103 protein-coding genes and 4 tRNA genes (2 of these 107 only partly in view) are annotated in these 115,343 nt (G+C 52.9%); 54 read left to right on the top strand and 53 right to left on the bottom strand.

Annotated features, from left to right (window positions below):
* Both HUF19_RS15210 and HUF19_RS15205 read left to right on the top strand, forming a co-directional pair.
* Nucleotides 1-1,270 carry the 3' portion of a DUF3137 domain-containing protein gene (locus HUF19_RS15210; protein ID WP_260997409.1) on the top strand. 2 nt of this gene lie to the left of the window's left edge, so only the last 1,270 of its 1,272 coding nucleotides appear in the window; the start codon is cut by the window's left edge — 1 of its three bases falls inside, at nt 1; its stop codon occupies nt 1,268-1,270.
* 32 nt (nt 1,271-1,302) lie between these two features.
* Complete coding sequence (locus tag HUF19_RS15205; protein ID WP_260997408.1) at nt 1,303-1,878, top strand: LemA family protein; 576 nt, start codon at nt 1,303-1,305, stop codon at nt 1,876-1,878.
* Nucleotides 1,879-2,613: 735 nt separating this feature from the next.
* Here HUF19_RS15205 and HUF19_RS15200 read toward each other — a convergent pair.
* Nucleotides 2,614-4,626 (bottom strand): peptidase U32 family protein, encoded by a 2,013-nt coding sequence (locus tag HUF19_RS15200; protein WP_260997407.1) that lies wholly within the window; start codon nt 4,624-4,626, stop codon nt 2,614-2,616.
* Between the two features lie 114 nt (nt 4,627-4,740).
* Entirely contained in the window at nt 4,741-6,729 is a 1,989-nt protein-coding gene (gene tkt / locus HUF19_RS15195) for a transketolase (protein ID WP_260997406.1), read from the bottom strand.
* Between the two features lie 485 nt (nt 6,730-7,214).
* Here tkt and HUF19_RS15190 point away from each other — a divergent pair, with 485 nt between their 5' ends.
* Nucleotides 7,215-8,078, top strand: coding sequence for an SDR family NAD(P)-dependent oxidoreductase (locus HUF19_RS15190; protein ID WP_260997405.1), 864 nt, complete (start codon nt 7,215-7,217; stop codon nt 8,076-8,078).
* Between the two features lie 335 nt (nt 8,079-8,413).
* Nucleotides 8,414-10,747, top strand: a complete 2,334-nt coding sequence (locus HUF19_RS15185) for a M48 family metallopeptidase (protein WP_260997404.1) — start codon at nt 8,414-8,416, stop codon at nt 10,745-10,747.
* A 57-nt stretch (nt 10,748-10,804) separates the two neighbouring features.
* Here HUF19_RS15185 and HUF19_RS15180 read toward each other — a convergent pair whose 3' ends face one another.
* On the bottom strand, nt 10,805-11,551 hold the full coding sequence (locus HUF19_RS15180) for a TrmH family RNA methyltransferase (RefSeq protein WP_260997403.1): 747 nt from the start codon (nt 11,549-11,551) through the stop codon (nt 10,805-10,807).
* A gap of 4 nt (nt 11,552-11,555) precedes the next feature.
* Nucleotides 11,556-13,184, bottom strand: coding sequence for an NAD(P)/FAD-dependent oxidoreductase (locus HUF19_RS15175; RefSeq protein WP_260997402.1), 1,629 nt, complete (start codon nt 13,182-13,184; stop codon nt 11,556-11,558).
* 533 nt (nt 13,185-13,717) lie between these two features.
* Here HUF19_RS15175 and HUF19_RS15170 point away from each other — a divergent pair.
* Nucleotides 13,718-14,200, top strand: coding sequence for a hypothetical protein (locus tag HUF19_RS15170; protein ID WP_260997401.1), 483 nt, complete (start codon nt 13,718-13,720; stop codon nt 14,198-14,200).
* Nucleotides 14,201-14,473: 273 nt separating this feature from the next.
* Here HUF19_RS15170 and HUF19_RS15165 read toward each other — a convergent pair whose 3' ends face one another.
* Together HUF19_RS15165 and HUF19_RS15160 are read right to left on the bottom strand one after the other, a co-directional pair.
* The gene (locus tag HUF19_RS15165) at nt 14,474-14,701 is read right to left on the bottom strand and encodes a hypothetical protein (RefSeq protein ID WP_260997400.1); all 228 of its coding nucleotides are present in this window, start codon (nt 14,699-14,701) and stop codon (nt 14,474-14,476) included.
* A 22-nt stretch (nt 14,702-14,723) separates the two neighbouring features.
* Nucleotides 14,724-15,356, bottom strand: coding sequence for a LysE/ArgO family amino acid transporter (locus HUF19_RS15160; RefSeq protein ID WP_260997399.1), 633 nt, complete (start codon nt 15,354-15,356; stop codon nt 14,724-14,726).
* Nucleotides 15,357-15,456: 100 nt separating this feature from the next.
* Here HUF19_RS15160 and HUF19_RS15155 point away from each other — a divergent pair, with 100 nt between their 5' ends.
* Nucleotides 15,457-16,344 carry a LysR family transcriptional regulator ArgP gene (locus HUF19_RS15155; RefSeq protein ID WP_270049427.1) on the top strand — a complete coding sequence of 296 codons (888 nt, stop codon included), beginning with the start codon at nt 15,457-15,459 and terminating at the stop codon, nt 16,342-16,344.
* Between the two features lie 114 nt (nt 16,345-16,458).
* Here HUF19_RS15155 and HUF19_RS15150 read toward each other — a convergent pair whose 3' ends face one another.
* From HUF19_RS15150 to HUF19_RS15130, 5 genes are all read right to left on the bottom strand, one after another.
* A complete protein-coding gene (locus tag HUF19_RS15150; protein WP_260997398.1) occupies nt 16,459-16,899 on the bottom strand; it encodes a CZB domain-containing protein in 441 nt (146 codons plus the stop codon).
* A 292-nt stretch (nt 16,900-17,191) separates the two neighbouring features.
* A complete protein-coding gene (locus HUF19_RS15145; RefSeq protein WP_260997397.1) occupies nt 17,192-17,701 on the bottom strand; it encodes a serine protease external chaperone in 510 nt (169 codons plus the stop codon).
* 12 nt (nt 17,702-17,713) lie between these two features.
* Entirely contained in the window at nt 17,714-19,675 is a 1,962-nt protein-coding gene (locus HUF19_RS15140) for a S8 family serine peptidase (protein WP_260997396.1), read from the bottom strand.
* 271 nt (nt 19,676-19,946) lie between these two features.
* Entirely contained in the window at nt 19,947-20,882 is a 936-nt protein-coding gene (locus tag HUF19_RS15135; RefSeq protein ID WP_260997395.1) for a DMT family transporter, read from the bottom strand.
* Between the two features lie 110 nt (nt 20,883-20,992).
* The gene (locus HUF19_RS15130; protein ID WP_260997394.1) at nt 20,993-21,121 is read right to left on the bottom strand and encodes a hypothetical protein; all 129 of its coding nucleotides are present in this window, start codon (nt 21,119-21,121) and stop codon (nt 20,993-20,995) included.
* A 180-nt stretch (nt 21,122-21,301) separates the two neighbouring features.
* Here HUF19_RS15130 and pyrG point away from each other — a divergent pair, with 180 nt between their 5' ends.
* The 11 genes from pyrG to rpoS all read left to right on the top strand — a co-directional run bounded on the left by pyrG (nt 21,302) and on the right by rpoS (nt 31,377).
* Complete coding sequence (gene pyrG, locus HUF19_RS15125; RefSeq protein WP_260997393.1) at nt 21,302-22,930, top strand: CTP synthase; 1,629 nt, start codon at nt 21,302-21,304, stop codon at nt 22,928-22,930.
* Nucleotides 22,931-22,971: 41 nt separating this feature from the next.
* Nucleotides 22,972-24,264, top strand: a complete 1,293-nt coding sequence (eno, locus tag HUF19_RS15120; protein ID WP_225692990.1) for a phosphopyruvate hydratase — start codon at nt 22,972-22,974, stop codon at nt 24,262-24,264.
* Between the two features lie 102 nt (nt 24,265-24,366).
* The gene (locus tag HUF19_RS15115) at nt 24,367-24,684 is read left to right on the top strand and encodes an FtsB family cell division protein (protein WP_145466496.1); all 318 of its coding nucleotides are present in this window, start codon (nt 24,367-24,369) and stop codon (nt 24,682-24,684) included.
* The gene (gene ispD, locus HUF19_RS15110; protein WP_260997392.1) at nt 24,684-25,397 is read left to right on the top strand and encodes a 2-C-methyl-D-erythritol 4-phosphate cytidylyltransferase; all 714 of its coding nucleotides are present in this window, start codon (nt 24,684-24,686) and stop codon (nt 25,395-25,397) included. The genes HUF19_RS15115 and ispD overlap by 1 nt, the downstream gene beginning before the upstream one ends.
* A gap of 12 nt (nt 25,398-25,409) precedes the next feature.
* Entirely contained in the window at nt 25,410-25,889 is a 480-nt protein-coding gene (gene ispF / locus HUF19_RS15105; RefSeq protein ID WP_145466494.1) for a 2-C-methyl-D-erythritol 2,4-cyclodiphosphate synthase, read from the top strand.
* Nucleotides 25,890-25,922: 33 nt separating this feature from the next.
* The gene (truD, locus tag HUF19_RS15100) at nt 25,923-26,936 is read left to right on the top strand and encodes a tRNA pseudouridine(13) synthase TruD (protein ID WP_260997391.1); all 1,014 of its coding nucleotides are present in this window, start codon (nt 25,923-25,925) and stop codon (nt 26,934-26,936) included.
* The gene (surE, locus tag HUF19_RS15095) at nt 26,914-27,651 is read left to right on the top strand and encodes a 5'/3'-nucleotidase SurE (RefSeq protein ID WP_260997390.1); all 738 of its coding nucleotides are present in this window, start codon (nt 26,914-26,916) and stop codon (nt 27,649-27,651) included. The genes truD and surE overlap by 23 nt, the downstream gene beginning before the upstream one ends.
* Nucleotides 27,652-27,694: 43 nt before the next feature.
* Nucleotides 27,695-28,327, top strand: coding sequence for a protein-L-isoaspartate(D-aspartate) O-methyltransferase (locus HUF19_RS15090; RefSeq protein ID WP_145466773.1), 633 nt, complete (start codon nt 27,695-27,697; stop codon nt 28,325-28,327).
* A 66-nt stretch (nt 28,328-28,393) separates the two neighbouring features.
* Nucleotides 28,394-29,293 (top strand): DUF368 domain-containing protein, encoded by a 900-nt coding sequence (locus HUF19_RS15085; RefSeq protein ID WP_260997389.1) that lies wholly within the window; start codon nt 28,394-28,396, stop codon nt 29,291-29,293.
* Nucleotides 29,294-29,545: 252 nt separating this feature from the next.
* Complete coding sequence (locus HUF19_RS15080; RefSeq protein ID WP_260997388.1) at nt 29,546-30,316, top strand: peptidoglycan DD-metalloendopeptidase family protein; 771 nt, start codon at nt 29,546-29,548, stop codon at nt 30,314-30,316.
* Nucleotides 30,317-30,399: 83 nt separating this feature from the next.
* The gene (rpoS, locus tag HUF19_RS15075) at nt 30,400-31,377 is read left to right on the top strand and encodes an RNA polymerase sigma factor RpoS (protein WP_260997387.1); all 978 of its coding nucleotides are present in this window, start codon (nt 30,400-30,402) and stop codon (nt 31,375-31,377) included.
* An 85-nt stretch (nt 31,378-31,462) separates the two neighbouring features.
* Here the strand turns inward: rpoS and fdxA are convergent, their stop codons facing one another.
* Nucleotides 31,463-31,786, bottom strand: a complete 324-nt coding sequence (gene fdxA / locus HUF19_RS15070; protein ID WP_145466489.1) for a ferredoxin FdxA — start codon at nt 31,784-31,786, stop codon at nt 31,463-31,465.
* 220 nt (nt 31,787-32,006) lie between these two features.
* On the bottom strand, nt 32,007-34,628 hold the full coding sequence (gene mutS / locus HUF19_RS15065) for a DNA mismatch repair protein MutS (protein WP_260997386.1): 2,622 nt from the start codon (nt 34,626-34,628) through the stop codon (nt 32,007-32,009).
* A 74-nt stretch (nt 34,629-34,702) separates the two neighbouring features.
* On the opposite strand from mutS, the gene HUF19_RS15060 reads away from it, so the two are divergent.
* The 4 genes from HUF19_RS15060 (at nt 34,703) to HUF19_RS15045 (ending at nt 38,034) form a co-directional block, all read left to right on the top strand.
* The gene (locus tag HUF19_RS15060; RefSeq protein WP_260997385.1) at nt 34,703-35,188 is read left to right on the top strand and encodes a CinA family protein; all 486 of its coding nucleotides are present in this window, start codon (nt 34,703-34,705) and stop codon (nt 35,186-35,188) included.
* Between the two features lie 129 nt (nt 35,189-35,317).
* Nucleotides 35,318-36,355: a recombinase RecA gene (gene recA / locus HUF19_RS15055; protein ID WP_260997384.1), complete on the top strand. Its 1,038-nt coding sequence runs from the start codon at nt 35,318-35,320 to the stop codon at nt 36,353-36,355.
* On the top strand, nt 36,336-36,824 hold the full coding sequence (recX, locus tag HUF19_RS15050) for a recombination regulator RecX (RefSeq protein ID WP_260997383.1): 489 nt from the start codon (nt 36,336-36,338) through the stop codon (nt 36,822-36,824). The genes recA and recX overlap by 20 nt, the downstream gene beginning before the upstream one ends.
* Before the next feature lie 193 nt (nt 36,825-37,017).
* Nucleotides 37,018-38,034, top strand: a complete 1,017-nt coding sequence (locus tag HUF19_RS15045; RefSeq protein ID WP_260997382.1) for a helix-turn-helix domain-containing protein — start codon at nt 37,018-37,020, stop codon at nt 38,032-38,034.
* A gap of 1 nt (nt 38,035) precedes the next feature.
* On the opposite strand, the gene HUF19_RS15040 is transcribed toward HUF19_RS15045, so the two are convergent.
* The 4 genes from HUF19_RS15040 to HUF19_RS15025 all read right to left on the bottom strand — a co-directional run bounded on the left by HUF19_RS15040 (nt 38,036) and on the right by HUF19_RS15025 (nt 40,957).
* Entirely contained in the window at nt 38,036-39,319 is a 1,284-nt protein-coding gene (locus tag HUF19_RS15040) for an NAD(P)/FAD-dependent oxidoreductase (protein ID WP_260997381.1), read from the bottom strand.
* A 117-nt stretch (nt 39,320-39,436) separates the two neighbouring features.
* Entirely contained in the window at nt 39,437-39,667 is a 231-nt protein-coding gene (locus tag HUF19_RS15035; RefSeq protein WP_260997380.1) for a hypothetical protein, read from the bottom strand.
* Between the two features lie 24 nt (nt 39,668-39,691).
* Complete coding sequence (locus HUF19_RS15030) at nt 39,692-40,657, bottom strand: tetratricopeptide repeat protein (protein ID WP_260997379.1); 966 nt, start codon at nt 40,655-40,657, stop codon at nt 39,692-39,694.
* A gap of 96 nt (nt 40,658-40,753) precedes the next feature.
* Nucleotides 40,754-40,957, bottom strand: a complete 204-nt coding sequence (locus HUF19_RS15025) for a YgaP family membrane protein (RefSeq protein ID WP_260997378.1) — start codon at nt 40,955-40,957, stop codon at nt 40,754-40,756.
* A 228-nt stretch (nt 40,958-41,185) separates the two neighbouring features.
* On the opposite strand from HUF19_RS15025, the gene alaS reads away from it, so the two are divergent.
* From alaS to HUF19_RS14995, 6 genes are all read left to right on the top strand, one after another.
* Complete coding sequence (gene alaS, locus HUF19_RS15020) at nt 41,186-43,816, top strand: alanine--tRNA ligase (protein WP_260997377.1); 2,631 nt, start codon at nt 41,186-41,188, stop codon at nt 43,814-43,816.
* Nucleotides 43,817-44,014: 198 nt separating this feature from the next.
* Nucleotides 44,015-45,247 carry an aspartate kinase gene (locus tag HUF19_RS15015; protein WP_260997376.1) on the top strand — a complete coding sequence of 411 codons (1,233 nt, stop codon included), beginning with the start codon at nt 44,015-44,017 and terminating at the stop codon, nt 45,245-45,247.
* 194 nt (nt 45,248-45,441) lie between these two features.
* Entirely contained in the window at nt 45,442-45,648 is a 207-nt protein-coding gene (csrA, locus tag HUF19_RS15010) for a carbon storage regulator CsrA (protein ID WP_225693004.1), read from the top strand.
* A 68-nt stretch (nt 45,649-45,716) separates the two neighbouring features.
* A tRNA-Ser gene (locus HUF19_RS15005) sits at nt 45,717-45,806 on the top strand.
* A gap of 78 nt (nt 45,807-45,884) precedes the next feature.
* A tRNA-Arg gene (locus HUF19_RS15000) sits at nt 45,885-45,961 on the top strand.
* Between the two features lie 49 nt (nt 45,962-46,010).
* Nucleotides 46,011-46,087, top strand: a tRNA-Arg gene (locus HUF19_RS14995).
* A 543-nt stretch (nt 46,088-46,630) separates the two neighbouring features.
* On the opposite strand, the gene HUF19_RS14990 is transcribed toward HUF19_RS14995, so the two are convergent.
* A complete protein-coding gene (locus HUF19_RS14990; RefSeq protein WP_260997375.1) occupies nt 46,631-46,969 on the bottom strand; it encodes a hypothetical protein in 339 nt (112 codons plus the stop codon).
* A gap of 108 nt (nt 46,970-47,077) precedes the next feature.
* Entirely contained in the window at nt 47,078-47,602 is a 525-nt protein-coding gene (locus HUF19_RS14985) for a 2-thiouracil desulfurase family protein (protein WP_260997374.1), read from the bottom strand.
* A gap of 162 nt (nt 47,603-47,764) precedes the next feature.
* Between HUF19_RS14985 and HUF19_RS14980 the strand changes: the two genes are divergently transcribed.
* Nucleotides 47,765-48,505: a substrate-binding periplasmic protein gene (locus HUF19_RS14980; RefSeq protein ID WP_260997373.1), complete on the top strand. Its 741-nt coding sequence runs from the start codon at nt 47,765-47,767 to the stop codon at nt 48,503-48,505.
* A 3-nt stretch (nt 48,506-48,508) separates the two neighbouring features.
* Here HUF19_RS14980 and HUF19_RS14975 read toward each other — a convergent pair whose 3' ends face one another.
* The 3 genes from HUF19_RS14975 to HUF19_RS14965 form a co-directional block, all read right to left on the bottom strand.
* Nucleotides 48,509-49,291: a methyltransferase domain-containing protein gene (locus HUF19_RS14975; RefSeq protein ID WP_260997372.1), complete on the bottom strand. Its 783-nt coding sequence runs from the start codon at nt 49,289-49,291 to the stop codon at nt 48,509-48,511.
* 227 nt (nt 49,292-49,518) lie between these two features.
* Nucleotides 49,519-50,184 carry a vWA domain-containing protein gene (locus HUF19_RS14970; protein WP_145466473.1) on the bottom strand — a complete coding sequence of 222 codons (666 nt, stop codon included), beginning with the start codon at nt 50,182-50,184 and terminating at the stop codon, nt 49,519-49,521.
* An 18-nt stretch (nt 50,185-50,202) separates the two neighbouring features.
* Complete coding sequence (locus tag HUF19_RS14965; protein WP_260997371.1) at nt 50,203-51,759, bottom strand: G protein-coupled receptor family protein; 1,557 nt, start codon at nt 51,757-51,759, stop codon at nt 50,203-50,205.
* A gap of 457 nt (nt 51,760-52,216) precedes the next feature.
* Here HUF19_RS14965 and HUF19_RS14960 point away from each other — a divergent pair, with 457 nt between their 5' ends.
* From HUF19_RS14960 to HUF19_RS14950, 3 genes are all read left to right on the top strand, one after another.
* Nucleotides 52,217-53,032: a response regulator transcription factor gene (locus tag HUF19_RS14960; protein WP_260997370.1), complete on the top strand. Its 816-nt coding sequence runs from the start codon at nt 52,217-52,219 to the stop codon at nt 53,030-53,032.
* Between the two features lie 65 nt (nt 53,033-53,097).
* Nucleotides 53,098-54,771 carry a sensor histidine kinase gene (locus HUF19_RS14955; RefSeq protein WP_260997369.1) on the top strand — a complete coding sequence of 558 codons (1,674 nt, stop codon included), beginning with the start codon at nt 53,098-53,100 and terminating at the stop codon, nt 54,769-54,771.
* Between the two features lie 115 nt (nt 54,772-54,886).
* Entirely contained in the window at nt 54,887-55,648 is a 762-nt protein-coding gene (locus tag HUF19_RS14950) for a GGDEF domain-containing protein (protein ID WP_260997368.1), read from the top strand.
* A gap of 9 nt (nt 55,649-55,657) precedes the next feature.
* On the opposite strand, the gene HUF19_RS14945 is transcribed toward HUF19_RS14950, so the two are convergent.
* The gene (locus HUF19_RS14945; RefSeq protein ID WP_260997367.1) at nt 55,658-56,695 is read right to left on the bottom strand and encodes an AraC family transcriptional regulator; all 1,038 of its coding nucleotides are present in this window, start codon (nt 56,693-56,695) and stop codon (nt 55,658-55,660) included.
* 143 nt (nt 56,696-56,838) lie between these two features.
* Between HUF19_RS14945 and HUF19_RS14940 the strand changes: the two genes are divergently transcribed.
* On the top strand, nt 56,839-58,419 hold the full coding sequence (locus tag HUF19_RS14940) for a flavin-containing monooxygenase (RefSeq protein ID WP_260997366.1): 1,581 nt from the start codon (nt 56,839-56,841) through the stop codon (nt 58,417-58,419).
* 89 nt (nt 58,420-58,508) lie between these two features.
* On the opposite strand, the gene HUF19_RS14935 is transcribed toward HUF19_RS14940, so the two are convergent.
* Together HUF19_RS14935 and HUF19_RS14930 are read right to left on the bottom strand one after the other, a co-directional pair.
* Entirely contained in the window at nt 58,509-59,516 is a 1,008-nt protein-coding gene (locus tag HUF19_RS14935) for a 2-dehydropantoate 2-reductase (RefSeq protein ID WP_260997365.1), read from the bottom strand.
* Between the two features lie 64 nt (nt 59,517-59,580).
* Nucleotides 59,581-60,042: a YaiI/YqxD family protein gene (locus HUF19_RS14930; RefSeq protein WP_260997364.1), complete on the bottom strand. Its 462-nt coding sequence runs from the start codon at nt 60,040-60,042 to the stop codon at nt 59,581-59,583.
* Nucleotides 60,043-60,275: 233 nt separating this feature from the next.
* On the opposite strand from HUF19_RS14930, the gene HUF19_RS14925 reads away from it, so the two are divergent.
* From HUF19_RS14925 to HUF19_RS14915, 3 genes are all read left to right on the top strand, one after another.
* Nucleotides 60,276-61,130 carry a metal-dependent hydrolase gene (locus HUF19_RS14925; protein ID WP_260997363.1) on the top strand — a complete coding sequence of 285 codons (855 nt, stop codon included), beginning with the start codon at nt 60,276-60,278 and terminating at the stop codon, nt 61,128-61,130.
* 156 nt (nt 61,131-61,286) lie between these two features.
* Nucleotides 61,287-62,012, top strand: coding sequence for a substrate-binding periplasmic protein (locus tag HUF19_RS14920; RefSeq protein ID WP_260997362.1), 726 nt, complete (start codon nt 61,287-61,289; stop codon nt 62,010-62,012).
* Between the two features lie 115 nt (nt 62,013-62,127).
* Nucleotides 62,128-62,781, top strand: a complete 654-nt coding sequence (locus tag HUF19_RS14915; protein WP_260997361.1) for a DsbA family oxidoreductase — start codon at nt 62,128-62,130, stop codon at nt 62,779-62,781.
* Between the two features lie 12 nt (nt 62,782-62,793).
* Here the strand turns inward: HUF19_RS14915 and HUF19_RS14910 are convergent, their stop codons facing one another.
* A complete protein-coding gene (locus tag HUF19_RS14910; protein ID WP_260997360.1) occupies nt 62,794-63,654 on the bottom strand; it encodes a carboxylate/amino acid/amine transporter in 861 nt (286 codons plus the stop codon).
* Nucleotides 63,655-63,691: 37 nt separating this feature from the next.
* Between HUF19_RS14910 and HUF19_RS14905 the strand changes: the two genes are divergently transcribed.
* Both HUF19_RS14905 and HUF19_RS14900 read left to right on the top strand, forming a co-directional pair.
* Nucleotides 63,692-64,162: a DUF6314 family protein gene (locus HUF19_RS14905; protein WP_260997359.1), complete on the top strand. Its 471-nt coding sequence runs from the start codon at nt 63,692-63,694 to the stop codon at nt 64,160-64,162.
* A gap of 85 nt (nt 64,163-64,247) precedes the next feature.
* Nucleotides 64,248-65,879, top strand: coding sequence for a long-chain-fatty-acid--CoA ligase (locus tag HUF19_RS14900; RefSeq protein ID WP_260997358.1), 1,632 nt, complete (start codon nt 64,248-64,250; stop codon nt 65,877-65,879).
* A gap of 86 nt (nt 65,880-65,965) precedes the next feature.
* Here HUF19_RS14900 and HUF19_RS14895 read toward each other — a convergent pair whose 3' ends face one another.
* A complete protein-coding gene (locus HUF19_RS14895; RefSeq protein WP_260997357.1) occupies nt 65,966-66,526 on the bottom strand; it encodes a CBS domain-containing protein in 561 nt (186 codons plus the stop codon).
* 61 nt (nt 66,527-66,587) lie between these two features.
* Nucleotides 66,588-66,875: a hypothetical protein gene (locus HUF19_RS14890; RefSeq protein WP_260997356.1), complete on the bottom strand. Its 288-nt coding sequence runs from the start codon at nt 66,873-66,875 to the stop codon at nt 66,588-66,590.
* Nucleotides 66,876-67,056: 181 nt separating this feature from the next.
* Between HUF19_RS14890 and HUF19_RS14885 the strand changes: the two genes are divergently transcribed.
* Complete coding sequence (locus HUF19_RS14885) at nt 67,057-67,584, top strand: MOSC domain-containing protein (RefSeq protein WP_260997355.1); 528 nt, start codon at nt 67,057-67,059, stop codon at nt 67,582-67,584.
* 125 nt (nt 67,585-67,709) lie between these two features.
* Nucleotides 67,710-69,548, top strand: coding sequence for a GGDEF domain-containing protein (locus HUF19_RS14880; protein ID WP_260997354.1), 1,839 nt, complete (start codon nt 67,710-67,712; stop codon nt 69,546-69,548).
* A 46-nt stretch (nt 69,549-69,594) separates the two neighbouring features.
* Here HUF19_RS14880 and HUF19_RS14875 read toward each other — a convergent pair whose 3' ends face one another.
* From HUF19_RS14875 to HUF19_RS14865, 3 genes are read right to left on the bottom strand one after another with little or no spacing between them, the layout of a single operon-like run.
* Nucleotides 69,595-70,656, bottom strand: coding sequence for a zinc-binding dehydrogenase (locus tag HUF19_RS14875; RefSeq protein WP_260997353.1), 1,062 nt, complete (start codon nt 70,654-70,656; stop codon nt 69,595-69,597).
* Between the two features lie 14 nt (nt 70,657-70,670).
* The gene (locus HUF19_RS14870) at nt 70,671-71,174 is read right to left on the bottom strand and encodes a 2,4'-dihydroxyacetophenone dioxygenase family protein (protein ID WP_260997352.1); all 504 of its coding nucleotides are present in this window, start codon (nt 71,172-71,174) and stop codon (nt 70,671-70,673) included.
* A gap of 58 nt (nt 71,175-71,232) precedes the next feature.
* A complete protein-coding gene (locus HUF19_RS14865) occupies nt 71,233-72,000 on the bottom strand; it encodes an SDR family NAD(P)-dependent oxidoreductase (protein WP_260997351.1) in 768 nt (255 codons plus the stop codon).
* Nucleotides 72,001-72,129: 129 nt separating this feature from the next.
* Here HUF19_RS14865 and HUF19_RS14860 point away from each other — a divergent pair, with 129 nt between their 5' ends.
* Entirely contained in the window at nt 72,130-73,131 is a 1,002-nt protein-coding gene (locus HUF19_RS14860; RefSeq protein ID WP_260997350.1) for a helix-turn-helix transcriptional regulator, read from the top strand.
* A 208-nt stretch (nt 73,132-73,339) separates the two neighbouring features.
* Here the strand turns inward: HUF19_RS14860 and HUF19_RS14855 are convergent, their stop codons facing one another.
* From HUF19_RS14855 to HUF19_RS14840, 4 genes are all read right to left on the bottom strand, one after another.
* Complete coding sequence (locus HUF19_RS14855; protein ID WP_260997349.1) at nt 73,340-73,813, bottom strand: DUF6998 domain-containing protein; 474 nt, start codon at nt 73,811-73,813, stop codon at nt 73,340-73,342.
* 110 nt (nt 73,814-73,923) lie between these two features.
* A complete protein-coding gene (locus tag HUF19_RS14850; RefSeq protein ID WP_260997348.1) occupies nt 73,924-75,108 on the bottom strand; it encodes a PcfJ domain-containing protein in 1,185 nt (394 codons plus the stop codon).
* A 6-nt stretch (nt 75,109-75,114) separates the two neighbouring features.
* Entirely contained in the window at nt 75,115-75,474 is a 360-nt protein-coding gene (locus tag HUF19_RS14845) for a hypothetical protein (protein ID WP_260997347.1), read from the bottom strand.
* A 26-nt stretch (nt 75,475-75,500) separates the two neighbouring features.
* Nucleotides 75,501-76,553 carry a DUF6414 family protein gene (locus tag HUF19_RS14840; RefSeq protein WP_260997346.1) on the bottom strand — a complete coding sequence of 351 codons (1,053 nt, stop codon included), beginning with the start codon at nt 76,551-76,553 and terminating at the stop codon, nt 75,501-75,503.
* Nucleotides 76,554-77,499: 946 nt separating this feature from the next.
* Here HUF19_RS14840 and HUF19_RS14835 point away from each other — a divergent pair.
* The 5 genes from HUF19_RS14835 to HUF19_RS14815 all read left to right on the top strand — a co-directional run bounded on the left by HUF19_RS14835 (nt 77,500) and on the right by HUF19_RS14815 (nt 86,455).
* A complete protein-coding gene (locus HUF19_RS14835) occupies nt 77,500-77,961 on the top strand; it encodes an RNA polymerase sigma factor (RefSeq protein ID WP_260997345.1) in 462 nt (153 codons plus the stop codon).
* A gap of 60 nt (nt 77,962-78,021) precedes the next feature.
* Nucleotides 78,022-78,915 (top strand): FecR family protein, encoded by an 894-nt coding sequence (locus tag HUF19_RS14830; RefSeq protein ID WP_260997344.1) that lies wholly within the window; start codon nt 78,022-78,024, stop codon nt 78,913-78,915.
* 57 nt (nt 78,916-78,972) lie between these two features.
* On the top strand, nt 78,973-81,789 hold the full coding sequence (locus HUF19_RS14825; RefSeq protein WP_260997343.1) for a TonB-dependent receptor: 2,817 nt from the start codon (nt 78,973-78,975) through the stop codon (nt 81,787-81,789).
* A 154-nt stretch (nt 81,790-81,943) separates the two neighbouring features.
* Nucleotides 81,944-84,484: a TonB-dependent receptor gene (locus tag HUF19_RS14820; protein WP_260997342.1), complete on the top strand. Its 2,541-nt coding sequence runs from the start codon at nt 81,944-81,946 to the stop codon at nt 84,482-84,484.
* An 81-nt stretch (nt 84,485-84,565) separates the two neighbouring features.
* Nucleotides 84,566-86,455: a PhoX family protein gene (locus HUF19_RS14815; RefSeq protein WP_260997341.1), complete on the top strand. Its 1,890-nt coding sequence runs from the start codon at nt 84,566-84,568 to the stop codon at nt 86,453-86,455.
* Nucleotides 86,456-86,643: 188 nt separating this feature from the next.
* Here HUF19_RS14815 and HUF19_RS14810 read toward each other — a convergent pair whose 3' ends face one another.
* The 4 genes from HUF19_RS14810 to HUF19_RS14795 all read right to left on the bottom strand — a co-directional run bounded on the left by HUF19_RS14810 (nt 86,644) and on the right by HUF19_RS14795 (nt 91,093).
* Entirely contained in the window at nt 86,644-87,246 is a 603-nt protein-coding gene (locus HUF19_RS14810; RefSeq protein WP_260997340.1) for a nucleotidyltransferase family protein, read from the bottom strand.
* Between the two features lie 72 nt (nt 87,247-87,318).
* A complete protein-coding gene (locus HUF19_RS14805; RefSeq protein ID WP_260997339.1) occupies nt 87,319-88,287 on the bottom strand; it encodes an XdhC family protein in 969 nt (322 codons plus the stop codon).
* A 15-nt stretch (nt 88,288-88,302) separates the two neighbouring features.
* On the bottom strand, nt 88,303-90,537 hold the full coding sequence (locus HUF19_RS14800; protein ID WP_260997338.1) for a xanthine dehydrogenase family protein molybdopterin-binding subunit: 2,235 nt from the start codon (nt 90,535-90,537) through the stop codon (nt 88,303-88,305).
* On the bottom strand, nt 90,530-91,093 hold the full coding sequence (locus tag HUF19_RS14795; protein WP_260997337.1) for a (2Fe-2S)-binding protein: 564 nt from the start codon (nt 91,091-91,093) through the stop codon (nt 90,530-90,532). The genes HUF19_RS14800 and HUF19_RS14795 overlap by 8 nt, the downstream gene beginning before the upstream one ends.
* Before the next feature lie 199 nt (nt 91,094-91,292).
* Between HUF19_RS14795 and HUF19_RS14790 the strand changes: the two genes are divergently transcribed.
* Nucleotides 91,293-91,994 (top strand): glutathione S-transferase family protein, encoded by a 702-nt coding sequence (locus HUF19_RS14790; protein ID WP_260997336.1) that lies wholly within the window; start codon nt 91,293-91,295, stop codon nt 91,992-91,994.
* Between the two features lie 208 nt (nt 91,995-92,202).
* Nucleotides 92,203-93,429, top strand: a complete 1,227-nt coding sequence (locus tag HUF19_RS14785; protein WP_260997335.1) for a phosphatidylinositol-specific phospholipase C domain-containing protein — start codon at nt 92,203-92,205, stop codon at nt 93,427-93,429.
* A gap of 179 nt (nt 93,430-93,608) precedes the next feature.
* On the opposite strand, the gene HUF19_RS14780 is transcribed toward HUF19_RS14785, so the two are convergent.
* Complete coding sequence (locus HUF19_RS14780) at nt 93,609-94,706, bottom strand: fatty acid desaturase (protein ID WP_260997334.1); 1,098 nt, start codon at nt 94,704-94,706, stop codon at nt 93,609-93,611.
* Nucleotides 94,707-94,900: 194 nt separating this feature from the next.
* On the opposite strand from HUF19_RS14780, the gene HUF19_RS14775 reads away from it, so the two are divergent.
* Nucleotides 94,901-95,920, top strand: coding sequence for an AraC family transcriptional regulator (locus tag HUF19_RS14775; protein WP_260997333.1), 1,020 nt, complete (start codon nt 94,901-94,903; stop codon nt 95,918-95,920).
* A gap of 25 nt (nt 95,921-95,945) precedes the next feature.
* On the opposite strand, the gene HUF19_RS14770 is transcribed toward HUF19_RS14775, so the two are convergent.
* The 5 genes from HUF19_RS14770 to HUF19_RS14750 form a co-directional block, all read right to left on the bottom strand.
* Nucleotides 95,946-96,638: a response regulator gene (locus tag HUF19_RS14770; RefSeq protein ID WP_225693039.1), complete on the bottom strand. Its 693-nt coding sequence runs from the start codon at nt 96,636-96,638 to the stop codon at nt 95,946-95,948.
* Nucleotides 96,635-98,128 (bottom strand): sensor histidine kinase, encoded by a 1,494-nt coding sequence (locus tag HUF19_RS14765; RefSeq protein WP_260997332.1) that lies wholly within the window; start codon nt 98,126-98,128, stop codon nt 96,635-96,637. The genes HUF19_RS14770 and HUF19_RS14765 overlap by 4 nt, the downstream gene beginning before the upstream one ends.
* 4 nt (nt 98,129-98,132) lie before the next feature.
* Nucleotides 98,133-99,590: a TrkH family potassium uptake protein gene (locus HUF19_RS14760; RefSeq protein WP_436317768.1), complete on the bottom strand. Its 1,458-nt coding sequence runs from the start codon at nt 99,588-99,590 to the stop codon at nt 98,133-98,135.
* Nucleotides 99,591-99,784: 194 nt separating this feature from the next.
* Nucleotides 99,785-99,861: transfer RNA gene (locus tag HUF19_RS14755), tRNA-Ile, on the bottom strand.
* Between the two features lie 209 nt (nt 99,862-100,070).
* On the bottom strand, nt 100,071-100,994 hold the full coding sequence (locus tag HUF19_RS14750; protein ID WP_260997330.1) for an AEC family transporter: 924 nt from the start codon (nt 100,992-100,994) through the stop codon (nt 100,071-100,073).
* 171 nt (nt 100,995-101,165) lie between these two features.
* Here HUF19_RS14750 and HUF19_RS14745 point away from each other — a divergent pair, with 171 nt between their 5' ends.
* On the top strand, nt 101,166-101,585 hold the full coding sequence (locus tag HUF19_RS14745) for a MerR family transcriptional regulator (RefSeq protein WP_260997329.1): 420 nt from the start codon (nt 101,166-101,168) through the stop codon (nt 101,583-101,585).
* Between the two features lie 63 nt (nt 101,586-101,648).
* Here HUF19_RS14745 and HUF19_RS14740 read toward each other — a convergent pair whose 3' ends face one another.
* Nucleotides 101,649-102,581, bottom strand: coding sequence for an NAD-dependent epimerase/dehydratase family protein (locus tag HUF19_RS14740; protein ID WP_260997328.1), 933 nt, complete (start codon nt 102,579-102,581; stop codon nt 101,649-101,651).
* A gap of 244 nt (nt 102,582-102,825) precedes the next feature.
* On the opposite strand from HUF19_RS14740, the gene HUF19_RS14735 reads away from it, so the two are divergent.
* Nucleotides 102,826-103,833 carry a hypothetical protein gene (locus HUF19_RS14735; protein WP_260997327.1) on the top strand — a complete coding sequence of 336 codons (1,008 nt, stop codon included), beginning with the start codon at nt 102,826-102,828 and terminating at the stop codon, nt 103,831-103,833.
* A 47-nt stretch (nt 103,834-103,880) separates the two neighbouring features.
* On the opposite strand, the gene HUF19_RS14730 is transcribed toward HUF19_RS14735, so the two are convergent.
* Nucleotides 103,881-104,789: a LysR family transcriptional regulator gene (locus HUF19_RS14730; RefSeq protein WP_260997326.1), complete on the bottom strand. Its 909-nt coding sequence runs from the start codon at nt 104,787-104,789 to the stop codon at nt 103,881-103,883.
* An 88-nt stretch (nt 104,790-104,877) separates the two neighbouring features.
* On the opposite strand from HUF19_RS14730, the gene HUF19_RS14725 reads away from it, so the two are divergent.
* Entirely contained in the window at nt 104,878-105,321 is a 444-nt protein-coding gene (locus HUF19_RS14725; RefSeq protein WP_260997325.1) for a multidrug/biocide efflux PACE transporter, read from the top strand.
* A gap of 93 nt (nt 105,322-105,414) precedes the next feature.
* On the opposite strand, the gene rpoD is transcribed toward HUF19_RS14725, so the two are convergent.
* The 4 genes from rpoD to rpsU form a co-directional block, all read right to left on the bottom strand.
* Nucleotides 105,415-107,250, bottom strand: a complete 1,836-nt coding sequence (gene rpoD / locus HUF19_RS14720) for an RNA polymerase sigma factor RpoD (RefSeq protein ID WP_260997324.1) — start codon at nt 107,248-107,250, stop codon at nt 105,415-105,417.
* 411 nt (nt 107,251-107,661) lie between these two features.
* Entirely contained in the window at nt 107,662-109,515 is a 1,854-nt protein-coding gene (gene dnaG / locus HUF19_RS14715) for a DNA primase (RefSeq protein WP_260997323.1), read from the bottom strand.
* A 103-nt stretch (nt 109,516-109,618) separates the two neighbouring features.
* The gene (locus HUF19_RS14710; protein ID WP_145466430.1) at nt 109,619-110,065 is read right to left on the bottom strand and encodes a GatB/YqeY domain-containing protein; all 447 of its coding nucleotides are present in this window, start codon (nt 110,063-110,065) and stop codon (nt 109,619-109,621) included.
* A gap of 30 nt (nt 110,066-110,095) precedes the next feature.
* Nucleotides 110,096-110,311 (bottom strand): 30S ribosomal protein S21, encoded by a 216-nt coding sequence (gene rpsU, locus HUF19_RS14705; protein ID WP_145466429.1) that lies wholly within the window; start codon nt 110,309-110,311, stop codon nt 110,096-110,098.
* Nucleotides 110,312-110,606: 295 nt separating this feature from the next.
* On the opposite strand from rpsU, the gene tsaD reads away from it, so the two are divergent.
* Genes tsaD through folK form a run of 3 tightly spaced genes read left to right on the top strand, consistent with a single transcriptional unit; the run spans nt 110,607 to nt 112,544 of the window.
* On the top strand, nt 110,607-111,680 hold the full coding sequence (gene tsaD, locus HUF19_RS14700) for a tRNA (adenosine(37)-N6)-threonylcarbamoyltransferase complex transferase subunit TsaD (RefSeq protein ID WP_260997322.1): 1,074 nt from the start codon (nt 110,607-110,609) through the stop codon (nt 111,678-111,680).
* Nucleotides 111,673-112,044, top strand: coding sequence for a dihydroneopterin aldolase (gene folB / locus HUF19_RS14695; protein ID WP_145466427.1), 372 nt, complete (start codon nt 111,673-111,675; stop codon nt 112,042-112,044). Before tsaD ends, folB begins: the two co-directional genes overlap by 8 nt.
* Nucleotides 112,044-112,544, top strand: coding sequence for a 2-amino-4-hydroxy-6-hydroxymethyldihydropteridine diphosphokinase (gene folK / locus HUF19_RS14690; protein WP_260997321.1), 501 nt, complete (start codon nt 112,044-112,046; stop codon nt 112,542-112,544). The genes folB and folK overlap by 1 nt, the downstream gene beginning before the upstream one ends.
* A 33-nt stretch (nt 112,545-112,577) precedes the next feature.
* On the opposite strand, the gene HUF19_RS14685 is transcribed toward folK, so the two are convergent.
* Together HUF19_RS14685 and traF are read right to left on the bottom strand one after the other, a co-directional pair.
* The gene (locus HUF19_RS14685; protein ID WP_260997320.1) at nt 112,578-113,816 is read right to left on the bottom strand and encodes a multifunctional CCA addition/repair protein; all 1,239 of its coding nucleotides are present in this window, start codon (nt 113,814-113,816) and stop codon (nt 112,578-112,580) included.
* Nucleotides 113,817-113,923: 107 nt separating this feature from the next.
* On the bottom strand, nt 113,924-115,343 hold the 3' portion of the coding sequence (traF, locus tag HUF19_RS14680) for a conjugal transfer protein TraF (RefSeq protein WP_260997319.1). Its footprint extends 179 nt past the window's final position; the window shows 1,420 of its 1,599 coding nt (coding positions 180-1,599); its start codon lies off the right edge, out of view; it ends in the stop codon at nt 113,924-113,926.

The raw sequence follows: 115,343 nt of genomic DNA, 5'->3' as shown, positions 1-115,343 counted from the left end.
GACGCACAACCAGCAGGTGAGTGCCAATATCACCCGCCTGAAGGAAAAAATTGAAGCCGCGACCAGTCAGCATGATCTGGTCGCAACGATCCGCTCGCTGGAACATCATCCGGGCCCTCTGGATTACAAAGATAAGCCCTGGCAGGTGATCGGCTTGCTGTTTATGGGATTAGGCGGGCTGGCGCTCTACAGTGTTTTCAGCCGGAGTCTGCCCTATGAGTTTGATTATTTTCTCAGTGTTGTTCTGTACTACAGCCAGTATTGGTTGCCGGTAGCGATCGTTGTTTTCTGGCAGCTGTGGCGTGAAGAAAAAGGCAAAGCCGGTTTTTTATCCAGACACTTTAAAACGCCGGCGCAACGCATGGCCGCCGCTGGCGGAATAACTCTGGTTGTGGTGCTGATGCCGTTCTGGGGGCTGGTTTACTGGGAGGGGTTGCAAATACTGACGCTGCTTGTTTCCGGTGGCGGCTTTGCCTCTTCTGAAGTGGGGTTGCCGTTACTGCTGCTGGTTACCGGTGGCATTGTCTGCTGGCGTCTGTATCAGCGTAAGCATTGGCGCAGGCCGCTGTCAGAACGGATCAGTCTGCTTGATATTCTGTTTAATAACGGCCTGAAAGCTTTGCCTTTTAAAGGTAAAGAGAAAGCCAAGGAGCTGGGTCAGCAATTTAAGGAATTTATTCGCGGCAATGATCTGCGCGAAATTCAGCATCTGTATCAGGGACGCTATGAGGGCAAGCTGCACCGTTTTGATTACTGCCTCTATCGTTTTCATTATGTTGTTCGCCGTACCGAAACCTACACTGACTCTAAGGGAAACAGCCGCACACGGGTAGTCAGAGACAGTTATTACCGCCATGGCCTGCTGTTGCACTTCCCGTTTTCCAGAGGGCTGAGTCTTAACGCTGGCAGTGGTGCTTCTTTCAGTGGAGAAAAGTACACGACGGCTTCAAACGAATTTAACCGGATCTTCAGTGTCTGTGCTGATGAAGAGATTGTAGCGGCGCGTTTTTTATCACCCGCTGTGATTGAAGCAATGCTGGCTATGGCGGCTGAGTACTCACGTCCTGTGCTGGAAATAAATGCCGGTGGCGATCTTTGTTTTGCTTTCAGCAATGACGATATTCTGGAACATAAGCGCACTTATAATCTGGAAAGTCCCGTTGAATTTGCCAGCGAAATTGCTAAACACGATGAGCTTGAAAAGCTCAATAGCCTGTTGCTTCAGATACACAACCTGATGCGCCTGACTGACAACAATTTTCAACTTTAACCGGGCGTCCGGTACGCCTTGATGGAGGCTTTATGAGCGATTTATATTTTTTACTGTTACCCGTGATTTTGCTGGTCGCTGTAGTTGTTATCTATAACGGCATTATTGGAAAGTTTAATGCCGTTGACCGTGCCTGGGCCTCGGTTCTGACTCAGGAGCGGCAGAAGAATAAGACTATTCCTCATGTAGAAAAGCTGGTTGAAGAGTACAAGCTGCATGAAAGCAGTGTTCTGGCGGATGTCACCCGTCTGCGTAACAGCATTGACGAGCTTGGCAAACAATCATCTGCCACACCTGATACCGTCAGGCTGGCTGAGGCTGAAAGGCATACGGCCAGCCTGTTGCAGGGGCTTAAAGTGGCTGTCGAAGCTTATCCGGAGCTGAAGGCTTCTGATCTGTATACGAAGCTGATGGCAGAAATATCGGAGCAGCAGGAGCAGATTGGTGCCGCGTTGCGCATCTTTAACCGTAATGTTGAAGAGTTTAATAACGCGATTCAGATGTTCCCCGGCTCACTGGTGAACTCTTTACTGAACCACAAGCAGCCGGTACAGAGTTTTACCGATGCTGAGGCGCAGGATGGTTTTGACTATAAGCCTAACCTCTGACCGATATTAAACATAAAAAAACCGGCTAATAGCCACTGCTGTCCCATGGTTTTAATCAGCACCATAGCTGACAAAAACAGCATGTTTTAACATCAAGGCCTGTTGCCTCTCAGGGGAACTTATCCCCTTGCCGGCGGGCCGACCCCAGCTTCGCGCTTTCTGGGCCGTTACCCTTGAACCCTTGATATTTACTGGCCGCGCGCCTCATCGGCCATCCATGGCCGGAGCCGCTTGTCCGCATCCCTGCGGACAGACCAGAAATATCATCGGTTTCTGCGGCGACCCCAGAGGCGCAGAAAACCATCACCGCGATTCCGCTTTTCAAATCAAACGTATTCTTTTAAGTCTCATGTCTCAAACACGGCTTCCTTTGAAATGCGGCTGAGCGGATTAGTTAAACCGGCGATAGTGCGGCGCCAGACAACCAGATGATTCTGCGGCCTTCAGAGCAAAACCCTGCCCCGGAACGATACAAATTGCTGGTGTTTTAAAGTGTCGTTCCGGGGCGAATTGTTTTGCGTGCCGCACAATCATTGCAGTTGGCTGGATGAAGCCGGACGCGCCGAAAAGAGAGGATCGTAAGGAGATACCTCTCCTTACAGGGGGCCAGGGGCTTGCCCCGGAAAGGCGTTTCAGATTGAAAAGCAGTCGTCGATGAATGCTGCGGTTTGGGGTGACACAATGTCACTCCAAACTGTGGGACAGCAGTGGGCTAATAGCCGGTTTTTTTATGAATCAGTCTCTGCTGCTGATAATCAGACTCGCCGGATCAAAAAAACCGACTCCACTTTCCACACTGCCGGGTTGCGGGCTGCTGAGAATATGATTCTTCATCTTACCAATGATATGCATCTCGCAGGGTTTGCAGTCGAACTTCAGGGTTAATACCTCGTCACCGTTAACCAGCTGCATATCTTTGACCTTGGTAATCACCCCGGTAACGCCTTTGGCCTGTTTCGGGCAAAGGTTAAAAGAAAAGCGCAGGCAATGTTTGGTGATCATGACCGGCACATCGCCGGTTTCCTGATGTGCTTCGTAGGCCGGTTCAATCAGTTCAACGCCAAAACGTTTATAAAAGGCACGGGCTTTTTCGTTATATACGTTGTCGAGGAAGGTCAGCTGGCTGTCCGGATACACCGGTGCAGGTTCACTGACAGCCCTGCGCTGTCCGCGCGGATGGGCGGCAATACGGGCGGCGGTCAGTGCATCAATGGCATCGCGGCGCAGGTTTTTTAACTGCGAGCCGGGAATAAACCAGGCATCGCCGTTAACCTGAATCCGGTCGGCGTGATAAATGGTGTTACCCAGTTTGCCAAAGGTATCCTGCAGTTGCTGCTGGGCTTTCTCAGCGTTGTTGGCAGGCTCGAACGGACCTTCTAATGTCAGCGTTACGCTGCTGCCTTCTTCGCGGCCATTTTCAATACTGGTAAGTGTCGCACTCAGAGCATCCTGTGTGGCCTGAATATCCCAGTTCACCAGTACGCGGCGCTCGGCGGATTTTTTCAGCAGTGCCTGCTGCCAGTTATGATCCAGATTACGGTTCAGCTTTGCCGGTAAACGCAGTTTTTTTAATTCTTCCGGCATTTCGTTTGGTGCTACGCGGTATTGCCAGACGTGCTGCATTTCACCCTGATCGTTCTCCAGGTCAAAATCCGCAATCGGGTAGACATTATTCGCGCGGAAGCCCACCACCTCACGTTTGACCAGCACGTTAAGGCCATCGCCGTTGGTGAGTTCGGTATCGGTCTGTACGGTTAGTTCGCTCTTGCCTACACCAATTAATTCACCGACCGGCAGGCCAACGAATTTAGGCGAATCAAAAGCGCCGATATCAATTTTGCGTTCGCTGACGAAGTAATCGGTGCTGCCACGGTGGAAAGTTTTATCCGGGTTCGGGGCAAAGAAATGTTCGGTATAACCGCTGGAAGCACGCGCCAGATCCGGACGATCATTAAGAATATTATCCAGCAGCTGACGGTAATGGGCAGTGATGTTTTTTACGTAGCTGACGTCTTTGTAGCGACCTTCAATTTTGAAGGAACGGACGCCGGCATCCACCAGATCGCGCAGATTGGCGCTCTGATTATTATCTTTCATCGACAACAGGTGCTTGTCGTAGGCAACCACGCCACCGTTTTCGTCTTTTAAGGTGTAGGGCAGGCGGCAGGCCTGTGAGCAGTCACCACGGTTGGCGCTGCGTCCGGTCTGGGCGTGGGAAATATTGCACTGACCGGAAAATGCCACGCACAGCGCACCATGAATAAAGAATTCTACGGCGGCATCAACGCTGTCAGAAATTTCTTTAATCTGAGCGAGGTTAAGTTCCCGTGCCAGAACAATCTGCGAGAAGCCGGCCTGTGATAAAAACTGTGCTTTTTCCAGCCGGCGGATATCGCACTGAGTGGAAGCGTGCAGTTCAATCGGCGGAATATCCATTTCCAGCACGCCCATGTCCTGCACGATCAACGCATCGACTCCGGCGTCGTACAGCTGGTGAATCAGCTGGCGCGCAGGTTCGACTTCGTCGTCGTGCAGAATGGTGTTCAGGGTGACGAATACTTTGGCGTGAAATAAACGCGCAAATTCCACCAGATTGGCAATATCAGCCACCGAGTTGCTGGCGTTATGGCGTGCGCCGAAGCCGGGGCCACCGATATACACCGCATCGGCACCGTGCAGAATCGCTTCTTTGGCAATGGCCGCATCGCGGGCGGGACTTAACAGTTCGAGCTGGTGTTTTTTCAGCATGGCAGTACCGGGAATTCACCAATTTTTCAGAGCCGGAAATAAAATTGCCGGAGCTTTGCCTGATAATGCAAAAGTCCGGCAATGGTGTGGCGGCAGCTTTAACGGCCGCGCCGATTACAGCAGGCTGTTTACGGCTTCAACCACCGCTTCGGTGGTAATACCGAATTCTTTAAACAGCAGTGGCGCCGGTGCAGATTCACCAAAGGTGTCCATACCGATGATCTTGCCGTTCAGGCCCACAAATTTGTACCAGTAATCTTTGTGCAGTGCTTCTACCGCAACGCGGGCAGACACAGACGCAGGCAGTACCGATTCGATGTACTCAGCGCCCTGCTTGCAGAACACTTCAGCACACGGCATGGAAACAACGCGTACGTTCTTACCGGCCAGCTGTTCAGCAGCGGCAGTCGCCAGTTCCACTTCAGAACCGGTGGCGATGATGATGGCGTCCGGAGTACCGGCACAATCTTTCAGGATGTAACCACCACGGGCAATGGCAGCAACCTGTTCGGCAGAACGTGGCTGATGCTGCAGGTTCTGACGGGAGAAGATCAGCGCGCTTGGGCCGTCTTTACGCTCAATTGCCGATTTCCAGGCGGTGGCGGCTTCGACGGTGTCACATGGACGCCAGGTTTCCAGATTCGGGGTGTTACGCAGGTTGGCAACCTGTTCTACCGGCTGGTGCGTCGGGCCGTCTTCGCCCAGACCGATGGAGTCGTGGGTGTAAACGAAGATGGAGCGCTGCTTCATCAGCGCGGCCATACGCACGGCGTTACGGGCGTATTCCATAAACATCAGGAAGGTGGCGCCGTAAGGTACAAAACCTTTGTGCAGGGCGATACCGTTCATCATCGCGCTCATGGCGAATTCGCGTACGCCGTAGAATACGTAGTTACCGGAAGCGTCGGTTTCGCTCACGCCCTGACAACCTTTCCACAGGGTCAGGTTGGAACCGGCTAGGTCAGCAGAACCGCCGAGGAATTCAGGCAGCAGCGGGCCAAAGGCGTTCAGGGTGTTTTGTGAGGCTTTACGCGAAGCAACCTCTTCACCTTTGGCCTGACATTCTTCGATATAAGCCTGTGCCTGAGCAGAGAAATCGGCAGGCAGATCACCGGCTACGCGGCGTTTGAATTCAGCAGCCAGTTCCGGGTAAGCGGCGGCGTAAGCGGCGAATTTTTCGTCCCAGCTTTGTTCCGCGGCCTGACCTTTCTCTTTCGCGCTCCAGCCGGCGTAAACGTTTTCCGGAATTTCGAAGGCGCCGTGTTTCCAGCCCAGACGCTCGCGGGTCAGGGCGATTTCGTCGTCACCCAGTGGGGCACCGTGGCATTCTTCTTTGCCTTCTTTATTCGGTGAACCGAAACCAATGATGGTTTTGCAGCAGATCAGGGTTGGCTGCTCAGTGTTGGCGCGGGCGGTTTCGATGGCTTGTTTGATCTCTTCCGGATCGTGGCCGTTAACGCGTGGGATCACCTGCCAGCCGTAAGACTCAAAACGCTTAACGGTATCGTCGGTGAACCAGCCTTCCACTTCACCATCGATGGAAATGCCGTTGTCATCGTAGAACGCGATCAGCTTGCCCAGACCCAGAGTACCGGCCAGAGAGCAGGCTTCGTGGGAGATACCTTCCATCATGCAGCCGTCACCCATGAAAACATAGGTGTGGTGATCGACCACATTGTGCTTGTCACGGTTGAACTGGGCGGCCAGTACTTTTTCGGCCAGCGCCATACCCACACCGTTGGCAATACCCTGACCCAGTGGGCCGGTGGTGGTTTCAATGCCCGGTGCATAACCGTATTCCGGGTGGCCCGGAGTTTTGGAGTGCAGCTGACGGAAGTTCTTCAGATCGTCGATAGACAGATCGTAGCCGCTCAGGTGCAGCAGGGAATAGATCAGCATGGAGCCGTGGCCGTTGGACAGGATAAAACGGTCGCGATCGGCCCACTCAGGGTTGTTCGGGTTGTGCTTGAGGTAGTCGTTCCACAGTACTTCGGCGATATCGGCCATGCCCATCGGGGCGCCCGGGTGACCGGATTTGGCTTTCTGTACGGCGTCCATGCTCAGTGCGCGGATGGCGTTCGCCAGTTCGGTACGAGATGTCATGTAACGACTCCTGAATCTGAATTCTGTATTGCTGCCGTTACTTAAGCGGATATGCGCCGCAACGGATTCAGCGGGTTAAAAAAGGGGCGCTATTGTCGCGCAGATCCCGGTGTTCAGCAATGGCGAAGGGGGCCGGAACGGCGGATTATGACAACTTCGTGGCGGGCTTTTCTGTCGTACCGGCCTCTGAGCCGCACTCTGGGGCTGGTAAGTGCCGGAAGCTGCGTGCAGCAGCGGGGGTTAGCGGTGTAAACAGGGGTAGATTGCGGCTATATCCTGCAGCTCTGCCGCCCGAATCTGGCTGAGTTGAACCCGGAAAATCCGGGGGAGTTCTGACACACTGTGCGCCTCACTACGGCGACCGCAGCGACATGTGTATCCGCAGTCGCGCGGGCAAGAGCAGTTAAAACAACACTCAAAATAACAACAGCCGGTGGCAACAGCCATCAGCAGACTGCCGCAGCAGGCAGGCACAGGAGACTCAGATGAAAGACTTCAAAAATAAAGTAGCGGCGATTACCGGGGCAGGCTCGGGCATTGGCCGTGCGCTGGCGATTAATCTGGCGCAGCAGGGTTGTCATCTGGCGTTAAGCGATGTCAGTGCCAAAGGTCTGGAAGAAACTGCACAGATGCTGCAGGGCTATGGCGTGAAAGTAACCACCGATATTCTCGATGTATCAGATCGTGAAGCCGTCTATGCATGGGCCGATAAAACCGCCAAAGAACATGGCAAAGTAAATATGATTTTCAATAATGCCGGTGTGGCGTTGTCCGGTACCGTGGGTGCTCTGAGTCTGGAAGATTATCAGTGGATTATGGACATTAACTTCAACGGCGTGCTGTATGGTACCAAGGCATTCCTGCCGCATCTGGAAGCCGCCGGTGAAGGCCATATTATTAACACTTCCAGTATCTTTGGTCTGGCGTCACAGCCATTAATGAGCGGTTATAACGCCAGCAAGTTTGCGGTGCGTGGCCTGACCGAATCCCTGCGCCAGGATCTGGAAATCTCCCGCTCTCCGGTCAGCTGCAGCTGTGTTCACCCGGGCGGCATTAAAACCAATATCGCCAAATCCGCGCGTATGGATGCCAGCTGTGCACAGGTAACCGGTACGTCTGAAGAAGAAGCCACCAAAGAATTTGAAAAACTGTTTATTACCACGCCGGATAAGGCCGCCAAAACCATTCTCAATGGTGTGCACAAAAACAGCCGCCGTATTCTGATTGGCCCGGATGCCCGTATGTTTGACCTGCTGGTGCGTATGCTGCCGGCCACCTATCAGTGGATTTTCACCAAGGCTGTACAGCTGCAGTCGAAAAAAGCTGCGCAACGGGCGAAAAACGCCTGATAACGGTGCGGTGCTCTGAGCATTAAGAAAAACTCTTTCTTTCTCGTTCCTACGCTCTGCGTGGGAATGCAACGGTGCCAGCAAGGGCTACTACGCAGAGCGTGGGAGCCAGGTGAATCAGTACATTCTGAACGCTGATAAAACGGGAGGCTTGCCTCCCGTTTTTGTTTTTCCCCGCCGTTATTTTTCTCTTTTGCTACTGCGGCCACAAAACCGGCCCGCCTTTCTTGTTGATTTTTGGCCTCTGCTGATAATATCCCGCTCAATATCGGAGGCGGGCTTACTTCAGGCTGCTTCATCTTCGCCATATGGCACGTTTAACAAGGAGGTTTTTAATGGAAACACCCGCACTTTACCCGGCAGGCCCAGAGCAGGTGCCGGCGGATCTGACCAAACCCCGCGGTTCCTATCAGCGTCAGGCCTGGCTGGCGATGGCAGGCCTGATGCTGTTTATGCTGGGGTATATCGCCCTGGGTGTTTGCTTTGCGGTGATTACCTTTAATGGCGTTGTGCATCTGCAGGACTGGGGTTTTGACCTGCTGCGGCTGACGATTACTATCTGTGCCGGTCTGCTCACCTTATTTATCGGTAAATCACTGTTTGCGGTACGTAAATCCGGTGACCCGCAGGGGATTGAAATAACCGAACAGGATCAGCCACAATTATTTGCTTTTATCTATCGTCTGGCCGATGAGATCGGCGCGCCACGCCCGCACCGGGTATTTCTGACACCAGAGGTTAATGCCGCGGTTTTTTATGACCTGTCGTTGCTGAACCTGATTTTCCCGTCGAAAAAGAATCTGATCATCGGCCTGGGGCTGGTGAACGTATTAACGCTGGGTGAATTAAAAGCAGTGCTGGCCCATGAGTTTGGCCATTTTGCCCAGCGTTCTATGCTGGTAGGGCGCTGGGTGTATATCGCACAGCAGATTATTGGCCATATGCTGGCCACCCGTGACTGGCTGGATAATCTGGTACGTGGGTTGGGTCGTACCGATCTGCGTATTGCCTGGCTGGGCTGGTTGTTGTCGCTGATTATCTGGTCGATCCGCGCGGTAGTCGACACTATGTTTCGTCTGGTGATTATGGCCGAGCGCGCGCTCAGCCGCGAAATGGAATTTAACGCCGATCTGGTGGCGGTCTCCGTAACCGGCAGCGATGCTTTAATTAATGCGTTGCATAAGTTGCAGGCGGCCGATCAGGCCTGGCAGACCGCGCTGAATGTTGCTCAGACTGAGGCTGGTTCCGGTAAGCGCTTAAGCGATTTATTCAACGCCCAGAAAATTACCATGGAAGCCATGCGCAAAGTGCTCGACGATCCGCAGTATGGTGTACCTGCACCGGTGGATAATCCGGAAAACGCTGCCAGCCACCGGGTGTTTACCGAGTCGATGGCGCGTCCACCACAAATGTGGGCAACACACCCGGCTAACCGTGACCGCGAAGATAATGCCAAGGCACGCTATATTGCAGCAGACATTGATCCGCGCAGCGCCTGGGAAATTTTTGCCGAGCCGGATGTTTTGCGTGCGCAAATCAGCAGCAGTTTTTATAACGCTGAAAAACAGGATGAGCTGGAAGCGGTGGCAGAAGATGATGCGGTAATGAAGCACTTTTCGCACAGCTCGTTAGATCCGCAATATCGTGGCAATTATCTGAATCGCGATGTGATGCGTAATTTTTCTTCGCTGGCTGAGTTACTGGAAAGTGGCAGCATTCAGGCCACGGCAGTTCAGTCTCTGAGCAAGGTTTACCCGCTGGAATTAAAAGAACAGCTGGCCGCCGCGCGCAGTCTGGAAAGTGAAATCAGCACGTTAAAAGCCCTGCAGGATGGTGATCTGAAACCTTCCGGCGGCGTGATCCGCCACCGCGGCGAAGAACTGCAGAAAGCCGATATTCCAGAGATTCTGGAGCAGTTGTCACTGGAGCGTGCGGAACTGACGAAGGTGTTAAAGGAACACGATGCCAGTTGTCACCGCGCGCATCTGCAGGCCGCTGCCGAACTTGGCCGTGGCTGGGAAGCTTATCTGCATGGGCTGCTTAGCCTGCTGCATTCCTGTGAGCATCTGGCGGCGGTGGTGCGCAATGAACAGGCCTTGCTGGGCAATACCTGGGCGGTGATTACCGCCGATGGTCAGATCGGCTTTTTTGAAAAACGCCGCATGCTCAATGTTGCCCGTGCGGTACAGGATTGTATGACCGAAGTGTCTGCCGCACTGTTTAATATGCAGCTGACCGATAAGCTGGTGGAAGCACTGGGCGTGGAAAACTGGCAGGAACAGAACCCGCAACTGGGCTTACCCGATGTCGATAAAAAGAACTGGAACGAGTGGTGTCCGGCGGCTTATGAACGCATGGGTGGCATTGCCGCTTTACTGGAACATATGAGCGGTTTATTGCTGGAAGATATCATTGTGACCGAGCGCTATCTGGCGCAGTCGGTGCAGCAACCGGAAGCGGTGGATAATACGCTGCAGGCTCCTAAAGCCGGTGGTCTGGCCGGTTATTATCCGGTGCTGTTGCCGGGGTCTGAACATCAGCTGCAGCGTAAGCTGGATTTATGGAACCGTTTTCAGCTGGCCCATGGCGTGATGCCATCGCTGGCGCGTTTGCTGGTGGCCGGAGCCATTGTTGGCGGGACTATTTATGGTGGTCTGCTGACCGCGTAGGCCTGTTGTATGTTGGCCAGATATTCTCTGGCCAACATAAACAGCGGTTAAGCTGATTCAGCGCACCAGTTCATACACGCACATATTCACTGCTGAGGCTAAATTCAGCGATTCAATAGCGCCGCTGCCGTTAATGGTAAACGGCTGAGCCTGCATGGCTTCAAGCTGTTCACGCGGCACACCGCGGGCTTCGTTGCCGAATACATAGCAATCAAACTCTTTAAAACCGCTGTCGCTTAACGCCTTGCCCTGCATATCGAGACAGGCAATGCGGGTATAACGTTCGGCCACTACTTCGAGCGCCACATACTGCTCCAGCACGACGTGGAAAATCGCGCCCATACTGGAACGCACAACCTTAGGGTTGTAGGGATCAACACTGTTGGCGCTGAGCAGACAACGGAAACCACCAAACCAGGCGAGGGTGCGCAAAATCGTCCCTAAATTGCCCGGGTCCTGAATTTCATATAAATAAATGGCGCGTTCGTTTTTGGCAGGCTGCAGGTTGCTTGCCTGAACCGGAGCAAAAGGTACGGCGGCAATAATGCCCTGCGGACTTTTGGTGTCGGACATCTGGCTCATGGCTTTATGACCAACGACTGTAGTGCGCAGGTTCAGGCTGATATTCTCCGCCACCCAGTCCTGATATTGCTCGGTAATAAACAGCTGCGACTGGGCCAGATGTGGCTGGGTCGCCGCTGCTTTCTGCAGCTCCAGAATCAGGTGCTCACCTTCCACTAAAAAGTGGTGCAGTTCTTCACGGTATTTTCTGTGCTGCAGTTTTTTAACGTCATCAACTTTCATGGCTTCAGCCCTGTTTTCCGGCCTGGGCGATCATATCCAGTGCCACCGCTTCGGCGACTTTAATACCATCGACACCGGCGGATAAAATACCACCGGCGTAACCTGCGCCTTCACCGGCCGGGTACAAACCTTTGGTATTCACACTCTGCAGGGAATCGCGGTCGCGGGCGATACGGACCGGCGATGAGGTGCGGGTTTCGATGCCGGTTAAAATCGCATCGTCGCGGTCAAAGCCACGGATCTGTTTGCCGAATTCCGGCAGAGCTTCGCGGATGGCTTCAATCACATAGGAAGGCAGTGACGGATACAGGCTGCCGAGTTTAACGCCGGGTTTATACGACGGCTCAACCTCACCGAATTCGCTGGAATCTTTACCGCGAATAAAATCACCGACCAGCTGGCCCGGTGCGCAATAATCGCTGCCACCCAGTTCGTAGGCTTTTTCTTCCAGTTTTTCCTGCAGCTCAACCCCGGCTAATGGACCGCCGGGGAAATCCTGCTCCGGATTAATACCGACCACAATACCGGAGTTGGCATTACGCTCGTTACGGGAATACTGGCTCATACCATTGGTAACCACACGGCCCGGCTCGGATGTGGCAGCAACCACAGTACCGCCGGGGCACATGCAGAATGAATACACCGCACGGCCATTTTTAGCGTGGTACACCAGCTTATAATCAGCGGCGCCCAGTTCCGGGTGACCGGCGTATTTACCTAAGCGGGCATGGTCGATTAACGATTGCGGATGCTCAATACGGAAGCCCACAGCAAAAGGTTTGGCTTCGACGTACACGCCTTTTTTATGCAGCATACGGAAGGTATCACGCGAGCTGTGACCCAGCGCCAGCACCACATGACGGCTGTTAATTACTTCACCATCGGCCAGGACAACGCCTTCGGTCTGGCCATCTGCGCTACGCAGAATTTCAGTGACCTTGCTTTCAAAGCGCACTTCGCCACCGAGTTTTTTAATTTCTTCGCGCATGGTCGATACCACCCCGGTTAAACGGAAGGTACCGATATGCGGCTTGCTGACGTACATGATTTCTTCCGGCGCACCGGCACGGACAAATTCGTGCATGACTTTGCGGCCGTAAAATTTCGGATCTTTGATCTGGCTGTAAAGCTTGCCGTCGGAAAACAGACCGGCACCGCCTTCGCCGAACTGCACGTTGGATTCCGGCGTCAGGGTTTTCTTGCGCCACAGTGCCCAGGTGTCTTTGGTACGCTGGCGTACTTCTTTACCACGTTCCAGCACAATCGGTTTAAAGCCCATCTGCGCCAGCGTTAACGCGGCAAACAGACCACAGGGACCGAAACCGATAATCACCGGACGCTCGCTCAGACCTTCCGGGGCATGGCCGACCGGGTAGTAGTTGGTATCCGGCGCCGGGCGGATATGCACGTCTTTTTCAAAGCGCGCCAGCAGCTGGTCTTCGTTGCGTGCTTCCAGATCAATGATGTAAACAAATTTGATCTCGGTGTTTTTCTTACGCGCATCGTAGCTGCGTTTAAACACCGTGAAGTTCAGCAGGTCGGCATCCTGAATGTTCAGGCGTTCAAGGATGGCAGCGCGCAGCGCTTCCTGCGGGTGATCGAGGGGCAGGGCAAGTTCGGTAATACGGATCATAAGACTTCCTGGCCGGTGACTCCGGCAGAGGTTAGGGGCAGAAGATAAATATGGCGCCATTCTAACCGATGTGCAGGCATTGGCCTATTGGCAGAGATACTGACGAGGCACTACAGAGAGTGACTTTCAGGTGGTTGGTTTGGCCGTGAGGCTATGCAGGCTTCGGATTGACGTTATGTTGATCTGTATCCTTCGGGACGTAAATGGATTCTGGATGGCGAATATCTGTGGCAGCTCAAGAAGCTTAGGTTCCAGCCAACCACGGCGATGTTCGTAGTTTTCACCGCTAACCTGATCATGACCACAAAGAAAGGCGCGACGTACGCAGCGGGAAACGCAGGGATAGTAAAGTGTGGCTTCTACTGCGATTTGTTGCTTGCGATTTTGGGCATGACGGAACTCCATCCGAAAGATGAAATTACAAGGTAGTTGATGCTCAAATATTGAGCAATAAGAAGGATATGTTAGGGTGGGTGTCCTATTAGTACTCTTAATAATGGTAGGGTTCGTTCTGAAATATCGAGGTGGCCACGATGACTAACTGCACAGAATTGGGGAATATAAAGTTTCGCGACTTATTGAGTAGTGTTATTCCAGCTGTTGATAATGATAAATTTATATCAAGAAATATTTATCATTATTGTGAGGGGTACTATCTTGTACTTGGCGGTGCGGTATCTGACGGCGGTTGCTTTATTCGTTCGTATTTGCGGGCATCTTCTGATAGTGCTGCTATGCGTGCTATCAATCAGGATTGTAATGATTGTTATCCTGAAGTTATTGGTGATTTAGATGGAGTTTTTCCAGGTGTTATTTCACCAACATATGCGGGATTGATTGATTATTTTAAAGGAAACTTAAATGAACATGTTCTGGAGTCTGCATCCTATCGTGTAGATGATGGAACATTTATTTATAAAAAAATTGAGACTAAAAATTACATATTCTTTTTTTCTGAGCCTGATATGGTGGGGACCGATCTTCCGTACGCTGTTTTGTTTAAGATTGGTAGGTAGGATGGTTCAGATGTTCAGTGACTAATAGGACCCCCACCTTAGTAGAACACCCACCTTAGTAGAACTAATAGGATAAAAACTAATAGGACACCCACCTTAGTAGAACTAATAGGAGCTAATTGGAGGAAGCGGCTGCTTAAAATAATGAGCTTACTAAAGTTTATTGGTTGACTAAGTCGGAAGGGTTTGAGTGTTTTGATGAATGTCGGAAACGAAAAAACTCAGGCTATACCTGATTTATGCGCGTGTTTATGGCGTGGTTGCGCTTTCTTATTAACCAAGCGCTGCTTTGCACCGGTTTAGTCCAGACGGTCGTTGATAATCCAGCTTTTCACAGGCATAGCGCAGCTGATGTTCATTGCCCGCGAAGGTACTGAAGCACTGTTCGAACTGTCGCGTCATGGTCAGCCACTGATCTTCGTTGATTCCCGGTTGCTCCAGCATTTTTGTACTTTCGGATGGAATGTAGCCACGTTTATCGTCGTGACAAAAGCTGGTCATTAAGCTGGAATATTTACAGTCCTTATCCAAACTGATGGCTGGCCAGTGAGCCTGCAACCAGCAACATCACAACACCAATCACGCTGTCGAATATCCGCCATTGTTGCGGCGAGCTCAGGTGAGTCCGTAATTTTTTTGCCCCCAGCACCAGTGTCGAAAACCACAGAAAAGACGCAAAAGATGCGCCGACTGCAAACAGCAGCGGTAATTCCTGACGAGCCCCTACGCTGCCGATTAATACGACGGTATCCAGATAGACATGCGGATTAATCAGCGAAATAAGCATCGCCTGACCGGCGCTGCGCCAGGCGCTTTCTGTGCTGGCTGCTCCGGCGGCGACTAAGGCTCCACCCTGATTTCCCCATGCCCGGATAAACGCCTGCAGGGCCAGCCACAGCAAAAGGCCGACGGCAAACCAGGTAAATAATGGTACCAGTGCCGGTACCAGATCCTGCACATAGTGCATAAAAAACACGCCGGTAAAAATCAGTAACGTATCCAGACTGATACAGACGGCTGCGACTGCGCGCGGGTTTTCATTGCGCAGGCATTTATTCAGCACCCAGGCATTCTGCGCACCGATGGCAACAATTAAGCCCATGGTTACGGCAAAACCGGTCAGTATTGAAGTCAGGTAGGTGGGCAGGTGTTCCACGATGGTTTCCCGAAAGCTTTTATAAAGTGATGGCGCGCACAATAGGCTTTTGCTTATTATCAGTCCAAGTAATAAATCTTATGAGATATAAGGTGATCTTATGATGGATTATCGTGCTCTGGAAGCTTTGGTGGCCGTACTTGAATGCCGTGGTTTTGAGCGGGCGGCGCAGCGGCTGAATGTCAGCCAGTCGGCAGTGAGCCAGCGTATCCGCCAGCTGGAATTCCGGCTGGGGCAGCCGGTATTGTTGCGCACATCGCCACCAAGGCTGACCGATCTTGGCCAGCGCCTGACCAACCATCTGCAGCAGGTGCAGCAGCTGGAGCAGGGACTGTTGCTGCCACAGGAAAGCGCAGAGTCGGTAAAAATCCGGCTGGCGGTGAATGCCGATACGCTGGATACCTGGCTGGCACCCGCATTATTGCGCTGCGATGATTATGTGCAGATGGATTTTGATTTTGTTGTTGAAGATCAGGATGTCGGTCTTAAACGCATGCGTAACGGTGAGGTGATGGCCTGCATTTGTGCCACAGCGGCTCCGGTGAATGGCGGTCTGAGTCAACCCCTTGGGGTGATGCGGTATCGTGCGCTGGCGAGCCCTGAGTTTATCCAGCGCCATCAGCTGAAACGAAATCAACAACATATTGCCCAGGTACCCTGTTTAATCTTCAGCGGCGATGACCGTTTGCAACATCGTTTCCTGCAGAGTGTTTCACCTGAGCATGCTGAACCACAGCGCACGCATCAATGTCCATCATCCGGTGGTTTTGTGCGTATGGCGCTGGCCGGAATAGGCTATGGCATGATTCCGCAGGTACAGGTGGCGGAGCATATTAAGTCGGGCGAACTACGCGATGTGGTGCCGGGCTATCATCTGGATGTGCCCTTGTACTGGCACTACTGGCAGACCGAAAGCTCATTACTGAAAAGCTTACGCAGCGCCGTGGTGGCGGAGGCGGAAAAGATTTTACTGCCGCTTAAACATTAAAGTTAAGCCAGTTCAACTCCCGCTGCGGTTAAAATTAAGCGGTTATATTTCACACTGTGTGCAGGTAGCAACAGTTTCTGGCCGTCAATGACGGCCATGTGTACGTGCCACGGGTTATGCCGGTTCCGGCATTTGCTCGATGGTTTTCTGCAGCTCATCAATCGCGGCAAGCAGTTCTTTTGAGGTGGCGCTCAGCTGATCCATGACCGGGCGTGCTTTGTCGATGCAGCGCTGGCGATGGCGGGCATCACTGCCAAAGAGCCAGTTGAATGTACCCGACTTTTTCTCCAGCATAATGTCGAAAATTTCCCGGTAAAGCTGATGCAGCCGTTCATGCAGCGGATCAATCTGCTGATAACCCGGGATGTGTTTCAGCGCCTCCATCTGCCCGAAGTACCACTGCCCGAACTGGCAATCGGTGTGATTCATCGGGGCTTTCTCGCTGATGTTATCGAGGTGGTTGGGCGCAGACAGAATCGATTGGGCATGAGCCTGCCAGCGGAGGTGGCCGGTGCGCGCCTGGCGCAGTTGCTGGAGCGTTTCGTTTTTGTTCATTGGTTTCTCCTGATCGGCTTGTCGTTATTGTTGACTCTCGTCAAATCCGAATCTGCGATTATCAGAATCGTTAAGAATATTTCTGTCGCCGGTGCTGTGTTTTATTGGCAATACGTCGCAATTCTTAGCTGTAACATGAGTGTGGGCGTGACGTGAAATCACAGGTAAGAATGGTTGTATAAACCCAGAGATAATTCACCAGTTGAACCAGCTCTTTAAATACAAAACGCCCGATGAAGATCATCGGGCGCTAAGAAATAAATACAACCGGATCAGAACCTGACTGGTTGTATTATTTCGGAACGTAGCGCTTGGTGTTGACTTCCAGTTCGGCTGACTCCACATCGCTGCGGTTTTTCAGCTGCTCCAGAGTTGTCAGCAGTTCTGTTGCATCATCAAAACTCAGAAGAATGTATTCACTGCCAAAGCGGGTTTCGCTGGCACCTTTAACATTCAGCGTTTCCGCCGTGGTTTTTACCATGATTGCACCGGTAATTTTTCCGGTGGTGCGTTTGTTTTCGGCCTGCATTAACTGGCCTTTATATAAGCCGGTTTTTTGTCCGCTGCTCATTGGATTGACCGTTGATACCAGTGGTGAGAAACGCTGGCCAGCGCTCTCAACCACAATGCTGGTATCTGCTTTCAGGTTGCTGTTGTCCTGAGTCTGAGATGTGCTGGTTTTTTCTGTCAGCGGCGCAGGGGTTTTGCTCATCGCCAGAAACTGGGTTTTTACTTCAGCCTGTGCTGTGCAGGTAAGCGCAAGGGTAGCGAATACTGCATTTTTAATCATATTCTTCATCATATCTTCCTTAAATCAGTGTCCGTAAATACGCAGGGATACGCTGTTCAGGGTGCCGGAGCTATTCGGTGAATCATAATACACCCAGTCGTCTTCGTTGATCCGGTGAACATAGAATCTGAAGTCACCGTTGTTGGTATCTGTAACTTTAACTGTCCAGGTACCCTGTGAGTTTTCACCGTAGAAAGCATTGGACAACAGCACGGTATCATTAAAGTCAGCGGTCGCACTGTCATCCTGATCCATCACCAGCAGACTGCGCGGTTGCAGAACCATGGATTTCGTACCGGCAGGAGAGGTCAGTTCAATCGCCAGATCAGCATCACGGCCATGGGCTGCACTGATTTTAATCTGTACCGCTTCAACGGTCAGATTATTGCTGACACTGATGGTTTTGCTGGCACCGGTATTACCCTCAGGGATAGTAACAGCACTGGTATCGGCCGGAGCGATAAAAGCCGTTTCGCTGACAGCAGGCAGTGCAACGTAAGATGGATTCTTAGCCATAGCAACGGCTGCGGTCGCATCAACCATGCCGAAGCCATACCAGTTATGGAAATGGTAACCGGCATCATTGGTCAGCCAGCCCGGCTCGGCAATAAAAGTCTCTGCACCATTAGTGACTTCAATCGGGGTAAAACCAGCGTCAATTTTCTTCGCGGTAGTTGCCATAATATGACGGACATCGCGCCAGCTCAGGTTGCTGTTGGCTTCCAGAATCAATGCCGCCACACCAGAAGCTACTGGCGCTGCTGATGATGTGCCATTAAAGGTTGAGGTGTAGTTACAGTTGTTGTTATTGCTGTTGGCGTTGCCGTCAAAGCCGCTCTCGCCGGTTTTTGCATAACCACGGTTGCAACCGGTGAGATCGGTAGTAATCATTGCTGGCGCACTTGTACCATACTCGCCGCCCGGGGCAGAAACCCATACAGAGGCACCAATGCTTGAGTAAGACGCCAGAGGATCAGCAGCGTTAGCATTCACTGCGGAAATAACGGTCTGATAGAAGCTGGAGGACTCAGGCTCAGCTCCAGTAATATGAGCACTCAGGCGTGGTGCTGTGTTATTAAAGATATACTCTGACGCGATGGCATCAATTGCGAAGCCTAAAATGGTCATATCAGTACTGATATCGGTAAAGGAATTACCCGCCGACTTCAGCATCACAATCCCTTTACCAGCGTTATTGGTGCTCTGAACCGTTTTCAGATGAGACTCTGCAGCGTTATTCCAACTATCAAAGAAGGTTTGAGGTCCGGCAATATCGGCACCATAGCTTTGGTTAACAATCAGTACGTCGTCGGTCTGATCGCCACCATGGTTTTGTTGCCATTCAACAAAATTCTGCGTTTCCAGCCAGTTAAAGCCCAGCAGGCTGGCGTTGGGGGCAACACCGCGTCCGCCAATATTATTGAAGCCTTTGGCAGCAATTAAACCAGCGACAGAGGTACCGTGGTCACCACCATTATCGGCGGGGGTCGGGTCGGTATCGCCATTGACGTAATCGTAAGAACGGCCGGGCAGAACGTTAGCGCTCAGGTCTTCGTGGCCAATTTCCAGGCCGGAATCCACAACGGCAACTTTGACGCCGTTACCTGTTGCGCCATCGATATGCAATGTACCGATATTAATATCGTGACCTGTCGTTCCGCTGCTGGCAGAAAATGCAGATTGCCCGGTGTTTTTCAGATGCCATTGCTGGGTCAGCAGAGGGTCGGTCAGAGTGGTAAAGCTCAGGGTTGCCTGTGTGCTCAGAGCCCCATCACTGACGGCAACAACGATATTAACCACGGCATTGCTGGTGGTTCTGTTCCGGTAGCTGAAACTGCCGTTAGGGTTGAGATTAAAAGTCACCTTGCTTGGTAATATCTGACCTGCCGGGACAGAGAATGTCAGACTGTCGCCATCGATATCGTTAGCGACGATGGTTCCGTTCAGTGTTTGGCTGTCATAACTGGTAAAACTGGCAGGCGACATGGTTGGGGCTGCATTGTTTATACCGCCGCCGCCGCCACCGCCACTGCAGGCAGTTAATAAAACAGAAAGGGAAATTGCAGAAAGAAGGGCGTCCGTTCTCATGTCAATCCTTGGTAAATTTTGAGAACGGGCGATTTTGCAAATCTGACTCAGCGACGCAAGCGTTTTTTTGTAATTTGTCAATTGAGTCGCAAATTAAATGGGTATTTGTCGTGTTATGCCAGTGGCCGCATAAATAACGCTTCCTGCTGTTATTTATACGGCATGCCTGTCAACGCTGTAGCCGGCTGACACCCAACATCACCAGCGCCATACCGGCGGCGGTCAGCCAGCCAAAGGGTTCGCCAAGAAAAATAATCGCCATCAGCGTGGTGGCCACCGGGCCGATGGTACCGCTGACGCTGGTTTTCGCCGGGCCGATGCGTTTAATCGCTTCGCTGACTAAAAACGAAGGTAACACGGTGGCGAATATGGCCAGTACAATGGTGCCTAACCAGCGGCTGCTGTCCATTTCCGGCAGGCTGACGCCATAGCTGATGCCGTAATGCAGCATGGTGGCCAGCGCTGCCGATCCCATCGCAATACTGGTAAACAACAGGCTGCCCATCTTGCCGATGGCGTTTTTGCTGAACAGAATATACAGCGAGAACGACAGGGCGCTGGCGAGTATCAGCAAAGTGCCTTTGGTGGTGGCGATATGGTCGGTGGCAAACTGCAGATCCTGTCCGTACACCAGTATCAGGCCAATGTAGGTCAGAATCAGCGCAACAATATGATGGCGCTGAAAGGTCTGACCAAAAAATAACGCGCCGAGAATAATCACCAGCGTCGGATAGGCGTACAGCATCAGCCGCTCAAGCTGGGCGCTGACATATTCGAGCCCGCGCAAATCCAGATAAGACGCCAGCCAGTAGCCGAGCAGGCCAATGCCGGCGGCTTTTAACAGCTGCAGCGCAGTTGGTTTCAGCGGCAGACGTTTCCAGGCCAGCCAGCCGACAACAACATAGACCGGCATCGCCAGCATCATACGCAGCCACATTAATGGCAGTGCGGTCATGCCCAGGTCGTACAGCCATTTGATGATGATGGGCTTGGTCGAAAACAGAAATGCCGCACACAGTGCCAGCATCAGGCCGAAGCGTGCTGGTGTTGTGTCTGTGCCGGTTGTTGATGCCGGTATGGGTGTGGCGGGCTCGGTGGCAGCCATGGGTCTCTCCCTGATGGTAAAAGAGGCTGCGGTCTGGGTCGGAGGGGGGGCTTGTATAAGGGGCTTCCCGGCGACGGAGATCCGCAGCCGGTGGGTAAATCAGTTTAAAATCAGACTGTTAACCCGACGGCCGCGCAGGCAGATAGCCACCACTGTTTACCCATGTTCAGGGTAGTGGAGACGGCGGACAGATGGTTGTTCATCTGTTGGCTGCGGAAAGCGTAGCGGGTTGTTGTCATGATAAATTCCGGTCAGTTCCGGTAACTCTTTGTAAGATGTCAGACTAACAGAGAAAAATGGCTGCTGGAAAGCGCCTTTTGATTTTACCCGGATAGCCTCTTCTGGTATTCTGCCCCCCCATCTTGAGCGAAGGTTCTGTGCCTTCCGTTTTGTATCCATTTCTGTCTCGCGGACCTTCTATGACACGATTTATCTTCGTCACAGGTGGTGTTGTTTCTTCATTGGGGAAAGGCATCGCTTCTGCATCTCTGGCTGCCATTTTGGAAGCCCGTGGCCTTAAGGTCACCATGCTCAAGCTGGACCCGTACATCAACGTCGATCCGGGCACTATGAGCCCGTTCCAGCACGGCGAAGTCTTCGTAACCAACGATGGTGCGGAAACTGACCTCGATCTGGGCCACTACGAACGTTTTATCCGTACCACCATGTCCCGCCGCAATAACTTCACTACCGGTCGTATTTACACCGATGTGCTGGCGAAAGAGCGTCGCGGTGATTATCTGGGCGGTACCGTGCAGGTGATTCCGCACATCACTGACGAAATCAAACGCCGTGTACTCGAAGGCGCTGAAGGTTCTGATGTGGCGCTGGTGGAAATCGGTGGCACCGTTGGTGATATCGAATCCCAGCCATTCCTTGAAGCTGTGCGTCAGATGAAAGTCGAGCTGGGCTCCAAGCGCGCTCTGTCACTGCACCTGACTCTGGTTCCGTACATCGCTACCGCGGGCGAGACGAAAACCAAGCCGACTCAGCATTCTGTTAAAGAAATGCGCACCATCGGTCTGCAGCCGGATGTACTGATCTGCCGCTCCGACCATAAGATCGACGCCTCTGCACTGCGCAAGATTGCACTGTTCACCAATGTTGAAGAGCGTGCCGTTATTCCGCTGGAAGACGCCGATACTATCTACAAGATCCCACGCATGCTGCACGACGCCGGCCTGGATGATCTGATTGTGGAAAAATTTGACCTGACCTGTGGCGAAGCAGACCTGTCCGAGTGGGATGCCGTGGCTGATGCCAAGCTGAACCCGGAAAAAACCGTCACCATCGCCATGGTCGGTAAGTACATGGACCTGCTGGATGCCTATAAGTCATTGATCGAAGCCATCGATCACGCCGGTATCCACCACAAGGCCAAAGTAAACATCCGTTATATCGATGCCGAAGACGTTGAGCGTAAAGGCGTTGATGTTCTGGCAGGTGTTGATGCGATTCTGGTGCCGGGTGGTTTTGGTAACCGTGGCGTTGAAGGCAAAATCCGCACGGTGCAGTACGCCCGTGAAAACAAAATCCCATACCTGGGTATCTGTCTGGGTATGCAGGTGGCGGTTATTGAATTCGCCCGTAACGTGGTGGGCTGGGACGATGCACAGTCAACCGAGTTCAGCAACGATACCAAACATCCGGTGGTTGGTCTGATCACTGAATGGCAGGACGCTTCCGGTAATGTTGAAACCCGCAGCGAAGATTCTGACCTCGGCGGCACCATGCGTCTGGGCGGTCAGGAATGTGTGCTGACTCCGGAAACAACCACCGCCAAAGCCTACGGTAAAGAACTGATTGTTGAGCGCCACCGTCACCGTTACGAAGTGAACTCTTCACTGGTGCCGGAACTGGAAAAAGCCGGTCTGCGTATTGCTGGTCGTTCCGTTGATGGCGAGCTGGTCGAAGTTGTGGAAGTACCGGATCACCCATGGTTTGTGGGTTGTCAGTTCCACCCAGAATTTACCTCGACTCCGCGTGATGGACACGGCCTGTTTTCGGCCTTTATCGCTGCGGCGTTTGATTACAAAGATTCCCATTAATTTAAAAATAGAAAGCCTCTGTTTTCTGGAGACAACCAACTATGGCAAAGATTGTTGATATCAAAGCACGTGAAGTGCTGGACTCCCGCGGTAACCCGACCATTGAAGCGGACGTTATCCTGGAAGGCGGTTTTTTCGGTACAGCCTGTGCACCAAGCGGCGCTTCTACCGGTACCCGCGAAGCACTGGAACTGCGTGATGGCGACAAAAGCCGTTACCTGGGCAAAGGCGTACTGAAAGCCGTTGCCAACGTAAACAACACCATCAAGCCTGCTCTGGTTGGTATGGATGCGCTGGACCAGCGTGCGCTGGACAACAAAATGCTGGAGCTGGACGGTACTGACAACAAGTCTGTACTGGGCGCCAACGCCATTCTGGCGGTTTCTCTGGCGGCTGCCAAAGCGGCTGCTGCGGCCAAAGGCGTTGAACTGTACGTTCACATTGCTGATATCAACGGTACTCCGGGCGTTTACTCTATGCCGGTACCGATGATGAACATCATCAACGGTGGTGAGCACGCCGATAACAACGTCGACATTCAGGAATTTATGGTGCAGCCGGTTGGCGCGCCGTCTTTTGCTGAAGCGCTGCGTTGCGGTGCCGAAATCTTCCACGCGCTGAAAAAAGTACTGTCTTCTCAGGGCCTGAACACCGCCGTGGGTGACGAAGGTGGTTTCGCACCAAATCTGGCCTCTAACGCCGATGCACTGGCTGCGATTAAAGAAGCCGTTTCTGCTGCCGGTTACGAGCTGGGCAACAACGTGACTCTGGCGCTGGACTGTGCCTCTTCTGAATTCTACAAAGACGGCAAATACGACCTGAAGGGCGAAGGCAAAGTCTTCACCTCCGAAGGTTTCTCTGACTACCTGGCTGAACTGTGCGACCAGTACCCGATCGTTTCTATCGAAGATGGTCAGGACGAATCTGACTGGGCTGGCTGGAAATACCAGACTGAAAAACTGGGTGCCAAAGTGCAGCTGGTGGGTGACGATCTGTTCGTAACCAACACCAAGATTCTGGCAGAAGGTATTGAGAAGGGCATTGGTAACTCCATCCTGATCAAGTTCAACCAGATCGGTTCTCTGTCTGAAACTCTGGACGCTATCAAAATGGCGAAAGATGCAGGCTACACCGCTGTGATCTCTCACCGTTCCGGTGAAACCGAAGACAGCACCATCGCCGATCTGGCGGTAGGTACTGCGGCGGGTCAGATCAAAACCGGTTCCCTGTGCCGTTCAGACCGTGTGTCCAAGTACAACCGTCTGCTGCGTATCGAAGAGCAACTGGGTGCCAAAGCACCGTACAAAGGTCGCTCTGAGATCAAAGGTCAGTAATACTGGCTGAACACAAAAAACGGGCTTAATTGCCCGTTTTTTGTTAATGAAGAGCCATACGAACGACACCACGAGTGATGCTACCCTGACCGGGAAACGGATATGTCAGACAAACTTATGCCTCATTTTCGCCTGCTGATCTGGCTTGTGCTGCCGGTGCTGCTGTTGCTGGTGCTGCAATACCGCATCTGGCTGGATGACAGCGGTGTGGTTGCCAGCCGCCAGTTGCAGCAGCGTATTGCTTTGCTGCGCGAGGATAACGAAGTGCAGCAAAGTGAAAATGACGCTCTGTTGGCTGAAGTTGAAGACCTGCGCCACGGCCAGACGTTGCTGGAAGAAAAAGCCCGTGAAGATCTCGGTCTGGTACGCGATGGCGAAACCTTTATCCTTTTTGTAGACCCTCCTGCCGGCAAACAATAATGACGACTGCGCGTTACTTTCCTATTTTGCCCGCCGCCGGTGTTGGCAGCCGTATGCAGGCCGACCGGCCGAAGCAGTACCTGCCGATTCAGGGACGCTTTCTGCTGGATTACACTCTGGATGCGATTCTCAGTTACCCCGCATTTGAGCAGGCGGTGCTGGTGTTATCGGCCGATGATCCTTACTGGCCGGACAGTGAATACGCCAGTGACGAGCGTATTATCCGCGCTGCCGGTGGGCGTGAGCGCTGCGATTCAGTACTGAACGGTCTGGCGGCACTGCAGGGCATTGCAACAGAGCAGGACTGGGTCGTGGTGCACGATATCGCTCGGCCCTGCCTGCGCCATGGCGATCTGGACAAGCTGCTGAGCGAGCTGGCCGACCCCGGCGCCATTCTGGCCGCGCCAACCCGCGACACCATGAAGCGTGGGGTGCTGCGCGACGGCAAAGTCGTGATTGAGCATACCGTTGAGCGTGAGCAGCTGTGGCATGCATTAACGCCGCAGGTATTCCGTTATGGTCAGCTGCAGCAGGCGTTAACCGCCTGTCTGGCACAGGGTCTGACGGTCACTGATGAAGCATCCGCGATGGAGCAGCAGGGTTGTCAGCCATTGCTGGTGGCTGGCCGCTCCGACAATATTAAAGTGACGCGGCGCGAAGATCTGGCGCTGGCGGAACTGTTTTTATCCACCTCTTTATCTCCACATTCCTGAACGAGAGTTGTTATGCGCATTGGTCATGGCTTCGATGTACATGCTTTTGAAGACGGCGATTTTATTACTCTGGGCGGCGTGCAGATTCCGCACAGCCACGGCCTGAAAGCCCATTCCGATGGCGACGTGGCTTTGCATGCGCTGGCCGATGCGCTGCTGGGCGCGGCGGCGCTGGGCGATATTGGCCAGCATTTTCCTGATACCGATGATGCCTGGGCCGGTGCCGACAGCCGTGTACTGCTGCGCCATGTGGTCGGCCTGATCCGCGATAAAGGCTATCAGGTGGGTAACGTCGATATCACCATCATTGCCCAGGCGCCGAAGATGGCGCCGCATATTCAGACCATGCGCGAGTGCATCGCCGCCGATCTGAACGTGCGTCTGGACGATGTGAACGTCAAAGCCACCACCACCGAAAAGCTGGGGTATGTGGGGCGTAAAGAAGGTATTGCCGTACACGCGGTGGCTTTGCTGATCACTGCTGCCCGCTGATTTGAATTTTAACGCTGAAAAACGAGAGCCCTTTTGACAACAACACTCCTGCCTGACTGGCCCAACGCTTATCCGCACACCGGTGCCAGCGCCCTGTTGAAACAACAGAACGACGATTTCTGCGTGGAAGAAATTCCGCTGGCGCTGCCCTGTGGTGAAGGCGAACACGTCTGGCTGCATATTGAGAAGAACGGGGCCAACACCGCTTGGATTGCCAAACGTCTGGCAGCCCATGCGGGAGTTAAGGAAATGGATGTCGGCTACGCCGGCCTGAAAGACCGCAACGCCGTCACCCGCCAGTGGTTCAGTATTTATCTGCCAAGGGTCGAAGCGCCGGACTTCAGCGCTTTGAATGATGCCGAGATGACGATACTGAGTCAGAGTCGTCATTCGAAAAAGCTGCGCCGCGGCGATCTGCTTGGTAACCGCTTTACCATCCGCCTGCGTCAGGTGCAGGGTGAGCGCGCGCTGATTGAAAGCAATCTGGAGCAGATCAAAACACTGGGCGTGCCTAATTATTTTGGTGAGCAGCGCTTTGGTCATGGTGGCGGCAATATTGAATCCGGCCGCGCCATGCTGGCCGGTGAAATCCGTGTGCGTAATCCGGGCAAGAAAAGCATTTATCTGTCGGCTATCCGCTCGCTTATTTTCAATAATGTGCTGGCCGAACGTATCCGTGCCGGACTTTGGGGGCAAACGCTGGCCGGTGATATCGCCGACGACAGCGGCTTAAACACCGGGCCGTTATGGGGCCGTGGCCGTCTGAACAGCACTGACGATGCCCTGGAGTTGGAAAGCCGTGTCGCGGCTGAGCAGCCAGAACTGTGCGATGGTATGGAACACGCCGGTCTGAAGCAGGAGCGCCGTGCTCTGGCCGCATTGCCTGCCAATCTCAGCTGGCAGTGGCAGGAAGACGCCGGAACGACCGATTTAGTGCTCACCTTTTCACTGGCCGCCGGGTATTATGCGACCTCCGTAATCCGTGAACTGATGCAGGTACAGGAACCAGAGAGGGTGAATGCGCATGACGCTGATGCTGTCGAATGATGATGGAGTTCATGCTCCCGGGCTTCGTACCCTGGCACAGGCGCTGACCGATGCCGGGCGCGACGTTCTGGTGGTTGCCCCCGACCGTGACCGCAGTGGTGCCAGCAACTCGCTGACCCTCGACCGGCCGCTGCATCCGCTGCATCTGGATAATGGTTTTATCAGCGTCAATGGCACGCCGACCGACTGCGTGCATCTGGGTGTTAATGCCTTTTACACAAACCGTTGTGAGCGGGTGATCGCCGGTATCAATGCCGGCGCCAACCTGGGTGACGACGTGCTCTATTCCGGCACCGTTGCCGCCGCAATGGAAGGGCGCTTTCTGGCCAAGACACCAATAGCGGTGTCGCTGACCGGTAAACAACACTTTGCCACGGCTGCGCGGGTATTGCTGGAATTGCTGCCGAAGCTGGAACAGCTGCGTTTGCCGGCCAATTCGGTGATCAATATCAACGTGCCGGATCGTGCCTACGACGAGCTGAACGGCTTTGAAATTACCCGTTTGGGCCACCGTCAGCGCTCTGATAATCCGGTGCTGACCACCAATCCGCGTGGCAAAGAATGCTACTGGATTTCCGCCGCCGGCGACGTTGCCGATGCCGGTCCCGGTACCGATTTTCATGCGATAGAACAGGGGAAGGTTTCCATTACCCCTATCCAGATGGACATGACCCAGCATACTGCGCTTGAGCAGATGGCTGAGCTTCTGAACTGAGCAGGATCTCTGAGTGAACGAGCAGCAGCTGACCGGCATAGGAATGACTTCGCAACGCACCCGCAACCGTCTGGTGCAGCGCCTGCGCGAAGCCGGCATTAAGAATGAAGAGGTGCTGGAGGTTATTGCCCAGACACCGCGACATTTATTTGTGGATGAAGCGCTCGCGCACCGTGCTTACGAAGACACCGCCTTGCCGATCGGCAACGGTCAGACCATCAGTCAGCCTTATACCGTGGCGCGCATGACCGAAATACTGCTCGCCGCCGGACCGCTTAACCGGGTGCTGGAGATCGGTACCGGTTCCGGCTATCAGACCGCAGTGCTCAGTCCTCTGGTTGGCAAGCTGTTCAGCGTGGAACGCATTGAGCCTCTGCATCAGCGCGCGCGCCAGCGTCTGCAGCAACTGAATTACCGCAACGTGACGCTGAAACTGTCTGATGGCACCTGGGGCTGGCCCGAGCATGGTCTGTATGACGGTATTCTCGCTGCCGCTGCCCCTGAAGACGTTCCCGATTCGTTGCTGCAACAGCTTGCCGATGGCGGACGACTGATTATGCCGGTCGGTACTCAGGAGCAAAAACTGGTGCTGATTACCCGTCATGGGGAACACTTCAGCCGTAAAACCCTCGAAAGCGTGCGCTTTGTACCTTTTTTACCCGGCGTACAGCGTTAACCTCAGAACAATGACAGTACGGCTGCCGATATCTGATAACTCTTCATCTATAAGGACAAGGACGCGATGCAACACTTCTGGCTGTTCCTCAAAGGCATAGCAATGGGGGCTGCCGATGTGGTGCCCGGTGTCTCCGGCGGCACCATTGCCTTTGTTACCGGCATCTATACCGAGCTGCTGGACTCCATCAAAAATATCAACCTGCAGGCACTGAAAACGCTGTTTAAAGACGGCCCGCGCGCCTTCTGGCAAAGCATTAACGGCACCTTTCTGCTGGTGCTGGGCAGCGGCATCCTGCTGGCACTGTTGTCGCTGGCGCGTGGAATTCACTATCTGCTGATGAACTATCCGGTGTGGCTGTGGGCCTTCTTCTTCGGCCTGATTCTGGCCTCCTGCTGGCATATCGGCAAAGAAATCGGACGCTGGGGGCTGGCACAACTGGTGTTGCTGGCATTGGGCGCCGTCATTGCCGGCTTTATCAGCACAGCATCGCCGACCTCGGTAGTGCCGACCCCTCTGATTATTCTGCTGGCCGGCAGCATTGCGATCTGCGCCATGATCCTGCCGGGAATTTCCGGTAGCTTTATTCTGCTGCTGATGGGGCTGTATGAGCCGGTTCTCGGTGCCGTGCGGCAACTGGACATTCAGCTGCTGGGCACCTTTGCGGTCGGTGCTGCTATTGGCCTGATGGCATTCTCACGCATTCTCAGCTGGTTGCTGCATCATTATAAAGATGCAATGTTTGCCTTGCTGACGGGCTTTATGGCGGGTTCCCTGCTGAAAGTCTGGCCCTGGAAAGAAACCCTGAGTACGCGCCTGAACAGCCATGGGGCAGAGGTACCTTTTATCCAGAGCAATATCCTGCCGGACAGTGGTTTATCCTTATTGCTGGCGCTGGGATTGATGCTGGCGGGAGCTTTATTGGTTCTTGGGCTTGAGCGTTTTGCGTCCAGAACGGCGCAGTAGTTTTCGTTCGCCCAGAGAGAACAAGTGTTAATCAAAAATGAAAATCCGCAAGTAAGTTGTGCGGCTTTTTTGTGAAAACGGGTAGAGTTCCGTATATAAGCCGCAAATCTGATAAAAACTTTGATTTTTTTAGACTTATTTAGAATAAGAGTTTTATTTTTAAGTGTCTTTGGTTAAAAACAATCAGGCGCGCCGCAGGACTCAAAAAGCTGTCATTTTTGAGTGTCAAAAAACAACCACCGACGGACGACGATGAAAGCACTGACCACTGTCATATTAGTCACGATAGCTACACTATTAACAGGGTGCCTTTCTGGCCGAGAATTTGTCTCAGTTGAAGAGAAGTTCAGTAAAGGACAAACCGCGACGGGTTTCCATCTTGTTGAGCGTGGTGAGACGCTGTTCTCAATTGCCTGGCGTTACGGAATCGATTACCGGGAGTTGGCAAGTGCTAACTCAATAGCCAGCCCTTATGTTATCTACCCTGGTCAAAAAATTGACATCAGAAATGTCAGTAAGCGTTCCCGGCCCCCTGTTGTTGCTACTGTCGAAAATCCGTCAAAACCGCTGCCAAAAAGTCAGAGGCCAGCTAAGCCTCCGGCAAAAACAAGTCATAACCCGCCAAAAAATAACGACAATACAGCCGAAACTGACTGGAAATGGCCGGTAAACGGCCGTTTGATTGGTCATTTTTCAACCAAAAAGCCCGTAAACAAGGGGATTGATATCGCCGGTGCTTTGGGAGAATCTGTTTTGGCAGCAGCGGCAGGAACCGTGGTTTACGCGGGTCAGGGCTTACGCGGTTATGGCAACTTAGTCATCGTCAAACACAACGATACTTACCTCAGCGCCTACGCCCACACCAGCCGCATTCTGGTCAGCGAGCAAGAAGTCGTTAAAGCTGGCCAGAAGATTGCCGAAATAGGATCTACTGGTACCGACAAAGTGAAACTTCACTTTGAGATCCGAAGAAACGGCAAGCCGGTTGATCCGCTCAGATACTTACCCAGCCGGCCTGGGTAGAGCGGGCAGAAATTAATCAATCGTTCTGGCACAAAACCTGTTTCGGTTCAGGTTCAGGACGATAACCAAAGGCGGAAATGAACATGGCAGTACAACAACGAGAACTACGCGAAGAAGACGTTTTTGATGATGTAGAAGCACTGGCACTGGTGGAAGAGTCTGAGTCTGAACAGGATTCTGCAGACGAAACCACAGAACGCTTTGCCGCTGACACATCCTACAAAACGATGGATGCTACTCAGTTGTATCTCAATGAGATTGGGTTTTCCCCACTGCTGTCTGCGGAAGAAGAGGTGCACTATGCACGTCTGGCCCGCAAGGGTGATGAAATGGGTCGCCGTCGCATGATTGAAAGTAACCTGCGACTGGTGGTGAAGATTTCACGCCGTTACGTTAACCGCGGCTTATCACTGCTGGATCTGATCGAAGAGGGCAACCTGGGTCTGATCCGCGCGGTTGAGAAGTTCGATCCGGAACGTGGCTTCCGCTTCTCTACCTACGCCACCTGGTGGATTCGTCAGACTATCGAACGGGCGATTATGAATCAGACCCGTACCATCCGTCTGCCGATTCACGTGGTCAAAGAACTCAACGTTTATCTGCGTGCAGCCCGTGAGCTGACCCAGAAGCTGGATCATGAGCCAAGCGCAGAAGAAATCGCAGCTCTGCTGGAAAAACCGGTAGAAGATGTAAAACGCATGCTCAAACTGAATGAGCGTGTAACCTCGATTGATACCCCACTTGGGCCGTCATCCGATAAATCCATTCTGGATACCATCGCCGATGAGCGTGTAACCGATCCGGGTGAAGAACTGCAGAATCAGGATATTCAGGCCAATCTGGATCGCTGGATTGAAGAACTGCCAGAGAAGCAACGTGAAGTTCTGTCCCGTCGTTTCGGTCTGCGTGGTTATGAAACCAGCACCCTGGAAGATGTGGGCCGCGAAATCGGTCTGACCCGTGAGCGTGTGCGCCAGATTCAGGTCGAAGCTCTGAAGCGTCTGCGTGAGATCATGGAGAAGCAGGGTCTGAACGCAGCCACTCTGTTTGGTGATGCCTAATCAGCAAACAGCAGCAATAAAAAAGCGGCCAATGGCCGCTTTTTTATTGCCCGGAGATTACCGGGCTGTACTTGCTGGCTGAGACTCAGCGCTCAAGGTGTTGCAGTTTGTCCGGAACGCCATCCCACTCCTCGGCATCCGGCAGCGACTCTTTCTTCTCGCTGATGTTCGGCCATACTTCGGCCAGTTCTGCGTTCAGCTCAATGTACTGTTCCTGACCGGCCGGTACTTCGTCTTCGGAGAAAATCGCTTCCGCCGGGCACTCAGGCTCACACAGTGCACAGTCGATACACTCATCCGGGTGAATCACCAGAAAGTTCGGACCTTCGTAGAAACAGTCAACCGGGCAGACTTCCACACAGTCGGTGTACTTACATTTCACGCAGTTATCAGTAACGACGAACGTCATCTGGGGTATCTCCTAATCTCGCAAATCATCGGCGCGTTCCCCCGGTTCTTGGCAGACTGATAAGACACTCAGTCTCCGGGTGTTTAGTAATCCGCCATTCTAGGTAGGAGCGGGCAACTGGGCAAGTTCGTCCGCTATAAATATGGGTTATAGCCAGCAGCCTAATGGTTCTAACGAAACTGCAGAAACCTGCTTGCTGGCTATAAGAAGGCGGTGATTTTTACAGCAGCCCCTTCAGTTCATACATCAGCTCCAGTGCCGCCCGTGGTGACAGATCGTCCGGGTTCAGAGCGGCCAGACGCTCTTCAACAGCTGATGGCAGGGCGGCGAACAGATCATTCTGCAGCGGTTGCTCGGCTTTTGCCTGAGCTTTATGCGTCACTGGTGCCGTGTTCTCCGCACCGCTGGTAAAGGATGTTGGTATGGCCGCAGGGCTGACGCCAGAGCTTTGCTCCAGATGCAGCAGCTGCGCTTTGGCCTGCTGAATCACGCTGTCCGGTACGCCGGCCAGCTGGGCTACCTGCAGGCCATAACTCTGGCTGGCCGGTCCCTGTTCTACCGAGTGCAGGAAGATAATACGGTCGTCGTGCTCGGTGGCTTTAAGGTGCACGTTAACCACATTGCTGTGGTTTTCCGGCAGGGCGGTCATCTCGAAATAATGGGTGGCAAACAGGGTAAATGCACCGATATGTTCGGCCAGATGTGCGGCACTGGCCCAGGCCAGAGACAGGCCGTCAAAAGTGCTGGTGCCACGGCCGACTTCATCCATTAATACCAGACTCTGGGCGGTGGCATTGTGCAGGATATTGGCGGTTTCGGTCATTTCCACCATAAAAGTCGAACGGCCACCGGCGACATCATCGGAGGAACCCATACGGGTAAAAATCCGGTCAATCGGGCCGAGGGTGCAGCTTTCGGCGGGCACATAGCTGCCGATATGTGCCAGCAGGGCAATCAGGGCAACCTGACGCATATAGGTCGATTTACCGCCCATGTTCGGGCCGGTAATGATCTGCATATTCTGCCGGGCATCGAGGCGGGTATCGTTGGCGACAAAGGGATCGACGATCAGATTTTCGATTACCGGATGGCGCCCCTGCTGAATATCGACCACCGCATCGCTGACCAGTTGCGGCTGCACAAAACGCAGGCTTTCGGCGCGCTCGGCTAGATTCGACAGTACGTCCAGTTCAGACAGCGCCGCGGCGCACACCTGTAACGGAATCAGCTCTTCGGCCAGTGCCTGCACCAGTTCGTCGTACAGGGCTTTTTCGCGGCTTAACGCCCGGCTTTTGGCACTCAGCGCTTTGTCTTCGAAGGTTTTCAGTTCCGGCGTAATAAAACGTTCGGCGTTTTTCAGCGTCTGGCGACGGATATATTCCGTAGGCGCGGCATCGGACTGGGCTTTGGATATTTCAATGTAATAGCCGTGCACGCGGTTGTAGCCGACTTTTAAAGTGCTGATACCGGTACGTTCTTTTTCCTGCTCTTCAAGCTTAATTAAATAATCGCCGGCGTTTTCGCTCAGTGCGCGCAGTTCATCCAGCTCGCTGTCGTAGCCTTCGGCGATCACACCGCCGTCGCGGATAATGACCGGCGGGTTTTCAATAATGGCTTTGCTCAGGCGTTCAACCCAGTGCGGGAATTCCTGCGCCCGTTCCAGTAGCTGTTCAGCCAGTGTGCTGTCGAGGCGGGTTAGCTGCTGGCGAATATCGGGCACGATGGCCAGCGCATCACGCAGCCGTGCGAGGTCGCGCGGGCGGGCAGAACCCAGTGCCACACGCGATAAAATACGCTCAATATCACCAACCTGTTTCAGGCTGCTGTGCAATTCTTCGGCGGCGTAATGCTGAATAAGCTGGGCGATGAATCCCTGTCGTTGTTGCAGCAGAGCCTGGTCGCGCAGCGGACGGTTCAGCCAGCGCTTGAGCAAACGACTGCCCATGGCGGTGGCGGTTTTATCCATGATCCAGGCCAGCGTGTGCTGGCTGTCGCCTTTCTGGTTGATATCAATCTCCAGATTCCGGCGGCTGGCGGGGTCGATAATAATGGCGTCATCCGGCTGTTCGACCTGCAGCGAGCGGATATGCGGCAGATTATTGCGCTGGGTTTCCTGAGCGTAATTCAGCAGAGCGCCGGCAGCACGGATAGCCACCGTCATATGCTCACAGCCAAAGCCACGCAGGTCGCGGGTTTTTAACTGCTGGGTCAGCAGGCGGAAAGCGGTGTCGGATTCGTAGTGCCACGGCGCCTGTAATTTCGCCCCCTGGCGTTCACGCAGACCGGCGGGCTGGCGCTGATCTTCGTTGAGTAATAATTCCGCCGGACGCAGACGTTCGATCTCGGCCAGTAAAGCATCTTCACCGTCGACCTCCAGCACCGAGAAACGACCGGAGCTGATTTCCAGCACGGCTAAACCATGGCGTTGTTGCTCAGAACAGAGGGCAACCAGCAGGTTGTCGGAACGCTCATCGAGAAAAGCTTCATCGGTCAGGGTGCCCGGTGTGATAACACGCACGACTTTGCGTTCTACCGGCCCTTTGCTGGTCGCCGGGTCGCCGATTTGTTCGGCAATCGCCACCGAAACCCCCTGCTTTACCAGCCGGGCGATATAGTTTTCGGCAGCATGGTATGGAATACCGGCCATCGGAATGGGCTCGCCGCCACTCTGGCCGCGGGCGGTTAAGGTAATGTCGAGTAGCTGTGCCGCACGTTTGGCGTCGCTGTAAAATAATTCGTAAAAATCGCCCATGCGATAAAACAGCAGAGTGTCGGAGAATTCGGCTTTGATGCGGAAATACTGTTGCATCATCGGCGTGTGCTGGGCAGTTGCCTGGCTCATCGGGCGAGTGTCCTTAAAAAACGGGCGTGTTAATGTAAACGGCAGATTGTAAGTGATTCCGCGAGGATACAGAAATGAGCCCTGAACTGAATGCCTCTGTTGCCGTACTGGCTGAAATTCTGCAGAGCCGTAATCTGCGGCTGGTCACCGCTGAGTCCTGTACCGGCGGCGGTATTGCCAGTGCGCTGACCGATATGGCCGGCAGTTCGAACTGGTTTGAATGTGGTTTTGTAACCTATTCCAACGAAGCCAAAGTCCGCTATCTCGGCGTACCACCGGCGCTGATTGAACAGTTCGGTGCGGTCAGCGAAGAGACAGTGCGCGCCATGGTGGCCGGTGCGGTCAATAACAGTCTGGGCGATCTGGCGGTAGCGGTCAGTGGTGTGGCCGGGCCCGGCGGCGGCTCCGAAGATAAGCCCGTGGGAACTGTCTGGTTTGCCTGGGGCAATGCCGAGCAGCAGATTACGGAATGCTGCCACTTTCCCGGTAACCGCGAACAGGTGCGCGCACTGGCGGTTGTGCACGGTATTCAGGGCTTATGCCGCTGGCTGTCCTGCTGACAAAAAAGAAGGGTTGGCGCTGAGAATAAGCTGTGCTTAAATACTGGTTAAATTTACAGTGATTGGTCATGAGCAAGTAACAGACCGGTCAGACAGACTAACCAGATTAAACACAGACAGGACAGAGCGATGGATGCTAACAAACAGAAAGCACTTGATGCGGCACTGAGCCAGATTGAACGTCAGTTTGGTAAAGGCGCCATTATGAAGATGGGCGAGCAGCCGCGCGAAGCCATCCCTGCTATCTCCACAGGTTCTCTGGGGCTGGACATCGCTCTGGGCATTGGCGGTCTGCCACAGGGCCGGATCGTTGAAATCTATGGTCCGGAAAGCTCAGGTAAAACCACACTGTGTTTATCGGTGATGGCGCAGGCGCAGAAAATGGGCAAATCCGTTGCCATTATCGATGCTGAGCACGCTCTGGACCCGCTGTATGCTGAAAAACTGGGCATCGATCTGAACAGCCTGCTGGTATCGCAGCCAGACACAGGTGAACAGGCACTGGAAATCTGTGACAGCCTGGTACGCTCCGGCGCAGTGGATGTGATTGTTGTCGACTCCGTTGCTGCACTGGTTCCTAAGGCTGAAATTGAAGGCGAGATGGGCGACAGCCATGTTGGCCTGCAAGCGCGTCTGATGTCTCAGGCTCTGCGTAAAATTACCGGTAACGTTAAAAACGCCAACTGTCTGGTGATCTTCATTAACCAGATCCGGATGAAAATCGGCGTTATGTTCGGCAGTCCGGAAACCACGACCGGTGGTAACGCACTGAAGTTCTATTCGTCTGTACGTCTGGATATCCGCCGTATCGGTTCGGTTAAACAGGGCGACGAAGTGATCGGTAACGAAACCCGCGTTAAAGTGGTGAAAAATAAAGTATCGCCACCGTTCAAGCAGGCCGAGTTCCAGATCATGTACGGTCAGGGCATCTACCACATGGGTGAAGTAATTGACCTGGGTGTTAAATGTGGTCTGGTGGATAAATCCGGTGCCTGGTACAGCTATAAAGGCGACAAGATCGGGCAGGGTAAAGCGAATGCTGCACTGTTCCTGCAGGATCACCCTGAGATGGCTGCAGAAATTGAAGCCGGCATCCGCAGCCAGATGCTGACGGTAGCCGTAGCATCAGACATTACCAGTGAAGCGGATGAAGAAGCCGAAGCCTGAGCTGACGCAGGCTGAATTGCGCCGGGCGGCTGTTGATCTGCTGTCCCGGCGTGATTATTCCCGCCGCGAACTGTCGCGCAAACTCTCCCCGAAAGCTGCCGATCCTGACGATGTGGAAACGGTTCTTGATGACCTTGCCGAGCGTCACTGGCAATCCGATGAGCGCTTTGCTGAATCTTTCCTCAACAGCCGCTGCCAGCGTTATGGCCCTGTGCGCCTGCAACAGGAGCTGCGCGAAAAAGGTCTGAACGCTGAGCAGATTCAGAGTGCTATCGCCAATCTCAGTGTTGACTGGTATGAGCTGGCACTTGATCTCGCACAACGCAAATGCCCTGGCGGGGTATCACCGCAGGATATGCGTGAACGCGCCCGGTTATATCGTTTTCTGGCCTATCGTGGTTTTACGGGCGAGCAAACCAGCTATGCTCTTGAACAGCTGGCTATTGCTGAACACTCGGATAGCTATTAAGCCACCGTCACTATCTAGTGAATTTTCCTGACTATGCTGCCTTTTTGACGACATTATTTTCACTGTCGCCTCAGTCTATTGACACTCCCCTCACTGCTAACCATGATCAAATTCATATATCAGAATATAGAACAATTGTTCAATTTCCGGCGGAGACCGGTAGTTAATAATCATAAGATCGTTGGGGAGGGATATGAGCCCAACTGTACAGGTCGATATCGTACTGGTGCAGCATCTGCTGAGCTTCTGGGACAGTCAAGGTATTGATATCACTCCTGTCTGGAGTTTACTTGGCATGACACCTGCGGAGCCTATGCCGCCATGGGTCGATGCTGACAAGCTTAAGCTTGCCCATAATTATATCGCCTCGCAAAGCTGCGACAGGCTGTTGCCTGCCCGTACCGGGCGCTATCTGGCACAGTGCGATTTACCGCTGAGCCGGTTATTAAAATATTCTGAGAATTTATCTCAGGGACTGGTGGCTGCTCTGCGTTTTATTCATCTGTCAGCGGGTAATATTCACTTTGCCGTCAGTCCGGGTGAGCACAAAGTAATTATCAGGGCTGAGTCGCAGGCAGGTTTGCAATTATTGCCACAACAGCTGTTGCAGGGTTTGCTGACGCTGTCTGAAGCCTGTTATCAGGTACTGGGCAGGCGTTACCGTGATCAGGATCTGCTGTTGCAGGTACCGCTTGATTCAGATTTTGTGGCGCAGCTGAATGACTTTTGTGTTCCTGAGGTTGTAGCAGGCGACACTTATGCTCTGGAGATATCGGCGTCCGCCTGGCAGCAGATTAATCCGGAACAGCAGCCGATCCTTTATGCCAGTTTGTTGCGGGATTTTGAGCGTAATGCCGATAAATTCCGTGAGCAGGTCATGCTGTACAGCGAGTTGCAGCGTATTCTGCAGGGCTGTCTGCTGAAGCGTCAGGTATCGCAGGAAGATGTGGCCGCACAGCTGAGTATCAGTGTGCGTAATCTGCAGCGTCGTCTGAAAGCATTGGGAACAACCTATCAGGCTTTGCTGGATGAGAGCCGCCAGGCGTTGGCGATGCATCTGATTCGTGATGAAAGTATTCCGCTTTATGAGATCGCTTTTATGGTCGGTTATGCCGAACCCAGTGCCTTTTATAAAGCCTTTAAACGCTGGACGGACGCAACGCCTGGCGATTATCGCCAGACGTTGGGAGCGGAAACCGGCAATGTCTGAATCAGTGTAATTTCAGACGCGGCCGGATTACTTTATTGATATGACCTACCAGACTCAGCAGCAGGGTATGCCAGTAGCCGTGCAGGGCAATCTGGTGTAACCGGTACAGTGACACATAAACAATCCGTGCCAATCTCCCCTCAATCATCATCGAACCGCTGGTCAGGTTGCCCATCAGGCTGCCTACGGTGCTGTAGCGACTGAGAGAAACCAGCGAACCTTTATCGCGGAAAACAAATTCCGGTAACGGCTGCCCCTGATGGTGGGCTCGCAACGCTTTGACCAGATGGCTCGCCTGTTGGTGAGCAGCCTGAGCGCGTGGCGGTACCGGTTTGCCGTCGCTGTGCATTACGCTGCAGCAATCACCCAAAGCAAAAATATTTTTATCTTCGGTCTGCAGGCTGGCATTGACGATCAGCTGGTTGGCGCGGTTGGTTTCCAGCCCCAGTGTTGTCATAAACTCCGGTGCTTTTACCCCGGCGGCCCAGACTTTAAGGCGTGCCGGAATAGTGCCCTGATCTTTGGTAACAAACCCTTCGGCACTGGCCTCAGTAATCAGGGTGCCGGTGCGCACCGCTACGCCCAGCGCTTCCAGTTCACGGGTTGCGGCGGCGGATATTCTTGGTGGCAGCGCTGGCAGAATGCGCTCGCCAGCTTCGATTAAGGTGACCTTCAGCTGTTCTGGTGAAACGTTCTTCAGGCCATAGCTGCTCAATACTTCAGCGGTGTTGTACAGTTCGGCAGACAATTCCACTCCGGTTGCTCCGGCACCGACAATAGCAATTTCCAGATTACGCGGATTTTCGCTGTTACTGGCTCGCAGAAATTCGTTGAGCAATGTGCGGTGAAAGCGTTCTGCTTGCTGGCGGCTGTCGAGGAAAATGCAGTGATCTTTAGCGCCGGGCGTGCCGAAATCGTTCGTTACGCTGCCGATGGCAATCACCAGGGTGTCGTAGCTGACGCTACGCTGCGGAACGATCAGCTCGCCCTGTTCGTCATGAATGGGTGCCAGTACCACTTCGCGTTGTTCGCGTAGCAGGCCAGACATGCGTCCAAGCTGAAAACTAAAGCCGTGTACCTTACCGTGGGCGCGGTAGTTAAGCTCATCGATTCCTGAATCCAGTGCGCCGGTGGCGACTTCGTGCAGCAGGGGTTTCCACAGGTGGGTGGGGTTGGCATCAATAAGGACGACTTCGGCTTTACCGCGCCGTCCGAGCTTGCGCCCTAATTGGGTTGCCAGTTCCAGTCCGCCTGCACCACCGCCAATAATGACGATACGTTGCATGGTGAGACTCCGGTAAGTGAAAAAACTGCAGCCATTATACGGACAACGCTGTCACTATTGGCCGCTTTTATTCATCCGAATTTCACATTAGCGGAGTATGCCGGCGAACGCTGTGTTTCAGCGATCAGGAAGAGGTGGTGTCTGCTGCCAGATGCCCAGCAAATGACTGGCACCGGCAACTAAAATGCCTGTTGCCAGCAGTAACAGTATCCGTTGCAGCCAGACCGGCATTTTTTTCCAGCGCAGATGCCAGTGCAGGAAACGCACATGACCGAAAGGTCCGATGGCGAGATGCAGCATCAGCAGCACCATGGCCGGAACCATGGCAATCAGCAGAGCAGTAATCATTGTGCTATCCGGTGATGGCAGTGCTCAGTTGGCCACTTGCCATTGTTGCAGGTGATCAGCGCAGACCTGACGATTCAGGGCTTCTTCTGCACTCAGTACCGGCAGTGTAACGCATTGCTGCAGCAGTGTGATCATTCTGTCGCGGTACTTGTCGGCATCCAGCCGGGCCAGAGCATTAACGTATTCGTTGTAGATCACCGGCAGTTTGTCCTGTAATTCCAGGGCGCGCTTGAATGCTTCCAGAGCCCGGGTCTCGGTCGAACCGTAAGTGATGCGGCCAACAAAAGAACCGACGCGCTCGACTACGCCGGCATGCAGGCCACCCAGCATCGCCGGGTAGAGCGCCTGCTGCGGATAGCGTTCCTGCAACTCTGCCATCGCGTCCTGAGTGTCGCCGAGGAATCCCGTGGCGGTGGCGGCGCTGGTATCCAGCAGTTCCAGAATGCGTGCATGGGCATAAGCCAGGCCAAATTCAGCAAAGGCATAATCAGGTGCCAGAGGCAGTAAACGCTCAGACTCGGCGGCGGCTTCACGGAAGAGAGCCAGCTTGGCGTCTTTATCCTGCACGATCAGTGCGGCATACATCAGCTTGGAATAGAGTGCCGGGATGGCACCAACAGGCCCGAGCTGCCGGCCAAGTTCATAAGCCTGCTGAAAATGACCTTCATAGTGCAAACGCCAGACCTGCTGGCTGGCTTCTGCCAGTGGCTGCAGATTGTCAGTCAACAGCGCTTTCAGCGCCGGGTGTGCCTCAGGCAGACGGGCCTGATCCTGGCTGTAATTCATCAGTTGTGGGTATTTATCCAGCAATGCGCGCAGAGCGCTTTCGTCCGGAAAGGGCAGGCCGGGTCCCTGATTCAGCTGTGGCCAGAACTCCTGTAAGCGGTTGTCGCTGTAATCGAACTGCGGCAGGTCGGCAGGATAGGGTTGCCAGTCAGCAGCAAATGCCTGACAGCAGAAAGAAAGTAGTAAAACAGATACAGAACGCATAAACCCTCCGGATGACGGCGGGATTATAGCGGGGAAGGTTGGCCGGAACCTGTGAATTCCGGCCAATATCAGCGGGTTAATTTTCGCCAGCGGTGGTTACTGGAAGGCTTTGCCAGTATCAACGCCCAGCTTTTTCAGAATCATCGCCAGCGGGCAGAAACCACTGAATGCGGCCTGAAACATGTTGGCACCAACAAACGCGGTAAACCACAGCCAGTGAATACTGTGAATCTGAGACAGACCAACGCTGATCAGGATAAACAGCCCGGCAATTGCGAAAATCATGCGATCGACGTTCATAGCATCACCTTTCTCTAAATTAGAATATGCTTATATAGTTATCTTTGATTCGTATGCCGTCAAGTGGTTTTTAACAGTTGCGCCTGAAAAGCCAGACCTGACAGCTTGTTGCTGTGACAGATATTTAGCAGCAGGAACACGCGTGCAGGGACTCGGCCTGAGGCGCGCAAACCGCTATACTCCTTCTCCTTTAACTTTGACTAACCGCTTCCGGATACCCGCAGCCGTATGAAAAGCTCAGACATTCGCAAGGCATTCCTTGATTACTTTGCCTCCAAAGGCCATGAAGTGGTGCCATCCAGCCCGCTGATTCCCGGTAACGACCCGACCCTGCTCTTTACCAATGCCGGTATGGTGCAGTTCAAAGACTGTTTTCTCGGTAAGGACCAGCGCAGCTATACCCGCGCGGCCTCGTCTCAGCGCTGTGTGCGTGCCGGTGGCAAGCATAACGACCTGGAAAATGTCGGTTACACCGCGCGTCACCACACCTTCTTTGAAATGCTGGGTAACTTCAGCTTTGGCGATTACTTTAAAGAAGACGCGATTAAGTTTGCCTGGGAATTCCTGACCTCACCGCAGTGGCTGAACCTGCCGAAAGAAAAACTGATGGTTACGGTCTACGCCGAAGACGACGAAGCCTATGACATCTGGAACAAGCAGATGGGCATTCCGGCGGAAAAAATCGTCCGTATCGGAGATAACAAAGGCGCCCGCTACGCCTCCGATAACTTCTGGGCGATGGGTGATACCGGCCCGTGCGGTCCGTGTACTGAAATCTTCTTCGACCATGGCGAACATATCTGGGGCGGGCCTCCGGGATCACCGGAAGAAGATGGCGACCGCTTTATCGAAATCTGGAACAACGTATTTATGCAGTTTGATCGTCAGCCTGATGGCGAGATGATCCCACTGCCGAAGCCTTCTGTTGATACCGGTATGGGTCTTGAGCGTATCTCGGCAATCATGCAGGGCGTGCACAGCAACTACGAAATCGATCTGTTCCAGGCGCTGCTCGCGGCGGCCGGCGAACTGACCGGCTGCAAAGATACCGAGAACAAGTCTCTGCGCGTCATCGCCGACCATATCCGTTCAACCAGCTTCCTGATTGTTGATGGCGTGCTGCCATCCAACGAAGGCCGCGGTTATGTGCTGCGCCGTATTATCCGCCGCGCTGTACGTCACGGTCATATGCTGGGGGCGTCGGTTGGTTTCTTCCACAAGCTGGTGGGTGCATTGGTTGAACAGATGGGCGAAGCCTATCCGGAATTGCGTACGCTGCAGGCGCACGTCGAAAAAGTGCTGCGTCTGGAAGAAGAACAGTTCGCCAAAACGCTGGATAAAGGCATGGCGATTCTGAACGATGCTATCGCGGATCTGAAAGGCGACACCATTCCCGGTGAAACCGCCTTCAAGCTGTACGACACCTACGGTTTCCCGCTGGATCTGACCGCCGACGTTGCCCGTGAGCGCGACCTGAAAGTCGACGAAGACGGCTTCAACGCAGCGATGGATAAGCAGCGCGAAATGGCCCGCTCAGCCGGTAACTTTGCCGGTAACTACGGCAAAGGTCTGGAAATCGACGGAACAACTGAATTCCTTGGTTACACCCAGCTGGAAAATACCGGCAGCGTGAAAGCCCTGTTTAAAGACGGTGTGGCGGTTGAACAACTGAATGCCGGTGATGAAGCTGTACTGGTGCTGGATGAAACCGCCTTTTATGCCGAAAGCGGTGGTCAGGCGGGTGATACCGGTTTCCTGAAAGCCAACGGCGTTGTCTTCCAGGTGAAAGACACCAGCAAAGAAGGCAAAAACCACCTGCACAAAGGCGTGCTGGTTGAAGGTTCGGTGAAAGTCGGTGACCAGCTGACCGCAACGGTTGATGCGGAAAAGCGTCAGTCGACGGCCATTCACCACTCGGCTACTCACCTGCTGCATGCTGCCCTGCGCAAAGTGCTGGGTGAGCATGTCAGTCAGAAAGGCTCGCTGGTGACTTACGACAAACTGCGTTTCGACTTCTCGCATCTGGAAGCGGTTAAACCAGGAGAGCTGGCTGAGATCGAAAACATCGTTAACGCTCAGATCCGCGCCAATACCGAAGTAACGACCCGTCTGATGAACATCGACGATGCCCGTAACTCCGGTGCGATGGCACTGTTCGGCGAAAAGTACGATGACGAAGTGCGCGTGCTGTCGATGGGTGTGGATGATTTCTCGGTCGAGCTTTGTGGTGGTACTCACGCCAAACGCACCGGTGATATCGGCGTGCTGAAAGTCAGCAGCGAAAGCGGTATTGCCGCCGGTATCCGCCGTATTGAAGCGGTCGTGGGTCAGGCAGCGCTGGACTTTATTGCCCGCGAAGAAGCCACACTGAACGGTATTGCCCGCAACCTGAAAGGTTCGGCTGATAACGTTGGCGACAAAGTTGAGCAACTGATGGCGCGTAACCGTCAGCTGGAAAAAGAACTGGATGCGCTGAAATCCAAACTGGCTTCCAGTGCCGGTTCCGATCTGGCGAACAATGCGCAGGATATTAACGGCGTAAAAGTGCTGTCAGCCCGTCTGGATGGTGCTGATGTCGAAGCACTGCGTACCACGATGGACCAGCTGAAAAACAAGCTGGGTTCTGCGCTGATCATGCTGGCGGCGGAAACCGAAGGCAAAGTGACACTGCTGGCCGGTGTGACCAAAGACCTGATTGGTAAAGCCAAAGCCGGTGATGCGGTTAAAGAGTGTGCGCCTTATGTCGATGGCCGTGGCGGCGGTAAGCCGGAAATGGCTCAGGCCGGTGGTCAGAAGCCGGAAGGCATTGACGACGCTCTGGCCGCTTTCAGTAAGTGGGCACAGGCGCAGCTGTCTTAAGCGCGCAGGCTGGACAAAAAACAGCGGGCATTGCCCGCTGTTTTTTTATCAAAGCTGGTTATTGCAGAGGGATTTGCGATAAAGGCCACACCGGCATCAGACTGTTGCGTTTTAAGCCAATAGGCCATCTTTCTTGTTGTGGACATTTGTTGTTTAATGAGCGCCCCTTCAACCAGTCAATCCCAGTAAAGACACATCATGGCGCTATACGTACAGAAATACGGCGGTACATCCGTAGGTTCTATTGAACGCATCGAGGCCGTTGCCGATAAAGTTAAGTCTTTCCACGACGCCGGCCATCAAATAGTTGTTGCCGTCTCCGCGATGAGCGGTGAAACCAATCGCCTGATTGGTCTTGCGAAAGGCATTTCCGAAAATCCGACTCCACGCGAAATGGATGTGCTGGTATCTACCGGCGAGCAGGTGACGATTGCCCTGCTGGCAATGGCGCTGCAGAAGCGCGGTGTGGATGCCCGTTCTTTCACCGGTTGGCAGGTTGGTATCAAAACCGACAGCTCTTACATGAAAGCCCGTATTGAAGATATCGACACCAGCGCCATGCGTAAGCAGCTGGATGGCGGCGGCGTGGTGATTGTGGCTGGCTTTCAGGGGATTGATGACGATAACAACATCACTACGCTGGGTCGTGGTGGTTCTGATACCACAGGTGTTGCACTGGCTGCGGCACTGGGTGCAGACGAATGTCAGATTTATACCGACGTCGATGGTGTATATACCACCGATCCGCGCGTTGTTCCGGCCGCACGCCGTATGGATAAAGTAACTTTTGAAGAAATGCTGGAAATGGCCAGCCTGGGTTCAAAGGTTCTGCAGATTCGTTCGGTTGAATTTGCCGGTAAGTACAAAGTTCCCCTGCGTGTACTTTCCTCATTTAAGGAAGGTAACGGCACCTTGATCACGATGGAGGAGATGAGCTCCGTGGAAAATCCAGTTATTTCAGGCATTGCATTCAATCGCGACGAAGCAAAACTTACCCTGAAAGGTGTACCCGATGTTCCGGGTGTGGCATCCCGTATTCTGGTGCCAATCAGCGACGCGAATATCGAAGTGGACATGATTGTTCAGAACGTGTCTGAAGACGGTACGACTGACTTCACCTTCACCGTAAACCGCAGCGACTATCAGAAAGCGCTGAAAATTCTTAACAGCCTGGCTACAGAACTGAATGCCCGTGAAGCGACCGGAACTGACGACATCTGTAAAGTGTCTATGGTGGGTGTGGGCATGCGTTCTCATGCCGGCGTTGCCAGCAAAATGTTCAAAGTTCTTGCTGACGAGAATATTAATATTCTGGCAATCACCACCTCCGAAATTAAGATTTCTGTTGTGATTGCAGAAAAGTATCTGGAACTGGCGGTCCGCGCGCTGCACACAGCCTTCGGCCTGGATGCAGAAGAGCAGGCAGAATAACCCTCCGTCCTTTCCGACCCTCATTAGGGGGCGCTCAATGACTGAGAGCCCCCTAATAACTAAATATTCTCAATAACGCCTCGCCTTCGCTTCATTTCTGACCATAGTGGTCAATACTGAGCATTGGGACGTGAGAATATCGGCTTAACCGCCAAAGCACCCTAGAACCGAACAGGAATGTCAGGAGAACTCCTATGCTTATTTTAACCCGTCGCGTAGGCGAAACTTTGATGGTTGGTGACGAAGTCACCGTGACTGTCTTAGGCGTTAAAGGAAACCAGGTACGCATTGGTGTTAACGCACCAAAAGAAGTTGCCGTACACCGTGAAGAGATTTACCAGCGCATCCAGCGCGAGAAAGATGGTGACGAAGGTCACGACGAAAGTCACGGGAATTACTAACACCTTAATTTTGTTAAAATTTTTCCTTTGATTTTTGCAGGAACGTGGTATCATGCGCGCCGTGAACTGGAGAGATGGCCGAGTGGCTGAAGGCGCACCCCTGCTAAGGGTGTATAGGTTTACCCCTATCGAGGGTTCGAATCCCTCTCTCTCCGCCACGTTTTCTGCTCCCGCAGATGTGTATTAAAAGCGTTGACAGTTAGCACTGACTCCCTATAATACGCGCCCCACGATGCGCGCTCGTAGCTCAGCTGGATAGAGTACCTGGCTACGAACCAGGCGGTCGGAGGTTCGAATCCTCCCGAGCGCGCCATTCTTTCCCCAAGACAGAATGCCCCTTCGTGAATTGTTATACCTGATGCGCGCTCGTAGCTCAGCTGGATAGAGTACCTGGCTACGAACCAGGCGGTCGGAGGTTCGAATCCTCCCGAGCGCGCCATTTCTTAAAACTTCATCCGAAGTCAAAAAAATCCAGAATATCTGAAACGTCATCGAAGCTGTTATTAGCTCGGTCGGATAAGAACCTCCATAGGTTCGACAAATGGCCGGGAGCCATTTGGTCCGCTGCAAGCGCCCGCAGGGGTGAGGGCAGGATGCCCGAGAGACAATCGCAGTGAGCCTGCGAACGAAGAGTGCGTAGGCCGAAGGCCAGGTCGCTTGCGATCGTTAGCACATCCTCCAGCGCCATTTCTTAAAGCTTCGTCCGAAGCATCCGAAATAAATCACACGCAGTAAATTATCGAAGCCGCCGTTAAGCAACGAAGGTGAGATTAATTCGTCGGGAACGAATTAATGCGCAGCCCGCAGGGTGAGTATCAGGATGATACGAACAGCCTCCCCAGGTTCGACAAGTGGCTGAACAGGTCGCTTGCGATCGTTAGCACATCCTCCAGCGCCATTTCTTAAAGCTTCGTCCAACGTCCAAAATACCCGCAATTAATTAACGTCACGCATCCCGGAATTGCTGCTTGAGCGGTGATGCTTAAAAACTCCAGTTTAATCCCGCATACATCTGCGTTTTCCGGTTTTCCACATCACCCTGCCAGCCCAGTTCGAACACTTTAAATAATGTCAGTCCGGCATGAATACCTGCAGTTTTGTCTGCATCAAACTGCAGCCGTGGGCCAATAAATAAGGTCGACAGTGTGCCAGGCACGGGAATTACCCAGTCAGCTCCCGCGGCCGGATAATAATCACCGGCGTAGCGGGCATCCTGTTGCACACCGATATAAGAGCGCCAGAAAAAATCCGGATTTTCGTTATGCCAGCCAATGCGTAATCCCTGACTGTCTTTGCCTGCCTGATAAATCTGTGTAGTCAAAAAAGCCTGGGCAGGAGACGCCGCAGATAACAACAGAAGGCAAACAAGCACTGGCCGGAGATGTAAGCGCAAAACAATTAAGCGGGGCATAGTGAGATGGCCTTATGATTAATCAATAAATTGCCGGGCGAATATCGGATGTTGCTGCCTGAGCCATTGCAGCAGCTCAGGAAACATCTCCGGGCTGAAGCAGGGAATGCCGTGCCCGCTCAGCAGGGCTGCGGTTACGCCCATTCCATTGCGCAGCGTGGCATTAAACTCACCATTATAAATACCATCACTGCCACAGGATGGAGAGCGTGCCGCCAGCAGGGCTGCAACCGCGCCGTGACGGCGGGCGCTGGCGAGTGCCTGTTGAGCACCATCGATAAACTCGCGGGTAAAATCTTCTCTGTCACGTGAAATGATGCGTGCCTTGCCCTGCAAAACCGCCTCACCATCTCCCTGATCAATTTCTGCAGCCGGACGAGGCGTCGGCAAACCTCCGGCGACTTCAGGACAAACAGGAATCAGAATCCCCGCCTCTTGCCAGCGCTGTAACTGGTGGCGGAAGTTGTCGGTTTTGTCATCGTTGGCGCGGCCATCGTAGCGTACCGGTTGTCCCAGCAGGCAGGCGCTGATCAGTAGTTTCATCGGACATCGCTTTTATTGCTGTAACTCCGTATTAGACGCAGGCTAAACTGTAAGTGCAATGTACAGCGGAGCCTTTCGCGCTGCGCTTTGTTTTTTATGGTCAGTCAGTGGGTGCCGTTCAGGGAGATATCACTGCTGGAAGCCGGATTTTCGGAGAGTGTTATGGGCCTGTCTCTGGTTGGGCTGTTGCGGATACTGCTGTTTCTGGCGCTGTTGTCAGGCATTGCAGTGCTGATTATGGGCAGCAACCATTCGGCTGAGCGTGCACCACAGCCTGTTCATATTCGGGTTCTGGCCATCGAATATCCTCCCTTTACCAGCGTCGGTACCGATGGCGATGGTCTGTCGTTCCGCCTGCTCAATCAGCTGCTTAAACCTTACAACTGGTATGCCGGTGCGGAATATCTGCCACCGGCAAGGGCACCGCTGGCGGTGAATAAGTCCAGCGGCTGGCTGGCGAGTTTTTTTCCGGCCAGAGCAGACAGTGAGCATGCGCAGGTGATTACTCTGGCGCCGGCGGCTATCCGCATGGGGCTTTTTCGTCAGAGACAGCAGACACCATTTCGCTGGAGCAGTCTCGACGAGTTAAAGGGTAAAACCCTGGCGACTATCCGTTCCGGTTCCGCTGGTGCCTTTATAACGCCCTTTATTGATGCCGGTATGCAGCCGGTCTTTGTTAACAACCTTGATCAGGGCATTCTGATGCTGGCCGAAGGGCGGGTGGATTATGTGCTCAGTGTTGAGGATACCGGCTGGTACTACGCCAGGTTACATAAGCTGGACGTTAACCGGCTGCAATTTTCGGACACCATTATCTCCACCTTTCCGCACGTGGTTTATGTCAACCGCGAACACCCGCAGGGGCCGCAACTGATTCGCTTATTGCAGGAAGCGGTGCGCTGATTTTCAGCGTTCTTTACGCGCCAGAAAATGCACATAGCGCCCAAACTGCCGGTAGGGCTCCAGCGTTCCGAATTCGAGATCGGCTTTATTCACCGCATCCTGACCAATACGGTCACGGATTTTCTGATGCATATGATCGTGCACACAACGAATGCCGCGCCAGCGCTCAACATGAAAACCGAGGGTATTCAGCGCCTGTTCGATGGCATACGGGTCGAGTGGATGCTGCGGCGCATTGCCTTCGTCGCGTAAACGCGGGTTGGCCGATTGCGGCGCATGGGTACGGCCATTCATTAACTGGCGGAATTGATGGCCGTGCAGGTTATAAAACATCAGCGACAGCCAGCCACCGGGTTTTACCCGGTCGGCGAGTAATGGCAGTGCAGCAAAGGGATCTTCCAGCCACTCCAGTACCGCATGATTAAGCACAATATCGAAGGATTGCGGAAATTCTGCGGCCACGTCCTGCAGCGCACAGTGTTTTACCGTTAACGGCAGTTGCTGAGCGGCAAACTGATCGCGCGCCAGTTGCAGCATTTCGGCGGAAATATCACACAGACTGACCTGTGCTCCCTGTTGTGCCAGCTCCAGACTGAACTGCCCCTGGCCGCCGCCGATATCCAGCACGCTGGCGTCAGACAGAGCGATGTTCAGATCAGCAAAATCGGCACGCAGCGCCATCAGCCGCAGCTGGCCTCTGGGGGTTGCATAAATGGTGCGGGCAAAGCGTGCGGCCAGATCGTCGAAATTACGGTCGGGGCGGGTATCGGTGTCTTTGGTGCTCATGGCGTTTTTCGTTGCGTGGCAGTGTGCCGATCATAACAGCCGCGGCGCCGCAGGCAGAGATAAGCTGCATAAAAAAGCCGGCGCTGAGGCCGGCAAGGGGAGAACTTATTGAGAGAAGATGAGGTTCTTAAGCATGATTATTAATTGGCAACGATCAGCTTATCCATACGTTCCAGATCGTTAATCACGCGCCAGTCACCGCCACCTTCTATGACTCGGTAATTGGGTCAGTTAGCGACGATCAGCTTATCCATACGTTCCAGATCGTTAATCACGCGCCAGTCACCGCCGCCTTCTATGACTCTGTGCTGCCAGTTTGCTAGTCGGTTGAGGTAGTCCCGCGGGTCAATGTTATCGCTGCGTAGCTTAGTGACATTGAGAGCAACCACGTGAATGTTATCCAGACTAATTGGAAAGTTTCTAATGTGATCATGGGGTAAATCCTCTTCTAAATCGGAAAAAATAAAGACGTATTTATTACCGGCACCGGTTTCGTTCAGATATTGCGTGGCCTGCAGCACACCGCCGGTGATGTCGGTATTGGCGCTGCCTTTTTTCAGGTTGGCGGCGAACTCATCCATGGCCAGCTTGAACTGACGCTTCTGATCGTTGGCGGTGCTGGGGCGCATATCGAAGGTGGTTTTGGCGATGATGTCTTTCTCGCTGAAACTGCCACTGTCGATACGGGCCACGGCAATGGAGTCGCCACTGTCGAGGTTGGCCAGCAGGTAGTTGAGAATGGCCTGTGCTTTGTTCAGCTCCTGGGTGTAGGTGCCCGAGGTGTCGATCAGCAGATAGACCGCTTTATTCTGTGGTGCCTGCTCGCCGCAGCCGCTGAGCAGTAAGCTCAGGGGCAGGGCGGCGGTGGCAACCAGGCGTTTGAAGCTATTCATAATCGTCACTCCTCTGATTCAGGCGACGGCTACAGCCGCGTCGCCACTGTTGTTGCTGCTGTTGTTTTTGCTGCGGCTTTTACGGCTGCGTTTTTCTTCGGCGGCTACATCCGGGATGGCATCGGCCAGCTCATCGGTGGTCTGGCTGTCATCAAACTGCACCGCAGTTGCCGCTTCGCGCTTACGGCTGAACAGACGCTCGATGCTTAACGGCAGCATGATCAGCAGGTCGTAGGCGTGGGTCAGCAGGGTGGCGCTGTGACCGGCCAGGTTGCCTAGCAGACGGGCGGCAATGGCGACCAGACGGATCATGGCGACCAGTGCCAGACCCAGCACGGTGCGCAGCGAGTGAATAAAGGACTCCAGCGGGATGGCGATAAAGGCCAGCGCAAACGGCAGGATAAAGCCCATCACCATTTGCCCGATGGATGGAATCCAGCGGAATTCTGCATTGCTGGCGGCTACGCCGGAGGCATTTGCCGCCATGCTCAGTGATTGCTGCAGGGCTTCTTTATCCAGTGCCAGCAGGTCACGCATATAGGCCAGTGAGGCTTCGATACCGGCCAGAATGCACAGGATGCTGAGGCTGATAATCATCATGCGGCGGCGCATCTGATCATCCATGCTGCTGATGATCGGAAACAGACGGGTAATGCGCAGTGATTCCAGCAAAAACAGGCCCATCGCAATCTCAATCAGAATGATCACCAGCGCGGCAATATCTGAGGTTTTTACGCCACCGATATAGCTGGTTCCGCCCACCATTTCCGACATCGGCATGGCGATCAGCTGGAAGTTGATCAGGCCACCGAGCAGGGCAATGGTCAGCACCAGGCCGGCAATAAAGAACTGAGTCAGCGAGCTGGAGGTCAGGCTGCGTACCGCCGCATCTTCACCACGGCGTACTTCTTCATAGTGCTGCATCTGCTTGTCGAGCTGGTGGGTACGGTTATCGAGGTTATCGATAGTGCGTGCCACTTCGTCCATTTTGCCGTTCAGCGTGCGCCATTCCGGCTGCATTTTCGCCAGCAGTTTGTGGCGCTGATCGGCGCTGGCCTGCCAGGTTTTCAGGGTTTCTTTATGGGTGTCGTGCACCGCGTCTTTAATATTGCTGAGAATCTTGGCAACCGCAGGATCACCATGGCTGGGCAGCGCGGCAATGGTATTCACCACCTCACCCCAGGCCGGTGGCAGCGGCGCGCTGTCGCCGGCTTCGCGGTAGCTGTTCTCGACATTGTCGATGGCGGTGCTGATCTGGCGGTGCAGCGCCGGATAGCCGGATAAATCGCGCGCCACCAGAGTCTGGATACGGGTAAATTCGCGTTCGATACGGCGTTCGGCATCGTTGCGTGCGGCGGCCAGTAAGACTTCGCGGTTACGCTTACCCAGCTGGCGTTCCAGCTGGCTCAGGGCGCGGCTGGCCATGCGCAGCATATGACGCAGACCCTGACCACTGCTGAGCAGGATACGGTGGGCCGGGTTGCGGCCGAAATACAGCAGGGTCATCGCCAGCACCAGCCAGATAGCGGCGGATACAGCGCTGTTGGCGGACCAGAGAGTGAGTAAGTCATTCATGATTCTGTCCTCGTGTTGCTTAGGGCCTGTTCACACTAATTAAGCAGGCCTGTTATTAGCTAAAAATTTCTCAGACAAGGCGCTGAGAGTGTTGCCTAACGGGTTAAGCGAATGAGCAGCAACGTAGGATGAGGAATTTTTAGCCATAACCCTCCGGGCTGAGGCCCGTTTTCCCCATTAACATCGTCGTTCGTCATTCATTTAGCCCGCTAATATCACTCCTCTCTCCTTGTCCTGAGAAAAACTGGCTCTCAGCAGGCCCGGTTCACTTAGTGTGAACAGGCCCTGGAAAGGTGGCTGCGGAGAGCCGATGAATACAGATTGCGTGATGCCGGTGAAAAATCGGTGAGAAGAATGTGATTTCTGTCGCGCTGGTTGTGTCCGGGCGTCTGCACCGGCGGCGGCTGGTGGTATGCTCAGGACCGGCCTGTTAACAGGCCCTGCAGGAGAGGAAGAGATGATCAAAATTTTCTGGGTCGAAGATCAGAGCCACTGGATCGACAAGTTCCGGGCCTTGCTGGAGCGCACCGACTTTGCCCCTGGTGCCGAAGCCGATCTGCCGGAAGCTGAGCACAATAAGCTTGAGGTGTTTAAGTTCTCGGAAGCCGCGCTGGCGCGTATCAGCCAGACCGATGACGCCGATGCGCCGCATATCGCGATTCTCGACGCCAGCCTGAACGGTAACGACGATGGCGGTTTCAGTGTGTCGCGTGCGCTGCTGAAAAAGTGGCCGGCGCTGCCGATTGTGTTTTTATCCGAGCACTCCGGCACCGGTATTGAACAGAAAGCCTTTGAGCAGGGCGTTACCCAGGATTTTATTGCCAAGCATCAGCGCAATATCGAAGGGGTTTTGCTGTGGCGCATGAAAGCTCTGTTACGCCAGAGTCTGACTCCGGCGGCGAATAAAAAATCTCAGCTGGTCAGCGGCGAATTACGTATTGATCTGGTCAGCTGGGAAGTGTGGTGGAAGGGCCAGAAATTAATGAATCCGGCCAATCAGGCCCGGCCTCTGGCGCCGACACCGCGCAAGATTCTGCGCTTTCTGGTGGAAGCGTCACCACGCCCTGTTACCACGCTGCAAATGGCGGAATGGCTGGATGCCGATCTGGAAAAGTTTTCCTACGCCAATTATCGCCAGCATATTAAAACCCTGCGCAAATCGCTGGCGCTGGCCCATGGCGATGAAGAAGCCTTTATGAATTTATGCAAAGCCGGGCAGGGTATTGCCACTTTTGGTGCCGAAGGCGCGTATTTATGGAAAGCGCCGGCCTGAGATAAACAGGCTCAGGCCAGCCGCTAAAGACTGATATCTGCGTAAAACAGTTAAACGGAGCAGCAATGAAAGACAGCAACAGCGCGGAAGAGACTCTGCAGACGGAAGACCACGGCGATAAATTCATCTTCCGTATCCGTTATCCGTGGCGCACCTTACTGGCAGCGAAATCATTGCTGTTTTATGCCCTGTTGCTGTTGTCGCCTGCGCTGGCCGATATGCTGAAAATACCGGCGTTTATTTTCAGTACGCAGTATTTCAGTGCTGCCTTTGCTGCCTTTTTAATTCTTGCCTGGCTGGATTTTCGCCATTTCAGCCGTCAGCAGCGCAAGGTCAAAGCCAGCCTGCAACAATTGTGGAACAGCAAACGTCAGCTGCAGCAGCGGGCGCAGACCTCGGCCAGTCATACCGACAAACTGAAACTCTTTATCAGCGATAAACTGCTGGAATATATGGAGTACGACGAAAAATACCTGCACTTTAAAAGCATTGCAGCCGAGGTGCGCCATAACGGTGTAATTTCGTTCGATAAAGTGCAGTCGGCGCTCACCTATGCCGCCAGCCACAGCCTGCCGGATGAGCAGGGTAATAATGCGCTGCTGTATCAGCAGGCGCTGGTGGGGATGCGCTATTTATGGGATTTGCTCGATTTATCCACCACCGACAATATGGCGCTGCATATCGGTGCCAATGTCAGCCGCTGCGAAGAATTATTATTTCAGGCTGAATTACAGGGCAGTGCCTTAAGCGAGCTGCCGCTGGTGCCCACTTTCGATCCGCAGCGGGCACTGTTGGATACCCTGACGCTGCATCTGGGCGTCACCCTGTGCGATGAGCAGGGTAATCCGGAGCCGGCATTTTTATACGACGCCGACGCTCTGGCTCAGTTGTCTGCACAACAGGACAAACCGTTATTACTGACCGACAGCGAAGGCCTCTACCGCATTGAGCTGCAGCCCTGTGATGAACTGCTGGGTAACGCCAATCACATTGTTTTATTACTGGAAAATCTGCTGCGCAATGCCCAGTTCTTTGCCACCAAACGTCAGTACAAAAGCCGCTTTGCGCCGATTGCTATCCGCCTGTGGGAAGCACAGCAATGCTTATGTGTGAGCATCTATAACCGGGGCCCGCATATCAGTGATGAATCCCGTGAGCAGATTTTTCAGCTGGGCTTTTCCACCCGCCGTGCGCGAGAACATAACGGTAAAGGTCTGGGGCTGTATTTTGCTCAGCAGATTGTGCAGGGTTTTGATGGTGATATCGGTTTCGACAATATTCATAACCACAGCGAGCTGTACCACCTGCGCATTGAACTGGCCGGTGGCGAAGTACAGAACCTGAATCTGGAGGTGACGCTGAACGCTGCCGGTGAGCCACAGGTGTGCCTGGCAGACAGTAATGCCGGGGCTGCAAAGCAGTGGGAATTGCGTGCAGAAAAACGGCTGCACAGCATTGAGGTCAGCAGCCGCAGCAACCCGCAGGTTGCGCGCCTGACGCTGGCGGAAGGTATAAACCAGTGGTTTGATCCACACAATCCGGCGCAGCCGCAATGGCTGATCAGCCTGAGTGGGCGCAAAGCCGACCTGCTCAGTTTTATGCCGCTGGATATCCGTGGCGTGCAGTTCAGTGTGCGCTTACCAACCCTGAACGGCAGGCTCGACGGAGTGGGGGCTGCGGGGCTGGAACCGGATGTGGATGAACTTGGCGCCGGCTTACGCGCCCCGGACGATTTCTGACAAATTTGTCATTCCAACATCCGGCAAACGGCTGATCTTCGGCTAAACTTTGAGCGTTAACCGGCCCGGGGCCGTGCGCTTTTAGCGTGTCACAACAACAAACATAAGTGGACAGATGAGCGACGCAACGTCATCCGGACAATCGCACAGCAGTAATCAGACGATCCCCGCATGTCCGGTCGGGGAGCTGAGCTGCCCTTTTATTGATGAAGTGCAGTTGCTGCGCGAACAGGTAGCAACCGACCCGCTGACGGGGCTTTATAATCTGCGTCATTTCCGTGAAGCGCTGGAGCAGGAGCTGGAACGAACCCAGCGCACCCTGATGTCGACAGCACTGATGATGGTCGATCTCGATCACTTTAAATCCATTAACGATACCTGGGGTCACCCGGCCGGCGACGAAGTACTGAAGCAAACCGCGCGACTGATTCGTGAAAGTACCCGCAAACTGGATGTGCAATGCCGCTATGGTGGTGAAGAATTCGTCATTATTCTGCCTTCTACTGAGCTGATGCTGGCGGTACAGGTGGCTGAACGATTACGGGAGAATATTGCTTCCACACTGGTGCGCATTGATGGTGGTGAGTTGCAGATTACTGCCAGCATCGGGCTGGCATTACACAGTGCCCAGCAGCCGCACAGCGCCAGCAGCCTGATTGGCATGGCTGATCATTATCTGTATCAGGCTAAACGTCAGGGACGTAATCAGGTCTGCTTTGAACATCCGGATATGGCCGAAACCGCCGTCAGTGGTGATGAAAAAAGTCTGCTGCACGATTTATTCGGTGGCGCCGACAGTCAGGATGATGCTGACGACTTTATCGGTGATGGCGAAGAATTTATGGCCGCCGACGACAACGCCTGGCCTGAGGAATAGCCGCGCAATTCAGGCACCGGGTTCTGTCTTTTCTGCCGTTTGTTTGCGGTACTGTGCCGGAGTAATGTTCTGCCATTTTTTAAAGGCATGAATAAATCCTGCAGCCTCAGAATACCCCAGTAATAACGCTATTTTTTCCACACTCTGTGATGAATGCCTGAGTAAATGACAGGCTTTTTCTGCCCGCACATTATCCAGAACCTGCTGAAAACTCTGCCCTTCGTCGCTTAATAAACGGCGGAACTGGCGCTCACTTAAACCAAAGGTCGCGGCACAGTCTTTAATGGCCGGAAAGCGCTGGCTGAACATCGTCAGATACTGTTTTAAGCGTTCGCTTAATGCTTCCGTCCGCACCTGACTGCGTTGCTTTATTATTTCTTCGCACTGACCACGATAGAGATCCAGCGCCGTGGCATTGGCGCCGGGAAAGGGCAGGCGCAACACCTCCAGCGGCAGCACAAAGGCTGCTTCATTACAGCCAAATTCTACCGGGCACTGGAATTTTTCGCGGTAGGCTGCGGCTTCTGCCGGCTGCATATAAGGCATGTGAATGGCCAGCGGTTTCAGATGACGGCCCAGCATGGTCTGCATGGTATTGAGAAAGTGCCAGGTGCCGGCCACATCACGGTCAACAATAAAACGCTGCAGATGATCGGGCAGAGGATAGGGCTTCAGTTTTAACAGGACGGTATCGCCATCGAGCTGATAATCCAGCTCGCTGAACAGATAACTCAGTTGCTGATATTTAATCCCCAGCGCAAAAGCCTCATACACCGAACTGCAGCTCATCAGCATCATGGCAAAGGCGCCATAACTCGACAGGCCAAAGGTAGAGCCGATGGTGATGGCCGCCAGCGGATCGTGCTGAATCTGGTCGGCAAATTCGGCCAGAATCGCCAGCTCATCGGCCTGACTGATGGTGGCATTGGCATCCAGATGCGCCTGCTGTAAGCCATGACGGGCAAGGATGGCTTCGGTATCCAGCTGGTAATGCTGGCGCAGCTGTTCGACGGTAAAGGTCAGGGCGAGAATTGAGCGCAGAGTCATAATGGCCGTTTTTATCAATTTATTGTTTTTTCCAGCATAGCCAGAGCAACCGCCGGAAACGTAGATTCAGATCATGGCCGGAGCAGCTTTGCGGAATAAACCCTGCCCGGCGGCCTGAGCGAATAACAATAAAGGTGAATATCATGACGCAGCAAAAACATACTCCGGATTCTCAGCAGGCTTTACCGGCAACCACCGACGTCGTCATTGTCGGGGCTGGTTTTGGTGGTTTGTGTATGGGCATTCAGCTGAAAGAAGCGGGCATCAGGGATTTTATTATTCTGGAAAAAGCCGATGAGGTTGGTGGCACCTGGCGCGACAATACCTATCCGGGTTGTGCCTGTGATGTGCAGTCGCATCTGTATTCGTACTCTTTTGCCGGTAATCCGGAGTGGAGTAAACGTTATGCCCCATGGCACGAGATTCAGGATTATATTTTAAAAACCACCGACGATTATCAGATGCGTCCCTTTATCCGTTTCGGCCAGGAAGTTAACCGCAGCCAGTTTGACAGTAAGACCGGATACTGGACGATTGGCACCAAAGGCGGGGCAGAAATCCGCGCGCGTTATTTTGTGCTGGCCTCGGGCCCGCTGCATCATCCGGCGATTCCGGATATTCCCGGTCTGGACAGTTTTAAAGGTAAGGTGATGCATTCTGCGCGCTGGGATCATGGCTATGATCTGAATGGCAAGCGCGTGGCATCTGTTGGTACCGGCGGCAGCGCGGTGCAGTATCTGCCGGAAATTGCGCCGCAAGTGCAGCAACTGGATGTTTACCAGCGTTCTCCGGCCTGGGTTATTCCGCGCGATGAGCGCCGCTATGGTGAAATCCGTAAAACGCTGTTCCGCACTTTCCCGGCACTGCGCAAACTGCACCGTGCACGGTTATATACCACCAATGAAATGCGGGTCTGGCCGATTTTTCATCCGCGCCTCGCCGTTGCCTTGCAGAGTCTGGCAAAGCTGTTTATCCGCATGAAAGTCAAAGACCCGGTGGTACGTAAAAAGTTGACGCCGGATTACACTATTGGTTGCAAGCGCATTCTGATTTCCAATAAATATTACCCGACCTTTAACCGCAGTAATGTCGATCTGATTACCGACGGTATTCAGGAAATCCGTGAGCACAGCATTGTCGACCGCAATGGCGTTGAACGCCCCTGCGATACCATTATTCTCGGCACCGGTTTTATCGTCGATCCGCGTGGTTTTATGAAAGACTTTACGCTGGATGGACTGCCGGGGCACAGCATTATGAAAGACTGGGCCGATGGCGCCGAAGGCTATCTGGGGACTGTGGTATCCGGATTTCCGAACCTGTTTCAGCTGGTTGGGCCGAATACCGCACTGGGCCACAATTCGATTATTTTTATGATTGAGTCACAGGTGAATTACATTATCCAGTGTATTAAAAAGGTTCAGGAAAAAGGCGCTGATTACTTTAACGTTAAAATCGAAGAACAGAATAAATACAACGCTGAAATTCAGGGGCGGATGAAGAATACGGTCTGGACCTCCGGCTGTAAGAGCTGGTATCAGCAGGATAACGGTAAGAACTTTACTATCTGGCCATCCTCCACGCTGGAATACCGCGCCCGTACGAAAAAGGTGTTTGCGCCGCATTTTGACTGGATCAGTATTGCGGATCAGCAAACCGAAGTAGCAGATAAAGCGGATAAGAGCGTCCGCAAAGACAAAAAGCCAGAACCCGCACCGGTCTGACACAATAAAGGCCTGCAATGCAGGCCTTAATTTATCTGTCCTTTATTTATCTATTCCTTTACCTATCCGCTCTTTTACTTACCCGCGCCTTACCCGCCCCTGCGAATCTCCAGCTCCAGTTCGCGGGGACTCAGTCCCTGCTGGCGTTTACCGCTTTCCACTTCGTGAATCAGACGACACAGGGTGCGGTTTACCGGGGTAGGCACACCCAGTTTTTCACCTTCGGCGGCAACGGCACCATTAAGAAAATGAATTTCGGTCAGGCGTTTCTGCTGCAGGTCTTCCCACATCGATGAGCGCGCCTGCGGGTCAATTTCCAGCATCTTTTTTGCCAGCCGGTGAAAGAGAAAATCCGGGCTGTTAATCAGGCCGGGTAACAATGCCGGTGGCAGTGCGGTCATACGTGCCAGACTGATGCCTTTTTTGGCGGCGACGGTTGCCAGTTCTTTCATGGCGCAACTCAGCACGCGGCGGTAACCACGCTGTTCCAGTTCCTGTTTCAGCGGAATATCGGCCAGCGCATTAATGGCATTGTTTAAATTAAGCTGCAGTTTGCCCCAGGCAACCGACTGGAAATCGCGTTCCAGCAGGCAGGGAATCTGCTGTTCGAGAAAGGCATCGCGGATCGGCATAAAGGCATCGTCGTCGCTCAGATGAACTGCACCGTCGGTACCGCGGTGAAAGTGGCCGTTGTCCTGATGCAGAACGTTGAAGCCCACAATCCCCTGAGACACCAGCAGTTGCGGACATTCCTCGCGCACCACGCGGTCGCTGCCGAGGCCATTCTGCAGACAGATAACACGGGTTCCGGGACGGCAATAGTGTGCCAGCGCGGCCGCAGCCTGCTCCATCGCCAGACACTTCAGGGTTACCAGCACGATATCGGCCTGAGCCAGTGCCGCTTCTTTGTGCTCGAAGGAGATGCCGCTGACCAGCTGATCACCACCGATATAGTCACTGATATGAATGCCGCCGGCCTGTTTTATTTCTTCCTGAATCCGGGGTCTGCCCAGCAGGGTAACCGACAGACCTTCAAGATGCAGTGCGGCACCCAGGTAGCAACCGATGGAACCGGCGCCATAAACAACAATGTGCATAAGCGGACCTCTTTTTCAGTGCGTTGCAGTGTGTTGCCCGCAAGTCAGCGATGCGGAACAGCACTCAGTTTTCAGATTTTTTCTGTTTTACCAGCCAGCGGTCGAGGGCATTGGCAAACTGGGCTTTATCGCGTTCAGAGAACGCTGCCGGGCCACCGCTTTGTATACCGCTGGAGCGCAGGGTTTCCATAAAATCGCGCATATTCAGACGCTGGCGGATGGTTTCCGGGGTATAGGTTTCACCACGGTTATTGAGAGCCAGTGCCTGCTTTTCAATAACTTCGGCGGCCAGCGGAATATCCTGGGTAATCACCAGATCGCCGGCACTGCAGCGTTGCACAATCAGGTTGTCGGCAACATCGAAACCGGCTTCTACCTGCACTGCCTTAAGAAAGGGCGATGGCGGCAGTGGCACCGCATGGTTGGCAACAAAATACGCCGTCATACCGGTACGGACAGCAGCCTTACAGATGACATCACGTACCGGGCGTGGTGTGGCGTCAGCATCAACCCAGATGGTGGGCATAAAGAGTGTCCTTTCGTTTGTGAATGATCATTGTTCTCTGATTGGGCCATAAGGGCGGGAGTATTGTGCCAATCTGTGTGAGATCAGGCCAGTTTGGCGTTTATTCACCTGTGCGTTAAGCAGGTGAGGGCATAGTTTTAACCGCACACAACAAAACAACAACGCGTTAATACACCAGCGCTGCTTGTAAGCATAACAATTAATACTCTCACATTTCAGATGAGGACCCACCGATGAATACATCTGTGACCACATACACACCGGCCGATGTGGAAATTAAACCACGGCGAATGCATTTCCCGTTTGGCGATATTAAAGAGCGTTTTTTCTTTTCCGGAAATTCTCTTTTGTCGGTATTTTTTGGTGCATTGTCGGCAACTTTTCCGCCAGGAGAGGCTGAGTTTATTGCCTCGGTGCGTCAGTATCGTGACCGTATAACCGATCCGCAACTGCAGGATCAGATCAAAGGTTTTATCGGTCAGGAGGGTCATCACAGCCATCAGCATAAGCAGATTAACGAAGCACTGCGCCACCTTGGAATTGATGCAGTCAGGCTAGAAAAGCATCTGCAACGGGATATTCAGCGCTTCACCCGGCGTAAATTCGCAACGCCGAAATTACGCCTGGCGATGACGGTGGGCATGGAGCATATGACAGCCATTATGGCTGAGTTTGTACTGAAAAATCCGCAGGTTCTGGAGCCACTGGAAGAGTCGGTGAGAGATCTTCTGTACTGGCATGCGGTTGAGGAAATTGAACATAAAGCCGTGGCTTTCGATGTGTATATGCAGCTGGAAGGTGACCGCAAATATCTGCGCCGGGTGCTGAAGCTGGTTACTGTGATGTTCAATGTGCGCATCGCATTTTATATGGTGGCGTTGCTGTGGTGGGCGAGAAAGCTGCCGTCCTGGAGCGATATCAAAGGCTTTCGTCGTTTTATGTATGGTGAAAAGGGCATGCTGAGCAATATCCGCCAGCCATACCGTGACTATTTCAAAGAGGGGTTTCATCCCTGGGATCACGATAACCGTGAACTGATTGTTAAATGGCAAAACGAGCTGCGCAGAAACAAGACGCAGGAAGTGTAAATGCCCTGACCATCATCCGCTTTCGGGGCTAAGCTCAAAGGCAACGGAGCTACTGTGTTGCGGCTGTGTGCTGATATCGTACTGATGCGGTATTGATATTGTACGGCTGACTGAGCAGATCGCTCCGGGTTTGTTTCACTACGCCGGGAGCGCGATATGAAAGCTGTTTCTCTCATGCTGTGCAGCCTGCTTTTTCTCCAGTCTGTTGCTGCCCGAGAGTATGTCATCGGCGTGGAAGATCTGGAGTACAGCCCTATTTATGTCACCCGTCATGGCAACTATGAGGGCTATGCGCGGGATCTGCTGGATTCCTTTGCCAGAAGCGCCGGCTACACCTTCAGTTATCGGCCCTTGCCGGTTAAACGGCTGTTTGCCGACTTCCTGTCCGGAAAACTCGATTTTAAATACCCGGATAATCCGCACTGGGAGGTACCGGGTCGCAACGAGAAAACACTGTATTACAGTGCGGTTACCCTGGTTGCTATTGATGGCGTTATGGTTCCTGTCGCGCGTGAGCCGGGCCGCACGCTGACCCGGCTGGTGACTATCCGCGGTTTTACCCCGCGGGTATTTATGGATGCCATCAACCGCGGGCAGATTGTGTTGCAGGAGGTGAACGATCTGAATGCCGCCGTCAGCAGTGTGCTGGTCGGCCGGGCGGAAGGATTGTATGGCAATATTGCTGTCGTGCGTCAGCATCTGCAGGAGAATGGCCTGTCGGGACAGCTGATCTTTGACCGGGCTCTGCCCCATGCCAATTCAGACTTCCGTCTGGCGACGCAGGCTCACCCGCAGCTTATCGAAGAATTTAACGCTTTTCTGCGAGATCAGGCGGAACTGGTTTCCGGATTAAAAAAGCGCCATGGTGTCGATATTGATTAATGTTCGCAAAGTGCCCGAAGCACCGACTGCCAGCAGGTAAAACTGTTGCACGGATGTGACTGGTCAGGCACAGAAGAGGCGGTCATACTGGCCGCTTTTCTGTGGCGGAATACTTATGAAAACCACTCTCCGTATTGATATTGTCTCCGATGTTATGTGTCCGTGGTGCGCGATTGGTTATGCCAGTCTGCGTCAGGCCCTGACGGCCATGGAAGACAAAATTGTCGCTGATATTCACTGGCAACCCTTTGAACTGAACCCGGATATGCCGGCCGAAGGACAAAATCTGCGTGAACACCTCGCAGAAAAATACGGCAGCAGCGACGAAGAAAGCCGCGCTAACCGTGAGCGCATCACGCAGATGGGCGCCAGCCTGGGGTTTACCTTTAATTTCCGCGACGAGCAGCGCATTCTCAACACCTTTGCCGCTCATCAGCTGCTGCACTGGGCGGCGGAACAGGGCAAACAGACAGACCTGAAAATGGCGTTATTCACCGCTTACTTCCGTGATGGGCGTGATGTCAGCAACACTGAAGAATTATGTGCGATTGCGGCAGAAACAGGGCTGGATGCCGCAGAAGCGGCGGCCGTGCTGGCGGAAGAGCGTTATGCCAACACCATCCGGGCCACCCAGCAGCAGTGGCAGGAGGTGGGTATCCGTTCGGTACCGGCGGTTATTCTTAATCAGAAATACCTGATTTCCGGCGCTCAGCCACCGGAAAGCTACGTTAAAGCCTTAACCGAAATTCTGTTTGCCGCAGACGAATAATCTGGTCGTTAATCAGCCGTTATCCTTCTGATAACGGCTGACCAGCCACAGCGCCAGCATCATCACCGCAGCGCCCGCTGCCAGCCGTAACACATCGGTGTCACGGTTCCAGATCAGCAGATTAACAATCAATCCTGCGGGAATCAGCGCATTGTTCATAATCGCCAGCTGACCGCTGCTGACTCTGGTCGCGCCCAGATTCCAGAAAAAATACCCCAGCCCGGAAGCGACAATCCCCAGCCATAACAGAATGCCCCACTGCAGTGAGCTGGCCGGGTATTTATCCCCGCCCAGCAGCAGCCAGGCGGGTAGTACAACCAGCAGAGCACCCAGATAAAACCAGCCAAAGCTCTGATGCTGAACCAGTGGGCGTGATGATGGCCAGGTTTCCAGCAGGCGTTTGTACAGCACCTGACCACTGGCAAAACAGAGGTTGGCGCCCTGCACCACAAAGAACCCCAGCCAGAAATCCTGACTGAGCTGGTTATAGCGCATGATCGCGGCACCAAGAATGGCAATCACCGCACTGAGCAGATACGCCGCGCGGAAACGCCGCGCCAGCAGGTCATAAATCAGGGTGACGTACACCGGCGTAAAAATGGTAAAAACCAGTACTTCCGGCACGCTCAGCAGCAGGAATGACTGGTAATAAAACAGATACATCAGCCCCAGCTGAATGGCACCGATTGCCATTAAACGCAGGGCCAGAGCCGGAGCAACCGGGTTTCTCAGCAGCCAGGGCAGGAAAATCAGAGAAGCGAGCACAACCCGGGTTAATACGGCAAAATAACTGTCGACCTGGCCGGCCAGGTAAACGCCGATCAGCGAAAAAGAAAAGGCCCAAAGCAGGGTAACGGCCCACAGAATCGGCATACCCGAATATCCATACAGCAGCAGTAAAGGCGGCAGCATGCAGCAAACAACCGAGCGAATCCAGCACCTGTGGGAACGCCTGGCGACCATTGGTGGTTTTACATACGAATCCCGCCCCGGACCACGCTCACTGACCGGCTGGCAGGGAGAAGGGCGCGGACGGGTGCAGATAGACGACAGCAATGCGGATGAGCGGCATTTTATCGAACAGGGCGAGTTTCAGTTGCAGAGTGGCCAGATTGTTGAAATGCAGAATCGTTTTATCTGGAAAAAAACACCAACCGGCATCGCTTTGTCACATGGCCGTCGTGGTGAGCCGGTGTTTTTATTTGAACTCATTCCAACGGCTGATGGATTATGGAAAAGTTCGCAAGATCATGTCTGCATTAATGACTTATATTCCGGAGAGTTGCGCGAAAGTGCTAATGGTTTTGAGCTGACCTGGCATATCACCGGACCGAAAAAAGATGAACATCTGTTTTATCGTTATTTTCCTGACAATTCGTAACACGAAAGAGTCTTGAGTCATTACTCTAATCCTCTTAATGTGTCACATGTTGATATCCGATAAAAATAAATACTGAGGACTGATTATGTTAGGCCAGATTATGGACCGTCCGCTGCTGATTTCAGGTTTACTGGAACACGCTGAACAAACTCATCCCGGCAGCGAAATCGTCAGCCGTCGCTGTGAAGGTGATATTCATCGCTACACGATGAAAGATGCTGCACAACGGGCGCGAAAAGTTGCGAATTTATTAGCCCGGCTTGGTATTCAGCAAGGTGACCGAGTTGCTACGCTGGCATGGAATGGTTACCGCCACTTTGAACTGTATTTTGGTGTGTCTGGCTCAGGCGCTGTACTGCATACCATTAACCCGCGGTTATTCGCCGAACAGCTTTCTTACATTATTAATCATGCTGAAGACCGCTGGATTTTTGTCGATTTAACCTTTGTGCCACTGCTGGAAAGCGTTAAAGATCAGATCACCGGCGTCGAAGGTTTTATTGTGCTCTGTGACGAAGACAAAATGCCACAGACAGCACTGCCGAATGCACATTGTTATGAAACCCTGCTGGCGAAAGAATCGGATGTATTTACCTGGCCGGAATTTGATGAGCGCAGTGCGGCGAGTATGTGTTACACCTCCGGTACCACCGGTAACCCTAAAGGTGTTGTGTACAGCCATCGTTCAACGGTTATTCACGCCATGGCATCCATCGGTGAAGAAGCGCTGGGTCTGGCATCCACATCCTGCTTCCTGCCGGTTGTTCCTATGTTCCACGTTAATGCCTGGGGCACTCCGTATTCTGCTGCCATTACCGGTGCTAAACAGGTATTCCCGGGTCCGGGCATGGATGGCGCATCGCTGTGGGAGCTGATTGAAGCAGAAAAACCGGATTTATTACTCGGTGTACCAACCGTGTGGCTGATGCTGCTGAATCATATGGACAGCATCGGTAAAAAACTCGAATCAGTTAAAAACGTTGTTGTTGGTGGTTCTGCAGCGCCGCTGTCAATGATCCGCGCGTTCCAGGAAAAACACGATGCTTTCCTGATTCACGCCTGGGGCATGACCGAGATGAGCCCGATCGGTACCGTCAACGCACATAATAACCACATGGAGCAGCTGCCACTGGAAGAGCGCTACCTGCTGCAGGCCAAACAGGGTCGCCCTGTGTATGGTGTGGAGATGAAGATCGTTAATGACCAGAACGAAGAACTGCCACGCGATGGCGAAACTTTTGGTCGTTTATTGGTACGTGGTCCGTGGATTATCAGTGGTTATTATAAAAATGATGACCGCAGTAATTTTATTGATGGCTGGTTCGATACCGGTGATGTGGCAACCATCAGCCCGGATAATTACCTCACCATCGTAGACCGCTCGAAAGACGTTATTAAATCCGGCGGCGAATGGATCAGCTCAATCGATCTGGAAAACGCTGCCGTTGGTCATCCGGAACTGGTTGAATGCTGTGTGATTGGTGCCCGTCATCCTAAGTGGGATGAACGTCCGTTACTGCTGGCCATCCGCAAAGAAGGCAGCAACCTGACTGAACAGGATGTGATGGATTACCTCAGCGATAAAATTGCCAAATGGTGGATGCCGGATGCGATTATTTTCGTTGAATCCCTGCCGCATACCGCGACCGGTAAATTACTGAAAGTGGATCTGCGCAAAGAGTATGAAAATCACCTGATGAATCTTGCCGGTGCCTGAGCCTGCTGAGAATCGATATTTCAGGTAAATAAAAAAACCCCGCGTATGCGGGGTTTTCTTATCTGGATTTAACAAATAAACAGTGATCAGGACACAGCATCAAAGACCTTGCTGAAGCTGGATTGCTCATTGATATCAATGGGGAGTTTAAGTTTGCGCGAAATATCACTGGCGGAAAAAATCCCGCGGATCTGGTGCATCTGCTCATCCACTACCAGGCAATGCTGCTGATGGTTATCTTTCAGAAAATTCACGACATCGTTGATGCTGGCGCGACTGACTTCATCAATATTCAGTGCCAGTAAATCTTTTTTGCGGATCATCAGATCAGTCACCTGAATGTCTTCCCGGCTCTGATGCAGCTGCGCTGCTTTGGCCATAATATTCTGTTCTGATAACTCCTGTGAACTGATCACGCCAACAAAGTGGTCATCTTCATCAACCACCAGTTTCAGACGTACATGGGTTTTAATCATGGTATTGCGGGCATCAATGGCCGATACCGTTGATTCAATCACCAGAGGTTCGTTGGTATAAAAGTCGGTAAAAAACTGTATTGCACGACTTTCCAGCGTGTAACGTGGGGACTGTTCCGGATATACCAGCTCATCCACGCTGACAACCGGATAAAGAGTTAATTTAGGCATAGTAATCTCCTGATTATTCAAAGGCAGCAAACGTGCAAAAATCTGCAAGGTCAAATTGTTATCAGGCTGTTGGTGGGGCACGAATGAGGAATAAGGGCAGGGTGTAAACATTGAATGACTGCCAGAGCGGAGTCCGGCTGTAACCATCAGGAATAAATAATGCGGGTGAGCCAGTGTGGACCAGTTGCGGATCGTCACCCTGAGCGTTATCGGCAAAGGTTTGCGTGGTGCTGCTGTCGCTGCTTTGCAGTATATCCGGCCGGCTATCGGCTGCTGTAGCTGTAGCTCCGGTCTGGGGGCCGGAATCCGGGCTGAGTAACAGTAAACAACAGAGCAGGGAACGCAACATCTTGAAGCCGTCTCCGGTGACCTGACTGAACAGATACTTTCAGTCTAGTCTGTATGATCCGTGCCGGCCACGTGGGTTCCGTTAACTTATGTTATAAAATTTCTGCCTGCTTATGCTGGAACGGAATGATTCATGGCACTGATCATACGTAGTATTATGCGCGGCTCTGTCAGTGTTATCTGTGAGTCGTTTTATGCTGCGCCAGCACTCATTATTTGACCGCATCAGCACTGCTCTGGGAAATGGCAGGCTCGACTGGATCGGGTTACGCCCGGCCCGCAGGGCGCCCCTGCTGAGTGTGATGCAAACCTATGCCATTGCCGACCTTGGCCTTGAGGGGGATCGCCGTTGCCAGGGTGCTCCGGGGTCTGCACGTCAGGTAACGCTGATTAATGCTGAACATCTTGATGTTGTGGCAAAACTGCTTAAACGAGAGTGCATAGATCCGGCTCTGTTGCGGCGGAATCTGGTAATCAGTGGTATTAATCTGCAGGCTCTGCGCTATCAGCAGTTCCGTATTGGTGAAGCAATATTTTCGGCAACAGCACTCTGTCATCCCTGTTCCCGTATGGATGAAGTGCTGGGTCCGGGTGGTCATGCAGCCATGCTGGGGCATGGTGGGTTATGTGCGAGAATTTTGCGTGCCGGAAAAATCCGGGTCGGTGATGAGCTGGTTTGCCTCAGCGTTGATGAGCGACTGCCGGAATAGCCCCGTCTTTTCACTGCACTTTAACAGCTATACTGCCTGTATATCTTATCCATGATTTATGTCGTCAGCCGATGACAGATCACCGGTCAAAATAGCGTGCCTGTTGTTGCGAATGAGGAAAATAGTTGAATAAGCATAAGCTGCAGTATGTTCGGGCGTTCATTTTCCTGCTGCTGATGTACCTGTCGCAGGCCGCCACTGCAGTTACGGTGACGGAAAACGATACAGCAATACAACCGGATTTATTCAGCCGTTATCTGGTTGATTCTGGTGCACAGGCAAGTCTCGATGAAATCCGCAGGCGCAGCGCAGACTTTATCGCCGTGGATAATCGTCGCCAGCTGAATTTCGGTTACACCCATGATGCCTATTGGCTACGCCTTGAGATTCAGTCTCAGCTCCTGCAGCCAAAGCTGTGGATTCTGGAATTTGAATACGCCTACCTGGATGATGTAAGCCTTTATGTTGTGCGGCCTGACAACATAAAAGAAATGCATGCCGGGCGATATGTACCAGTCAGCCAATGGCCGGTTCCTGCCAGAAATGCAGCTTTTCCGCTGATGCTCAATCCGGGAGAAGACATCGTTCTCTATATGCGTGTCGTCACTCAGGCGGGAATGGCGCTGAATACTCGTCTGTTATCTGCTGATCAATACGCGCTGGATAATAATCAGACCGTCATCATCATGGCGTTGTATTTTGGTATGCTGATCGCACTGGGCAGTTATAATTTTTTACTGTTTCTGGCACTGCGACAGAAAACCTTTCTTTTGTATTCCGCCTTTGTCTTTACCTTTGGTTTTGCGGCCTCCGGCATGAATGGCATAGGCCCTTTAATGTTATGGCCGGATATGGCGCTGACCGGCTTTGCTGACCGTATTGTTCCGGCCGGCTTCAGTGTTGCTACTGCTCTGGCAATGATGTTTGCCCGCAGTTTTCTGCAGATGCAGACACTGGCGCCGCGCTGGCACCGTTTTCTCAGTATGGCCATTCCGTTGTGGTGGTTTGGTGCGGCACTGACTTTGTTCAGTAATGTTCAGCATGCCTTACAGATAATGTCGGTGATGGGCATTATGACCACGGTAACGTTACTGGCAACCGGGATAGCGGCGCTGCGCTGCAAAGTTCCGGCGGCCGGTATTTTTGTGATTGCCTGGACCTTGCTGCTGATTGGTACTGCGTTGTTGTCAGTACGTAATGCCGGCCTGATTCCCTCAAATTTCTTTACGGTTTACGGTATGCAGCTGGGTTCTGCGGCAGAAATGTTGTTGCTGTCATTTGCTCTTGCTGCACGTTTTAACGATTTAAAACGGCAGAAAGAAAAAGCCCAGCAGGCCTTGCTGGATACATTAATGCAGCAGGAAAAAATTCTGGAACAGCGGGTTTCAGAGCGTACCTCAGAGCTGGAAAAAGCCAAGATGCAGCTGCAGCGTCAGGCTACCGAAGATGCACTGACCGGCCTTAATAACCGTAATGGTCTGCGGCAATATTTCTCGCAACTGAAAAAGCATACGCCACAGGACGAAGTGATCGCATTGATGCTTATTGATCTGGATGATTTTAAACCGATTAATGATCGTTACGGGCATGGTGCCGGTGATGAATTTCTGCAGGAAATTTCCAGGCGTCTGCAGGATATTGTGCAGGAAAATGATGCCATTGGCCGTATGGGGGGCGATGAATTCGTAGTGATCTGTCGTGCGGTCAGCGATGAACAGCTGGTGCATGATTATGCCAGCCGGATATTATCAGCTGTCAGTGCGCCGTTCTGCTTAAGCAATGGCGAAACCGTCGCCGTTGGTGCCTGTATTGGTATCTGCATGCGGTATTTGCACAGTGAAACCCTGAGCACCTTACTGCGTTGTGCTGACGAAGCCATGTATCAGGTAAAACGCAGTGGTAAGCAGGGCATTCTGCTGGATCATGATCAGGATTTTCCTGATGCCAGTGCTCCGGCGCAGTAAGAAGCAACTGCTTAACCACCGTTGCTTCCGGATAGCTTGCCGACGTTTAGCCGACGCTTTCCAGTGCACCGTTACGCCAGGGTTCAATCACCACTTTAATATGCGGGTTAGGTTTCAGTAACTGCTGAAAAGCCTGCGCCACACCGTCCATCCCGACTTTACCGGTCAGCAGCTTTTGCCAGGGCACTTTGCCTGCGGCAATGGTGTTCAGGCATTCGCTGAATTCTTCCGGCTGGTAATAATACGAGAAGCGCATATCCAGCTCTTTGACCGTGGCATAGGCATAATTAATCGCCGACACCGCGGTATGCACGCCGGTGATAACCAGTGTGGCATTGGCCGGTGCGCGTTGCACAAAGCCATCAATTAATGTGTGCAGACCAACGCACTCAAAAATCACCAGACGCTGACCGGCGGCAACCTCTGTGGCCAGAGCTACTTCATCCTGCTGTGCCGGATTAACGCTGCCCGTAGCGCCAAATTCCTGCGCGATCTGCAGTTTGTCCTGCTGTAAATCGGCGGCAACAATATTTTTAATGCCACGCAATTTCAGCGCCGAAATAACCGCCAGACCAATAGGCCCACAACCGACCACCAGAGCAGTATCTTCCGCGCCGATATTGCTGCGGTTAACTGAGTGCAAACCAACGGCAAGCGGTTCAGCCAGTGCCGCGGCTTCGGCCGGTACGTTATCGGGCACTGGGAGAAGCAGAGCTTCGTCGAGAATAAAATATTCTGAATAAGCACCGCTTAACCCTGGCGTAACACCAACACCGGCGCCGTTCTGGCTGAGCAGAATCGGCACCGAGGTAACCCGGCTGCCAATGGGCAGATTCTTTTCCGTTGCCGGACCGTAGCTGACAATTTCGGCGCAGAACTCGTGGCCGAGTAACAGCGGGGTATGATTATCCAGACTGTCCGGCATTACGCCGAGCTTGCGGTAAAAATCAAACACCTCGCCGGTATGGCGGGTAATATGCAGATCGGAACCACAGATTCCACAGGCCAGACTGCGCACCAGTACCTGCCCGGCCTGCGGCTCGGGCAAAGGCATCTGCTGCACACTCAGCGCACCGTCCTGCATTACAACAGCATTCATGGTTGCCATAGTGTTGTTCCTGCTCAGTCGTTGCTGAAACCGGCAATCGCACCGGGTTTGATATAGCGCGGGATTACACCCTGTGCTTTGGCGGCGGCAATAATCATCTGTTCGATCCAGCCGGCATCCATAATGTTCATGAAATTATTGTTGTCATCGAAATTAATATTGGCGCCGGAGATCACCATAAAACCATCCGCACCGCCGGAGTCTTCCGGGCAATGGAAGGTATGAATGGAACCACCCGGCTCATATAAATAGCTGCCGGCAGTCTGTGGCTGATCCGGGTATTCCAGATAATTCCAGCGGCCGCTCAGGGTATAAAAGTGCACCACGCCGGTATGAAAATGCTTAGGCAGGGTGATGCCGGGTTTGAATATAGCGCGGATAACCCAGGTGCCGTTTTCCGGATCGAGAAACAGTGGATACACATCAACGCCGGGCAGGGCATCTTTAATTAAATTTTCTTCGTTGGTGTTCAGGGTCAGTAAAAAATCCTGATGCTGGATAACGTCGGGTAATGCCATGGTTAGTACCTCACGGTTTTATCTTTATTGTTGGTGATGGGTTTTATTCCGGGCCTTGTTACACAGGGTCCAGCAGGGGGTATTTAAAATTCTCGAAACCATCGGATGCGCTGATGGTGCAGCCGTTAATGCAGTTGGCTTCGTCGCTGGCGAGGAAGGCCACAACATTGGCGATTTCAGCAGGCTGGGTAAATGTCTGGCGCATCTGCTCTTTGCGGATATGGTCCCACAGGCCCAGTGCCTCGTACTGGCGCAGCATCGGCGTATCCACCCGTCCCGGTGCCACGGCACAGACGCGGATGCCCAGGCCCGCAAGCTCCAGCGCTGCGCATTTGGTCATCATGTCGACCGCAGCCTTGCTGACGTTGTAGGCAAAGGTCATTTCGGAAGCGATGCTGGCGTAGACCGATGAGGTATTAATAATCACGCCGTCCGTTCCCTGTGCCTGAAACTGACGGGCGGCGGCCAGAATGCCGTAATACACACCGTGCTGATTCACCCGCGTAACCGGGTCAAAATCGGTTTTCGGATCATGTTGCAGCAGAGGTTTAGCGAGGCCGATACCGGCGTTATTAATCACAATGTGCAGGCGGCCGAACTGCTCGGCGGCATGGCGCACCATCTGCTCCACCTGGGCGTAGTCGGTAACATCAACCGCCAGCGTACGCACCCGCTCGGTGTTCAGATTGCTAAAAACTTCAAGGGCTTCGGCTGACAGATCCACGGCCAGAACCCGTGCACCTTCTTCCAGTAACTTGCTGACAATGGCCTGACCAATGCCACCTGCGGCGCCGGTGACTACCGCGGTTTTACCTGTTAAGCGCATACGTTTTACCTTGCTTGTTATTGTTGTTAAGCACCAATGTAGGTGGTTAATTGCACAGGTTCTTGACCTTTTACGAGCACAAGTTGATATATTGCGAGTATTGATGGCGGAATAGCGGAAGGTCTGAGGATGTATCTGGTACGCAGTGGTGCCGTCGCCCAGTTCGAGCAACTGGTGCTGGAATACGGACAAAACCCGATAGAACTGATGCAGCAGGCGGGGCTGCGTCAGGCGCAGTTCCGCGATCCGAATACCTATATCGCCTATCCGCGCCTGGCCGGATTACTGGAAATAGCCGCCCAGCGCTGCGCTCAGCCACTGTTCGGTGTTTTGCTGACACAGCGGCAGACACTGCATGTGCTGGGCGATTTACCAATGCTGGTATCGCGCGAGGCGACGGTGGCCGATGCGCTGGCGCGGGTAAATCAGAACCTCTACCTGCATGCGGCGGGCGCAACGCTGGAAGTGCAGCCACAGGGCGAACAGGTGCGCCTGGCGCTGTCGATCAATGTGCAGTCCCCTTATGGTATGCAGCAACTGATGCAGCTGAGCGTGGCGCAGCTGGCGATGTTTGTCTGCAGCCTGCTCAATATCAGCAGCACCGGTCTGACGCTGCACCTGCGCCAGCCCGCTCCGGCCGGGCAGGGCGCAGATGAGCGCAGCAATACATTACCGCCACTGCGTTTCTCTGAGCCTTTCGACGGTGTGGTGCTGAAAAGCTCTCAGCTGGCGAGTCGTAATCATCAGGACGAAGAAGCACTGAACCGCCATCTGCAGGAGCATCTGCACTATCTGCAAAGCCGCTATCCCGGCAACCTGGCCGACCAGGCACGGGACATCATCGGCCGTCTGCTGCCCACCGGCGAATGCTGTATCGAACGGGTGGCGACGGCGCTGGGCATGCATGAACGCACACTGCAAAGCCGGCTGCAGCAGAATGGTGAGAGCTACCGTGGCTTATTACAGCAGGTGCGCCAGAGTCTGGCCGAGCAGCAACTGCGTTACGGCGCCCAGACCATCACCGAACTGGCGCTGCAGCTGGGCTATGCCGAGGTGGCGGTATTCAGCCGGCATTTCCGCCGCTGGACGGGAATATCGCCACGGGCGTGGCAGAAGCAGCACCGGCCTTAGGGCTGGTGACAGAAAGGTGTTATGGGAGTTGCCTGGTGAGCTGTCAGGGAAGGTGTAAGAAGGTGCCAGAGATACTCTGGCAGGATAGGGAGGCTGGACTTTAAACCTATTTAAATACAGCCAGATCTTGTTTGGCTGAATATAGTTTGCCGTTGGACACTAGGTCAGTTTGTCGTTGGTGTCCGCTAAAGCGGGGCAGGATCACTTGTTAGCCGCACAACGCCTGCTTGATAGATTGAACCCGTGGATCACTTAAGATTGGCCCCTTCAATATCAGGATGTGAGCATTAATATGAGCTCGGTACGATGCGTACTCCCCTACGACCTCGTGGGGGATCAGCAACGCTTCGATAATGTTGAAATGCTCGTCATAAATTACGGCTGCGAGGACATCAAAATCTTTATCGGCGTACTTCCTGATAGCGCTGAGTTGGCGCGATTTGTTTGTGGGCGTAACGCGCCGCCCTTTGATCTGTATGCGCACACCGTCTTTGCTGACGCCATCATATCCAGCTTTGGAGTTTGCCTGAAGCTCAAGATCCAGAGCCTTCGAGACTAGCCACTCCGTGTAATCGCCTAGTGGGTTGTTCTGTGTGCGGACTACCCCTCTGACTTTAAGCTCATTTGTTGCAGATGCCTGAAGCTGCAGAAGCTCTTTGTCCGTAAGATCGCTGAGTCTCACTTGCTCTCCTATTTAGCTGCGACTGGTGTCGAGCAACTTTTTTGTTCATCTTGAGTGACAGCGAGTGACGCAAAAAGTGTCTATCGTCAAGCTGGAACCGATTATTAGTTCTATGTGTGAAAAGATCGCCTTTTTTTATTTTCCTGATCCAGCCATTCCCTTATATAGTTTACTGTTTCTTCGCTAACGTTTTTATTTCTTTCTTTTTTAATTTCGATGATATTGAAAATACCATTTCTGTTGGTAATCTCTAAGGTTGCTCTCTCGGGATAGTAAACTGAGAATATAATGGATTTTCCCGATCGTGCTTTATCAACATAAGTTGCAATGCAGTGCCCCATTTCTACGCCTTCATATACAAGTGAGTTTGCTGATGAAATCCACTTTATTCCTTCGTGCTCCTGGATGTCAGGGCGGTCAAATTCAATGTCAGGATCGTAGTGCCTACGGCTTCTGTTCAAAGAATCAACCCAGGCATCATGCAATTTATTAAGTTGATCTACTGTTTTGCATGAAATTACTATGTTTCGAGAATTTTTAATGTTTAATTCTTTTCCTGCTCTAATGGTGTCTTCGGTTAATTTATTTAATTCTACGGAGCCTGGTAGGTAGCAAGACATTCTATCGTGATTTTCTGAGCACCAATCTAACAAGTAGTGTGCACCATGCAGGGTAGGATATCTTTCTGCTATGTATAGAACTTGTATTGGTATTCTGGACCAGTGTGCGTACGCAGAGGCAAATTGAGGGTTTTTGATTGTTCTAATAATTAAGTTTAGTTCGTTTGACTCTCCTGTGATTGGGTCTATTTTAGATATGAATTTTTCATCCCCATCGAAATTTATACCAATTATTATTTTTATAATGTCTTTTCTCTTCATGCCTAGCCAAGAGTGAATCTGCATTTTATCTAAGGAGTTCTTTATTGAATAATCAAGCATAATCCAAAGTAGGCACGGGTTTGATTCTAGCATTTGAATGCCACGAAAGCTTTCAGTGCAGATTTTTATGAAGGAGGTCTGTAGGTATGAAAATGTAAATAATTTTGGTGCTGGTAACCAAGGAGTGTTTTCAGGTATAGGCACATTTTTATTAAAATAAAACGATGATCCATCATTTGAGTATAGAGGGAATCCTGCGTCCAGGGCATATTCGCATACTCCGTGCGCTTGTATCTTCACAACAAGGCTTTCGGTCTTCATTTCTATGGATACAACAGAATCTATTGCCTCAGTAAAGTCAAATATAAGAATAATAGATTTTTCTGTTTCAATTATTTTAATGTCTGGGCACACGTTTTTCTACTTCTTATTTAATTCAGTTAGTTTTTCTTTGAGCTCTAATGTAACCTTCTCAAGGTCTTTTTTATGTTTCGTTGAAAATGCGTGAGATAGGGTTTCCGTCGTAATTTCAAGTTCTATAAGTCTCGATTTTGCAATGATGTGGTTGATGTCGTTTAGCTGTTGAATTGCTTTCTTTCCATTATCTGCTAGTTGACCTAGCTCAACCTCAATAGGTCCAATTTTAGCCCTGCCAGATTGTCCATCAATAAAACGATCAACAACCTTCATGATGGGTTTTCTTAAAAATAGTACAATTAAAACTGCTGCAACTGGCCAAGATAAAACCAAGGGGATTATTTTTAACGTAGATTCTGTCATGGTGCCTCGATGAGCTAACGCCGCATTCAGCGGCTTGTCCTCTGTAATGCCTTGTTGGGCGATGTTTGGCGATATACCAAAATTGGATGGACCAGAACTCTCGGATACCGACAGGTTCTTACCATAGCCTCAATTCCATCAAATCCTCGGAACATACCTCGAAATGCATGTTCAACACTTTCGTAGTCTTTAAGGTCTTCTTTTTCGAATTCTTGTAGTGGAAAAAAGTTTTCTCCTTCGTTCGAAGGAACAGAGGTTATAACACCAAGTATTGTAAATTCTTCAGTAGGGAATGAACCGTAAGTGAAGTGAAAAGCTGTTGGATCTGAAACTGTAAAATTTGAAGCATCTAGGTGCCCAAAAATATGTTCATCATCTTCATCTTTGAATGGATAAACACGAATGTTTGTTATGTTTGGAAGAAATGCATCAATCCATGTTTTCATGCCATCCAAAATCCATTGTGGAACCATGCCAACTGCTGTTGATGAATCTAGTAATGAATCTAGTCCAGCTCTTAGATCCTTTGCCTTCTTCTTAGCTTTAGCTTGTGAATTTCTATCTCCGATTGTACTCTCCAAATCTTGGATTTTCCGTTCAATTTCTTGGTACTCTGGGGAATCCTTCAATGTCTCAGCATGACTTCTGTTTATCAGTTTTACTATGTCTGGAAAATCTTGGCCGATTTTTTTCATCCTTTCATAGTCTTCTATGACTACTCGGCCTGAGCATTTAATGCATAGGGCATTTTTAAGTGTAGCCCTAAGGTCTGAGTCTTTTAATGTCTTCCCTTCTTCAAAGTTAGCTAAGTCTAAAAGGTAGCCCGAAGAATATAGTTCTGACTCTAATTCTTGCAATAAAGCATGATAGGGTTTGATTGTTGTTTTATCTTGCTCTCTATCTTCTGTCGTTCCTCCAGCATCATGTTTGAAAACTTTGAAATCGTAGTTTCTTTTATTGTCTGACGTAGACCACTTTTCAGATTGAGTTTCCCTTAACTCAACCACACCACCTGTGATCTGACTATACAGCGAGATGACTTTATCCAAGTCTACATACAGGTAATCAAATAGATTCAAAGTTTATTCCTTCTGCTATTTTCGCCTAACCGTTTATTGGTATACGTGCGCATTAATTCCGAAAGATTCGTCCGAGAGTTATCATATAACTCATTGCCCAAGCTGAGAAATTTCCCACAATTAAAAAATCCATTCCGGAAAAACGCGCACGCCGGTTGATTCGCTTTTCTGCGTCTGTAAACCTGTCATACCGATTTCCAGTTCGTTGACTATTAACGGGTTTTTCTTCCCCTGGCCTGTCAAACCGCGCACGCACAAATACAAAACGTGCCGGACTTCGTATGAACTGAACAATCTGCGCTTTGGATGCTCAGCATCTCTTTGCATCTGAGGGCAGACAACAGCGCTCGCCGTTTACCTTCACTGCCCGCCTTCACTGCCCGCCTTCACTGCTGCAGTCACCGCTGCCTTTACCGCTGCCTTTACCCTGCCTTCACAGGCCCCGGTAGGCAGATCGTATTAATAACAGAAAAATCAGCATTGCTGACTAGGTATAAAGTACTGGTTTTGCGTGTAGGAGGCGGGGAGGGATTGAGATTGGAGGTTAGAGATCATGGGCCATAGCTCGTAGAATAGGAGGACAGAGATAGCAGCTCAGCAATCCTGCGGCCGATCAATATCAGCGGCACCGGCCTGACGCGGCACCCGCGCCAGCCTGCTCCGTGCGAACGCGGCACTGATGAGCGCAGCAGGCTTGCCGGCGGTCAGGAAACCCCTGATCGCCACTTTTTCTGCTTCTGATTATTCCGTATGCCCTTCCAGCAGAGCGTTCATCGGCTCTGCATACAAACGGGCTGTAGACAAAGTTACGGCCGAACTGATCTTAAATTCCCCCCTGTCTCTGAATTGTCATAATTATTAGTTAGCGTGCTGCTTCCGCTCTGAGACGTAGCCTATGACAGACGCGAAACACACCAGACAGCATCGACAAATCAGCGGAGAACTGATGGCTAATCGCTCGGATTTACGGGCTTTTATCCGTAAATCCGTAGATCAGGAAGCGGATGTCGATGATATTTTTCAGATGACACTGGTGCGGGTGATTGAGCGCAGTCGCCTGTCAGAAATTGAGCAGCCGCTCAGATACGCCTACCGGGTAGCGCGTAATCTCCTGATTGATATGGCTCGTGGACGGCGAACAGAGATTGTACCGCTGGATGAAGATCTGGTGTGTGAGCGCACCGATCTGGAGCTGCAACTTGATCGCCAGCGCCGTATGGAGCTTTATCAGAAAACCCTGCAGAGTATGCCAGCCCTGCGCCGTGACGTGTTTGTACGGTATCGTTTGAAGGGTGAATCCAAGGCCAGTATTGGCAACGCTCTCGGGTTGTCTTCTGCCAGCGTTGATAAACACATTACCCGCGCGCTCAGCACCCTGAAGCAGGCAGTTCAGGGGCTGCAAAAATAAATTGTCCTTTTTTCCCGATTATTCCGTCATTGTTTAAATGACACTGATTTATGAATCCTGATGAGCAGATCTGAGACACGACACATTGCTGCCAACGACGCCCGGCATAACCCGGCGGATCTGCCTGATGATATTGCTCTGGATGAGCTGGAGCAGGCTATCTGGCAGGACCCTGCGCTGACCGACGCATTAAAAAACGTAGCCGAACCGTCGACAAGAGTGCGCCCGGGTCTCTGGCAACCCGCTATGGCGGCCTGCTTTGTGCTGCTGGTCAGTGGCGGATTGTTTTTTCTGCAACCTTCCGGGACCACTCCGGTAATCAGCCAGCTGTTGTCTTATCAAAGCAAAGTTGCTGAGCGGCAGATGGTCAATCTGCAGGATGGCAGTGAAATATTACTCAATGCCGATACCCAGTTGTCAGTATCCTTCAGCGCTAAGCAACGCAGCATTTCGCTGAAAAAGGGTGAAGCGTATTTTGATGTACAGAAAGACCCTCAGCGTCCCTTTATTATTGGTACCCAGTGGGGGGATATTCAGGTTGTCGGGACAGAATTTAATGTCGACCAGACGGCCCAGGGAGTAGAGGTCAGTGTTTATGAAGGCCAGGTTCAGGTTACCTCGCTGCATGGTAATACCACCATGCTGCAGGTCGGGGAAATGGCACGCCTAACGGCTGACAAAATCGAAGTGTCGGTATTTCAGCCGGAAAGCCAGGGGGCCGACTGGATGTCGGGGCAGCTGATTGTTCAGGGGCATTCCATTCAATATGTCGTAGATCAGCTGAACCGTTACAGCGAACAGCCTATTTATCTGGCACCGGATGTTCGGGATGTGCGGATCAGTGGAGCCTTTGAGGTAGAAAAAATAGAGCAGTCATTGAATTTACTCACTGAAATATCAGGTCTGCAGTTAAGTCAGATTCAGGGTGTTTATTATTTATCGCCAATCCAATGAAGCAATGGATTAACAGTAAGGGAATATACTGCGTTGTGATTGGCTGACGATGCCGATATGAAAAAAATTCTCTGTAGCCTGATCATCTTTTTACTGCCCGTTTTTTCTGCACTGTGTCAGGCATCCGGCGATATTACCCTCAATGTACAGTTCTCTGCCGGTTCTCTGCAGCATAGTTTGCCAGAGATATCCCGCCGTTATAGCGTCAGTATTGTTGCCCGCAGTGAATTGCTGCAAACACTGAGTCACGGAAATATCCGGGGGGATTATTCTTTAACGCAATTGCTGACTGAAATTCTGCAAAACACGGGCCTCAGATACCGGGAAGTTTCTCAGGGCTATTTAATTGAGGCCGTTCCAGAGGAGGATGCAGCTCCGGATCATGTTGAACAGCTGTTGGTGCTGGGTCAGCGCTTTAATCCGGCGAGCCCTTATGCTCAGGGTAGTTTATACGCTGCGCTCAATTATCGTTTAGCGGAAGAGCAGGCCAGACCGGAGTCTGTTTCAGTATTGTCGGCCGCTGGATTGCAGGCTCTGCCATACGAAAATCTGGCTGAATCTCTGCAGTACCTGCCGGGCGTTATGCTCAACAGCGAACGTGGGGAGGGGCTGAGTCTCAGCGTGCGCGGTCTGGGAGCGCAATATCAGCGCATATTGTTGAATGGTCATGTTATGGCTATTAACGAAAACGTGCGCAATAGCGGCCAGGGAGGGCGACAGTTCCGGTTTGACGTTCTTCCGGCAGAGAATGTTGCTCAGGTCGAGGTTCTTAAGTCGGCCTCCGGGCCAGGAGCCATTGGCAGCGATATAAGTATTACCGGCTATCGTCCGCTGTCTGTTTCAGAATTACCGCATTATTTCCGTACCGAGTGGGAGTATCAGCCGCTGGCAGAAAGAAGTTATCCGACTATTTCGGCAATGACTGGCTGGCGTAATCATGACGAGACTCTCGGAATTTTATTCGGACTGCAGTATCGCGAGCGCTATCATTATCAGGATCAGTACCAGACCTGGAACTGGGACCTGAATAAAAACGCCTGGAATAACTCACAGCTGGATGATGACTTGCTGGTTCCCAGTAACCGGTTCGCCTTAACCAATGAGCAGGAGCAAAGACAGCGCCGCAGTTTCAGTACATCCGCACAATGGCGTCTGGAAAACCAGAACATTATTTCTTTCGACTATTTTTTATCCGATTTATCGATAGATTTTAATGAGGAGCGTTTGCAGGCAAGACTGGATGCAGAGGATGCTGTGTTTTCGGATCCCGGGTTTTCCGGAAATGCACTGGTTAGCGGATTCGCCCGGAATGTGTATCTGCAAAGCAGTCTGGATACATCAGGACAATTACACCGTAACCAGCTATGGATGACAGATTACGAGTGGCAGCATGAATCCTGGGAAGGCAGTGTCAGCCTGGCGGTTTCCTCTGCCCATAGTGGAACGGATAAACCGATCAGCCGAACGGTAATCAACTCGGTGCCGACCGATCTGAATTTTTCAGCACCGGCTGATAAGCGAGCGTTGCGATTTCTGCCTGGCTTTGATCCTCTTCAGGCAGAAAATTTTGTGGCGCTGGATCTTCTGACCCGGCGTGATATTCAGTTACAGCACGATGTACAGTCGTTACAGCTGGACTGGCGAAAAAATCTGACTGTCGCCGGGCTGAGCAGCTGGAAGTCTGGCTTTTCTCTGGTACAACAACAGCGCCGCTACCGCCGGCAGGATGTTGCATTAAGTCATACCGAACAGGTACATCTTGTGCCCTCATTGGATATGAGTCGTAACCAGGCGCAGCCTTTTCTTTCTGCGGTAAGTCATCAGAGTGTAAAACACTGGCTGGTTCCGAATTCTCGCTTACAGCAGCGTTTTGATTCTGCTTTGACATTTCCTGTCGCCACAGAAGCTGACCGGAAAAACAGCTATGACAGCGGAGAAAATCTGCTGCAGTGGTATAACCAGATTGATTTTGACATCGGCGAACACCTGAGTGGTAATGCTGCTGTTCGCCACAGCCGGCTGACGCTATTGTCTTCAGGTTATGAGGCAGACAGTGCATCCGCCGTCAGTTATCAGCGGAGCTACCATTATTGGCTGCCATCTCTGAACATCCTTTATCAGGCCGGGCCATTTTGGCAGTGGCGTACCCATCTTAGTCAGTCAGTCAGCATGCCTAACTATCAGGACCTGACACCAGGAGTCAGCTTAAATTCTACCGAAGGTGTCTTTCTGGCCAGCGCCGGAAACCCCCGGTTAAAACCCATGCCGGCAGATCAGGCAGAATTTTCAGTAAGTTTCCGGCCGGCGAAGGGCGTGCGCTATCAATACAGCTTTTTCGCAAAAAACTTACAGGACTATATTGTCAGTGAATCACAGCCTCAGCTGATTAACGGTGAAAACTACCGGGTTACACTCCCTGTGAATAATGGCAAAGCGAGTATTCTCGGGCATGAGGTCAGTTACGATATCGGTCTGCCAGACTGGGGGATTCAGACTACGGCCACTGTTGTACACAGTGATGTCGCTCACGGCGATGAACATTACCCTATGGTTCAGGTCTCGCCTGTGTCATTAGCCGGCCAGTTTTATTGGCAGCTCGGCAATACACGCATGCAATGGGGTGTGAGCTATCGATCCGATTATCTTCTGGAAAAGGGGGCAGAAGGCGTTGCCGATGTTTATGTTGAAGGCGATGTGCGTTTACAGGCTCAGTTGAGCTGGAGTTTCAGTAAGGACACAACCCTGTCCCTTACTGGTACCAATTTACTTGGTTCGGAAGATATTTCATATATTCGTTCTTCGGGCAAAAAAATCTACCACTCACTGGAATACAGTGCTCCGCGATTTCTTCTTGTTCTGAATGTCAATTTATAATTTTTAAAAAAATAATGTCCTATTTTTAACCGGGCACCGTCTATTTGAAAAGACACAGCTGATCTTGATGCATGCAGGCTGTAGACATTCAATAATCGAGGTGAAAAAACTGATGAAGAAATATGGATTAGCTGCGGCTATTGCTGCAATCAGTGTGAGTTCTGTAACCCATGCGGACGAAAAAAATCCGGCAGTGGATGAGAACATCACGGAAGAAGTAGTCGCTTATGGCAGTTACGCCGACAGCCTTGACCGGGCAATGGATATTAAACGCCAGTCAGCGACGGTGATGGATGCCATTAATGCTGAAGATATTGGCAAGTTTCCGGCTGAAAACGTTGCGGAAGCAATGCAGATGCTGCCGGGTATTCAGGTGGCAAGAAGCCGTGGTGAAGGGTTGTCGGTCAGTGTGCGTGGTCTGGGTCCACAGTTTCAGGTAACACAGCTGAACGGACGTAATCTGGCTGTAAACGAAAACGTTGAAAACAGTGGTCAGGATGGTCGTCAATTCCGCTATGACACGCTGCCATCTGAGTTGATTTCCGGGCTTGAGGTTATTAAATCTCCGGAAGCACGTCTGGATGAAGGAGCGATTGGCGGTATTGTAAATATTAAAACATTTCGCCCTTTAGCACTGGAAAATTCAGGTGCGGTATCGGCTAAGTTAACTCAATCCGATCTGGCAGACAGTACAGATCCAAAGCTGTCGGGTTTATATCGCTGGACTAATACTGATAATACGTTGGGTATTCTCTTTTCCGGCGCCTATTCTGAGCGGGAAATTCGTCAGGATCGTTCGATGAACTGGAACTGGATTCGTGGTCAGCTGGATTCAGCAGACGCGGCACAGGATTTCAGTGAAGTATTTGGTAATGGTCGTCATCGTCCAACCCTGGAGCGACAAAACAAAGAGCGGATGTCGTTAGCGTCGGCATTGCAGTGGAAAAGCAGTGAACAGCATGAGATGAACGTCGATCTTCTCTGGTCGGATCTGGATGTTGAATTCGACGAAATCGGTATGGATATTGAGCTGGGTGGACCGGTAAGCAACGCTACATTAATAGGAGACAGTCTGGTTGCGGGCACGGCAGAGAATACTAACCTGCAGTTGTCCCGGGAGTCGTCAACGTCTAATCACCAGTCGCTGTCTTTTGCGATGAATAACAGCTGGACACTGGATAACTGGATTATCTCTGCCGATATCAGCCGTTCTGATGCACACAGTGAAACCGATGATCCGATTCGCCGGACTCGTCTCCGACTGGATGATGTGGCGGTAGATTTTGATTTTTCCGCTGGCCATAAAAAGCCACCAAAGTTCAGCTTTCCGGTTGATATCTCAGATGCCCAGCAATTTCCTGGCCGCAGAATTGAGTACAGAACCATCGAGGTAGACGATAGCGATAATTCACTGAAGCTGGATTTTGAATATCTGACCTCGGGAGTATTATCCAGTGTTCAGTTTGGTGTTGCGAAACGTGATCGGGAGCGTGATTACAAGCGCCGTGACATTCGTGTTACCGATGGTCTGAATGGCGTAGTGTTTGATGACAGCTACTTTGAATCATTTCCGGTTAGTGATTTTGGTAAAGGAATTTCCAGTAATTACCTTGATAACTGGGCGGTTCCTGACGGTGATAAATTCCATAATGAGTTTTTTGGCAGTGATTTGTTGAGTCAGCCGCTGACAAATGATGATAAGAGAAACTCCTATAAGGTAGTGGAAAATATAACCTCGGCCTATGTTCAGGGTAACTTTGAATATGATCTTGGTGTTCCTGTTTTTGGTAACTTAGGTTTCCGTCATGTTCGCACTGAGCAGAATCCATCAGGAACCAGCATTGTCAATGACCAGCCGGTATCTGTAGATGTTACTCAGAAATACAACAAAACCCTGCCAAGCCTTAACCTGAACTTTGATCTGAGTGATGAGTGGTTAATGCGCTTTTCGGCAGCAAAAGTTATGAGCCGGCCATCCTTGCCAGACCTGCGTCCGGGTATATCTTTCAGTACCGATGCTCCGACAGCCAGTGGTGGCAACCCGCGTCTGAAACCATATGAAGCTATGCAGTATGATATTTCTGCAGAATATTACTTCTCTGATTCAGGCTATGCCTCGGTCACTGGTTTTTATAAAGATATAAGCACCTTTATTACCGGTCAGTCTCAGATAGTTAATGTTAACGGAACTGACGTTACGGTGAGTGCTCCGGCGAATACCGGTGAAGGTGAAATCAAGGGACTTGAACTTGCCTATCAGCAGGTTATGGATTTTCTGCCAGCACCATTTGATGGTTTAGGTGTTCAGGCAAACTACACCTATGTAAAAAGTGAAGTTGAAGTGGCCGAAGACGGAGACCTGGTATCTCAGCCGGTTACCGGGTTGTCTGAAAACAGCTATAACTTAGTCGCATTTTACGAGAAGAACGGATTCAGTGCCCGCATTGGTTATAACTGGCGTGATGATTATCTCGCCAATAATGGTGTAGGTGATGTGGCAGATGATTATATTGATGAATTCGGAACACTCGATATGAATGTTTCTTACGAAATTGTTGCAGATACCCGGATTTCATTCGAAGCCGTGAATATCACGGATGAAAGTATTTACGGTTATCACGAAAGCAAGTCCCGTCCTGGCTCTATTGACCATTATGGATCACGTTATTCTCTGGGTGTAAGTACCAAGTTCTGATTATTAAAGATAAAACAGGCTCTGTTATCTGAGTCATTGCCTCCTGTATTGCAGGAGGCAAATTTTTTTAAGGGTAATGTTATGAACAGACCAACTATGGCTAAGAGTTTGGCAGAACTGATTGAACATCGTTTCAGTCGTCGGCGTTTTTTGCGTAATACACTACTGACTGGTGCTGCAGCATCGGCCACTGTCGCCTGTTCGCCGCTGGCTGGAAAATCCACGCAGGAATTCAGTCAGGCCAGTTTTAAATTTGATGAGATTGAACACGGATTTGGTGCTGAAATGCATGTGGCAAATGGGCATAAGGCGGATGTGCTTATTCGTTGGGGAGATCCGCTGCGGCCGGGGCTTCCCGTTTTTAATCCGGAAAATATGGATGCCGATGAACAGGAAGTACGATTCGGATATAACAATGATTATGTTGGCTATTTACCGCTGTCTGCTGATGAAGGGCAGCAGCGGGGTTTATTGTGCGTCAACCACGAATACGCACTGCCTGAGTTGATGTTTGCCGATGGCGTGGCTGACCGTGGTGAGCGCCTGCAACAGCAGGTTGCAATAGAGCAGGCCGCGGTTGGTAATTCGATAGTAGAAGTGCGCCTGAATAATGGCCGCTGGCACTATGTACACGACTCACCTTATAACCGCCGTATTAATGCGCGCAGTACCAGCATCACCTTTTCCGGACCCGCAGCGGGACATGACCGGTTAAAAACGCGATACGATAATACCGGGCGTCAGGTTATCGGTACTTTGATGAATTGTGCCGGTGGCATGACGCCGTGGGGAACTTATCTGACTTGCGAAGAAAATTTTGACAGTGTTTTCGGTGGCGAGTTAGCGCCGGATCATCCGGAACAGCAGAATTATCAGCGTCTGGGTATTGGTGGTAAAGCCAGCCGCTGGAGTCAGGCAGATAGCCGCTTTGATCTTGCCCATAATCCTAACGAAGCAAACCGGTTTGGCTGGGTGGTCGAGATTGATCCGCAAGACCCGCACAGTACTCCGGTAAAACGTACAGCATTAGGGCGCTTCCAGCACGAAGGGGCTGAAACCATGGTTCGTGCTGATGGGCGTTTGGTGGTGTATATGGGAGACGACAACGGCTTCGAATATATTTATAAGTTCGTCAGTCGCGATGTTGTTGATCGTAACAATGCCAGTGCCAATAAAAATCTGCTGGATTATGGCACTCTGTATGTCGCACGGCTGGAAGCCAGCGGTGCCCTGCATTGGGCGACCCTGCAATATGGCACTGGCCCCCTGACTCCTGAAAATGGCTTTTATTCTCAGGCTGATGTCGTGCTGGAAGCACGGCGGGCCGCTGATTTATTACAGGCGACTCCGATGGACAGGCCTGAAGATATCGTACCGGACGAACGCAGCGGTAAAGTGTATGTGATGTTATCGAACAATATCAGACGTGAAGAAACAGACGCAGCGAACCCGCGAGCAAACAATCGTTTCGGTCATATTGTTGAATTAATTGAAGATGATCAGGGCGGAGCGGCGCGCTGGGAAATGCTTATCCGTGGTGGCAATCCGGATATTGCTGCGCATCAGGCGGACTTTAATCGTCACACGACCAGCAATGGCTGGTTTACCTGCCCTGATAATGGTGTGGTTGATCCGCTGGGACGTCTGTGGGTAAGTACCGATCAGGGTTTGTCGGTTTCCCGGGAGACCGGTACTAATGATGGCTTGTGGGCCATGTATACAACCGGTGAAAAGCGTGGTTTAAGCAGGATGTTTTTCCGTTGTCCGGATGGTGCAGAGGTCACCGGGCCAATGTTTACTCCTGATGCCGCTTCACTGTTTATTGCTATTCAGCACCCGGGGGAACCGGGCAAAGAACAGCTGGATCCGTATCATAATCCACTGAACCGTTGGCCGGATTTTAATGCGGCCATGCCGCCACGGCCTGCCATCGTGGTGGTGCGCCGCATAAATGGTGATGTTATTGCGTAATTGAACTGCCGGCTGCGTAGCCTTTTTCTGAGGCTATGCAGTCAGTTCTGATTTAACAATATCCGTGGTTGGCTTTAATGGATTTCTCCGGCAGAACGGACAGCGTTATTGATGCAGCCGTTTTGCCCGGTTTTTATTCGGGAAATTTTTCTTAATAAGGACAGTGTTCTGCCGGGATCAGAATGCTTTTATACGTTCAGGTCCTGCGGCCGGTCGATATCACGCACAATGCCATCGTCCTCAAGCAGCAGCTCAAACAGCTGATCATGGTGTTTTTGCAGCAGATCGCGTGCGCCATGATCACCTTCGCAGGCCATCAGCTCACAGGCAAACTGGCGCTGAAAACCAACCGGATGAGCGGGCCGTTGGGGCTGGCTTTTCAGCCGCGGGCGCACAATGGCATGTTGTTTAAGGTTGTCTGCTACGTAGCGGTAGGTCTGGCTGTGAATAAAGGGCATATCGGCCAGTGCAATCAGCCAGCCATTCCATTGCTGGGTGGCGTGTACACCAAAGGCCAGACTATGGCCCATGCCCTGTGCTGCTTCCGGGCAGATGCCCCAATCGATACTGAGTTTATCCAGAGCATCGCCCCATTGCTGATCTCCGGGGCGCAGTACCACAAACAGTGGTAAACCGCTGGCGCGGATCTGCTGCAATGTTGTGAGCAGCATCGGCTGTTGCTGTGTACTCTGGGGCTTGTCTATCTGCACCAGACGTTTATCGGCGCCAAAGCGCTCGCTTTTACCGGCGGCTAACAGGATCACGCCAATCGGGGCATCGGTGTTGCTCATATTCAGATAGTGCTCCGCACAATCGAAGGCTGATGACAGTACCACAGCTCAGGCGGAGGGAATATGACGGCTTCAGTTTACCGCAGGCCGTTCGGCCAGCAGATGGGCGAGAACCGATAGGGCGATTTCGTACGGCGTTTTACTGCCGATATTGAGGCCAACGGGCGCATGCAGGCGCTGCAGCTGAGCAGCGCTGACGCCGAGCCCGGCGAGACGCTCGCGACGCTTGGCCGAGGTCGCCAGTGAACCCATGGCGCCGATATAAAAAGCGCGGGTGTCGAAGGCGTCGAGCATGGCCATATCGTCGAGGCGCGGGTCGTGGGCCAGCGCGACAATGGCACTGTGCGAATCGGCAAAGCGCTGGTTTATAACTGTGTCGGGCATGGCGCACAGCAGCTCGGCACCGGGGGCATCGAAGCCCTGCAGGAATTCCTCGCGGTGGTCGCAGATGGTCACGGCAAAACCCGCCGGTTGTGCCAGTGCCGCCAGATGACGGGCAACTTCGCCGGCACCGACAATCAACAGCTGGTACGCCGGCTGAAACGGCTGAATAAAGTATTCAGAGGTTAACTGACAGGTTTTCGTAGAATCATGCTGCAACAGTGTCAGGCGTTGCTCTGACGACTGCAAACTCACCTCGCGCACAAAGGGCGTGCGTGAACTCAGCCAATCCAGCATCTGCTGAATACCGGCCAGATCATCTTTGCCCAAACGCTGCAGCAATATCTGCAGATGACCACCACAGGGCAGACGATAACGCGCCTGCTCGGCGGCATTATCACCAAACAGCAGCAGCTGTGGCTGGCTGCCATCCACCTGACCGGCGCGCAGCCGGGCAATCAGATCCTCTTCCACGCAGCCACCCGACAGCGAACCGGCCATCCCGAAGTCGGCCGACCAGGCCAGCAGCGAACCCACCGGACGCGGACTGCTGCCGTAGGTGGCGACCACGGTGGCGAGCCAGACCGGGCTGCCGGCACTCAGCCATTGCGCGGCTGAGTGCAGTACATGCTGATCAGTGCCTGAAGCAGACGGTTGCATAGGGTGCGCTGAGCCTTACGCCAGCTGCAACGGCAGGCGACGCAGACGCTGGCCGGTGGCGGCAAACAGCGCATTAGCCACCGCCGGTGCCAGTGGCGGCACGCCGGGCTCACCCACACCGGTCGGGTCGTACTGGTTGTCGGCAATATCGACCACAATCTGCGGCGCTTCCGGCATCCGCAGCAGGGCGTAGTCGTGGAAGTTGCTCTGCTGTACCGCGCCGTCTTTCAGCGTGATATTGCCGTACAGCGCGGCGGTGAGGGCAAAGTTAATACCGCCTTCCATTTGTGCGCGGATCATATCCGGGTTAACCGCCTGGCCGCAGTCGACGGCGCAGACCACACGCTTAACGCTGAAGGTTTTCCCCTCAACCTGTACATCGGCAATCTGCGCGACCCAGGTGTTAAAGCTTTTATGAATCGCCACGCCCTGATGGCAGCCCGGCAGCGGCCGGCCCCAGTCGGCCAGTTGCGCCACCCGGCGCAGCAGACTTTGCGCGCGCGGATGCCGGGCCAGCAGCTCAAGGCGGAAGTTCAGCGGGTCCTGCTTCTGCTGGTGGGCCAGTTCGTCGATAAAGCTCTCGGTTACAAAGCCATTGTGCGAGAAGCCCACCGAACGCCAGTAACCAACGGGTACGCCGGGTTCGCTGTGGATAAAGCGCACGTCGATATTGTCCAGCGCGTAAGGCACATCGTTGGCGCCTTCGTAGCCGGAGCTGTCTTTCGGCGCCAGAATGCCTTCGCCCAGCTTGCCGGCACTGGCCAGCATCGGGAACATAAATTTCGGCATAAAGGGATACTGCGCCGGGGCGGCATCGCCAACAAACCACTCGAACACTTTCGGGTGGGCAATGCGGTGCTGCCAGCCACTGGCTTTGCCGTCGGCGCCAATCGTTGCCTGCAGACGATGCAGACTGGCCGGGCGATACCAGTCGTGGGCGGTGTCTTCTTCACGGTTCCAGATCAGCTTCACCGGCTGCTGCAGGCGGTCGGCAATCACTGCGCATTCGGCGACGTAATCCTGCAGGATACGGCGGCCAAAACCACCGCCAATCCAGGTGGTGTGAATCACAATGTCATCGAGGCTGTAGCGGCTGTGTTTACCGGCTGCGACCCGCGCCATGCTGGCGGACTGGGTCGGCGCCCAGACTTCCATACCATCGGCATCGGCCTTAACCACGCAGTTCTGTGGCTCCAGCGTGGCGTGGGCCAGATAGGGCAGCTGATACTCGGCGCTTAAGGTGCTGGCGGCCTGTTCGGCGGCAGCGCTGAAGTCGCCGTCGTCGCGTACCTGTTCGCCGTCTTCGTTATCCAGATCGCGGGCGTACTGAGCAAAAATAGCGTCGCTGCTGGGCGCGACCTCCGGCGTCTGCCATTTGATCTGCAGTAACTGCTGCGCTTTACGCGCCTGCCAGTAAGAGCGGGCCACAACGGCTACACCGGAACGACCGGCGGCTTGCAGTTGGAACACATCAACCACACCGCTGGCGGCTTTGGCCGCGCTGCTGTCGAGGGTTTTGACCGTGCCACCAAAGGCCGGTGCGCGGCTGATTACGGCGTAGAGCATGCCCGGCAGTTCAACGTCGATGCCATACACGGCCTGGCCCGTTACTTTCTGCTGGGCATCCAGACGCTTGTTGTATTTACCGATATAGCGGTATTCATCCGGAGATTTCAGCGCGGTGTCTTCCGGTACGGAGAAGGTAGCGGCAATGCTCGCCAGTTCGCCGTAGCTGAGGGTTTTACCGCTGCTGTGAATCACCTGACCGTTGTCGCAGTGCAGACTGCTGGTGTTGTCCAGCGCCCAGACCTGAGCGGCAGCCTGCTTCAGCATTTCACGCGCGCTGGCACCGGCCAGACGGATGCGCTTAAAGCTGCTGGCTACGCTGGTGGAGCCACCGGTGATCTGTAGTTTGTACAGCGGGTTATCGTAGGCGCTGCCGACGCCGGCAAACTCGACCTGTACCAGCGCCGGGTCGACTTCCAGCTCTTCGGCCAGCAGGGTGACCAGACCGGTATAGGTGCCCTGACCCATCTCAACGCGGTCGAGGATAAAGGTAATGCGGTTATCGGTATCGATGCGCAGCCAGGCATTGCTCTGCCATTCGCCGGCGCTGACCATGCCCTGATTTTTCATGCCGATGGCGGCACAGCCGGGCAGGGCAACACTGAGCAGCAGGCCACCGGATGACAGGGCGCTGGCTTTTAAGAAGGAGCGGCGGCTGAGGCCACTGTTTAATGACTTATCCATGGCTCAGCTCCTCTGAATTGGCCGCTTGCGGCAGAGTGACTTCACTGAACAGCTCGCCGTTGCGCGCGGCCTGCGGATGGCTGCCGGCGCTCATCATGCCCGCCGCTTTATGAATGGCAGAGCGGATGCGCGGATAAGTACCGCAGCGGCAGATATTGCCGCTCATGGCGTTGTCGATATCGGCATCGCTGGGATTCGGGTTGCTGGCCAGCAGGGCGGTAGCGGCCATGATCTGTCCGGACTGGCAGTAGCCACATTGCGGCACGTTCAGCTCCAGCCAGGCCTGCTGCACCGGGGTGAGCTGCTGCACGCTGGCGTTGGCCGGGCTCAGCCCTTCGATGGTGGTGATATTCTGCCCGGCAACCGCCGACAGCGGCATAATGCAGGTGCGGATCGGCTGACCATTCAGATGCATGGTGCAGGCGCCACACAGGCCCGCGCCGCAGCCGAACTTACTGCCTTTTAAGCCCAGAACATCGCGTACCACCCATAACAGCGGGGTATCGCCCTCAACATCCAGTGTGTGCTCCACACCATTTACGGTCAGCCTGATCATGGTTGCCTGCCTGTTGCTTGTGTTAGGTGTTATAAGATTTCTAAGTGACCCAAGGTTACCACCGAATTAATATCAGTAAATAGCCTGAACGCAGTGTTGCTTTTAAAACGCAGAATTCTGGTTATTCGCGGCCATACGCTGGCACTTTGCCGTCACTGCTGATAAGCAGTGCGCCACAATAAAAATACAGGACAATCCGATGAACAATACCGTGCTGCACCAGTACGAAATATCCCCATTCTGCGCCAAAGTCCGGCGCGTGCTGCAGCTCAAAGGGCTGGATTATGAGGTGCGTAATATCGGCGCGCTGACAACACAGCTGGGCGGGGTCAAACGCCTGAGTCCGCAGGGTAAATTACCGGTACTGGAGTTCGGCGGTGAGCGTCTGGCGGATTCAAGCCTGATTGTGCGCGAACTGGAGCGGCGCTTTCCGGCGGTTGCGCCACTGCTACCAGACGATGAACAGCAGCGTGCTCAGGTGCATCTGTGGGAAGACTGGGCCGATGAGAGCTTGTATTTCCTCGAGGTGTATCTGCGCTTTGCCGTAAAAGAAAACCGTAACTACTGGGCCGGGCGTGTCTGTGCCGCCGATCCGGCCTGGTTTGCCACCATTGCCCGGCCGATAGTGCCGGCCACCATGATGAAGCAGCTGAAAGCTCAGGGCATGGGGCGTAAATCATTGGCGCAGGTATTGGCGGAACTCGATCAGCACCTGCAGATGCTGAATGCCCTGTTGCATGAGCGCGAATGGCTGGTGGGGGAGCAGATAACGCTGGCCGACATTGCCGTGGCCGTACAGCTACAGGCGATAGCGGCGACGCCACAGGGGCAAAAGGCGCTGCAGGGCTATCCGCGTATCCAGTTGTGGCTGGCGCGCAGTGGTGAGCAAGACACTGAATAAACAGGGCAGATCGGACCATGACTGTTCTGGCGTGGATCAATCCGGGCCAGTTCCGGCGTCACAGCGGAAAGAGGGCTGACAGCAGAGTGCGGCTGTTGTAAAAACAGGCCAACAACATAGAACGATGGTTCTATATTGCTGGTAAAAATAATAATAACCTCTGACTTCCCGTAAGCAGAGGTCGCTCGTTCTCTGCACAGGTGACGCTATGAAAACAACCCTGAAAACAACCCTCGCATTTTCCCTTGGTATGCTGGCTTCTGCCGGTGCGCTGGCCATGAGCTCAACCCCGCCAAGTGACCCTATTACCGATTTTCAGAACAGCTGGGCAGGCAAAGCCCTGGCTCATCAGCGCAGTATCGATATGAACTCGCCGCTGGCGGATAACAGCATGCTCGGCTCGCACAATACCTATAACTCTTCGGTCTACAGCGACCCGACCCGTTATATCGACCCGCAGCAGAAGCACTCCATCTACGATCAGCTGCGTATCGGTGCGCGCTTTATTGAACTGGATGCACACTGGACTGCGCACACCCATGGCTGGCCGTGGGAGTGGGGTACAGACCTGCTGCTGTGTCACTCCGGTATCGGCACCGAATGGGGCGATCTGCATGTTGGCTGCAGCCTGACCGACCGCCGCGTCAGCGATGGTGTGCAGGAAGTGGCGAACTGGCTGAACGACAATCCGCAGGAAGTGATCATTCTGTATTTTGAAGATCACACCGATGGTCATCATCAGGAACTGCTGAACATTCTGAACAGCAAACTGAACGGAAAAATCTACGCCAGCAATGGCTGTAAGAGCATCCCATCGAACCTGACCAAAGCTCAGGTGCGTGCCGCCGGTAAACAGGTTGTGCTGTGGAAAGACGGTGGCTGCTCTGATAACAGCGGTATGAAAAACCTCGCCTTTACCGGGCTGGGTGACATTGGCCGTACCTGGGAAGACCGCACCGCCGTGGGTGCTATCGGCGCCTTCTTTACCGGTGGTGCTGTGAACCGTATCGACAGTGCCGGCGTGGTGCAGGCATTTAAAAACGGCGTGAACATCGTCAACCTCGATAACCTGACCTATAACGACGGGCGTATGGCGGCCGGTGTCTGGTCATGGGATAACGGTGAGCCGAATAACTACAACGGCAATCAGGATTGCGCTGTGCAGTGGGGTAATGGCCGCTGGGATGACGCTGACTGTAACAGCAACTATCACTTCGCCTGTGAAGACAACAGCGGCAACTGGGCGATCAGCGCCTGGGCTGGTCGCTGGACCGATGGTGCGCAGGCTTGCTCACAGCTGGGTGGCAGCTACCACTTTGCCGCACCAACCAACAGCAAGGCCAATGAAGCGCTGAAAGCGGTTAAAGGGGGTATGAGCCATGTGTGGCTGAATGCTTCTGACCGTGCACAGGAAGGTAAGTGGGTGGCGAACTGAAGATTCAGACGCTGTCTCACCTGGCTCCCACGCTTTGCGTGGTAGCCCTTACTGGCACAGTTGCATTCCCACGCAGAGCGTAGGAACGAGGATGCAACCCAAATAAAAAGCCCGCATTTGCGGGCTTTTTATTATCTGGCTCCCACGCTCTGCGTGGTAGCCTGCTGGTTGCACGTTATTCAGATCCCTGCATTAACCTGTTCACCAACCACACGTCCAGCCGCTGGCTGATAACGGTTACGGCGCTTAAAGGTCGCCAGATCATTAAATGGCACGCCATTTTCTTTCATCACTTTTTGCGCAGCTTTTGCCGTCAGCTGGCGGATATAAAAGGGCTCGCCAACCACAAAGTGGTGAATGCCGTGGGTGCTGCCGAAATTAAAACAGAATAACTGCAGCGGCCAGAACAGCGGGTTGGTTAATACCTGTGTTTGCTGCAGTACGGAATTAACGTTGCCGTAGTAGTGCATATTTGAGCTGATAAAGTTAATGCTGAATGAACGCAGATAAAACGGCGCAATTAATACCACCACCCATATGTCCAGCAGTTCAAAGCGTGCCAGAGTTTCGGCCGACCACGCCGGAATAACACCAAAATAAGGCGCGATTATATTAATCGCATGGTAGCCCAGTACGCTGTACCAGACGGTAGCGGTGATCCACGGCAGAGGGAAGTTGGCGGCCAGCACACGGGCGGCGTGGTACAGCTTTTTACCTTTCGGTGCTTCGACCAGCGCGCGGGTAAAATTGCCGACAAAGGTATCCAGCATAATCAGCCAGCGCAGTGGCCCAAAGGTGCGGCCATTACCGATGCCACGCTCTTCGATGTCGGCCTCGGTACCTGAGGTTTTATGATGCAGAAAATGCAGGTGGCGGCGAATCCACGGATTAATCGTACCGGGGCGGAAAATCCACACACCGGCCATCATCAGATGGTGGATCAGTTTATTGTTTTTAAAGTACTGCCAGTGAATTAAATCGTGCTCCAGCTCATGCAGCAGCGAGGTTAAAAAAGCGACCGTCGGAATACACAGCCAGGCGCTGATCATGCCCTGCCAGTACGCAAAGCCCGTCAGCAGAATGCCGCTGATGGCAAACAGAAAAATGCTCATGCCAATCAGATTCTGATTGGCGAGAATCGGGTAGCGGCGGCGGGCGTCGTCACCGGCGCTGCGGATAACGCTGCGGATGGCTTCGATACGCTGCGCATCGGACTGCTGCAGCGTATCTTTTCCGGATGCCGGTGAGTCCGGGATATATTTTTTTATTATGCTCATAACCTGTTTCCTGTTGCAGATAATCCTGTCACTCCGGCGGCTGCGGTAAAACAGTGCAAATGGCCGCCGGTTCAGAATGTATTAGCCGCTAATCCGGTTGTTAAGGCTACCTGAAAAGCGTTAAATGGCCTGAAACCCTATGGTTTTTGTCCGAAAGACCCGGTTTATGGCCCGCACACTACTCAGGAAAGACGATGAGCCAGCTACAGCAACAGGCTATTTATCCGGCCGCCGAGCTTTTTCTGCTGAAGCAGTTTATGCGCCGCGAAGGCATTGCTCCGGCGCAGGCGCTGCTTGGTACCGGGCTGGATGAAGCGCAGCTGAGCCGGGCCGACTCGCTGGTATCGTCGGAGCAGTTTGATCGGATTTACCGCAATCTGTACCGCCTGGCGGCACGCGCGGATTTTGGTCTGGCACTGGGACAGGCGCTGAATCTGTCGCGCTGGGGATTATTGTCGGCGGCGCTGTTCAGCAGCAAAACCCTGGGCGATGCACTGGCTACTGCCAATCAGTTGCGGGTATTATTACGCAGTCGTTTTACCCTGAGTGCCGCGATGCGTGAGGGTGGTTACGATATTGAGGTGCGCAAACGCGAGGGCATGGAATATCCGCTCAATTCGGTATTTGCCCATGAAATGTTGTTTGCCAGTCTGCAGGTGCAGATTGCTCAGTTATTGGGGGCGGATTTTCGCTTCAGCGAGGTGCGGCTGAATTATCCGCCACCGTCTCATACCGCCGAATACAGCCGCTATTTTTCCTGCAAGGTGCTGTTTAATGCGCCGGTCAGTGGCTTCCGCATTGAACGCGATACCATGCATCAACCCCTGCCACTTGCGAACCCGGCGGCGAAACAACAGGCGATGCTGGTGGCCGAAGCAGAGCTGAAACGGGTGCTGCAGGTACAGAAGGGCGATATCGGCTGGCAGGTGCGGGCATTGATTCAGGGCAGCGAACAGCGTCTGGCATTAGATGATGTTGCTGCCGGTTTAAATCTTTCGCCGCGCACATTAAGACGAAAATTACAGGAAGCGGGGCTGACCTTTCGCCAGATCAGCGATGAAGAATTACTGAAAAAAGCCATGTTATTACTGGACGATCAGCAACAGAAAGTCAGCTCTGTTGCGGTAGCTTGTGGCTTTAAAGATTTACTCAGTTTCCGCGAGGCCTTTAAACGCTGGAGCGGTATGACGCCGCAGGAGTACCGGCGGCGCTGATACCGCAGGTTCAGCGTACCGGAATTCAGAGGCTTTTTAATTCGCCGATAAAACGATAGCCAACGCCGGCATCGGTTTCGATATAAGCAGGTCTGGTCGGGTCGTCACCGAGTTTATTACGGATCTGGCGGATAAAAATACGCAGGTAGTGGCTGTCTTCAATATGACTGTCACCCCAGTATTTGCGCAGCAGATATTGCTGCGTCAGTATTTGTCCCGGATGCTGAATTAATTCCAGCAATAATTCATATTCCCGCGGCGAAAAGCGGATGCGCTCACCATCGACGCTGACGGTGCGCGAGGGTAAATCGACTTTTAAATGACCGTCGTCGTAGCCCATTGGCGCCTGTTCTTTACCACTGGTGCTGCGCAGTACCGCACGGATACGGGCCAGTAATTCTTTTACGCCAAAGGGTTTTTCCACATAGTCGTTACAGCCATTATCCAGTGCTTCGACTTTTTCCCGCTCGCTGTTGCGCACCGATAACACAATGACCGGCGTTTCACAGAAGGTGCGCAATTCACGCAATACCTGCTGGCCATCGATATCGGGTAAACCGAGATCAAGAATAATCAGATCCGGTTGTTCCAGCGCAATCTGTTCAAGCCCGCGGCGGCCGGTATCGGCTTCACTCAGCTGATAGCCCTGCGATTCCAGACTGATGGTTAAAAAGCGGCGGATCTGCGGTTCATCATCAATGATCAGAATGCGCGTCATAGCGTTCCCCGGTTGGTGTTATCCATAGGCTCAGCATTGTTTCCAGGCACGGCATTATCCACAGGCAGGCTGAGGCGGAAACAGGTGCCCTGTTCTGCGGAGCTGTAAAGAATATTGGCGCTGCCACCATGGGCGGCGAGAATTCCCTGGCAAATAGTCAGACCCAGACCGGTGCCGCCGGTTTGCTGATCACCTTTGGCGAGGGTAAAAAACATATCAAAAATATGCGGCCAGTGTTCCGGCGGAATACCTGGCCCGGAGTCGGCAATATCAATCAGCAGGCGGTTGCCGCTGGCATGGGCATTAATCTGAATATTTTTACCGGCCGGCGTGTAGCGTACGGCATTTTCCAGCACATTAAAGGTGGCCTGTTCCAGCAGTGCGGCATGGACGTAGAGCAGGGGTAATTCCGGTTCAATCTGAATAACAATATTCTGACCGTCGAGTAACGGTTGCAGGCGTTTAAGAGAAACGCTGAGAATATCGTCGATACCGGCCCAGTCACGCTCCAGCTTTAATTCCCCCTGACCGATCTTGGTCATATCCAGTAACTTCTGAATATAGCGGTCCAGTCGTCGCGCTTCCGACAGCGTGTTGCGCAGCAGTTCGTCCTGTTGTGCTTCGCTCAGACTGGGACGCAAATCACACAGGCTGCTGACCGATCCGATCATGGTGGCCAGGGGGGTGCGTAAATCGTGGGATATGGACGACAACAGGGCCGAACGTAATTGTTCGCGCTCTTTAATCACGGTTTCCTGCTGCAGATTTTCGACCAGTAATACCCGGCTCCAGGCGAGACGGAGGATTTCGGCGGTGGCTTCAATACGGGTTTTCAGCCAGGCATTCACCGGCGCTTTCAGTGGTAACTGAATTTCGTGCAGGTGCTGATCGTTGTCGCACAGCACGATATGAAAACAATGATTATCCCAGTGGCTGCTTAAGCTGCCTTTCTTAACACCGTTGTGTTCGTTGCTGGCGCGGGTGTGGACAACGGATTGGGTATCCGTCTGTAATAAATCGGGTCGGAACAGGGCCTGTACTTCCTGCAGAAAAATATCAATCAGTTCTCCGGCCTGCATACAGGAAGCCAGTGACTGTGCCAGCATCATCTGCTGTTTGGTCCAGCGTTCGCTGCTTTGCAGGGCATCTACCTTTTCCCGTAAACCCGCGGCCAGCTGGCCGGTAACCAGCGCGACCAGAATCAGTAAAGAGGCAGTGAGAATATCTTCGCGGTGCAGAATAAACAGGGTGAAGTGGGGCGCGGTAAAAAAGAAGTTGTACGACAGAAAGGAGACAACCGCGCTCAGCAATGCCGGGCGGATGGCGGTGGAGACGGCCGTGAGCAGTACCGCTGCCAGATAAAATAAAGCGAGGCTGGCAGCCGGTAACAGCTCAGCAAAAAACCAGCACACCAGTGTGGCCAGTAACGGTGCTAATAAAGCCAGTAACCAGTGTGACCAGCGCCACCTGCTATTATCGTTCAGCAACATGCTATCAACCTCTCCAGAATACCGGGCTCAGCAGAACCATAACGGTAAGCAGCTCCAGGCGTCCAAGAATCATGGCAAAACTGAGAATCCATTTTGCTGCATCTGATACCTGGGCAAAATTACCGGCCGGGCCAATCATATCACCTAAACCCGGGCCGACATTGCTCAGTGCGGTGGCGGCGCCGGTAAATGAGGTGACAAAATCAAGGCCGGTAGCCGCCAGGGCAAGGCTGGTAATGGTCAGGGTCAGAAAGAATAAAAACGAGAACGCGACCGCCGACACCATAATATCGTCGGAGACGGTTTTACCGTTGTAGCGGATAGAAAAGGTGCCGCGCGGATGCACCAGTTTATTCATCTGATCGCGCAGAAACAGCCATGACAGCTGAAAACGGAATATCTTCATACCGCCACTGGTTGAACCAGAACAGCCGCCAACAAAAGTGACAAAAAAGAACAGACAAACACTGAATACACCCCACATGGTGTAATCCTGCGAGGCATAACCTGTGGTGGTAATCACCGACACGATATTAAACGCCACATGGGTAAGGGTGGTGAAAAAATCACGCTCCTGAGTCAGTGACAGCTGCAGGGTGAGCAGGAAAACCAGCGCCAGTACCACCAGTAAAAAACCATAGACCTGCTGATCACGCAGTGCGCTCAGACGCTTTTGTGAAACAAAGCGGATAAACAGCGTAAATGGCATTCCCCCCAGCAACATAAACACCACCGAAATCCACAGAATGGTGCTGTTAAAGCGTCCCATAGAGCTGTCATCGGTGGCGTAACCGCCGGTCGAAACCGTGGTCATGGCGTGGTTAATGGCATCAAAGGGAGTCATCCCCGCCAGCCAGTAGCAACAGGCACAGAGCAGGGTAAAGCCGCAGTACATAGACAGCAGCGCGCGGGCGAGATCGTGGAAACGCGGCAGCGATTTATCCGACCAGTCGGATGATTCAGTCTGGAACAGACGCATACCACCGACGCGCAGAAACGGCAGAATAGACACCGCCATACCAATCACACCAAAACCGCCAATCCACTGCAGCATTGAGCGCCATAACAGAATGGAGGGCGGCAGGGTATTAAGCTGCGACAACACCGTAGAACCTGTTGTGGTAATGCCCGATACCGCCTCGAACACCGCATCGGAAAAATTCAGTGGATGGTTGACCAGAATCAGCGGCAGGGCGCTGTAAAACGACAGCATCAGCCAGCTCAGACTGGTCAGCAGATATAACTGGCGCGCATTTAATGCAAAAGGACGGTTCAGGCCCGGCGCAACCAGTGTACAGCCAATCAGCGTAACGATGCAGGCAGCAAGAAAGAACGCGCGGTACTCACCGTCACCGCAGAATAAAGAATACAGGGCCGGTACCAGCAACAGGGTGGCTATCACAAAGGCCAGCAGACCACAGACAAATAAAACCGGACGAAAAAGCCTTAACACGCAGCACATCTCCCAGCGGACAGGCAACAACGCTATTGTCCGGCCGGAGGCTGTAAAAATTCGAGACAGCAAAGCGCGGGTTGCCGTAAAAATTCCGTAAGAATGAGGTTTGAGACGAACCTGAGAATGCAGCAGGAATCAGCTCTTATCGTTGGGAATAAGAGTGTTAGTGCACAAAAACAGAATCTGGACAGGGATAAAAATGGTGGGCCTGCTCGGACTTGAACCGAGGACCTAACGATTATGAGTCGTGTGCTCTAACCAACTGAGCTACAGGCCCTTTTGCTGCAGGGGCGTTTTGTTCAAAAAACAACCACTGAGAAAAGTCGCTGCGGAAACAGCGAAGGGCATTATAAGCAGCTCTCAGTGTGAGTGCCACCTCTTTGATTTGCATAAGAAAAGTGTCGGGTGAGGCCACTGCTCGCCGGTTCTGGCCGGGTTGTTGTATTGATTGTTGTGCCGGCTGGGTTGTTATAGCAGCCGTCTGGCTTACAGCCAGATCAGCAGGGCGGATAATGTCAGTACTGAACCCAGGGTGCTGAGCAGAATGGTGCGTGACACCACCGCGGCATCCTGCTGATAAAACTCGGCCAGCATATAGGGGCCGGTGCCCGTCGGCAGGGCGCTGAGCAATACTGCGGCACTGGCCCACAGCGGCGGCAGGGCAAACACGTAGGTGGCGAGCAGCCAGGTAAAAAGCGGATGGGCTATGAGCTTAATGCCCACCAATGTGCCGGCGCCGCGGGTGTTGCCGGGCTGTTTATGGGCAAGAAAAGCGCCGAGTGATATTAAGGCACAGGGCACAGTGGCGTCGCCGAGTAAGGTCAGCAGTGCGCCGGCCACCGCCGGCACATCCAGATTCAGCAGGTTCCAGGCAATACCAATCAGCGGCGAAATCACCAGTGGGTTTTTCAGCAGGGCGATTCCTACTTTAAGCATCGCCTGACCGATACCGCGTCCTTTCTGCAGGCTGACTTCGACACAGATAACGGCGATGGCAAACAACAGGCTGACCACCACCAGAGTGGCAATCAGGGCCGGTGCCAGGCCGCTGTCGCCGAGTACAAACAGGCACAGCGGAATGCCAACGTAGCCGGTGTTGGCATAGGAAGCCCCCAGTGCCTCGAGGCTGGCGGCAGCCAGTGGTGCACCGCGCCGGGAGCGCCACAGCAGGGTGAGAACAAAGGTGGCGAGGGTCGCGAGGGTAAAGGTGAGCACAAAGCCGCTGTGCCAGATATCGGCCAGCTGAGCTTTGGCGGTGAGGTTAAACAGCAGCGCCGGCAGGCACAGCCAGACCACCAGACGGTTCAGTTCGGAAGCGGCACTTTCGCCCAGCCGGTGAGTTTTGCGCAGAATAAAACCGAGCAGGATCAGGCCAAAAATAGGCGTCAGGGTATTGAGAATAAAAGACATTGTTGCGCTGCTGCATTGAGTACGCTGTCAGCATAATGGGGTGGCTGCAACGTCACAATCTGGATTTAGTCGTAGTAACGCTCTGTGTAGAGCGGCGGATTTGTTGTTTGACCTTAAAGTCAGCTTTAAGCGTAGTATTGTACTTTTGCAGAGCTGTTACCGGAGGGCGTGATGAAAATTGGTGAACTGGCGGAAGCAACCGGGCTCAGCGCGTCGCGTATCCGTTTCTATGAAAAAATAGGCCTGCTCCGCGCGGTAAAACGTCAGGTTAATGGGTATCGCAGCTATCCGGCGGAGGCTGTGGTTTATCTGGGGTTGATTACATCAGCCCAGCAGGCTGGTTTCAGTCTTGATGAGTTGCGGGCGTTGCTGCCGGCGGATCTGGCGCAATGGGATCATGGTTCGCTGGTTGCTGCGATGCGCGCCAAACTTGCGGATATTGAAGCCTTGCAAAAACGTCTGGAAGAGAGCCGTACGCAGTTGCTTGAGGTGCTGCACGAAGTTGAGCGTAAACCGGCGGATATGGATTGCGCCGCTAATGCTAAACGCGTGCTGGCACAGTTTGGTATGGGTGAGGCAAAAGACTCGTAGCGGGCCACCGCTATGTGGTGGCCCTGTTTCTTATAGTTCTAAGTTTCTTATTGGTTTAACTTTCTATTGGTTTAAGTACCCATCGCGCATAGCCTGCAGGCCGCGCTGATAAGGGGTGACCACAAAGTCCGGAAAGCGGCGTTTGAACTTATCGGATACGAAGATGTTATCGGCCTTGTAGCGTGGTAATAATTCTTCGGTCTCACGTACCTTGCGGTTAATCAATGCGGCGAATTTCAGCTTCCAGGCTTCCATCACCTGATAGTCCGCTGTGGTGGCGAAAATATCCGCAGCCAGCCTGATGAACTCTTTGTAGGTCAGACGGTTATCGTCACAGGGCAGGTGCCAGGTCTGATTGTAAGCATCCGGCGTATTGCCCAGCAGAGCCATGGCGCGGCTGGCATCCGGGGTGTAAATCAGTGAGCGCAGGGTGTCGTCACGCAGAAATACCCGTGCTTTGTCGCCTTTCAGCAGGGGTTCAAGCACTACGGAATTGGTAATGCTCTGGGTTTGTCCGGGGCCATAAAATTCCGGAGCACGACAAATCAGCGCTTTTATACGTCCTGCCTGCATGGCCTCCAGCAGTTGCCGGGTAATGGCTGCCCGCACACGGCCTTTGGCACCGACTGGAGCAAAAGGAGATTCTTCAGTTAATGGTGTGCTGTTCTGCGGGTACATATAAGTGTTGTCGAAGTAAACCAGCTTCACCTGATGAGTACTGCAGGCATCAATCACATTGCGCATGATGATTGGCCACTGCTCAACCCACTGCGCGGTATTAATCGGCAGGCCAGCGGTCAGGTAAACAATCTCTGAACCTTCTACTGCACGCAACGTTTGTTCTGCGTCCAGCAGATCGGCTTTGAACAGCTGATCTGAGTCGTTGATCTTGCGCGGATTGCGACTGACCAGACGGATATTGTCGGTAAATTCACGTTTCAGGCTGATGGCCAGTTCGCGCCCGATCTGGCCGTTTGCGCCGAGTATTGTTTGCATGGTTCTGCTCCTGTTAATCAGACGTCAGGCGGTTGGACATGCGTTTTCTGGTACGCACACATCCCCCGATTCAGGCCATGCTAAGGTTAAAGTTAACTTCAGGGTCAAGGGTTTAAATCTTTACATTTTTAGTTGTTTGCAGGCGCTTGACCTTAAAGTCTGGTCGAACGTTAGCATGACTTTTATCCGCTGTTCCCCGGAGTTTAGTCCGGGCGGGCAGCTTCAACAGAAAGAGGTAAAGGTTATGAATATCCGCACATTCGCCGTCGTGGCAGGCATGGCTTTCGGTTCCATCAGTGGTGCTGCAGTGGCTGATAATGTCGGTGCACTGAGTGCAGAGCAAAGCACCATGATTGATCTGGGTGGTCATGAGGTTCCGGTGCTGAAAGGGGGGCTCTACGATCGCTACCGTTCAAATCCACCGTTGTCGGTGGTGGAGCAGGAGCGTCCTGATATCGATTTAAGCTGGTTTAAAACGCTGAGCAAAAGCAAAGCCGATATGGGCTTTGAGTCCTGGTCGCCGAACTTTTATTACCAGAACAGCCGTACAACCGCGGTGTTTACTGCCGATATCAACAAGCTGCGTGAACTGATGCCGGCTGAGGTTCTGGAACAGGTTCAGCCGCTGCAGATATGGCCCGGACGTGGCGTAGTGGCGCTTACCGCATATACCTATTTTTACTGCGATAACGACAGCTACAACGAAATTGCGCTGTCGGTTATTACCAATAAGCCCGGTCACAGCAGTTTCGGGCCGCTGACGCTGGCTGGTCAGTCAATGAATCACGATTTTTGGGGATATGTGCTGAAATTGCCGGTAAATACCGAGCTGGCGCGGGTACGCGGTGTGGTGGGCTACAACCTGCCGAAGTGGAAAACGGACATTAATCTGCGCGAAACAAACGACAGTGTAATTTACGAAGTAATGGATGCCGACACAGGTAAGGTTGATTTTGTATTCGAGACGGAAAAACTCACTGATTTATCCAGCGAGCCACAATATGCCCGTAACAGCTACACCAACCTTAATCATCAGGGTGAATTAAGTACCGGGTATGCCGATTCTGTACAAACATCATATGCCTCAACCTCGGACAGTGATGCGGTTAAATTGCAGCTGAGCGATGGCAGTTTCTCGCGTTATATTAAAGCGCTGGATCTGGGGAAAATGATGAAATACGAATATGTGCCGGAGTTTCAGGTCGCTTTGTATGCACCTCAGACATTAAAGAGTTATCTGGCAAGCGAATAAATTTTTCGCTGGAATTAATACAACCCCGGCACTGACCGGGGTTTTCTTTATTCAGATTTTCCGGATTTATTTTTTATCACTTTCGTCTTTAATTCCGCTTCGCGACGAACCTGAAGTTGTTCCTGCAGCCATTGCCCTGCTGGCCCAAGAGCTGTGCGCCGTGACCAGGCAACATCGATTTCCACGCTGCGTGGATAACCACTCATTGGTAGCTCCACCAGATTCTGACCAAAGCGTTTGACGACGGTGCGGGGAAGTTCTGCCCAGCCGAAACCGCGTTCGGCAAATTCCAGCAACGTCAGATAATCCGGCGCTGACCAGGCCTGGCCTTTATTGTGCTGCTGGCCGGGTGCATAGGTACGGATCAGCAGCTGGCGTTCATTCTCCAGATCCTGCCGGCGCGGGTTACGCAGCCGGGCCAGTGGATGGTCGCGGTGCACATACAGGCTGAACTGCGCATTATCCGGCAGGCGGGCGGTGGCGACGTCGGCCGGATACTGACTTTGTGCGGCGAGGATGCCGATATGCACTTGCCCCTTCTGAATCATATCGATGACATCAGCGCCTTCCGCCGGGCCACAGCGCAGCTCTGTGTGGGGAAAGCGTTCGGCAAAGCTGGCCATCACTTCACCATGAAAGACGACGCTGTAGATATCGGTCATCACCAGTGACAGCAAGGGTTCAATATTGGCCGCCAGCCGCTGGGCCAGAGCATCGAGTTGTTCGCTGGCGGCGAGAATGGCTTCCACCTGCGCCAGTACCTGACGCCCGGCTTCGTTCAGTTGCGGCTGACGGCCACTGCGGTCGAACAGCGGGCAGCCGATATCCGTTTCCAGATTGGCAATGGCGATGCTGATGGTCGACTGGCTTTTGCCCAGACGCCGTGCAGCGGCGGAAAACGAACCGCTGGCGGCCGCCTCAACGAAGGCTTTCAGGGATTCCGGTGAATAGCGCATGTATTGATAAAACCGATGGAAGCTATGTTTTAAGTATCTGTTTTATGAAAGATCATGGCAATCCGCTTTATTTGCCAGACGACCGACCATGAAGACCATCCTGAACAAAGAACGCATTATTCACGCCACCGGTTTCGAGCTGATTGCGATTTTGCTGTTTACCCCGTTAATGGCCTGGGCACTGAATGCTGAGGTCGCCACGACCGGTGCTCTGACGGTGATGATGTCGTTGCTGGCAATGCTGTGGAACATGGTTTACAACGGCCTGATTGACCGTTACCGGACAACGGAACGACAGCACTGGCGTTTTCGTGTACGGCTGTTGCACGGTGTGGCCTTTGAGGTCGGATTGGTGGTGCTGTGTCTGCCACTGGCGGCCTGGATGCTGGATCTGACACTGTTGCAGGCATTCTTTGTCGAGCTGGCATTCTTCGTTTTTATTCTGCCTTACACCGTGCTCTATAACTGGGGCTTCGATAAGGCGTGGGGGCGTTGGCAAAGCAAAACAAAGCCGGCAGCTGCTGTTGTTTGATGTTCGGCTGGCCAATAAAAGAACATAAAAAACTCTTGGAAAAAGCGCATAAAAAAACCCGCACGTGGCGGGTTTTTCTATGGCAGCGGACGATTACTCGTCGATAAAGCTGCGCAGGTGATCGGAGCGCGAAGGGTGACGCAGTTTGCGCAGAGCCTTGGCTTCGATCTGACGGATACGCTCACGGGTTACGTCGAACTGTTTGCCGACTTCTTCCAGTGTGTGGTCGGTATTCATGTCGATACCGAAGCGCATACGCAGTACTTTGGCTTCTCTTGCGGTCAGGCCGGCCAGCACAGAGCGGGTGGCTTCGGTCAGGCCGTCAGAGGTAGCCACATCGAGAGGAGACTCGGAGTGAGTATCTTCGATGAAGTCGCCCAGATGTGAATCTTCATCGTCACCGATCGGGGTTTCCATGGAGATTGGCTCTTTGGCGATCTTCAGTACTTTGCGGATTTTGTCTTCCGGCATTTCCATGCGCTCGGCCAGTTCTTCCGGCGTTGGCTCACGACCCATCTCCTGCAGCATCTGACGGGAGATGCGGTTCAGTTTGTTGATGGTTTCGATCATGTGCACCGGAATACGGATGGTGCGCGCCTGGTCAGCGATAGAACGGGTAATCGCCTGACGAATCCACCAGGTGGCGTAAGTGGAAAACTTATAACCACGACGGTATTCGAATTTATCTACCGCTTTCATCAGACCGATGTTGCCTTCCTGAATCAGATCGAGGAACTGCAGACCACGGTTGGTGTATTTTTTAGCGATGGAAATAACCAGACGCAGGTTAGCCTCAACCATTTCTTTCTTGGCGCGACGGGCGCGGGCTTCACCGATGGATACGCGACGGTTAACTTCTTTAATTTCCGGAATGCTCAGACCAACACGTTCTTCAACGGCGCGGATTTTCTTCTGCGAACGGAAAATTTCCAGACGGTAGGTGTCCAGTTTTTTCGAGTAGCTGTGACCGGCAGCGATCAGGCCGTCGATCCATTCGTTGCTGACTTCGTTACCCTGGAATTCTTTGATGAAGTCTTTACGGTCCATGCCGCACTTACGGGTCATCATCACCATGATCTGACGTTCCTGAGTACGGATCAGATCGAGAGAATCACGGGCGCTGTTAACCAGAGAATCGAAGTATTTCGGCGTCAGTTTAATTGGCGCGAACAGCTCAGCCAGTTTGGCCAGAGCTTCTTCGGTTTTCTTGTGTGCACGACCATTTTTGGCCAGGGATTTTTCCATGGCGTCATGGGCTGCACGGATTTCATCGAAACGGCGGGTAACTTCGGCCATGTCGATGCCGCTGTCTTCGCTGTCATCACTGCTGTCGTCGTCATCAGTGCTGTCGTCGTCGGTTTCTTCTGCGGCGGCCGCGGCAGCTTCCGGACCGGCCTGTGGGCCTGGCTCAGGATCAACATCGGACGGATCGATAAAGCCGGAGAAAATATCGCCAACGCGGTTCGGATCTTCTTCCGCTTCTCTGAAAGCGTTCAGAATGGTTTCCGCAGCGCCCGGATAGTAAGCCAGAGCGGACATCACTTCGCGGATGCCTTCTTCGATACGCTTGGCGATTACGATTTCGCCTTCGCGGGTCAGCAGTTCCACTGTACCCATTTCGCGCATATACATACGCACAGGGTCGGTGGTGCGGCCAACATCGGATTCAACCAGAGCCAGGGCAGCGGCCGCTTCTTCTGCTGCGGCGTCATCGGCGGCATCAGACATAAACAGTGAGTCACCATCGGGCGCAACTTCAGATACCGGAATACCGATATCGTTGATCATGCGGATGATGTCTTCGACCTGATCCGGATTGGCAATATCGTCCGGCAGGTGGTCGTTTACCTGGGCATAAGTCAGGTAACCCTGCTCTTTGCCTTTGGCGATAAGTTCTTTAAGACGGGATTGTTGCGTGTTCGCTGACATAGAAGCCCTGTGTTCCGTTTTTTAAGGCGGAAGAAAAACGCCGAAGTATAACTTTTAACCGATCTTTAGGCCATAGGCACGACGTTAGGTTCCGCTGTTTTTGCGGATGCCGGTGCCTGTAACCGCAGGGTTCGGTTGCTTGCTTCACTATCTTCAGCAAGGTCAGTTAACGTGGGAAATCGGCCTGGCGAAAATATGCCCGGATGTGCCGATGCTGGCCTCTTGGCTCTGTCACGTTGGTTGCTGCGCTGCTGCAGTCGTTTATTGAATCCGGCAGCATTATAAAGCGGCTGTTGTCCGGATTCAGAAGTTCTTTGTATATAAGGGCTGTTGGTTAAATCTCAAGCCCCTGCGGCCGTTTTCTTTGCTGTCTTGCGGCCACTTTGTCTGTTTTTTGTTCAGTGTCTGTTCTCAGTGGCGGGCGTAAATGCGCGCACGCTTTTTGTTAATGCTGTGCAGTTGCTGGTGCAGTTCGCGTTTACGGGCTTTTTCTTCGTCGCTGAGTTTCTCGCCGCGTTCAAATTTGCTGGTCAGAGTGCGCAGTTCGGCGCTGAGTTTGCGCGCGCTCATCTGTTTCAGCACCACGGCGATATCGGCCGCGGTCGGTTTCATCTGGCTGTTGGGGTTGTCGGCCAGCTGCTGCAGTTCTGCCTGGTAGGGCGAGCCGATCCACTGAATAAGCAAACCGACACTGCTTTGTTGCGGTGCCTGTTTCAGTTTGCGCAGCACTTCAATCAGCAGGCGTTCGTACTCACTCTCCGGTTCGGTGTCGGGCAGTTCTAGTTCGGCTGAAAGTGATGGCTGCTTGACCAGCGCGGTCAATGCTTTATGCACCAGTGGCGCCAGGGTATCGGCACTGTGATCCTGATGCGGCGGCTGCGGTTCGTGCCGGTCATCGTCCAGATAAGAAGGCAGCTGCTCTTCGTATTGTGCCTGTTCCGCCACGGCGGCTGTTGCTGGTGGCGATGACTCAAGGCGGTCGAGGGCGACACTGTCGGCGCCCAGTTCGTCACGCAGTTTATTGCGCATCAGGCTGCGCAACATGCCTTTCGGCAGTTTATTAATTAACGGGGCGGCCAGCTGATCAAGGCGGGCTTTGCCGTCCAGAGTGTCGAAGTCGACCTGTTCTTTCAGGTGCTCGAACAGAAATTCCGGCAGATGCACGGCCTGATTCAGGCGCTGTTCAAAGGCATCTTTGCCTTCCTGACGCACCAAAGTGTCCGGGTCTTCGCCATCGGGCAGAAACAGGAAGCGTGCCTGTACGCCGTCTTCCAGTACCGGTAATACGGTTTCCATCGCCCGCGCTGCGGCGGTGCGGCCGGCCTGATCGCCGTCAAAGCAGAAAATCACTTCCGGCACGACTTTGAATAAGCGCCGCAGGTGGTGCTCGCTGGTGGCGGTGCCAAGGGTGGCGACGGCGTAATGAATGCCGAATTCGGCCAGCGCGACCACATCCATATAGCCTTCGACGATGACGATGCGGGTCAGCTTCTGGCGGATTTTTCGTGCTTCGTACAGGCCATAAAGCTCGCGGCCTTTCTGGAAAATCGGGGTTTCCGGCGAGTTCAGGTATTTGGGTTTTTCGTCACCCAGTACGCGACCACCAAAAGCGATATAGCGGCCGCGGGCATCGCGTATCGGAAACATAATGCGGTCGCGGAAACGGTCGTACGTGCGGCCATCTTCTTTTTCAATCAGCATACCGCAGCTGATCAGTTGTTTGATCAGCTCGCGTTCGCCATTGGCGGCGAGAAAATTCTGCAGGTTATCCCAGCCGGGCGGGGCGTAACCGATACCGAAGAATTTGGCTGCTTTGCCGGATAAACCACGGTTCTTTAAATAATCGACGGCTTTGCCGCGCTGTTCATGGCTGCGCAGCATTTTTTCAAAATAATCGCCGGCTTTCTGCATCAGGTCGAACAGTGGCTGGTGTTGTTGTTCCTGGCGGGCTTCGAAGCTGACCTGTTCTTTCGGCACTTCCATACCGGCCTGGGTGGCCAGTTTTTCTACCGCATCGGGAAAACTCAGACCATCGAATTCCATCACGAATTTAAGCGCGCTGCCGGAAGCCCCGCAGCCAAAGCAGTAATAAAACTGTTTGTCCGGGCTGACGGTAAACGACGGTGACTTTTCGTTATGGAAAGGGCAGCAGGCGGAGTAGTTTTTGCCGGTCTTTTTCAGTTTGACACGACTGTCCACCACATCGATTACGTCGACGCGGGCGAGGAGGTCATCTATAAAAGACTGGGGTATGCGGCCTGCCATAAATGCGATGCCTGTTGCTGAGCGTATATTTGATTAAGCCGTATAAACGACAAAAGCGCTACACACCGGGATGGGTAGCGCTTCTATTGCCTGCAGAGCAGAATCAGCCCAGTTGAGACTTCACCAGTTGACTGATCTGTGCCATATCGGCACGACCTTGCACTTGTGGTTTCAGGATGCCCATGACTTTGCCCATGTCCTGCATTGAAGCAGCACCGGACTGTGCAATCGCATCAGCCACCAGTTTGGCCAACTCTTCTTCGCTCAAGGCTTCCGGCAGAAATTCGCTCAGTACATCAATTTCGTACTGCTCGACCGCTGCCAGGTCGTCGCGTCCGGCGGCAGAATACTGCGCGATGGAGTCACGACGTTGTTTGGTCATTTTGTCGAGAATAGCCAGAGCACGCTCGTCGTCGATTTCAATTCGTTCATCGACTTCTACGCGTTTGAATTCTGCCTGCGCTAAACGCAGGGCATTCAGCCGCTCTTTTTCTTTGGCGCGCATTGCCGCTTTAACAGCGTCTTTAATGGTAGCAACCAGAGTACTCATGCGGTCTCCTTCCTTCCCGTAACCCGGCTCTTAGTAGAGGCGGGTCATTTTGCGCTGTTCGCGCTGCACTTTCTTCAAGTGACGCTTAACAGCGGCAGCCGCTTTGCGCTTACGGATCCAGGTTGGCTTCTCGTAGTGCTCACGACGACGTACTTCAGACAGTACGCCTGCTTTTTCGCAAGAACGCTTGAAGCGACGCAGTGCGACGTCAAACGGTTCGTTTTCTTTAACTTTTACAGCTGGCATCCAATCACCTACGTTTTAAATCAGTCTGTTTATGGGGAAACCACAGGCCCCAGTTAGAGGGCGGGCATTCTAAATCCTTTGTCCGTGGATTGCAAAGAGTAGTTTGCAGATTGACCCCGGGCAACCGGCAGACCGCATATTTGCTGGGCTCTGGCCGATGGGTAGCGGAGATTATCCTGTCTTTCCTGCGCCACTTATGCGGCATTCCGGGCGATCCGGGAATTGCGGCTGGCGCAGGCTGGGGTGCGGCAGTATCATGCGCCCCTTCGTTAGATCGTGTGAGAAGAGATTATTTATGCGGGTTTTAGGTCTGGAAACATCCTGCGATGAAACCGGCATCGCCCTGTATGACAGCAAGCAGGGTTTGCTGGCGCACCGGGTTTACTCTCAGATTGCACTGCATGCCGAATATGGCGGCGTGGTGCCGGAACTGGCTTCCCGTGACCATGTGCGCAAAGCATTACCGCTGATCCGTGAAGTGATGGATGAAGCCGGCCTGACACTGAAAGATCTGGATGGTGTGGCCTACACCTCAGGCCCTGGTCTGGTGGGTGCTTTGCTGGTTGGTGCCTGTCTGGGCCGCAGTCTGGCCTGGGCACTCGATCTGCCGGCGATTGGTGTTCACCATATGGAAGGCCACCTGCTGGCACCCATGCTGGAAGATAATCCGCCGCCATTCCCTTTTATTGCGCTGCTGGTATCCGGTGGACACACCCAGCTGGTGCAGGTCGATGGTATTGGCCGTTACAGTCTGCTGGGCGAATCCCTTGACGATGCCGCCGGTGAAGCCTTCGATAAAGCTGCAAAAATGATGGGGCTGCCGTATCCCGGCGGTCCGGCGCTGAGTGCTCTGGCGGCTCAGGGCGATGATAAACGTTTTAAATTCCCGCGCCCGATGACCGACCGTCCTGGTCTGGATTTCAGCTTCAGTGGCTTAAAAACCCGGGTACGTACCACCATTCTTGAATGTGCGGTCGATGGTGTACTGGCGGATCAGGATAAAGCGGATATTTCTGCCTGTTTTCAGGCGGCCGTGGTCGATACGCTGGCGATTAAATGCAAACGGGCGATGCAGCAAACCGGTATTAACCGCCTGATTATTGCCGGTGGTGTCGGTGCTAATAAACGTCTGCGCGAAAAATTACGCACCACGGCGGAGGCTTTAGGTGGCGCGGTATTTTACCCGCGGCCGGAACTCTGTACCGATAACGGTGCCATGATTGCTTATGCCGGAACCCAGCGTTTAGTGGCTGGCGAGCAGTCGGATCTGGCAGTATCGGTGGTACCGCGCTGGCCGATGACCAGTCTGACGCCGGTTGATTGTGTTACGCCTGACGCTAACGCAGAAAGTGGTGCTGAACATGGATAAGGTGTTTATCCGCGGTTTAAAAGTCGATGCCGTTATCGGCGTTTACGACTGGGAAAAACAGGTGCGCCAGCCGCTGATTTTTGATCTGGAAATGGCCTGGGATATTCGTCTGGCAGCCGCCACCGACGATTTAATGCACGCGTTAAATTATCAGGCAGTTACCGAATTTATTGAACGCTTTGTGCGTGAGCAGCATTTCCAGTTGCTGGAATCATTGCTGGAGCGTCTGGCTGAGGCGCTGCGTAAAGAGTTTGGTATGCCCTGGCTGGGCATTCAGGTAGAAAAACCGGCGGTTGTGCCGCAGGCGCGTGCGGTTGGCCTGTACATTGAACGCGGTGATCAGCCGGCAGGAGACAAGCGCTGATGTCCCGTGTGTTTCTTGGTTTAGGTTCCAATATTGATGCCGAACAGAATCTGGCGGCTGGTATTGCGCGCCTGAGTCAGCAGTATTCATTGTTGCGTGTGTCTCCCTGGTATCGCTCCCCGGCGATGGGTTTCGACGGTCCGGATTTTATTAATCTGGTGGTTGAGATTGATTGCGCCTGTGCTCCGGCGGAACTTGCGGCCGGTTTAAAGCAGCTGGAATTTGATTTTGGCCGCAGCGCTGATGCGGTGAAGTATTCATCCCGCGCGCTGGATATCGATATTTTATTGTTTGATGATCTGGTCGGAGAATTCTCAGGGCTGCAGTTACCACGCTCTGATATTCAGCAATTTGCTTTTGTTTTACGTCCGCTGCTGGATATTTTTCCTGACGGTGTTGATCCTGCCGACGGAACACCACTGACGCATTACTGGCCGGCATTAACCGACCAGCCGTTGTATCCGGTACGCGCCAGCCAGAATTCTGTTGCCCGCGGCTAGACGGGTTTTAACAGCAGTTTTTAACAGCGGTTTTTATTCAGCGCTTAGTTGCTGCTGTGTTTTCCAGTATTGCAGATGTTTGTCCCGCGCTTCGTTCAGTGCGGTTCTTATTGCTGCGCCCTGATGCCCCTGGGCGATCATATCCTGCGCATTAATACTCAGCGCTTCTTTGAGTGCCGCACGCATATAACCGGCCTGTGGATAAGGCTCATTTTCCAGCCCGGTACGGCCTTTGGCATCCGCCTCGCAGACCAGTAAAAACTGTTCAAAACGCTCACTTTTGCGCCAGGCATCAAGCTGATTAAAGACTTTATTCAGCGTACTGCCCTTCAGTTCAAACGCGCGGTGCACATGGGTATGAAATTCACTGCTGAGCACGGCTAACTCTGCAGCTTCCCGTGGTGCTTTCAGGCGCTGATGCAGGGTTTTTAACGGCTTTTTACCGCGCGCTTCGTGAGCAATATGGCGTGGCCATTCTTCCTCTGGTGTCAGTGCTTTACCCAGGTCATGACTGAGGGCTGCCCAGCGGACGGCAATATTGCTGCTGAGTTTTGCCGCGGCTTTTAACGACAGTAGTGCATGAATACCGCAATCAATTTCCGGATGATGTTTTTCCGGTTGCGGAATGCCGAACAGAGCATCAATTTCAGCGAACCAGATTTTCAATGCACCGCAGTCGCGCAGCACCTGAAAATACACTTCCGGCTGTTGTTCACCCAGTGCCCGCTGAGTTTCGTTCCAGACCCGTTCCGCGACCAGATGGTCCAGTTCGCCAGCGTTTACCATATTACGCATCAGGGTCATTGTTTCGTCGGCAACACGGAAGCCCAGAGGAGCAAAACGGGCGGCAAAACGGGCGACGCGTAACACCCGTAACGGGTCTTCAGCAAACGCCGGCGATACATGGCGTAATAAGCGTTGTTGCAGATCGGACTGGCCATGGTAAGGGTCAATAATATTGCCATGATCGTCCTGCGCCATGGCATTAATGGTCAGGTCGCGGCGCAGTAAATCTTCTTCCAGCGTGATGTCCGGACTGAAGCGGCAATCAAAACCCTGATAACCCTGACCGCTTTTCCGTTCGGTGCGGGCGAGAGCGTATTCTTCGTGGCTTTGCGGATGCAGAAAAACCGGGAAGTCGGCACCGACCTGCTGAAAACCCTGAGCCAGCAACTCGTCCGGTGTGCTGCCGACCACAACCCAGTCACGATCTTTCAGCGGGATATTCAGTAACTGGTCGCGTACCGCGCCGCCGACAAGGTAAATCTGCATAACGAATATTCCATCAATAAAAAAAGCCGTCACAAAACTGTGACGGCTTTTAAGTTTAGCCTTTCAGGCATCAGAGCAGAACCTTTGCAGGCCCTGCCTGGCCGGAATCAGAAGTAGAAACCGGTTTCCAGCGCTACGCCTGCTTCTTTCTCAGGATCGCTTGGGTTTGCCATGGCGGCGATATCCAGATGGATGCCAAATGGTGACAGGCCCAGACCAACGGATACCATATCAGCATTGGTGGTGCTCATGTTGGTGCGGTAACCGGCGCGCAGTTGCAGAGTGCTGAACAGATCAAACTCGGCACCAATCGCGGCGTACTGGGTGGCACTTTCGAACGCGATCGGATCGTTTTCGGTCAGATCAACATCCAGTGCAACGTTAACCCAGCTGCTCTGGTATGCAATACCGGCACGGAACTGAGGGTTCAGGTTTACTGAGCCGCCATCGATGCTATAGGCCGGCTGCAGCGGGTCCGGGTCGCCGTTGGAGTCTTTTGGTGTAACCACGACATCGGCGTAGTCAAATTCACCACCCAGTAAGTTCTTACCTACCAGGCCTGCCACCCAGTTACCTTCAGAACCGAAGCGGTAAGAGGCACCGATATCCAGGTTTACTTTACTGTATTCTTCTTTGGAGTCTTCCAGGCTGTCTTCATCGACCTCATCGAAACCGTCGACTTCATCAGCGTAATGGTAGGTCGTGATTTTCTGCAGTTTTGGCGTCAGACCAATGGCTACTTTTTCACCGGCAAAATCAAACTCACGGGAGAAAGATACCCCAAGGTCGACAATAGCTACTGCAACCACTTCGGCAGTCGATGTCAGGTTGGCATCACTGGCGTCATCTGTGAACTGGCCGTCCTGAATGATAGTAGTACCGTTATCCGTCACATAATCGAAGCCCTGCAAGGCATTCACCTGATCTTGCAGGTTCTGTAATGTGGTTGCGTCTGGTGCACCACTCTGGAAAGCAGCGTCAATGGCTTCAGTCGTAGTATCCGCCTGCTGAAGATAGGCCTGAGCCGCAGGGACATAGCTATCCAGCAAGCTGAGATCGCGCTCACTGAAATTTACCTTGGCGGAGATATTTGCGCTGCCGGAAATGGACACAGCCGCTGCAAATGTTTTGCTGGGAATAGCCAGTGCCCCGCCGACACCGAGGCGGGCCGACAGTGGGTTGCCGGAGATGCGGTTTAGTGAGTCCGTCAGATCATTGACTGCATTACCAGTGATGGTCAGGTCGCTGTTGACGTCTGTAAACTGGTCTCTGACAGCGCTATTCAGTGACTGAACTGTCGCAGGGTCTGGGGCTGCCTGATTGAGTTCCAGCACCAAGGCATCGACGGCATTGGCCAGGTCATTCAGGTTTTGATCCAGACCTTCAGAAACGCCCATGGCCCCATCAATTGCCGCCTCAAAATCCGGAAAAATTTCGTCAGAAATTAATTCTGCTTCATCGATCAGTTCTTCTTCATCCGCCAGGTTAACACCCACCTGCGGGAACAGCAGGGCGAAATCATCATCT

The sequence above is a fragment of the Thalassolituus hydrocarboniclasticus genome (assembly GCF_025345565.1).
In the GTDB taxonomy this organism is placed as follows: Bacteria; Pseudomonadota; Gammaproteobacteria; order Pseudomonadales; family Oceanobacteraceae; genus Venatoribacter; species Venatoribacter hydrocarboniclasticus.
This window is presented reverse-complemented; position numbering and strand designations above follow the sequence as displayed.

What these genes read in the sequence shown, in the direction of transcription:
- HUF19_RS15205 (WP_260997408.1), top strand. Translation starts at nt 1,303, where the DNA reads ATGAGCGATTTATATTTTTTACTGTTACCCGTGATTTTGCTGGTCGCT.
- HUF19_RS15200 (WP_260997407.1), bottom strand. Translation starts at nt 4,626, where the DNA reads ATGCTGAAAAAACACCAGCTCGAACTGTTAAGTCCCGCCCGCGATGCG.
- tkt (WP_260997406.1), bottom strand. Translation starts at nt 6,729, where the DNA reads ATGACATCTCGTACCGAACTGGCGAACGCCATCCGCGCACTGAGCATG.
- HUF19_RS15190 (WP_260997405.1), top strand. Translation starts at nt 7,215, where the DNA reads ATGAAAGACTTCAAAAATAAAGTAGCGGCGATTACCGGGGCAGGCTCG.
- HUF19_RS15185 (WP_260997404.1), top strand. Translation starts at nt 8,414, where the DNA reads ATGGAAACACCCGCACTTTACCCGGCAGGCCCAGAGCAGGTGCCGGCG.
- HUF19_RS15180 (WP_260997403.1), bottom strand. Translation starts at nt 11,551, where the DNA reads ATGAAAGTTGATGACGTTAAAAAACTGCAGCACAGAAAATACCGTGAA.
- HUF19_RS15175 (WP_260997402.1), bottom strand. Translation starts at nt 13,184, where the DNA reads ATGATCCGTATTACCGAACTTGCCCTGCCCCTCGATCACCCGCAGGAA.
- HUF19_RS15170 (WP_260997401.1), top strand. Translation starts at nt 13,718, where the DNA reads ATGACTAACTGCACAGAATTGGGGAATATAAAGTTTCGCGACTTATTG.
- HUF19_RS15165 (WP_260997400.1), bottom strand. Translation starts at nt 14,701, where the DNA reads ATGACCAGCTTTTGTCACGACGATAAACGTGGCTACATTCCATCCGAA.
- HUF19_RS15155 (WP_270049427.1), top strand. Translation starts at nt 15,457, where the DNA reads ATGATGGATTATCGTGCTCTGGAAGCTTTGGTGGCCGTACTTGAATGC.
- HUF19_RS15150 (WP_260997398.1), bottom strand. Translation starts at nt 16,899, where the DNA reads ATGAACAAAAACGAAACGCTCCAGCAACTGCGCCAGGCGCGCACCGGC.
- HUF19_RS15145 (WP_260997397.1), bottom strand. Translation starts at nt 17,701, where the DNA reads ATGATGAAGAATATGATTAAAAATGCAGTATTCGCTACCCTTGCGCTT.
- HUF19_RS15140 (WP_260997396.1), bottom strand. Translation starts at nt 19,675, where the DNA reads ATGTCGCCTGCCAGTTTTACCAGTTATGACAGCCAAACACTGAACGGA.
- HUF19_RS15135 (WP_260997395.1), bottom strand. Translation starts at nt 20,882, where the DNA reads ATGGCTGCCACCGAGCCCGCCACACCCATACCGGCATCAACAACCGGC.
- HUF19_RS15130 (WP_260997394.1), bottom strand. Translation starts at nt 21,121, where the DNA reads ATGACAACAACCCGCTACGCTTTCCGCAGCCAACAGATGAACAACCAT.
- pyrG (WP_260997393.1), top strand. Translation starts at nt 21,302, where the DNA reads ATGACACGATTTATCTTCGTCACAGGTGGTGTTGTTTCTTCATTGGGG.
- eno (WP_225692990.1), top strand. Translation starts at nt 22,972, where the DNA reads ATGGCAAAGATTGTTGATATCAAAGCACGTGAAGTGCTGGACTCCCGC.
- HUF19_RS15115 (WP_145466496.1), top strand. Translation starts at nt 24,367, where the DNA reads ATGTCAGACAAACTTATGCCTCATTTTCGCCTGCTGATCTGGCTTGTG.
- ispD (WP_260997392.1), top strand. Translation starts at nt 24,684, where the DNA reads ATGACGACTGCGCGTTACTTTCCTATTTTGCCCGCCGCCGGTGTTGGC.
- ispF (WP_145466494.1), top strand. Translation starts at nt 25,410, where the DNA reads ATGCGCATTGGTCATGGCTTCGATGTACATGCTTTTGAAGACGGCGAT.
- surE (WP_260997390.1), top strand. Translation starts at nt 26,914, where the DNA reads ATGACGCTGATGCTGTCGAATGATGATGGAGTTCATGCTCCCGGGCTT.
- HUF19_RS15090 (WP_145466773.1), top strand. Translation starts at nt 27,695, where the DNA reads ATGACTTCGCAACGCACCCGCAACCGTCTGGTGCAGCGCCTGCGCGAA.
- HUF19_RS15085 (WP_260997389.1), top strand. Translation starts at nt 28,394, where the DNA reads ATGCAACACTTCTGGCTGTTCCTCAAAGGCATAGCAATGGGGGCTGCC.
- HUF19_RS15080 (WP_260997388.1), top strand. Translation starts at nt 29,546, where the DNA reads ATGAAAGCACTGACCACTGTCATATTAGTCACGATAGCTACACTATTA.
- rpoS (WP_260997387.1), top strand. Translation starts at nt 30,400, where the DNA reads ATGGCAGTACAACAACGAGAACTACGCGAAGAAGACGTTTTTGATGAT.
- fdxA (WP_145466489.1), bottom strand. Translation starts at nt 31,786, where the DNA reads ATGACGTTCGTCGTTACTGATAACTGCGTGAAATGTAAGTACACCGAC.
- mutS (WP_260997386.1), bottom strand. Translation starts at nt 34,628, where the DNA reads ATGAGCCAGGCAACTGCCCAGCACACGCCGATGATGCAACAGTATTTC.
- HUF19_RS15060 (WP_260997385.1), top strand. Translation starts at nt 34,703, where the DNA reads ATGAGCCCTGAACTGAATGCCTCTGTTGCCGTACTGGCTGAAATTCTG.
- recA (WP_260997384.1), top strand. Translation starts at nt 35,318, where the DNA reads ATGGATGCTAACAAACAGAAAGCACTTGATGCGGCACTGAGCCAGATT.
- recX (WP_260997383.1), top strand. Translation starts at nt 36,336, where the DNA reads ATGAAGAAGCCGAAGCCTGAGCTGACGCAGGCTGAATTGCGCCGGGCG.
- HUF19_RS15045 (WP_260997382.1), top strand. Translation starts at nt 37,018, where the DNA reads ATGAGCCCAACTGTACAGGTCGATATCGTACTGGTGCAGCATCTGCTG.
- HUF19_RS15040 (WP_260997381.1), bottom strand. Translation starts at nt 39,319, where the DNA reads ATGCAACGTATCGTCATTATTGGCGGTGGTGCAGGCGGACTGGAACTG.
- HUF19_RS15035 (WP_260997380.1), bottom strand. Translation starts at nt 39,667, where the DNA reads ATGATTACTGCTCTGCTGATTGCCATGGTTCCGGCCATGGTGCTGCTG.
- HUF19_RS15030 (WP_260997379.1), bottom strand. Translation starts at nt 40,657, where the DNA reads ATGCGTTCTGTATCTGTTTTACTACTTTCTTTCTGCTGTCAGGCATTT.
- HUF19_RS15025 (WP_260997378.1), bottom strand. Translation starts at nt 40,957, where the DNA reads ATGAACGTCGATCGCATGATTTTCGCAATTGCCGGGCTGTTTATCCTG.
- alaS (WP_260997377.1), top strand. Translation starts at nt 41,186, where the DNA reads ATGAAAAGCTCAGACATTCGCAAGGCATTCCTTGATTACTTTGCCTCC.
- HUF19_RS15015 (WP_260997376.1), top strand. Translation starts at nt 44,015, where the DNA reads ATGGCGCTATACGTACAGAAATACGGCGGTACATCCGTAGGTTCTATT.
- csrA (WP_225693004.1), top strand. Translation starts at nt 45,442, where the DNA reads ATGCTTATTTTAACCCGTCGCGTAGGCGAAACTTTGATGGTTGGTGAC.
- HUF19_RS14985 (WP_260997374.1), bottom strand. Translation starts at nt 47,602, where the DNA reads ATGAAACTACTGATCAGCGCCTGCCTGCTGGGACAACCGGTACGCTAC.
- HUF19_RS14980 (WP_260997373.1), top strand. Translation starts at nt 47,765, where the DNA reads ATGGGCCTGTCTCTGGTTGGGCTGTTGCGGATACTGCTGTTTCTGGCG.
- HUF19_RS14975 (WP_260997372.1), bottom strand. Translation starts at nt 49,291, where the DNA reads ATGAGCACCAAAGACACCGATACCCGCCCCGACCGTAATTTCGACGAT.
- HUF19_RS14970 (WP_145466473.1), bottom strand. Translation starts at nt 50,184, where the DNA reads ATGAATAGCTTCAAACGCCTGGTTGCCACCGCCGCCCTGCCCCTGAGC.
- HUF19_RS14965 (WP_260997371.1), bottom strand. Translation starts at nt 51,759, where the DNA reads ATGAATGACTTACTCACTCTCTGGTCCGCCAACAGCGCTGTATCCGCC.
- HUF19_RS14960 (WP_260997370.1), top strand. Translation starts at nt 52,217, where the DNA reads ATGATCAAAATTTTCTGGGTCGAAGATCAGAGCCACTGGATCGACAAG.
- HUF19_RS14955 (WP_260997369.1), top strand. Translation starts at nt 53,098, where the DNA reads ATGAAAGACAGCAACAGCGCGGAAGAGACTCTGCAGACGGAAGACCAC.
- HUF19_RS14950 (WP_260997368.1), top strand. Translation starts at nt 54,887, where the DNA reads ATGAGCGACGCAACGTCATCCGGACAATCGCACAGCAGTAATCAGACG.
- HUF19_RS14945 (WP_260997367.1), bottom strand. Translation starts at nt 56,695, where the DNA reads ATGACTCTGCGCTCAATTCTCGCCCTGACCTTTACCGTCGAACAGCTG.
- HUF19_RS14940 (WP_260997366.1), top strand. Translation starts at nt 56,839, where the DNA reads ATGACGCAGCAAAAACATACTCCGGATTCTCAGCAGGCTTTACCGGCA.
- HUF19_RS14935 (WP_260997365.1), bottom strand. Translation starts at nt 59,516, where the DNA reads ATGCACATTGTTGTTTATGGCGCCGGTTCCATCGGTTGCTACCTGGGT.
- HUF19_RS14930 (WP_260997364.1), bottom strand. Translation starts at nt 60,042, where the DNA reads ATGCCCACCATCTGGGTTGATGCTGACGCCACACCACGCCCGGTACGT.
- HUF19_RS14925 (WP_260997363.1), top strand. Translation starts at nt 60,276, where the DNA reads ATGAATACATCTGTGACCACATACACACCGGCCGATGTGGAAATTAAA.
- HUF19_RS14920 (WP_260997362.1), top strand. Translation starts at nt 61,287, where the DNA reads ATGAAAGCTGTTTCTCTCATGCTGTGCAGCCTGCTTTTTCTCCAGTCT.
- HUF19_RS14915 (WP_260997361.1), top strand. Translation starts at nt 62,128, where the DNA reads ATGAAAACCACTCTCCGTATTGATATTGTCTCCGATGTTATGTGTCCG.
- HUF19_RS14910 (WP_260997360.1), bottom strand. Translation starts at nt 63,654, where the DNA reads ATGCCGATTCTGTGGGCCGTTACCCTGCTTTGGGCCTTTTCTTTTTCG.
- HUF19_RS14905 (WP_260997359.1), top strand. Translation starts at nt 63,692, where the DNA reads ATGCAGCAAACAACCGAGCGAATCCAGCACCTGTGGGAACGCCTGGCG.
- HUF19_RS14900 (WP_260997358.1), top strand. Translation starts at nt 64,248, where the DNA reads ATGTTAGGCCAGATTATGGACCGTCCGCTGCTGATTTCAGGTTTACTG.
- HUF19_RS14895 (WP_260997357.1), bottom strand. Translation starts at nt 66,526, where the DNA reads ATGCCTAAATTAACTCTTTATCCGGTTGTCAGCGTGGATGAGCTGGTA.
- HUF19_RS14890 (WP_260997356.1), bottom strand. Translation starts at nt 66,875, where the DNA reads ATGTTGCGTTCCCTGCTCTGTTGTTTACTGTTACTCAGCCCGGATTCC.
- HUF19_RS14875 (WP_260997353.1), bottom strand. Translation starts at nt 70,656, where the DNA reads ATGGCAACCATGAATGCTGTTGTAATGCAGGACGGTGCGCTGAGTGTG.
- HUF19_RS14870 (WP_260997352.1), bottom strand. Translation starts at nt 71,174, where the DNA reads ATGGCATTACCCGACGTTATCCAGCATCAGGATTTTTTACTGACCCTG.
- HUF19_RS14865 (WP_260997351.1), bottom strand. Translation starts at nt 72,000, where the DNA reads ATGCGCTTAACAGGTAAAACCGCGGTAGTCACCGGCGCCGCAGGTGGC.
- HUF19_RS14860 (WP_260997350.1), top strand. Translation starts at nt 72,130, where the DNA reads ATGTATCTGGTACGCAGTGGTGCCGTCGCCCAGTTCGAGCAACTGGTG.
- HUF19_RS14845 (WP_260997347.1), bottom strand. Translation starts at nt 75,474, where the DNA reads ATGACAGAATCTACGTTAAAAATAATCCCCTTGGTTTTATCTTGGCCA.
- HUF19_RS14835 (WP_260997345.1), top strand. Translation starts at nt 77,500, where the DNA reads ATGGCTAATCGCTCGGATTTACGGGCTTTTATCCGTAAATCCGTAGAT.
- HUF19_RS14830 (WP_260997344.1), top strand. Translation starts at nt 78,022, where the DNA reads ATGAGCAGATCTGAGACACGACACATTGCTGCCAACGACGCCCGGCAT.
- HUF19_RS14825 (WP_260997343.1), top strand. Translation starts at nt 78,973, where the DNA reads ATGAAAAAAATTCTCTGTAGCCTGATCATCTTTTTACTGCCCGTTTTT.
- HUF19_RS14815 (WP_260997341.1), top strand. Translation starts at nt 84,566, where the DNA reads ATGAACAGACCAACTATGGCTAAGAGTTTGGCAGAACTGATTGAACAT.
- HUF19_RS14810 (WP_260997340.1), bottom strand. Translation starts at nt 87,246, where the DNA reads ATGAGCAACACCGATGCCCCGATTGGCGTGATCCTGTTAGCCGCCGGT.
- HUF19_RS14805 (WP_260997339.1), bottom strand. Translation starts at nt 88,287, where the DNA reads ATGCAACCGTCTGCTTCAGGCACTGATCAGCATGTACTGCACTCAGCC.
- HUF19_RS14800 (WP_260997338.1), bottom strand. Translation starts at nt 90,537, where the DNA reads ATGGATAAGTCATTAAACAGTGGCCTCAGCCGCCGCTCCTTCTTAAAA.
- HUF19_RS14795 (WP_260997337.1), bottom strand. Translation starts at nt 91,093, where the DNA reads ATGATCAGGCTGACCGTAAATGGTGTGGAGCACACACTGGATGTTGAG.
- HUF19_RS14790 (WP_260997336.1), top strand. Translation starts at nt 91,293, where the DNA reads ATGAACAATACCGTGCTGCACCAGTACGAAATATCCCCATTCTGCGCC.
- HUF19_RS14785 (WP_260997335.1), top strand. Translation starts at nt 92,203, where the DNA reads ATGAAAACAACCCTGAAAACAACCCTCGCATTTTCCCTTGGTATGCTG.
- HUF19_RS14780 (WP_260997334.1), bottom strand. Translation starts at nt 94,706, where the DNA reads ATGAGCATAATAAAAAAATATATCCCGGACTCACCGGCATCCGGAAAA.
- HUF19_RS14775 (WP_260997333.1), top strand. Translation starts at nt 94,901, where the DNA reads ATGAGCCAGCTACAGCAACAGGCTATTTATCCGGCCGCCGAGCTTTTT.
- HUF19_RS14770 (WP_225693039.1), bottom strand. Translation starts at nt 96,638, where the DNA reads ATGACGCGCATTCTGATCATTGATGATGAACCGCAGATCCGCCGCTTT.
- HUF19_RS14765 (WP_260997332.1), bottom strand. Translation starts at nt 98,128, where the DNA reads ATGTTGCTGAACGATAATAGCAGGTGGCGCTGGTCACACTGGTTACTG.
- HUF19_RS14760 (WP_436317768.1), bottom strand. Translation starts at nt 99,590, where the DNA reads ATGTGCTGCGTGTTAAGGCTTTTTCGTCCGGTTTTATTTGTCTGTGGT.
- HUF19_RS14750 (WP_260997330.1), bottom strand. Translation starts at nt 100,994, where the DNA reads ATGTCTTTTATTCTCAATACCCTGACGCCTATTTTTGGCCTGATCCTG.
- HUF19_RS14745 (WP_260997329.1), top strand. Translation starts at nt 101,166, where the DNA reads ATGAAAATTGGTGAACTGGCGGAAGCAACCGGGCTCAGCGCGTCGCGT.
- HUF19_RS14740 (WP_260997328.1), bottom strand. Translation starts at nt 102,581, where the DNA reads ATGCAAACAATACTCGGCGCAAACGGCCAGATCGGGCGCGAACTGGCC.
- HUF19_RS14735 (WP_260997327.1), top strand. Translation starts at nt 102,826, where the DNA reads ATGAATATCCGCACATTCGCCGTCGTGGCAGGCATGGCTTTCGGTTCC.
- HUF19_RS14730 (WP_260997326.1), bottom strand. Translation starts at nt 104,789, where the DNA reads ATGCGCTATTCACCGGAATCCCTGAAAGCCTTCGTTGAGGCGGCCGCC.
- HUF19_RS14725 (WP_260997325.1), top strand. Translation starts at nt 104,878, where the DNA reads ATGAAGACCATCCTGAACAAAGAACGCATTATTCACGCCACCGGTTTC.
- rpoD (WP_260997324.1), bottom strand. Translation starts at nt 107,250, where the DNA reads ATGTCAGCGAACACGCAACAATCCCGTCTTAAAGAACTTATCGCCAAA.
- dnaG (WP_260997323.1), bottom strand. Translation starts at nt 109,515, where the DNA reads ATGGCAGGCCGCATACCCCAGTCTTTTATAGATGACCTCCTCGCCCGC.
- HUF19_RS14710 (WP_145466430.1), bottom strand. Translation starts at nt 110,065, where the DNA reads ATGAGTACTCTGGTTGCTACCATTAAAGACGCTGTTAAAGCGGCAATG.
- rpsU (WP_145466429.1), bottom strand. Translation starts at nt 110,311, where the DNA reads ATGCCAGCTGTAAAAGTTAAAGAAAACGAACCGTTTGACGTCGCACTG.
- tsaD (WP_260997322.1), top strand. Translation starts at nt 110,607, where the DNA reads ATGCGGGTTTTAGGTCTGGAAACATCCTGCGATGAAACCGGCATCGCC.
- folB (WP_145466427.1), top strand. Translation starts at nt 111,673, where the DNA reads ATGGATAAGGTGTTTATCCGCGGTTTAAAAGTCGATGCCGTTATCGGC.
- folK (WP_260997321.1), top strand. Translation starts at nt 112,044, where the DNA reads ATGTCCCGTGTGTTTCTTGGTTTAGGTTCCAATATTGATGCCGAACAG.
- HUF19_RS14685 (WP_260997320.1), bottom strand. Translation starts at nt 113,816, where the DNA reads ATGCAGATTTACCTTGTCGGCGGCGCGGTACGCGACCAGTTACTGAAT.